This window comes from Streptococcus suis, from assembly GCF_017601095.1.
GTDB lineage: Bacteria > Bacillota > Bacilli > Lactobacillales > Streptococcaceae > Streptococcus > Streptococcus suis_Z.
Window position 1 is genome coordinate 1 of sequence record NZ_JAGFUX010000003.1, and the last position, 115,343, is coordinate 115,343.

118 protein-coding genes, 1 tRNA gene and 3 pseudogenes (1 of these 122 running past the window's edge) are annotated in these 115,343 nt (G+C 41.7%); 20 read left to right on the plus strand and 102 right to left on the minus strand.

The features are described 5' to 3' along the window. Positions 1–91: 91 nt before the first annotated feature. The 16 genes and pseudogenes from J5566_RS02860 to hemW all read right to left on the minus strand — a co-directional run bounded on the left by J5566_RS02860 (position 92) and on the right by hemW (position 11,934). Positions 92–1,564 (minus strand): VirB4-like conjugal transfer ATPase, CD1110 family, encoded by a 1,473-nt coding sequence (locus J5566_RS02860; RefSeq protein WP_244228945.1) that lies wholly within the window; start codon positions 1,562–1,564, stop codon positions 92–94. Next, positions 1,542–1,895, minus strand: coding sequence for a PrgI family protein (locus J5566_RS02865; RefSeq protein WP_024376818.1), 354 nt, complete (start codon positions 1,893–1,895; stop codon positions 1,542–1,544). The genes J5566_RS02860 and J5566_RS02865 overlap by 23 nt, the downstream gene beginning before the upstream one ends. A gap of 61 nt (positions 1,896–1,956) precedes the next feature. Then, on the minus strand, positions 1,957–2,811 hold the full coding sequence (locus tag J5566_RS02870; RefSeq protein ID WP_172060738.1) for a conjugal transfer protein TrbL: 855 nt from the start codon (positions 2,809–2,811) through the stop codon (positions 1,957–1,959). 18 nt (positions 2,812–2,829) lie between these two features. Beyond that, positions 2,830–3,072, minus strand: a complete 243-nt coding sequence (locus J5566_RS02875) for a hypothetical protein (RefSeq protein WP_001072171.1) — start codon at positions 3,070–3,072, stop codon at positions 2,830–2,832. A gap of 17 nt (positions 3,073–3,089) precedes the next feature. Beyond that, positions 3,090–4,907, minus strand: coding sequence for a VirD4-like conjugal transfer protein, CD1115 family (locus tag J5566_RS02880; protein ID WP_208561994.1), 1,818 nt, complete (start codon positions 4,905–4,907; stop codon positions 3,090–3,092). Beyond that, positions 4,907–5,395 (minus strand): hypothetical protein, encoded by a 489-nt coding sequence (locus J5566_RS02885; protein ID WP_044680748.1) that lies wholly within the window; start codon positions 5,393–5,395, stop codon positions 4,907–4,909. Before J5566_RS02885 ends, J5566_RS02880 begins: the two co-directional genes overlap by 1 nt. 76 nt (positions 5,396–5,471) lie before the next feature. Continuing rightward, on the minus strand, positions 5,472–6,056 hold the full coding sequence (locus tag J5566_RS02890) for a CPBP family intramembrane glutamic endopeptidase (protein ID WP_208561995.1): 585 nt from the start codon (positions 6,054–6,056) through the stop codon (positions 5,472–5,474). A gap of 2 nt (positions 6,057–6,058) precedes the next feature. Continuing rightward, positions 6,059–6,292 (minus strand): transcriptional regulator, encoded by a 234-nt coding sequence (locus J5566_RS02895; RefSeq protein ID WP_105110395.1) that lies wholly within the window; start codon positions 6,290–6,292, stop codon positions 6,059–6,061. 8 nt (positions 6,293–6,300) lie between these two features. Continuing rightward, entirely contained in the window at positions 6,301–6,684 is a 384-nt protein-coding gene (locus J5566_RS02900) for a hypothetical protein (RefSeq protein ID WP_105110396.1), read from the minus strand. 10 nt (positions 6,685–6,694) lie between these two features. Continuing rightward, a complete protein-coding gene (locus tag J5566_RS02905) occupies positions 6,695–7,123 on the minus strand; it encodes a hypothetical protein (RefSeq protein ID WP_208561996.1) in 429 nt (142 codons plus the stop codon). Continuing rightward, positions 7,107–8,462, minus strand: a complete 1,356-nt coding sequence (gene dcm / locus J5566_RS02910) for a DNA (cytosine-5-)-methyltransferase (protein ID WP_105110398.1) — start codon at positions 8,460–8,462, stop codon at positions 7,107–7,109. Before dcm ends, J5566_RS02905 begins: the two co-directional genes overlap by 17 nt. A 148-nt stretch (positions 8,463–8,610) precedes the next feature. Then, entirely contained in the window at positions 8,611–9,429 is an 819-nt protein-coding gene (locus J5566_RS02915) for a replication initiator protein A (RefSeq protein ID WP_105110399.1), read from the minus strand. Beyond that, a complete protein-coding gene (locus J5566_RS02920; RefSeq protein ID WP_105110400.1) occupies positions 9,426–9,599 on the minus strand; it encodes a hypothetical protein in 174 nt (57 codons plus the stop codon). The genes J5566_RS02915 and J5566_RS02920 overlap by 4 nt, the downstream gene beginning before the upstream one ends. Before the next feature lie 162 nt (positions 9,600–9,761). Next, positions 9,762–10,058, minus strand: a pseudogene (locus J5566_RS02925) (NUDIX hydrolase); the annotation flags it as partial. Further along, a complete protein-coding gene (locus J5566_RS02930) occupies positions 10,045–10,785 on the minus strand; it encodes an acyl-ACP thioesterase domain-containing protein (protein ID WP_208561997.1) in 741 nt (246 codons plus the stop codon). The gene J5566_RS02930 and the pseudogene J5566_RS02925, both read right to left, overlap by 14 nt. 12 nt (positions 10,786–10,797) lie before the next feature. Then, the gene (gene hemW, locus J5566_RS02935) at positions 10,798–11,934 is read right to left on the minus strand and encodes a radical SAM family heme chaperone HemW (RefSeq protein ID WP_208561998.1); all 1,137 of its coding nucleotides are present in this window, start codon (positions 11,932–11,934) and stop codon (positions 10,798–10,800) included. A gap of 94 nt (positions 11,935–12,028) precedes the next feature. Between hemW and J5566_RS02940 the strand changes: the two genes are divergently transcribed. Next, positions 12,029–12,607, plus strand: coding sequence for a VanZ family protein (locus J5566_RS02940; protein ID WP_208561999.1), 579 nt, complete (start codon positions 12,029–12,031; stop codon positions 12,605–12,607). Between the two features lie 30 nt (positions 12,608–12,637). On the opposite strand, the gene J5566_RS02945 is transcribed toward J5566_RS02940, so the two are convergent. The 12 genes from J5566_RS02945 to J5566_RS03000 form a co-directional block, all read right to left on the minus strand. After that, positions 12,638–14,905, minus strand: coding sequence for a glycogen/starch/alpha-glucan phosphorylase (locus J5566_RS02945; RefSeq protein ID WP_208562000.1), 2,268 nt, complete (start codon positions 14,903–14,905; stop codon positions 12,638–12,640). A 147-nt stretch (positions 14,906–15,052) separates the two neighbouring features. Further along, positions 15,053–15,766 carry a purine-nucleoside phosphorylase gene (gene deoD / locus J5566_RS02950; RefSeq protein WP_208562001.1) on the minus strand — a complete coding sequence of 238 codons (714 nt, stop codon included), beginning with the start codon at positions 15,764–15,766 and terminating at the stop codon, positions 15,053–15,055. Between the two features lie 32 nt (positions 15,767–15,798). Beyond that, positions 15,799–16,608 (minus strand): purine-nucleoside phosphorylase, encoded by an 810-nt coding sequence (locus J5566_RS02955; RefSeq protein ID WP_208562002.1) that lies wholly within the window; start codon positions 16,606–16,608, stop codon positions 15,799–15,801. Between the two features lie 12 nt (positions 16,609–16,620). Then, positions 16,621–16,875 carry a hypothetical protein gene (locus J5566_RS02960; protein ID WP_208562003.1) on the minus strand — a complete coding sequence of 85 codons (255 nt, stop codon included), beginning with the start codon at positions 16,873–16,875 and terminating at the stop codon, positions 16,621–16,623. 108 nt (positions 16,876–16,983) lie between these two features. Then, on the minus strand, positions 16,984–17,388 hold the full coding sequence (gene arsC / locus J5566_RS02965) for an arsenate reductase (glutaredoxin) (RefSeq protein ID WP_208562004.1): 405 nt from the start codon (positions 17,386–17,388) through the stop codon (positions 16,984–16,986). 11 nt (positions 17,389–17,399) lie between these two features. Continuing rightward, positions 17,400–17,756 carry an arsenate reductase family protein gene (locus J5566_RS02970; RefSeq protein WP_208562005.1) on the minus strand — a complete coding sequence of 119 codons (357 nt, stop codon included), beginning with the start codon at positions 17,754–17,756 and terminating at the stop codon, positions 17,400–17,402. After that, entirely contained in the window at positions 17,756–18,967 is a 1,212-nt protein-coding gene (locus J5566_RS02975) for a phosphopentomutase (RefSeq protein WP_208562006.1), read from the minus strand. Before J5566_RS02975 ends, J5566_RS02970 begins: the two co-directional genes overlap by 1 nt. An 81-nt stretch (positions 18,968–19,048) precedes the next feature. Beyond that, positions 19,049–19,723, minus strand: a complete 675-nt coding sequence (rpiA, locus tag J5566_RS02980; protein ID WP_208562007.1) for a ribose-5-phosphate isomerase RpiA — start codon at positions 19,721–19,723, stop codon at positions 19,049–19,051. Positions 19,724–19,862: 139 nt separating this feature from the next. After that, a complete protein-coding gene (locus J5566_RS02985) occupies positions 19,863–20,690 on the minus strand; it encodes a hypothetical protein (RefSeq protein WP_208562008.1) in 828 nt (275 codons plus the stop codon). Then, entirely contained in the window at positions 20,687–21,127 is a 441-nt protein-coding gene (locus J5566_RS02990; RefSeq protein WP_208562009.1) for a hypothetical protein, read from the minus strand. Before J5566_RS02990 ends, J5566_RS02985 begins: the two co-directional genes overlap by 4 nt. 5 nt (positions 21,128–21,132) lie before the next feature. Next, a complete protein-coding gene (locus J5566_RS02995; RefSeq protein WP_208562010.1) occupies positions 21,133–23,769 on the minus strand; it encodes a DEAD/DEAH box helicase family protein in 2,637 nt (878 codons plus the stop codon). Between the two features lie 3 nt (positions 23,770–23,772). Continuing rightward, complete coding sequence (locus J5566_RS03000; protein ID WP_208562011.1) at positions 23,773–25,623, minus strand: DNA methyltransferase; 1,851 nt, start codon at positions 25,621–25,623, stop codon at positions 23,773–23,775. Between the two features lie 297 nt (positions 25,624–25,920). Here J5566_RS03000 and mnmE point away from each other — a divergent pair, with 297 nt between their 5' ends. Together mnmE and J5566_RS03010 are read left to right on the plus strand one after the other, a co-directional pair. Beyond that, positions 25,921–27,294 (plus strand): tRNA uridine-5-carboxymethylaminomethyl(34) synthesis GTPase MnmE, encoded by a 1,374-nt coding sequence (gene mnmE, locus J5566_RS03005; RefSeq protein ID WP_208562012.1) that lies wholly within the window; start codon positions 25,921–25,923, stop codon positions 27,292–27,294. Between the two features lie 91 nt (positions 27,295–27,385). After that, positions 27,386–28,468 carry a hypothetical protein gene (locus tag J5566_RS03010; RefSeq protein ID WP_208562013.1) on the plus strand — a complete coding sequence of 361 codons (1,083 nt, stop codon included), beginning with the start codon at positions 27,386–27,388 and terminating at the stop codon, positions 28,466–28,468. Between the two features lie 146 nt (positions 28,469–28,614). On the opposite strand, the gene J5566_RS03015 is transcribed toward J5566_RS03010, so the two are convergent. The 11 genes from J5566_RS03015 to cdaA all read right to left on the minus strand — a co-directional run bounded on the left by J5566_RS03015 (position 28,615) and on the right by cdaA (position 40,077). Continuing rightward, entirely contained in the window at positions 28,615–30,075 is a 1,461-nt protein-coding gene (locus J5566_RS03015) for a flotillin family protein (protein ID WP_208562014.1), read from the minus strand. A 30-nt stretch (positions 30,076–30,105) separates the two neighbouring features. Next, a complete protein-coding gene (locus J5566_RS03020; protein ID WP_208562015.1) occupies positions 30,106–30,633 on the minus strand; it encodes a LemA family protein in 528 nt (175 codons plus the stop codon). Positions 30,634–30,646: 13 nt separating this feature from the next. After that, positions 30,647–31,393: a TPM domain-containing protein gene (locus tag J5566_RS03025; protein ID WP_208562016.1), complete on the minus strand. Its 747-nt coding sequence runs from the start codon at positions 31,391–31,393 to the stop codon at positions 30,647–30,649. A gap of 269 nt (positions 31,394–31,662) precedes the next feature. Then, positions 31,663–33,063, minus strand: coding sequence for a dipeptidase PepV (gene pepV, locus J5566_RS03030; protein WP_208562017.1), 1,401 nt, complete (start codon positions 33,061–33,063; stop codon positions 31,663–31,665). A 579-nt stretch (positions 33,064–33,642) separates the two neighbouring features. After that, on the minus strand, positions 33,643–34,071 hold the full coding sequence (locus tag J5566_RS03035; RefSeq protein WP_208562018.1) for a cupin domain-containing protein: 429 nt from the start codon (positions 34,069–34,071) through the stop codon (positions 33,643–33,645). Positions 34,072–34,213: 142 nt separating this feature from the next. Then, positions 34,214–34,588 (minus strand): DUF4825 domain-containing protein, encoded by a 375-nt coding sequence (locus J5566_RS03040; RefSeq protein ID WP_208562019.1) that lies wholly within the window; start codon positions 34,586–34,588, stop codon positions 34,214–34,216. An 86-nt stretch (positions 34,589–34,674) separates the two neighbouring features. Next, positions 34,675–35,454: a class I SAM-dependent methyltransferase gene (locus J5566_RS03045; RefSeq protein ID WP_208562020.1), complete on the minus strand. Its 780-nt coding sequence runs from the start codon at positions 35,452–35,454 to the stop codon at positions 34,675–34,677. A gap of 102 nt (positions 35,455–35,556) precedes the next feature. Then, positions 35,557–37,101: an ABC-F family ATP-binding cassette domain-containing protein gene (locus J5566_RS03050; protein ID WP_105211997.1), complete on the minus strand. Its 1,545-nt coding sequence runs from the start codon at positions 37,099–37,101 to the stop codon at positions 35,557–35,559. Positions 37,102–37,151: 50 nt separating this feature from the next. Continuing rightward, entirely contained in the window at positions 37,152–38,504 is a 1,353-nt protein-coding gene (gene glmM / locus J5566_RS03055; protein ID WP_208562021.1) for a phosphoglucosamine mutase, read from the minus strand. A 25-nt stretch (positions 38,505–38,529) separates the two neighbouring features. Next, complete coding sequence (locus J5566_RS03060; RefSeq protein ID WP_208562022.1) at positions 38,530–39,234, minus strand: CdaR family protein; 705 nt, start codon at positions 39,232–39,234, stop codon at positions 38,530–38,532. Next, on the minus strand, positions 39,235–40,077 hold the full coding sequence (cdaA, locus tag J5566_RS03065; protein ID WP_279630943.1) for a diadenylate cyclase CdaA: 843 nt from the start codon (positions 40,075–40,077) through the stop codon (positions 39,235–39,237). Between the two features lie 157 nt (positions 40,078–40,234). Between cdaA and murT the strand changes: the two genes are divergently transcribed. Together murT and gatD are read left to right on the plus strand one after the other, a co-directional pair. Further along, positions 40,235–41,578, plus strand: coding sequence for a lipid II isoglutaminyl synthase subunit MurT (murT, locus tag J5566_RS03070; RefSeq protein ID WP_208562023.1), 1,344 nt, complete (start codon positions 40,235–40,237; stop codon positions 41,576–41,578). Further along, positions 41,578–42,363: a lipid II isoglutaminyl synthase subunit GatD gene (gene gatD, locus J5566_RS03075; protein WP_208562024.1), complete on the plus strand. Its 786-nt coding sequence runs from the start codon at positions 41,578–41,580 to the stop codon at positions 42,361–42,363. The genes murT and gatD overlap by 1 nt, the downstream gene beginning before the upstream one ends. Before the next feature lie 54 nt (positions 42,364–42,417). Here the strand turns inward: gatD and J5566_RS10785 are convergent. The 14 genes and pseudogenes from J5566_RS10785 to trpX all read right to left on the minus strand — a co-directional run. Beyond that, a pseudogene (locus tag J5566_RS10785) lies at positions 42,418–42,501 on the minus strand (rRNA adenine methyltransferase); the annotation flags it as partial. Further along, a complete protein-coding gene (gene erm(B) / locus J5566_RS03085) occupies positions 42,470–43,207 on the minus strand; it encodes a 23S rRNA (adenine(2058)-N(6))-methyltransferase Erm(B) (protein ID WP_002321849.1) in 738 nt (245 codons plus the stop codon). The pseudogene J5566_RS10785 and the gene erm(B), both read right to left, overlap by 32 nt. A 124-nt stretch (positions 43,208–43,331) precedes the next feature. Further along, positions 43,332–43,415, minus strand: a complete 84-nt coding sequence (locus J5566_RS03090; RefSeq protein WP_105108100.1) for a 23S rRNA methyltransferase attenuation leader peptide — start codon at positions 43,413–43,415, stop codon at positions 43,332–43,334. A 105-nt stretch (positions 43,416–43,520) separates the two neighbouring features. Next, positions 43,521–44,348: a putative RNA methyltransferase gene (locus J5566_RS03095; RefSeq protein WP_208562025.1), complete on the minus strand. Its 828-nt coding sequence runs from the start codon at positions 44,346–44,348 to the stop codon at positions 43,521–43,523. Position 44,349: 1 nt separating this feature from the next. After that, positions 44,350–44,826, minus strand: a complete 477-nt coding sequence (locus tag J5566_RS03100) for a DUF3955 domain-containing protein (protein WP_208562026.1) — start codon at positions 44,824–44,826, stop codon at positions 44,350–44,352. Positions 44,827–45,148: 322 nt separating this feature from the next. Further along, positions 45,149–47,047: an ABC-F family ATP-binding cassette domain-containing protein gene (locus J5566_RS03105; RefSeq protein WP_208562027.1), complete on the minus strand. Its 1,899-nt coding sequence runs from the start codon at positions 47,045–47,047 to the stop codon at positions 45,149–45,151. 115 nt (positions 47,048–47,162) lie between these two features. Beyond that, on the minus strand, positions 47,163–47,528 hold the full coding sequence (locus J5566_RS03110) for a hypothetical protein (RefSeq protein ID WP_208562028.1): 366 nt from the start codon (positions 47,526–47,528) through the stop codon (positions 47,163–47,165). A gap of 11 nt (positions 47,529–47,539) precedes the next feature. Further along, positions 47,540–48,238 (minus strand): M57 family metalloprotease, encoded by a 699-nt coding sequence (locus tag J5566_RS03115; protein WP_208562029.1) that lies wholly within the window; start codon positions 48,236–48,238, stop codon positions 47,540–47,542. A gap of 65 nt (positions 48,239–48,303) precedes the next feature. Further along, on the minus strand, positions 48,304–49,083 hold the full coding sequence (locus J5566_RS03120; RefSeq protein WP_208562030.1) for an alpha/beta hydrolase: 780 nt from the start codon (positions 49,081–49,083) through the stop codon (positions 48,304–48,306). Positions 49,084–49,151: 68 nt separating this feature from the next. Beyond that, entirely contained in the window at positions 49,152–50,813 is a 1,662-nt protein-coding gene (locus J5566_RS03125; RefSeq protein ID WP_208562031.1) for a ribonuclease J, read from the minus strand. Between the two features lie 151 nt (positions 50,814–50,964). Beyond that, entirely contained in the window at positions 50,965–51,375 is a 411-nt protein-coding gene (locus tag J5566_RS03130; RefSeq protein WP_244228941.1) for a hypothetical protein, read from the minus strand. A 67-nt stretch (positions 51,376–51,442) separates the two neighbouring features. After that, complete coding sequence (locus J5566_RS03135) at positions 51,443–52,201, minus strand: ABC transporter ATP-binding protein (protein WP_208562032.1); 759 nt, start codon at positions 52,199–52,201, stop codon at positions 51,443–51,445. Then, positions 52,198–53,064, minus strand: a complete 867-nt coding sequence (locus J5566_RS03140) for an ABC transporter permease (RefSeq protein ID WP_208562033.1) — start codon at positions 53,062–53,064, stop codon at positions 52,198–52,200. The genes J5566_RS03135 and J5566_RS03140 overlap by 4 nt, the downstream gene beginning before the upstream one ends. 21 nt (positions 53,065–53,085) lie before the next feature. Beyond that, positions 53,086–54,087: a tryptophan ABC transporter substrate-binding protein gene (gene trpX / locus J5566_RS03145; protein ID WP_208562034.1), complete on the minus strand. Its 1,002-nt coding sequence runs from the start codon at positions 54,085–54,087 to the stop codon at positions 53,086–53,088. Positions 54,088–54,737: 650 nt separating this feature from the next. On the opposite strand from trpX, the gene J5566_RS03150 reads away from it, so the two are divergent. After that, positions 54,738–56,396 carry an Rqc2 family fibronectin-binding protein gene (locus J5566_RS03150; RefSeq protein WP_208562035.1) on the plus strand — a complete coding sequence of 553 codons (1,659 nt, stop codon included), beginning with the start codon at positions 54,738–54,740 and terminating at the stop codon, positions 56,394–56,396. Positions 56,397–56,433: 37 nt separating this feature from the next. On the opposite strand, the gene J5566_RS03155 is transcribed toward J5566_RS03150, so the two are convergent. The 4 genes from J5566_RS03155 to J5566_RS03170 form a co-directional block, all read right to left on the minus strand. After that, positions 56,434–56,976, minus strand: coding sequence for a PASTA domain-containing protein (locus J5566_RS03155; RefSeq protein WP_208562036.1), 543 nt, complete (start codon positions 56,974–56,976; stop codon positions 56,434–56,436). Between the two features lie 68 nt (positions 56,977–57,044). After that, entirely contained in the window at positions 57,045–57,761 is a 717-nt protein-coding gene (budA, locus tag J5566_RS03160) for an acetolactate decarboxylase (RefSeq protein ID WP_208562037.1), read from the minus strand. 3 nt (positions 57,762–57,764) lie between these two features. Further along, the gene (locus tag J5566_RS03165) at positions 57,765–58,994 is read right to left on the minus strand and encodes a tetratricopeptide repeat protein (protein ID WP_208562038.1); all 1,230 of its coding nucleotides are present in this window, start codon (positions 58,992–58,994) and stop codon (positions 57,765–57,767) included. Next, positions 58,984–60,153: an AI-2E family transporter gene (locus tag J5566_RS03170; protein WP_208562039.1), complete on the minus strand. Its 1,170-nt coding sequence runs from the start codon at positions 60,151–60,153 to the stop codon at positions 58,984–58,986. The genes J5566_RS03165 and J5566_RS03170 overlap by 11 nt, the downstream gene beginning before the upstream one ends. A gap of 131 nt (positions 60,154–60,284) precedes the next feature. Between J5566_RS03170 and J5566_RS03175 the strand changes: the two genes are divergently transcribed. Then, entirely contained in the window at positions 60,285–61,295 is a 1,011-nt protein-coding gene (locus J5566_RS03175) for a lactonase family protein (protein WP_208562040.1), read from the plus strand. 55 nt (positions 61,296–61,350) lie between these two features. Then, complete coding sequence (locus J5566_RS03180) at positions 61,351–61,536, plus strand: hypothetical protein (protein WP_158454439.1); 186 nt, start codon at positions 61,351–61,353, stop codon at positions 61,534–61,536. Between the two features lie 429 nt (positions 61,537–61,965). Here J5566_RS03180 and J5566_RS03185 read toward each other — a convergent pair whose 3' ends face one another. From J5566_RS03185 to eno, 4 genes and pseudogenes are all read right to left on the minus strand, one after another. After that, the gene (locus J5566_RS03185) at positions 61,966–62,226 is read right to left on the minus strand and encodes a type II toxin-antitoxin system RelE family toxin (protein ID WP_208562041.1); all 261 of its coding nucleotides are present in this window, start codon (positions 62,224–62,226) and stop codon (positions 61,966–61,968) included. Between the two features lies 1 nt (position 62,227). Beyond that, the gene (relB, locus tag J5566_RS03190) at positions 62,228–62,449 is read right to left on the minus strand and encodes a type II toxin-antitoxin system RelB family antitoxin (protein WP_024532383.1); all 222 of its coding nucleotides are present in this window, start codon (positions 62,447–62,449) and stop codon (positions 62,228–62,230) included. Between the two features lie 377 nt (positions 62,450–62,826). Continuing rightward, a pseudogene (locus tag J5566_RS10790) lies at positions 62,827–62,966 on the minus strand (IS3-like element ISLgar1 family transposase); the annotation flags it as partial. Between the two features lie 325 nt (positions 62,967–63,291). Next, entirely contained in the window at positions 63,292–64,599 is a 1,308-nt protein-coding gene (eno, locus tag J5566_RS03195; RefSeq protein WP_099871461.1) for a surface-displayed alpha-enolase, read from the minus strand. A gap of 149 nt (positions 64,600–64,748) precedes the next feature. On the opposite strand from eno, the gene J5566_RS03200 reads away from it, so the two are divergent. Further along, entirely contained in the window at positions 64,749–65,198 is a 450-nt protein-coding gene (locus tag J5566_RS03200) for a DUF1694 domain-containing protein (RefSeq protein WP_208562042.1), read from the plus strand. A gap of 224 nt (positions 65,199–65,422) precedes the next feature. Here J5566_RS03200 and J5566_RS03205 read toward each other — a convergent pair whose 3' ends face one another. Next, positions 65,423–66,553 (minus strand): glycerate kinase family protein, encoded by a 1,131-nt coding sequence (locus J5566_RS03205; RefSeq protein ID WP_208562043.1) that lies wholly within the window; start codon positions 66,551–66,553, stop codon positions 65,423–65,425. Positions 66,554–66,661: 108 nt separating this feature from the next. On the opposite strand from J5566_RS03205, the gene J5566_RS03210 reads away from it, so the two are divergent. After that, on the plus strand, positions 66,662–67,309 hold the full coding sequence (locus J5566_RS03210) for an HAD family hydrolase (RefSeq protein ID WP_208562044.1): 648 nt from the start codon (positions 66,662–66,664) through the stop codon (positions 67,307–67,309). A 32-nt stretch (positions 67,310–67,341) separates the two neighbouring features. On the opposite strand, the gene serB is transcribed toward J5566_RS03210, so the two are convergent. The 9 genes from serB to J5566_RS03255 all read right to left on the minus strand — a co-directional run bounded on the left by serB (position 67,342) and on the right by J5566_RS03255 (position 76,389). Further along, complete coding sequence (gene serB / locus J5566_RS03215; protein ID WP_208562045.1) at positions 67,342–67,977, minus strand: phosphoserine phosphatase SerB; 636 nt, start codon at positions 67,975–67,977, stop codon at positions 67,342–67,344. A 48-nt stretch (positions 67,978–68,025) separates the two neighbouring features. Beyond that, positions 68,026–69,750 (minus strand): septation ring formation regulator EzrA, encoded by a 1,725-nt coding sequence (gene ezrA / locus J5566_RS03220; protein WP_208562046.1) that lies wholly within the window; start codon positions 69,748–69,750, stop codon positions 68,026–68,028. Positions 69,751–69,834: 84 nt separating this feature from the next. Next, positions 69,835–71,787, minus strand: a complete 1,953-nt coding sequence (gene gyrB, locus J5566_RS03225; RefSeq protein ID WP_208562047.1) for a DNA topoisomerase (ATP-hydrolyzing) subunit B — start codon at positions 71,785–71,787, stop codon at positions 69,835–69,837. A gap of 114 nt (positions 71,788–71,901) precedes the next feature. Then, a complete protein-coding gene (locus tag J5566_RS03230; RefSeq protein WP_208562048.1) occupies positions 71,902–72,447 on the minus strand; it encodes a DJ-1 family glyoxalase III in 546 nt (181 codons plus the stop codon). Between the two features lie 4 nt (positions 72,448–72,451). Continuing rightward, positions 72,452–73,681 (minus strand): FtsW/RodA/SpoVE family cell cycle protein, encoded by a 1,230-nt coding sequence (locus J5566_RS03235; RefSeq protein ID WP_208562049.1) that lies wholly within the window; start codon positions 73,679–73,681, stop codon positions 72,452–72,454. 354 nt (positions 73,682–74,035) lie between these two features. Continuing rightward, a complete protein-coding gene (locus J5566_RS03240; RefSeq protein ID WP_067091298.1) occupies positions 74,036–74,278 on the minus strand; it encodes a type B 50S ribosomal protein L31 in 243 nt (80 codons plus the stop codon). Positions 74,279–74,379: 101 nt separating this feature from the next. Next, entirely contained in the window at positions 74,380–74,535 is a 156-nt protein-coding gene (locus J5566_RS03245) for a hypothetical protein (protein ID WP_208562050.1), read from the minus strand. Next, on the minus strand, positions 74,532–75,464 hold the full coding sequence (locus tag J5566_RS03250) for an FAD:protein FMN transferase (RefSeq protein WP_208562051.1): 933 nt from the start codon (positions 75,462–75,464) through the stop codon (positions 74,532–74,534). Before J5566_RS03250 ends, J5566_RS03245 begins: the two co-directional genes overlap by 4 nt. After that, positions 75,451–76,389 carry a DHH family phosphoesterase gene (locus J5566_RS03255; protein WP_208562052.1) on the minus strand — a complete coding sequence of 313 codons (939 nt, stop codon included), beginning with the start codon at positions 76,387–76,389 and terminating at the stop codon, positions 75,451–75,453. The genes J5566_RS03250 and J5566_RS03255 overlap by 14 nt, the downstream gene beginning before the upstream one ends. 115 nt (positions 76,390–76,504) lie before the next feature. On the opposite strand from J5566_RS03255, the gene J5566_RS03260 reads away from it, so the two are divergent. Genes J5566_RS03260 through J5566_RS03270 form a run of 3 tightly spaced genes read left to right on the plus strand, consistent with a single transcriptional unit; the run spans position 76,505 to position 78,463 of the window. Continuing rightward, positions 76,505–76,960: a flavodoxin gene (locus J5566_RS03260; protein WP_208562053.1), complete on the plus strand. Its 456-nt coding sequence runs from the start codon at positions 76,505–76,507 to the stop codon at positions 76,958–76,960. A 50-nt stretch (positions 76,961–77,010) separates the two neighbouring features. Further along, complete coding sequence (locus J5566_RS03265; protein ID WP_208562054.1) at positions 77,011–77,289, plus strand: chorismate mutase; 279 nt, start codon at positions 77,011–77,013, stop codon at positions 77,287–77,289. Then, positions 77,279–78,463 (plus strand): chloride channel protein, encoded by a 1,185-nt coding sequence (locus tag J5566_RS03270; protein WP_208562055.1) that lies wholly within the window; start codon positions 77,279–77,281, stop codon positions 78,461–78,463. The genes J5566_RS03265 and J5566_RS03270 overlap by 11 nt, the downstream gene beginning before the upstream one ends. Before the next feature lie 74 nt (positions 78,464–78,537). On the opposite strand, the gene J5566_RS03275 is transcribed toward J5566_RS03270, so the two are convergent. The 7 genes from J5566_RS03275 to J5566_RS03305 all read right to left on the minus strand — a co-directional run bounded on the left by J5566_RS03275 (position 78,538) and on the right by J5566_RS03305 (position 83,296). Then, positions 78,538–78,609, minus strand: a tRNA-Arg gene (locus J5566_RS03275). Positions 78,610–78,659: 50 nt separating this feature from the next. Continuing rightward, positions 78,660–79,337: a hydrolase gene (locus J5566_RS03280; protein ID WP_208562056.1), complete on the minus strand. Its 678-nt coding sequence runs from the start codon at positions 79,335–79,337 to the stop codon at positions 78,660–78,662. 179 nt (positions 79,338–79,516) lie between these two features. Beyond that, positions 79,517–79,864, minus strand: coding sequence for a 50S ribosomal protein L19 (gene rplS / locus J5566_RS03285; RefSeq protein ID WP_024380029.1), 348 nt, complete (start codon positions 79,862–79,864; stop codon positions 79,517–79,519). Positions 79,865–80,130: 266 nt separating this feature from the next. Then, positions 80,131–81,042 (minus strand): DNA-binding protein WhiA, encoded by a 912-nt coding sequence (whiA, locus tag J5566_RS03290; protein WP_208562057.1) that lies wholly within the window; start codon positions 81,040–81,042, stop codon positions 80,131–80,133. Beyond that, positions 81,039–82,013: a YvcK family protein gene (locus tag J5566_RS03295; protein ID WP_208562058.1), complete on the minus strand. Its 975-nt coding sequence runs from the start codon at positions 82,011–82,013 to the stop codon at positions 81,039–81,041. Before J5566_RS03295 ends, whiA begins: the two co-directional genes overlap by 4 nt. Further along, positions 82,010–82,897, minus strand: coding sequence for an RNase adapter RapZ (gene rapZ / locus J5566_RS03300; RefSeq protein WP_208562059.1), 888 nt, complete (start codon positions 82,895–82,897; stop codon positions 82,010–82,012). The genes J5566_RS03295 and rapZ overlap by 4 nt, the downstream gene beginning before the upstream one ends. Before the next feature lie 21 nt (positions 82,898–82,918). Beyond that, on the minus strand, positions 82,919–83,296 hold the full coding sequence (locus J5566_RS03305) for a RidA family protein (RefSeq protein WP_208562060.1): 378 nt from the start codon (positions 83,294–83,296) through the stop codon (positions 82,919–82,921). Positions 83,297–83,513: 217 nt separating this feature from the next. Here J5566_RS03305 and J5566_RS03310 point away from each other — a divergent pair, with 217 nt between their 5' ends. Further along, positions 83,514–83,957 (plus strand): PH domain-containing protein, encoded by a 444-nt coding sequence (locus tag J5566_RS03310; protein ID WP_432215581.1) that lies wholly within the window; start codon positions 83,514–83,516, stop codon positions 83,955–83,957. Between the two features lie 9 nt (positions 83,958–83,966). On the opposite strand, the gene J5566_RS03315 is transcribed toward J5566_RS03310, so the two are convergent. The 4 genes from J5566_RS03315 to J5566_RS03330 all read right to left on the minus strand — a co-directional run bounded on the left by J5566_RS03315 (position 83,967) and on the right by J5566_RS03330 (position 88,418). Then, a complete protein-coding gene (locus J5566_RS03315; RefSeq protein ID WP_208562061.1) occupies positions 83,967–85,286 on the minus strand; it encodes an MATE family efflux transporter in 1,320 nt (439 codons plus the stop codon). Between the two features lie 95 nt (positions 85,287–85,381). Continuing rightward, entirely contained in the window at positions 85,382–86,728 is a 1,347-nt protein-coding gene (asnS, locus tag J5566_RS03320; RefSeq protein WP_208562062.1) for an asparagine--tRNA ligase, read from the minus strand. Then, on the minus strand, positions 86,728–87,924 hold the full coding sequence (locus tag J5566_RS03325) for a pyridoxal phosphate-dependent aminotransferase (protein ID WP_208562063.1): 1,197 nt from the start codon (positions 87,922–87,924) through the stop codon (positions 86,728–86,730). Before J5566_RS03325 ends, asnS begins: the two co-directional genes overlap by 1 nt. Further along, positions 87,921–88,418 carry a DUF5590 domain-containing protein gene (locus J5566_RS03330; protein WP_208562064.1) on the minus strand — a complete coding sequence of 166 codons (498 nt, stop codon included), beginning with the start codon at positions 88,416–88,418 and terminating at the stop codon, positions 87,921–87,923. The genes J5566_RS03325 and J5566_RS03330 overlap by 4 nt, the downstream gene beginning before the upstream one ends. Positions 88,419–88,543: 125 nt before the next feature. Between J5566_RS03330 and J5566_RS03335 the strand changes: the two genes are divergently transcribed. Then, on the plus strand, positions 88,544–89,008 hold the full coding sequence (locus tag J5566_RS03335) for a MarR family winged helix-turn-helix transcriptional regulator (RefSeq protein WP_208562065.1): 465 nt from the start codon (positions 88,544–88,546) through the stop codon (positions 89,006–89,008). A gap of 53 nt (positions 89,009–89,061) precedes the next feature. Next, on the plus strand, positions 89,062–89,607 hold the full coding sequence (locus J5566_RS03340; RefSeq protein ID WP_208562066.1) for an NADPH-dependent FMN reductase: 546 nt from the start codon (positions 89,062–89,064) through the stop codon (positions 89,605–89,607). A gap of 195 nt (positions 89,608–89,802) precedes the next feature. On the opposite strand, the gene ldcB is transcribed toward J5566_RS03340, so the two are convergent. The 3 genes from ldcB to J5566_RS03355 are packed head-to-tail and all read right to left on the minus strand — an operon-like array spanning position 89,803 to position 93,214. Then, positions 89,803–90,594, minus strand: coding sequence for an LD-carboxypeptidase LdcB/DacB (gene ldcB / locus J5566_RS03345; RefSeq protein ID WP_208562216.1), 792 nt, complete (start codon positions 90,592–90,594; stop codon positions 89,803–89,805). A 14-nt stretch (positions 90,595–90,608) separates the two neighbouring features. Beyond that, positions 90,609–92,189, minus strand: a complete 1,581-nt coding sequence (locus J5566_RS03350; protein ID WP_208562067.1) for a TcaA second domain-containing protein — start codon at positions 92,187–92,189, stop codon at positions 90,609–90,611. Positions 92,190–92,206: 17 nt separating this feature from the next. After that, positions 92,207–93,214 carry a DUF6574 domain-containing protein gene (locus tag J5566_RS03355; RefSeq protein WP_208562068.1) on the minus strand — a complete coding sequence of 336 codons (1,008 nt, stop codon included), beginning with the start codon at positions 93,212–93,214 and terminating at the stop codon, positions 92,207–92,209. A 226-nt stretch (positions 93,215–93,440) separates the two neighbouring features. Between J5566_RS03355 and J5566_RS03360 the strand changes: the two genes are divergently transcribed. Further along, positions 93,441–94,118 (plus strand): Ltp family lipoprotein, encoded by a 678-nt coding sequence (locus tag J5566_RS03360; RefSeq protein WP_244228942.1) that lies wholly within the window; start codon positions 93,441–93,443, stop codon positions 94,116–94,118. A gap of 156 nt (positions 94,119–94,274) precedes the next feature. Here J5566_RS03360 and J5566_RS03365 read toward each other — a convergent pair whose 3' ends face one another. The 16 genes from J5566_RS03365 to yaaA form a co-directional block, all read right to left on the minus strand. Beyond that, on the minus strand, positions 94,275–95,756 hold the full coding sequence (locus J5566_RS03365; RefSeq protein ID WP_432215582.1) for a nucleotide sugar dehydrogenase: 1,482 nt from the start codon (positions 95,754–95,756) through the stop codon (positions 94,275–94,277). A gap of 112 nt (positions 95,757–95,868) precedes the next feature. Continuing rightward, complete coding sequence (locus tag J5566_RS03370; RefSeq protein WP_208562070.1) at positions 95,869–96,540, minus strand: acyltransferase; 672 nt, start codon at positions 96,538–96,540, stop codon at positions 95,869–95,871. Positions 96,541–96,543: 3 nt separating this feature from the next. Next, a complete protein-coding gene (locus tag J5566_RS03375; protein ID WP_208562071.1) occupies positions 96,544–97,989 on the minus strand; it encodes a flippase in 1,446 nt (481 codons plus the stop codon). Positions 97,990–97,997: 8 nt separating this feature from the next. Further along, the gene (locus tag J5566_RS03380) at positions 97,998–99,215 is read right to left on the minus strand and encodes a glycosyltransferase (protein ID WP_208562072.1); all 1,218 of its coding nucleotides are present in this window, start codon (positions 99,213–99,215) and stop codon (positions 97,998–98,000) included. Further along, a complete protein-coding gene (locus tag J5566_RS03385) occupies positions 99,208–100,497 on the minus strand; it encodes a hypothetical protein (RefSeq protein ID WP_208562073.1) in 1,290 nt (429 codons plus the stop codon). The genes J5566_RS03380 and J5566_RS03385 overlap by 8 nt, the downstream gene beginning before the upstream one ends. Then, on the minus strand, positions 100,487–101,374 hold the full coding sequence (locus tag J5566_RS03390) for a glycosyltransferase family 2 protein (RefSeq protein ID WP_208562074.1): 888 nt from the start codon (positions 101,372–101,374) through the stop codon (positions 100,487–100,489). The genes J5566_RS03385 and J5566_RS03390 overlap by 11 nt, the downstream gene beginning before the upstream one ends. After that, on the minus strand, positions 101,374–102,297 hold the full coding sequence (locus tag J5566_RS03395) for a capsular polysaccharide synthesis protein (RefSeq protein WP_208562075.1): 924 nt from the start codon (positions 102,295–102,297) through the stop codon (positions 101,374–101,376). Before J5566_RS03395 ends, J5566_RS03390 begins: the two co-directional genes overlap by 1 nt. Continuing rightward, on the minus strand, positions 102,298–103,377 hold the full coding sequence (locus J5566_RS03400) for a glycosyltransferase (protein ID WP_208562076.1): 1,080 nt from the start codon (positions 103,375–103,377) through the stop codon (positions 102,298–102,300). After that, the gene (locus tag J5566_RS03405; protein ID WP_208562077.1) at positions 103,361–104,152 is read right to left on the minus strand and encodes a DUF4422 domain-containing protein; all 792 of its coding nucleotides are present in this window, start codon (positions 104,150–104,152) and stop codon (positions 103,361–103,363) included. The genes J5566_RS03400 and J5566_RS03405 overlap by 17 nt, the downstream gene beginning before the upstream one ends. 11 nt (positions 104,153–104,163) lie before the next feature. Next, entirely contained in the window at positions 104,164–105,273 is a 1,110-nt protein-coding gene (gene glf / locus J5566_RS03410) for a UDP-galactopyranose mutase (protein WP_208562078.1), read from the minus strand. A 30-nt stretch (positions 105,274–105,303) separates the two neighbouring features. After that, positions 105,304–106,665 (minus strand): sugar transferase, encoded by a 1,362-nt coding sequence (locus J5566_RS03415; protein WP_208562079.1) that lies wholly within the window; start codon positions 106,663–106,665, stop codon positions 105,304–105,306. A 24-nt stretch (positions 106,666–106,689) separates the two neighbouring features. After that, positions 106,690–107,382: a tyrosine-protein kinase gene (locus tag J5566_RS03420; protein ID WP_208562080.1), complete on the minus strand. Its 693-nt coding sequence runs from the start codon at positions 107,380–107,382 to the stop codon at positions 106,690–106,692. A gap of 9 nt (positions 107,383–107,391) precedes the next feature. Then, positions 107,392–108,081, minus strand: a complete 690-nt coding sequence (locus J5566_RS03425) for a Wzz/FepE/Etk N-terminal domain-containing protein (RefSeq protein WP_208562081.1) — start codon at positions 108,079–108,081, stop codon at positions 107,392–107,394. A 15-nt stretch (positions 108,082–108,096) separates the two neighbouring features. Then, positions 108,097–108,825, minus strand: coding sequence for a CpsB/CapC family capsule biosynthesis tyrosine phosphatase (locus tag J5566_RS03430; protein WP_208562082.1), 729 nt, complete (start codon positions 108,823–108,825; stop codon positions 108,097–108,099). Between the two features lies 1 nt (position 108,826). After that, a complete protein-coding gene (locus J5566_RS03435; protein ID WP_208562083.1) occupies positions 108,827–110,272 on the minus strand; it encodes an LCP family protein in 1,446 nt (481 codons plus the stop codon). A 99-nt stretch (positions 110,273–110,371) separates the two neighbouring features. Next, complete coding sequence (gene yaaA / locus J5566_RS03440) at positions 110,372–111,106, minus strand: peroxide stress protein YaaA (RefSeq protein WP_208562084.1); 735 nt, start codon at positions 111,104–111,106, stop codon at positions 110,372–110,374. An 86-nt stretch (positions 111,107–111,192) separates the two neighbouring features. On the opposite strand from yaaA, the gene J5566_RS03445 reads away from it, so the two are divergent. From J5566_RS03445 to J5566_RS03455, 3 genes are read left to right on the plus strand one after another with little or no spacing between them, the layout of a single operon-like run. Beyond that, positions 111,193–111,645: a DUF1836 domain-containing protein gene (locus tag J5566_RS03445; protein ID WP_208562218.1), complete on the plus strand. Its 453-nt coding sequence runs from the start codon at positions 111,193–111,195 to the stop codon at positions 111,643–111,645. Further along, positions 111,629–112,276, plus strand: coding sequence for a PAQR family membrane homeostasis protein TrhA (trhA, locus tag J5566_RS03450; protein ID WP_208562085.1), 648 nt, complete (start codon positions 111,629–111,631; stop codon positions 112,274–112,276). Before J5566_RS03445 ends, trhA begins: the two co-directional genes overlap by 17 nt. Before the next feature lie 58 nt (positions 112,277–112,334). Beyond that, positions 112,335–113,597, plus strand: a complete 1,263-nt coding sequence (locus J5566_RS03455; RefSeq protein WP_432215583.1) for a PLP-dependent aminotransferase family protein — start codon at positions 112,335–112,337, stop codon at positions 113,595–113,597. A 45-nt stretch (positions 113,598–113,642) separates the two neighbouring features. Here the strand turns inward: J5566_RS03455 and J5566_RS03460 are convergent, their stop codons facing one another. Then, on the minus strand, positions 113,643–115,343 hold the end of the coding sequence (locus tag J5566_RS03460; protein ID WP_208562087.1) for a discoidin domain-containing protein. 3,417 nt of this gene lie beyond the right edge of the window; the window shows 1,701 of its 5,118 coding nt (coding positions 3,418–5,118); its start codon lies off the right edge, out of view — the gene reads right to left on this strand; its stop codon occupies positions 113,643–113,645.

A 115,343-nucleotide genomic window follows, 5' to 3' on the forward strand; every position in this document is an offset into this window, starting at 1 on the left:
ATTGTCCCACAGGCTTCCCAACATAACCGTTACCAGTCAAGCAGGCTGTGGTAGGATTACCCCAAATGGATAGAGTAGCTAAACTAGCAATTTACAACACGACTTCTTGTCGCACCTCATTTTCTGGATCAACAATAATAATTTCAGTATCACTATCTGCTTCCTTGAGCTTTGTAGAGATGATTTCATGTTTTGTCGCCATCCCTTTGCCAGCTCCAGAAGTCCCTAAAATCAAACCTGACGGAGTATTTAACTTGCCACGGTCAATACTGATGATATTACTTGAGATTTGATTGATGCCATAAAATTTCCCACCCTTGTCCTGAATATCTACGGAAGTCCAAGGGGCATTCACGGCAATGTTTGAAGTCAATAGAGACCGGGAAACACCTTCGAGATAGTTCTTCCCAAATGGCAAGAGACTATTAAAAGCAGCTTCTTGCATATAGGTCAAGTTATCGATAATCATATCATTAGACCCTGCCACTTGCTTGATAATATCAAGAGATTGTTTGAGTTGGTCTTCAGTATCCGCCAGCACGCCAATTAGAAATACGGTGTCAAACAGTTTATCTCCTGTTTGGGTCATGGTTTGAAGAAGAGCCTCAGCTTCATCGATATTGTTTTCAAGAACATGCCCGACCTTCTCCAAATAGATTCCAGTCCGAGCCATCTTTTGTTGTTCCCCAATCTTTTGCGATTCCATCAAGGTCTTCTTGGTTCGTAGCTTGGTCATGGTTTCAGACTTGGTAGAGCCTTTGGCATGTAGGCTAATCATCACTTCTAAATCTGACTGCATGAGGTCTCGAATAAATTTATCCCCTAGCTCCATACCATAGTCACGAACATAAACAATCTGTAATAATCTATCGTCCAATTCAATATGATTTTTGTTTTTAAAGGAAAGGTAGGTTGGGGCAATAAAGTGTTTGGTGGATTGACCTGAGAGAGTCAAATCCTTGTAAGAAAACGGTAAATGATTTTCGCCTCGTAACATATCCGCAAGGACATTCACTCGCTCCTCTCCACCGAGCAAACCAAGAGATACATCAATCTCTGAAAAGCCACTCTTGAAATATTCTCCAATTTGAGACAGAGAACGAAAAGCTAGTTTTGGTGTTTGGTCGCTCTTGCCAAATGAAAGAAACTTGACGGCTGAAAAATTGTTCTCACCCGCCTCTAAGTTGGCATCCATCATGCGATTCAATTCATCACGATAAGCATCAAACCCATCTTCTTGCAAGGGATAGAGAATACTCTTACGGAATTTTTCCAAATTAACTTTTTGATTGAAAATAGTCAGTTGGAAATTGGTCTGATCATCCAGTGAATTGATTAAATCGGAATATTTCTCCACGATAGCTCCCTTATCTTCTAAGCCAACTGTTTGATAATTGACATCTCCTAAGAGATAGGTTTGTGAGAAATAGCTTGGGCTGACCTGCATAAGGCCATTCTGAAAAAGCCCTTGATAGGCTAACGTATTTACGGTAGAAGGTCTGATCTCCTGCTTCTGTGTTTTCGTCTTTTGCTTTTGGTCATTAGAAGATGTCTTTGGTTTCATTGAGTGTTTTAATTTTTTCACGTTGGTCTCCTTTTCTTCCAGTAAATGTGCGGTCTGGCACCGTTAGTTCATAATGAAAACGGTACTTGAGGTAGGTTTCAAATGGTAAATCGTTGGGGCGATAGACCCCAAATAACATGAGTGGAATGGTAAAGCTAAAAACAAAACCATAGACAAACCAATCCCCAAATTGCCAGTAAAATAGGTTCAAACCCAATACCAAAATGGTTATGGCGACGGCTGGAAATACAAAAATAACCTGTCTAGTTGTAAATCCTAGCCATGCCCTGTGTTGAACCTTTGAGATGTCCTTAAAGACACGAGTGTTCATAAATGTTCTCCAATCTAAGTAAGCTATAAAAAGAGGAGGCGAGATAGTGACTCCCTTCCTCCTACATGCCCAAAATACTTCGGGCGGTTCGTTGACTGCCAACTAAGGCAATGATTAACAATATAGCCTGTACCAAGCCACCAAACATAATGGCGAGTGATTCCATAACTCCAGCTCCATTTGATACGGCAATCTTTCCAGCCGATTCAAACAAGGGGACAAGAGATACAATTAGAAAAATCAAAATACCTTGAACGGCATAGACCATGATGTTTTTAAGGTAACCAATCCCAACACTTCTCCAGTCATCACTAAGGAAGGTCGGAATGGTAACAGGGGCAAAAGGAATCATCAGATAGAGTTGGATAAAGCGAATGGTAATCAAGATATTGACAACCATGATACTGGCCATTCGTACCAACCAAATGAGAATCGCAAAAAAGCCAATAATCATTTTTCCTACAATCCCAGATCCCTTAATGCCTGAGATGGTATCGTAATTAGTACCACCATTCGTGACAAGACTTGCCACTTGTTCAATAACATAAGAGGCAATGGCAATAATAGCTTCCACAATAACCGTCGTATTGGTAATCACGACCGCGACCATGATGTAGCTGACAATCATAGGTGATATGGCTTCAAAGGTCATTGTACCACCTGAGTTTGCGATTTTCTTGGCCATTTTTGAAAATTCGAGTACGAGAACAACCGCAAGAATAGCTACTCCCAAGGGCTGCATAATCCCCTTGGTAATGGCTGTCATGTAAGACCACACCGTCGGATTAAAGTCCGCTAGTGACTTAACCAAGTTGGCGGTTGATTCTAAATCCACTTGAAACCCTTCAAAAAGGCTATCACTAGATACTTTTTCAGAGGCTAGAAATACAAAAGGTGACGTAAAATTCATTATCATGTCATGTGCTGTCCTCCCCTAAATGGTAATCTGAGTCACAAAAGCACCAGCGGCTCCCACCATGACCCCACCAACAATTTCTAGAATAGCATTTCGGACACCTGGCCCACCATCTTTAATGTTGGTTGAAAGGTTGATAATGCCCATGACAACAAGAAAGGCTCCTACTGCAATCAAACCTTTTTGTAATAGAGACATGGCTTGAGAGAACATGGAGCTGGCGTCCACTCCGTAAACAAAGCCTGATAGTTTTTGATTCATATAATTCCTCATTTCTATTAATGTATTGTCGTTTCTGTGCTTAAATCCCTTATTTTATGGCCTGATAAATCTACTTCTTCCTCAGCGGTTAGGGGACTGATATAATAGTGCCACCAGCGTTCATCGGTTTCCTTATCCGCAAGCCATTTCCAATTCTTATGTTTGAGCGGAAAATATTTCTTGGTTCGAAAAACAGGAACCCCTGCAATGCGTACTAGGCACTCATCTCGTTTCATATTCCCGACTTCATCAGCCGTCATCAAGTCACGGGCAATTTTCTGGTGAGAGGTAGAACTTGAGCCAGTCTGCCCAAAAGAACGACTGGTACTTCTGACATCAATGGTTTGTTTACCTAGAAGACCACTCATAAATTTGAAAGTTTCTTCGTCATTTCCACCCAAATAGAGGAGGCTGTCACAGTTCCCCAGTATAGTTTTCCAAGCCTCTTTTTCCTTATAAAGTCCTTGGAGTTGAGCAATATTTTGCAAGATTGGAACTAGACTCATGTTCCTAGAGCGAACTGTTGAGGTTTGTTCAGCGAAGTCTGGGATTTCTCCGACATTCGCAAACTCATCCAGATAGCTTCTAACATGAATCGGCAGTTGCCCTTTAAAGTCAACATCAGCCTGTCTGGTCAAGGTGGAGAAAACCGTAGAGAAAAATAAAGCAGATAGGAAACGAAAGGTCGTATCATTGTCTGGAATAACAAGATAGACCATGGTCTTTTGAGTGCCCCACGTTTTCAAATCCATAGTGTCTCTTTGCGTCAAATCAATCACCGATTGGATATTAAAGAGGGCAAATTTAGCTGTTGTGACCGCAATCACCGAATCCAAGGTCTTATCCTTATAGTTTTGAAAATCTGCCCAGTTTCTCATGGTAAAGTTCTCGTTACCGTATTTTTTAGCATAATCTTCAAACAGGACTTCAAGAACACTTTTGTCCTGATTGTCTCCCTTTGATAAGAGTTTGATGAGTTTCCCAATCTCTGAAAAGGCTGGATAACGGCCACGCTTACGTCTTGCTTCCTGCTCTTGCTTGGAACTTCCTGGTGGATTGTAAAAATCTACCAAATAAGAGGCAATAGCTCTCACCAATGTCATGGAAGCCTCGTCCCAAAATGGATCACTGCGAGAACCAGATCCACGGGTATTGTTAAAATAGACCGTTAACATGCGGTTCAAATCATTCTCTGTTTCTACATAACGAAAGGGATTAAAACCGTCCGAATTGGTCATATTAACCAAGTCTAAAACCTTGACCTGATAACCGTTTTCTAAAAAGAGTTTACCTGTCTTCTCAGCCAAATGGTCTTTAGGATCTACGACAATATTGGAACAGTTAAGCTGGATAAGGTTTGGTTTCACAAAGCGAAAGGTCTTACCTGCCCCAGAACCCCCAATGACAATCAAATTTTTATTTCGGTCAAACTGGGGTTTCTTCTTTTCCAACAAGGTTAGACGAACATCACGAGCCATAATCGTGTCATTGAAAGGATTCTTACTGTAAAAGTTCCGCTTTTCCTTACTGTTTCCAAATCGTGCAGAACCGTATTCTTCCCCTTCTCGATAGACCTTCTGTCCTGTTGAAACATAAAGATAGACTAGTGTCATCGTTAGAACCCCAAGTATAAAGGCAAGAAGAGATTTTTGAGTAAATGTAAAAAGCCATAAAGGATTGAAGACTTGATTTAGCCCCTCTCCTAAGAGGTAGGTAAACCGTTCCATAGGTGGGGCATTGGTTAAACTATCATAGAGTAGGGTTAGACGATGGCAGAAATAGCCAAAGGCGAGACCCAAGAGTCCAAAGACAAATACTTTTTGCCTGGAATACATTACAAGGTCACCTCCTTGGTTTTGACTGCCGAAGGTTCTGTCACTCTAATTTTCTCTTTGGCCAGTTCTATCTCTTGATCCAAGGTTTTATCAAAGGTTAAACCTTCTAGCTTCTCTGGATTAGACATCAGTTTCTTCAACAATTCATCCAAGTGATGATCAAGCAAGGTCTTATCCTTGGCATAAAAGTAGAGATAGTCTTTTTGCCAACTAATTGCGACTGGCAGTTTTTCTGACTCCATCAACTCCTTAAATTTCTCCACATCGATTGGCTTATCCAGTATGTCTTTACTAACATCAATCGCTTCAATGGCGTAAGGGCTTTGAAGGAGTTCTTCCAGTTTTTGAACCCCAATCTTATAAGCTGAATCTTGAGCTAAGGCTTGCCTAGCCGACCACTCTAAGAGCTTTAAGAGGGTTCTAACTGTCAATAAACTACTTCTTTCTACGTATTGCATCGCTTGACGTTCTTGTTGTTCAGATGACATGGTGACCTCCTCTTTTTTCGATTCCCTATCAAACATAAGGTGCTTCCATAATACGGAAGCACTCTTGATTTTGGTATCACAAGAAAGTTACGACATAAGCCAAACTATTCCAAAGTAAATGTAAGGCGATTGCCGTCATACAATCAGTTTTCAATCGAACAGCAGCCAAGGTCAAGCCAAGACAGCTATACATGAGCCAACTCCCTAACTGATTGGGGCCATGGGATAGAACAAAGAGAATACTGGTCACGCCTATTTGTACAAAAGGAAATATCAATTTTTCCCACAGAAATTGCCTATAAACAATCTCCTCAAGTATGCTTGCATTGGCCAGAAACAATAAAAAGATAATAGGAAGAACCTGTTTTCCTACTTGTACCAATACCGCTTGATTCCTAGTCTGAACTGGAAATAGGAAGCTGATGAAGACTGCAAAAGCAACCATAGACACAAAACCAAGAAGCAACCAACTTAGGCGATTTCTTAAGGTTATATTTTTTGCTTGAACAGTTTTATGACGGGCAATCTCTAAGCAAGTCACACTTAATAGGACCAATTGTAGCAAGATTAGGACCTCAATCGTCAGATACTCTTGTAGGTATAAACTCACCAGAAGTCCATTAAGCTGTATGGCTAGATAAAACAACACTATCCTTATCATTGTCACCTCTTGAATAAATCTTCATAATCAATGTCTAAGACTAGAACGATTCGCTCAACCCATCTTGTCTGTGGCATTAGACGATTGGATTTGTAATGCCGTAATTTTTGATAGAGGCGATTAAACTCACTTGGATAAACATATTGACCTTGGAATACTTTGCGAGCTAGTTCTGCCCAAGTGAGGTCTTTTTCCGCCAGAATGATTTCTAAATTGTCCCAAAATCGTTCATTCATCTTCACACCTACCCTGTCACTTGTTTCATCAGGCTGGCCTGAAACAGCTCTTCTTTTACCTGTCTGGGAAGAAAGGTTCGCACTTCATCTAACCCAATAGCTGGATAGACATGATTCTGGCAGACAATGAGAGGCAGACGAAGGTTTTGGTCTGGCTTTTGTAGAATAAGCTGAATCATCTCATTCAAACTTATCGAATATTGACGCTTAAAGCGAAGAAATCGTGGCGACAGCAACTCAAAACAATCCGTGGTTTTGGCAAAGAGTGACAGTAAGATTTCACGGTTTACATCACATGCTTTTGTACAACGATAAGCCACTCCATAGGTCGTCAAAATGGTTAGTAAGTCTTGATTTGTATTGGTATTATTTCCTAGATATACCTCAAGCATAGGCTCCTCCTTATAAGGTTAGGCTATTTTCAACAGTTGGTTCAGGAGTTGAGAAATAGCGACTCATATCAATGGGCATCCGTCCTTCACCTAAGCACTTGACCGTGACCAGAGTCGTTACAATGCCATCCTTTCCCCTAGCAGTATAATTTTCACCAAAGGCACGAAAGGCCAGGTGATTGTCTTTCGTCAATAGTATATCTACACCATTTTTAATATCCCTAGTTTCCAGAAAATCCGAAATCCGATGAAGATTGGATTCGTAGAATAGGGGATCATTCATCTCTTTGTGGTAATCATCTTCAAAAGTTACCTCAAAGTCACAATCAAAATTGGGGAGCGACAATATCTTTTCCAGTAATTGATTGGTTTCAACTTGGTGAATACGTTCTTCTAATTCGGTACAATCTAGGATACTTTTCTTATGTAGTAGGTTCATGTTTTTCTTCCTCTTCTATTCTTCTAAATTCTCTGGCAATGGCTTCAATAACTGTGACAGTCACGCTATTGCCGGCCTGTTTGTATAGTTGGCTCTTACTGGAAACATTTTCTGCTCTTTCATAAGCCCAATCAGGAAAGCCTTGCAGTCTGAAACACTCTCTTGGTGTCAGTCGTCTTATTCTCAGGCGATAGAGTTTTCCGTCTAAGACAATGCCTGTGACTTCATACCACTTATCCTGTCGATATTCCAGAGCAGCAACTACCACTCCCATATTGTCTGAAGTCGTCAGAGTATTGGATATTCCCTTTCCCACTCGTCCCCTACGTTTGGTTGAATCTGGATAAGCCAGATTGACAGAGTCTCCAAGAGTTGCCTTTGCGTACCCTCTTTTTGTGGCTTCCTTGATTTTCAGAAATGGCAGCTCCTCCCTCAGCAAAATCTTTGGCACCTTATCTCCACCCTGCATGGTGGTCAAGGTTGGTGACAAACCAGAAGTGTCGAATACTCTTCCAGTCTGGTCAAAGCTAGTCGGCAGATTTCCTGCGACAACAACTCCGTGTTTGTCTTGACTGGTCAAAGTAAACATAGGGTCTTGATTGTCCTTAAATCGACGACCATGTTGGCGTTTTTCAAGTCTATCTGGTGTTAAGACTGGAATGGCGATTTTAGCTCCCTCTCCTTTACCTCTCGTTAGTGTAGGAGCAAGTCCATTCGTCAGATAGACTTCACCATTCAAACCACGTTTAGAGGGATTGATATTTCCTAGCCTTTCAAGATGAGCTGGGCTGTTTTCTCTTCTGAGAGGAAATATGAATCTGGAACGGTATCTTCTAGAATGTCCGATAATAAAGACCCGCTCTCTGTTCTGCGGGACTTGGAAGTCCTTACTGTTAAGCACCTGCCATTCGACATCATACCCCAATTCATCCATCGTGGAGAGGATTGTGGCGAACGTCCGTCCCTCGTCGTGATTGAGTAGGCCTTTGACGTTTTCCAAAAATAGAAAACGTGGTTGGATTTGTTTGGCCGCTCGAGCAATCTCAAAAAAGAGAGTCCCTCGAGTATCTTCAAATCCCAGTCGTCTGCCTGCGAGTGAAAAAGCTTGGCAAGGAAATCCCCCGCAGATGATGTCCACTTGCCCTCTAAATTGTCTAAAGTCATGGTCTGTGACCTCTTTAATGTCATGGTATTCAATTTCCCCTTCTGTGTTAAACATAGCTTTATAAGATGTTCTAGCGAATTTATCAATTTCACAAAAGCCCAGACATTTATGACCCTGTGATTCCATCCCTAGCCTAAAACCGCCTATCCCAGCAAATAAATCTAAAAATTTCATTTTTCCTCTCTTTCCAACTAAAAAAGAGCCTTACACTTGTAAAACTCTTGCTTATATATGATCATCCATTTCTGGTGCACGGATTTCTTCAACAATCAAAATGATGATAGAAATCAGATAGATTCCGCCTAGTATTCACCAAATCAACTTAATCACCTCCCTTTCCTTCTTGTCGTCTCAGTTGCTTGGTCCACTCTGACAGCACACCATTAAATACGTATTCAGCTATTACTTCCGCTGACCGAGCAAATCGCATATGTTCCAATGCATACTGATACCGGTCACTAAAATAAATCATGGCATAGTCACTAGCTGACTGAGATAGACCCGTCTGTCTTAACTGGTCATGAACCAAACCCCAAATATAATCTCGATCGTACTTGGTCACGCCATCGACTTTTGAAGTAAAGTTCTCTTCTTGTTTCTCAACTACTTGCTGCCTCTCCTCCTCGTCCTCAATAAGGAAATCACTCCCTTTAGTTTCACTATATTTAGTCTCACTTCCTTCAGTCTCACTAGGGGCTGAATTTAAGACCGGCCCCGTCTTTCTTTGAGACCCCCCTAGTGTTTTTTTAACACTAGCCCCGTCTGTATGTAAGACTGGGGTAGTTTCATGTTCTAATTCCCCCAAGTAAATTTTATTTGCCATTCGACCTTTTTCACTAGAGGACTGTTGGACTTCATCAATTAAGCCATATTCGCGTAAGGTTTTCTTGATAGAGAGTAGTTTTGACTTTGAACAGCCTAATAGTGCCATCAGATTTGAATTGGAATAAATCAAATAAATAGCCCCATCCTCATCAATCCAGCCCTTACTCAAAGACAACTCCAACCGATCTTTTAAAACCGCGTAAGCTACCTTAACCTCCAGTTTCATATCCTTATAACGTTCACTCTCAAACAAAATTTTAGGGAGTTTATAATAACGCTCTGATGTCTGATACTGATTAGCGGTAATTCGTTTCATGATTGTCCCTCCAAGACTAAAAGTCCAAAATTCCCGAATTCATCAAATCGGATTAAACCTGTTTGTTCCATTTCATTTACCAGTTGAGTTGCTTTTTGATTATCAAATCCCATGATGGTCATGATATGGCTCTTCACGATATGACGTGATGACTGTTCTTCCTTTTGCATGTATTCCTCCTGAAAATAAAAAACGAGAACACTTAGTAAAATGTCCTCGCTTGTGCGATATGATATTATAAAAAAAAATAAATTTTTCCTCCTTAATGACAGATTGTAGAACACTCAAATCCTTGATTTGACAGCGTTTTAAGCACCTGTCATTATTATGACACAATCCCCACCTGGCAAGGACCAGAACCCATCGTTTTCCTGGACCAGTAGGATTTTATCCTCTTGGAAAATGGCTGCGCGGGTATCCAACTTAGGGGTCTGATAGCCTGTTTCATTGCAAAACAGGTCATTCACCACTTCCAAGGGCTGCCCAGACGGTTCTACTAGCATCTCTGCCGCAATCTGTCTGATTTCTTCGAAACGCTCTATGTCATAAACATCTTTTCCATAGGCCAAGCCTGTCTGAGCCAAGGCTTGTAAACGTACGGCCCATTCCAACCACTTATCCTGTGACATGATCTTCCCTCCATTCTATGACAGCTTGCGCATGTATATGCCCATCTACCACTATCTCATGCTGACTGACCCCAGCTTCCGCCACCATACGTGAACTCACCAAGCTAGTCGCCTCTACTTCCTTGAGATACTTGAGTTGGATTTTTTTAGGGACATGGCAGAGCAGAAAATCATAGCCCAGTGCTTCATACATCCATTCCAGGTACTTGCCATTATTGACATGCCCATTCATATCCAAATCAAAATAGCGAACAGGAAATGCTTGGAAAGATGGATTTTCCAAGAGCTGATACTTGGGAGCCCGAGGTAATTTCTTGACTTGCTCAGACTGATAAGGAGCAATCAAGGCTTCTGGCACAGGTACCACCTTGCGAGTTTCAAAATCAATCAGAACAAAATAACAGAGAATATCCAGTAAGAGATTGCCGGCCTCATCATAGATATAGAACATCCGATGACAGAAAAACTTGTTGTAGGCAACCGCTTCTGTTTTAATGGTAATGGTTTCATTGTATTTAGGTAGGCCTTGAATAGTCAGTTCATAGTCTGTCACCACCCAAATCAAGCCAAATTCCTGAAACACATAGAGATCACTCCGCCCCAGCTCTTCTGACTGTCGGCCCGAAAGCCCCAGACAATAGGAAATCAAGTCAGGCAGTTTGACAGCCTGCTTCACATCACACATATCAAAGGGAATTGTGAAGTTTTCTTGGTATGTTAGTCCCATTGTGTCCTCTTTCTAATCTTCTATAATGAAACGTTCGGCAACTGTGTCGCCTAAAAACAGTCCTTTTTTGGTCATCCGAAGCCAACGGTCTTCTTCTTGTAAAAGACCTTCATTTTTCAAGTCTTTGACCACCTGACCATAGCGGTCTTCAAAGGAGATACCAAACTTTTCCTCGAATCGCTCAATGGACACGCCAGTTTTTTTCCGTAGCCCTAAAAACATTTCTTCTTCCATCTGCTCGGTCTGGCTGAGGAATTCTTCGTGCAGGCGGGAATGGCCTTTTTCGCGGATGGACTTGAGGTAGTGCTGGATGGGGCCGCGATTGCGGTAGCGCATACCGTCGATGTAGCCTGAAGCTCCTGCTCCCAAACCGTAATACTCGGAGTTGTCCCAGTACATGAGGTTGTGGCGGCTTTCAAAGCCGGGCTTGGTGAAGTTGGAAATCTCGTAGTGCTCAAAGCCGTTTTTCTCCAACTCTTGAAGAATATAGTCGAACATATCGGACTCCACATCTTCGTTGGGCAGATGCAGATTGCCACGACGCTGGCGGTTCATGAAGACCGTGTGGTTTTCTAAAATCAAGCTGTAAAGGCTCATGTGTGGAATATCCAGCTCCAAGGCCTTGGCGACATTGTCCACCACCTGCTCCATAGTCTGACCAGGCAGAGCATAAATTAGGTCGATGGAAATGTTGTGGAAACCTGCTTCCTTGAGGGCGGCAATGGTTTCATAAATCTGGGCCTGGTTGTGGCTACGACCGATTTTTTTCAACATCCGATCGTCAAAGGTCTGGACACCCAGCGACACCCGATTACACTTGGATTTTTTTAGCACTGCAATCTTATCCGCCGTCAAGTCACCTGGATTGGCCTCGATAGTGAATTCTTCCACCTGTGACAAGTCCAGCAAGTTCTCCAGATTGGTCAAAAGGTAATCCAACTGGTCTGCCGAGAGAGCCGATGGTGTTCCGCCTCCGATGTAGAGGGTTTTGAGGGCTGGCAGGTCGTAAAACTTAACCTCTTCTATGAGGGCTGCCAAATACTCGTCAACAGGCTGGTTCTTAATAAAGACCTTGGAAAAATCACAGTAGTAACAAATCTGAGTGCAAAATGGAATGTGGACATAGGCAGATGTCGGTCGTTTTTTCATAAGAACTATTATAGCACACTGTCTATAAAAATATTTTTTACAGCCTTTACCCCCCCTCAAATAATGATATAATGAAATAAAAAGGAGGCCTTCTATGAGAAAAGAAGCTATCTATGACTGTATTAACCTGATCCTGTCATTTTTGCTCTGTCGCTGGCTCTTCATGACCTTTCTCTTTTACCAGTTCACGACCATTTTCATGACGGTTGATTTTTGGCCGACACTTGCCGCAATCCTGTTAATGACCGGATTTTGCTTTACCCTATTTCGACTTGTCTATAAGCCCCATATTTCGCGACTGACACTTTGGTTTTTCTACGCTTGCTACGGGCTTCTGCTAGTCTATCTTCTCTTTTTCAAAAGCATGGGCGTCAGAGGTGTCAACTTGGAGCTCCTTAGCACCTTCTCTCAAGACCTATTTCTCAATCCTGCTATATTGGTCTTTAATCTCTTACTCTTTTTACCACTTGGGTTGCTCTTTTCATTTTCTTGGAAAAAACTTTCTCTCTTTGTAGGTACTATTTTACTGGTTGAAGCTTGTCAATTCTTCTTTTCACTGGGCTTCTTTGACCTTGGTGACATCTTGCTGAACACCACTGGCTTTGCTCTTGGAAACTTCTTGGGACAATCCGCAATGGCTCAAGCTTTCAAAAATAGAATACAGAAAAAATGACCCCGCAGGGTCATTTTTAATTTATTTTATTTACTTAGCTTCCAAATGCCAAATGTCTTCGTTATACTGTTGAATAGTACGGTCTGATGAGAAGAAGCCTGCTTTGGCGATGTTAACAATGACTTTGTCCAACCAGCTGTCCCGATCTTCGTAGTCTGCCAACATTCTTTCCTTGGTTTCAATGTAGTCTTCTAAGTCTAGCAAGGTCATGAAGTGGTCATTATGCTTGAGGTTGTCCTGCAAGCGCCAGAGACGCTCATCGATCCCACCAGCATGACGAATGGTATCAGATGTAATGAAATCGATCAATGGACGGATAGCATTTCGTTCGTAGAATGCATATGGATGATAGGTTCCATTTGCATAGTGGTCAATAACAGTTTGGCTATCTTGACCGAAAATATAGATATTTTCATCTCCAACTAATTCATGAATTTCCACGTTAGCTCCGTCATCCGTACCGATGGTCAAGGCACCATTGAGCATGAACTTCATATTACCAGTACCAGAAGCTTCTTTAGATGCAAGAGAAATTTGCTCTGAAATATCTGCCGCTGGGATGATGAAGCTGGCTTCGGTTACATTGTAGTTCTCAATCATAACCAACTGCAAGTGTGGTGCCACTTCTGGATCATTTTTAATAACTTGTGACAAGACCAAAATCAAGTGAATGATGTCTTGGGCAGTTGTGTAGGCTGGAGCCGCCTTTCCACCGAAGAAGACAGTCAGTGGACGAGTTGGAATATTGCCAGCCTTGATATCCAGATACTTATGGATCACATAGAGGACATTCATCTGTTGACGCTTGTACTCGTGCATACGCTTGATTTGCACATCAAAGATGGACTCTGGATTGACATGTACACCTTGAGTTTTGGCAATATGACGTTGTAGTTTACGCTTGTTGTGCTGCTTGGTTTCTTCCAACCATTTCTTCAATTCTTTACTATCTTTGTGGTCCAAGAGTTTTTCCAATTCGCTAGCATCGTGGTGATATCCATGTCCAAGCAAACCATCCAGGTAGCTAGCTAGGCTTGGGTTAGCATGCATGAGCCAACGGCGGAAGGTAATACCATTTGTCTTGTTGTTAAACTTCTCTGGATAGAGCTCGTAGAAGGCTTTCAACTCAGAAGTTTTCAAAATCTCTGTATGAAGGGCTGCCACACCGTTGATAGAGTATCCATAGTGAATATCCATGTGGGCCATGTGGACACGGCCTTGATCATCTATGATATTAACCGCTGGATCATTTTTTACCTCTTTGGCACGACGGTCCAATTCCTCGATAAATGGCACTAAGTGTGGCACTACACGATTCAAGAAGTCAAGCGGCCATTTTTCAAGGGCTTCAGACAAGATAGTGTGGTTGGTATAGGCAGTCATTTTCTTGACAATTTCGATTGCCTCATCAAAGGAAATGCCACGGAGTTCCAAAAGACGAATCAATTCTGGAATGACAAGGGATGGGTGGGTATCATTGATTTGAACTACAGCGTAATCCGGCAAGTCATGAAGATTTGAACCTTTAGCAACTGCTTCATCAATCAAGAGTTGGGCTGCGTTTGACACCATGAAATATTGTTGGAAGATACGGAGTACTTTACCCTCATCCGTTGAATCATCCGGATAAAGGAAAAGAGTCAAGTTGCGTAAAATATCTTCCATATCAAACTCAATTCCATCGTAGATGATATTGTCATCAACAGAACCTAGGTCAAACAAGCGCAGACGGTTCTTACGCTCAGTCTTATAACCAGGCACGTCAATATCATACAATTTTGAGGTCAAAGTGAAGTTAGCGAATGGTACTTGGTAAGAAATTGGAGACTCTGTCAACCAAGAACGTGGCGTAATCCACTCATTTGGCACTGCAGATTGTTGGTGGTATTCAAACAATTGTCGAAAAAGACCAAAGTGGTAATTCAAACCGACACCATCACCGTTGAGGCCAAGACTAGCAATGGAATCAAGGAAGCAGGCAGCCAAGCGACCCAAGCCACCATTACCAAGAGATGGCTCCATCTCCACATCTTCAATGGCGATTAAGTCCTTCCCTGCCGCTGCAAGCTGACTCTTCACCTCATCATAAACACCCAAGTTAATCAAGTTGTTAGACAAAAGTTTACCAATCAAGAACTCCGCAGAAATGTAGTAGACTTTTTTCTTTTGCTCATTGGTATATTTAGCCTCACTCTGTTGCTTTGTAAATGCAAGCAAAGCATAGTAAAGTTCATGGTCGGAACAGTCCTCGATACGTTTGGCATACATGGATTGGACAAAATTTTGTAAGTTAATCACTCGAAATCTCCTTTTGAATATGTTAATGTAATTTTTTCAGAAACGTTTCTTGTGTTTTTGTAAACGTTTTCCATAATCTGATTATACCCTATTTAGCGAAAAAAGACAAGCCATTATACGAATCGTACAATAGTTTGCCTTTCTTTATTATTCTGCAATCAGAGTCTCTAAACCGACCTTCATCATGTCTGTAAAGGTGTTTTGACGTTCTTCTGCTGTTGTGTCTTCTTCTGGGTTGACCAAGCTGTCTGAGATGGTCATGATAGCCAGTGTTTCGACACCGAATTTAGCTCCCAAATAGTAAAGTGCTGCTGCTTCCATTTCAACCGCTTTGACACCAAGTTGCCCAAGCTCTAGGTTACGAGCAAAGAGTTTTGCAGAGTAGAAACTATCTGAAGATAGAACATTGCCCACATGAGTCGTCAGATTAAGGTCTTTGGCAATATGATAGGCCTTGTCCAAGAGATTGAAACTGGCAATCTGTGGTAGGTCATATTCTGGCCAATCAATATTGATCATTTTAGAGTTAGTGGCAGCTGCCTGAGCCAAGACCAATTCCCGAACATGGACATCAGCATTAAGTGAGCCTGCTGTTCCCACGCGGATGAGCTTCTTCACACCGTAATCGTTGATAAGCTCATGGGCGTAGATAGAGATAGAAGGCATTCCCATACCTGTTCCCATGACAGATACGCGATGACCTTTGTAAGTACCAGTATAGCCGAACATATTGCGGACTTCGTTGAAGCAAACTGCGTCCTCAAGGAAGTTTTCAGCGATGAATTTTGCACGGAGTGGGTCACCAGGAAGCAAAATCTTATCTGCGATCTCACCTGGTTTAGCAGAAATATGAATAGACATGTAATATACCTCTTTATTCTATTTGTAAATTCTTATAATTCAGCTAAAATAGCCTTGACCAAGCCCTTGAAGTTGCCCTTGATTTGCTCGGTTACTTCTACCACTTCTTCGTGGTTGAGTTCAGATTGGAAACCAGCCGCAAAGTTTGTGATAGCAGAAATACCCAAGACTTTCATGCCAGAGTGAGCTGCCACGATAACTTCTGGAACAGTTGACATACCAACTGCATGGGCACCCATGGTCTTGAAGGCCAAGATTTCAGCTGGTGTTTCGTAGGTAGGTCCTGTCACACCGAGGTAGACACCATTGTCCAACTTGATGCCCAATTTTTCCGCAACGGCATGGGCTTTTTCACGGTATTCTTTAGTGTAAGCATTGGACATATCTGGGAAACGTGGACCAAATTCTTCCAAGTTTTCCCCAATCAATGGGTTTTGTCCAGTCATGTTGATGTGGTCTGTAATAGCCATGAGGGTACCTGGACCGTAGCCGATACCACCAGCGGCATTGGTGACAATCACGCCTTCACAGCCAAGGGCTTTCATAACACGAACTGGGAAGGTCACGACTTCCATTGGATTGCCTTCGTAGAAGTGGAAACGACCTTGCAAAGCCAAAACCTTGCGACCTGCCAAATCACCGTAAACCAACTTACCAGCGTGGCCTACAACCGTTGACTTGCCCCAGTTTGGAATATCCGCATAGTCGATAACAATAGCATTTTCTACTTCTTCCGCTAATTCGCCCAAACCTGAGCCCAAAATCAAACCAAATTCTGGCTTAATCATTCCTTTTTCTTCCAAAAAAGCTTTTGTTTCATTGATTTTTGCAAGTAAACTCATTTTTTCTCCTTTTTAATAAAAGTCTTTACAATCTTTATTATAATAATTTTCTAATGCAAGATGTCTTGTTTGTTCAATATCGGCAATCATTTGATTTCGACCATCTGTGCCCATATCATATAAACGAATTAGATCACTTTCAAAATAGTCTGAGTATTCTTTTAATCTGATAAATAATCGTTCACATTCATATAGACTACTGTATCCACTCTCGTAAGAAACAGCTACTAAACTAAATTCCTCTTTATAAGAAATGATAAATTCCATTTTATTTCCTCCGAAAAATTAAGCAGGCGTTTCTTACAAATAAGCTGACCAGACATATTCTGGTTTTTTTCCTTTATGATGTCGAGGAGAGAACAGAGAAAGATAGCTTTATAGAGGTGAGACAACTTCTCCGTCTTCTTTGATAAATACTTCTGTCATCGGCGGAAGTAATTCCAACACAACTTCTGACGGACGACACAATTTCACACCTTTGGAACTTACAACAATCGGTCGATTGATAAGGATTGGTTCTGTGATCATTGCTGATAAAATGTCCTCTTCATCTGCCTTGTCCCAATCAATTTCCATATTTTGATAAGGAGGAACATTGGTCCGAAGCAGTTCTTTTGCTGTCAATCCCATTTCCGCCAGCAACCCTACCAGCTTTTCCTTACTAGGAGGTGTTTCCAGATAGTGAATAATCTCTGGTTCTATCCCAAGATGACGAATGAGAGCAAGAGTATTTCGGGATGTGCCACATTCTGGATTGTGGTAAATGGTTACTTTGTTCATAGCTACCTTCCTTATAAGTAAGCTGACCAGTCGTATTCTGGCATTCTTTCCTTGATGATGTCGAGCGGACGACAGAGAAAGGCTGTCTGTTCTCGCTCGATAATGGGACGGTTGAGAAGAGCTGGCTCTTTAACTAAACGCTCAAAGAGTTCTTCTTCTGACAAACCTGCTCGCTCTTCTTCTGTCAACCGAATAACAGCAGAGGGCTGACTGCCCATTTTTTTCAAAAGAGCTGTCAATTCTGCCTCTGTCAAAGGATTTTCTAAATAATTGACCCACTTGATGTCCAAGTTCTGACTAGGTAATAAGACTTGTAATTTCTTACATTTGCTACAGTCAGGATTGTAATAGACCGTCAGTTGTTCCATTAGACTAGTTTCTCCAAGAAGCTTTCACCAATCATAGCTTTTTCAACACCGAAGTTTTCAGAAATGGTAGCTGAGATGTCCGCAAAATGTCCAACTGGCAAGACTCCACTTCCCTTGAATGACTTGCTATAAGCCAAGAGTGGCACATACTCACGAGTATGGTCCGTACCTGCATAGGCTGGATCATTTCCGTGGTCTGCCGTAATCAAGAGCAGATCATCTTCCCGCATGGCATCGATAAGCTCTGGGATACGAGCATCGAATTCCTGCAAGCAATCACGATAGCCTTCGATATCACGGCGGTGACCATAAACGGCATCAAAGTCCACCAGGTTAGTGAATGAAAAACCTTTCTCAAAGTCAGCTAACTGCATGGTTTCAAGCAAGACATCCACACCGTGCATGTTTGACTTGGTGTGGCCCATGTCGTTGGTGATACCTGATGCGTTGAAAATGTCGCTGATTTTGCCGACAGAGTAAGTCGGCACACCTGCATCTGCTAATTTGTTGAGAACAGTTGCTTCAAACGGTGATACCGCATAGTCATGACGGTTGGCAGTCCGTGAGAAATTGCCTGGCTCACCAAGGTATGGACGGGCGATGATACGACCGAGCAATGCTGGACGTTCAAGGGTAACGGAACGAGCGTACTCACAAATACGGTACAATTCGTCCAAGGGAATTATCTCTTCGTGGGCTGCAATCTGAAGGACAGGGTCTGCGGAAGTATAGACGATCAACTCTCCAGTTTCCATTTGCCGAGGGCCGAAGTCATCAATGACAGCTGTACCAGAGTACGGCTTATTCGCCTCGCGGATGATTTTACGGCCAGAGAATTCTTCGATTTTTGTCAAAATCTCTTCTGGGAAACCGTCCCAGAAAGTGTCGAATGGCTCAGTGATATTGAGGCCCATGATTTCCCAGTGGCCTGTCATAGTGTCTTTTCCAAGCGATACTTCTTCCAACTTGGTCACGTAGCCAGTTGGATTGTCCTCAGTAGGAACCGTCGCAAGGGATGTGTCGCGAGGGATGTTTCCAAGACCGATTTTTGCCATGTTTGGTACTGCTAACCCTGCCTTCTCAGAGATATGACCTAGTGTATCAGACTCTGTGTCGTTGACACCAGCATTGAAAAACTTGTCTGCATCCGGTGCAGCACCGATTCCAACAGAATCCATAACCACCAGATGAATACGTTTAAATTTAGACATAAGAACTCCTTTATAATGTTCGTCTTTTCATTATACCACAAAAACACTTCCCATTACAGAATAATGAGAAGCGTTTTCACTTTATTTCTTTTCAAGAATTTTTGGTCCTTGCGGTGTGCCGACAATGACCTTGGAAATCAAGCCAATAAAGAGCCCATGTTCGACTACTCCCACTGTTTTATCCAGTTCGTCCGCCAAGGCCTCCGTATCCTCGATGCGATGCAGATCAAGGTCGATAATGAAATTCTTCATATCGGTCACGTGCTTCTGGCCGTCTTTCATCCGAAAACTTGGTCTGTAGCCTTTTGCCTCAAAGAATCGATAAAGATTTTCCGCACCGTACTGCACGACTTCCACCGGTAACTTGAAGGCACCTAGGGTCTGAACCAACTTGGACTCATCCACGATCCAGATGCAGTCCTTGCTGTTGACCGCGACCACCTTCTCCATGAGTAGTGCGGCACCACCACCCTTGATACCATTGAAGGCTCCGTCCACCTCATCTGCTCCATCCACCGTCAAGTCCACATATTCGACTTCGTCGATATTTTTTAGGGGAATCCCAAGGGACGCAGCGTGCTCAGCCGTTGCATGAGAGGTCGTTACGCCTGTGATTTGTAGCCCTTCTTCTGCAACCCGGCGACCAATCTCCTGCACGAAATAGTAGGCCGTTGAGCCAGTCCCTAGCCCAACAATCATCCCGTCCGTCACAAACTCCGCCGCCTTAATCCCAACCTGCTCTTTTAGGTTTGTCATCTTGTCCTCCTTTGAAGTCATTCATGAATTAATTATAGCACACATCAGTCAGCAGTCCAAATTAACAAAAATCCTATAACCACAAAAAATCACGGAAATGCTGTGATTTTTTGTACACTTTATAATAAAACCAGAGCTACTAAAAGAATAATGCGGACATTTTTTCACTGAGTTCCGTTAGCTGTAATGCAACAGTTAGACCTGATGGAATTTTAGTAAGAAATCCTTGAATTGATCTCCAAGCTTTCTTGAGCTTTATCTTTTTGGGACTACCAGAAGATACCTCTGATTGAATCGTTTCAATATCATCAATAATTATTTCTTTATCATCCTCTGACATCGTATTTAATCCAGATAAGTCTTTCAAAATATCTGAGCAGAGATTTTTTATTGTTTCAACATCTGTCACAGATACATTATTTACCGATGATATGGTTCCAGTCCCAACCGCAGAAGCTGTTCCATAATTATTTTCAATATTTTGTGTAATTTGAGACATGGCTTGATATACTCCTGTTAACTCCATTATTTTTTGAGATAATTGGTCATTTATATAATCAACTAACGGCTTGAAGGCTTTCTTCAAAAACTCTCGTATTTTATCATTAAACTTTTTAGAGGAAGTTAAAAGAAATGCACAAGATAATCCTGCTAAATCAACATCATCTTCTATAATATTATTCAAATAATCATAGCAGAGTTTTAGATGTTTAGATTCCTCTATAGGAATACTAAAATAGCTCCATCCTAAATTACTGTCTTCCGATACGAGCTTCTCATTAAAGTCTTTTGGTAAATCAATCCATAAGTCTTCTAAAATTTGACTTATAATATCGCTCTTATCAATAAATTCTTTAAATCTGACAAGATATAGCAAGCCATCATTATACTTTGTGTTCAACATATTTGATGAATTTCTTCTAAAATCTAGACTGATTTTCCTATATTTTTGTAATTCTTCCATCATAAATCACCTCCACAGTAAGCACAGAAAACTTTTGAAGCACCTGCACTAAATAAAACTTTTTCATGTTTTTCGCACACCCTACAAGTTAATACTTCTTCAACAGAGTCTATTTCAGATGGCTTAGCAATGGAGTTATGTTTTATCTTCTTGAAATCAACCTTAAAATTCTTTGAACTTTTGATTGAACCCAAACTCTTATTTATAGTGTTAATCATCCATTCTTCAGCGAGATTTTGAATATAGGCTAATATTTCTTTTGAATAGAACTTATCAGTATCATCAACTAATCCGCAATACGGACAAAATAGTTCCTCGAGTTCAAAATCTTCATCTAGTACTTCGGAAGCTAATAGCTTAAACTGTTCTTCGCAAAATGGGCACTCATAAGTAAAGTAGCCTTCCGAATCGGCTTCAAACTCAATTGTAAAACTTTCCATCGTGATTATAAACCTCTCAAAGTTTCCTTAACTGCATCTTTACTTACCGCCTCGTTAAAGAACGGCAGCCCAATAATTCGATAGCGTTCATCGTCCACGAGTGTTTTAGCCTCGTCTCGTTCAGAGATTTGACGCAAGAACTCCTGTTTCCAGCCTTCTTTACTATTCTTGAAGGTATTATCAATATCCAAGAATTGACTTCCTTTAGGCTCGATGAAAATTTGCCAAGAAACATTTCCTGTCTTTTTATCGTTCGCAAACATCAAAAAATCTGGTTCAAAGGCTTGCCCCTTATCAAAACTATAAATCTTAACAGCTTTTTCATTTCGGAGCAGATAAATATCCGTCCATTTTTCTTCAAGTTCAATCATTAAATCTTTAATCAGGCGAACGAGAAGTTTCTCCTCACTTGTGCCGAAGTTATCATCGTAAGCGTACCAGTCTAGATTGTCCAAGTCTTCAAAATATTGCGTTTCGGCTGGATTTTTCTGAGATAAACCAAACTCTGCCTGACTTTGATGATTGATAGTGTATTTCCTTAAAATATTATCTTCAAAAATGTCTTTAATCTTATATTGTTCAAATTTTTCTGAACCAAAATAACGTTCCTCAGTCGCAATCAAATCTTTCTCGATAACATGAAGCAGTTTTTCCGTGATATAAAGTTTATCATCTGGGGTAAAATCAGATATCATTTGATATTGAGATTCAACTCGAATATCAATATCCGCGAGCATATCAATGAAACCAGCAACACTTGCAAGCCCTACAAAAGCCTTTTGAAGATTATCAAACGAAAACTTCTTGTTGCGGTTGATGGCGGTTCTGACGATATTGTCGCCGACAACCTTACCAAATTTAAAGGTCATGGCATCTAACGCTTCCGAAACATAAGTTGTCTCGTCAAACGCTTCAATTTCTCGCACACCGTGAGTTGGAAGTTTAACTTCGAACGACTGAGGAATAAAGTTGGTATCAAAAAGATTTTCCTGACGTTGCTCTAACAATTGTTCATAGGTTAAGCGTTTATTCATCCAGACAATGCCATCGGTGTAAGTTCGAGTGTTCTTGAAAGAGTCCTTGAGCTTGAGTTCATGTTCTACCAAATTTTGGCTCTCTAATATCCCAGACTCACGTAAGACTTGCTTAAGCTCTGAAATATATTTTGGATTATTAGCAGAGTGATAATGAAGTTGTTCAATGACACGGAGTTCATTATTTTCATTATTATCAAACTTACGAGTGTATTTTTCCTCCAGATTATCACCAATCACAAAGGGATAGTAACGTGCTCCGCGACCTATCAGCTGTTTCTCTGTGTTTGTTGTTTTTCCTGCGACAAAGCCATTTTTCGTAGTCTTACCATCACGGGTATCGTAAAGTCGGACAATATCGAAAAGGTTAAGAACATCCCAGCCTTCATTAAGCATATCCACAGCGAAAATCGCACGGATTTCATTTGCTGGCTGTTCCAAGGTGTTGAGGAGGTTCAGGCTATCCTTGTTCTTGTTTTTCCCATCCACCAATAGCAAGCGTTCTTTGCGGAAATCCTCCTGAAGTTCCGCCACCAAGTCAGTATCTGAAATCCCAACTGTCTCGAAATAAGAAAATGCCTTTTTCAAAATACTGAACTTTTCATCCATTTCTAAGACCAGCTCTCGCTGTGCTTGAATATCTTCTAAAGAAAGGTTGTCTAGCAACCCCAAAAACGCATCCAAATTTTCTTGACTTTCTGCAATTTTCTGCGACTTAAACATAACCAAGGGTTTCAAGTTGATACCGTTTTTCAGAGCGATTTTCTTGCGGTATTGGCTGATTATGATTGCTTGTAGCATACGATGATTGATATCACCGTCTACCAAGTGAAAGAGAACATCTTTAGAATACTTATCCAGTCGAAATTCTTTCAGGTCATATTTGAAAAGCAAGGATTTTTCGTATTTTTGAGCTAACGTCGGATTGGTTAAATCAATCGTCGCTGTAAATTCAAAAATACTAGATTTTCTAGCTGTCCGTTGAATCATTTCAATCGTACTCGTCCAACTCGTATTATCAACTTTCTCCGACTTACTCAAACCAGCATTCAAGTGGTGAGCTTCGTCCGCCAGCATGACAACCGAAATATCTTTAAACTGCTCATAAGAGAGGCGATTTTCTCTCGGAGTATTAAGGTCTTGGTGAAGCTTTTGGATGGTAGTAAAGACGATGTTAATACTATCATCACGGCTATCTGAAAAATCCGTCACTTCACGCACGGTCACTATTTGTCCGTCCATGACAATCTTTTCCGAAAAAAGATACTTACCAGAAGCACTTTCTAAGAAGTTATCCTTTGTTTTCGTCAGGATATTATCGTTGTTCACAAAGAAAATGAAATTCCGCTCGCCTTGCTGGTACTTCTCCAAGATAATCGCCGCCATCAAGAGCGTTTTACCGGAACCAGTTGCCATATTGTAGAGAATTTGCTCTGGAATCATTCGATTATTATCCGTTTTGTAGTGAAGATAACGTCCGATAGCCTCTTGCTGATAAGGTCGTAAGAAGTGCTTCAAATTTTTCGTGAGGTAATCTGGCAAATCTGCCCTAAAATCCTTAAAGCCAGACCGACTGACTGCATCATAGGTTTCGTAAATAAATGGCATGACTTACTTTTCCTTTCCGTAGAAAGAGTGATTGAGCTTCTTATCCTCAGCAGAAATCTGATAATCAATGTCATCAATATCAGAATAATTCACATAGAGGTTATTGTTATCAATGATTTCAGACAAGATTTGCTTTTGTTCCGCCAAAGAAAGTTGGCTAAACTCATTCTTTTTCAATTTTTTAGGTTCGATGCGGTAGGACAAGAAGGAAGATTTTTTCGCAAGCTCAAACAGTTCTAATAATTCTTCCGTTGTTGTCGCCTCAAAAATCGCATTTTTGAAATCTTGAGCATCGTTTTTCAATTCAGCGTAGACAACGCTACCACCACCAGACCAGTTAACGTCTTTTGAAATACCACCTTGTTCACCAGCGATAACCTTTTTCAGTCGCTCCACCGAAACCGTCTCAATATAATCCATCTGCTCGATCCCGATATACTGACGGTTCATCTTGTGGGCGACAGCGGCTGTTGTTCCTGAACCAAGGTGGTAGTCAAGGACAATGTTTCCCTTGCTGCTTGAAAGAGAAATCAGATTCTGAATCAATTTTTCAGGTTTAGCAAAAGTAAAAACTCTGTCTCCAAATAATTCCTTGATCTCCTCGGCACCTCGTTGATTAGTCCCATAGGAACCATCCCAGAAATCACTAGTTATTTGCCCATTTTCAATCGCATCCTTAAGATACATTTTTCCATATGGAATTTGCTTTCCTTTTGAAGGCCAATGTATGCCATTCATAGAAACTAATTTATTAAACTCATCTTTATTTATCATCCATGGGCCAGATAATATTATTCCTTCAGGAGTTTGAATGCCATAACTGTATTTTCCTCTGGTTAAGTCCAGTATATTTGACCTTCTATATTTCCCATTTTCATCTTCATATGAATATTCTTTTTGAGCCTTGTTGGAAAGTGGTAATCTTTTTAGTTTTGCTTCAGAATTTTTTCTATATATCAAAATAAAGTCGATTACATTCGCGTAATCACCAATATTCGGCTGATTATCTGTTTTTCTCCAAGTTATCTGTCCCACAAACTTTTTATTATCTGAAGAAACATCAAATACTTCATCTGCTAATAACTTTAAATGGTTAACTCCATCGATCCCTATGATAATTGAAATAAAGCCACTTTCAGATAAGAGTTCTTTGGCGACTTCTAACCTATTTTTCATAAAAGTTAACCAAGTTGACAATTTAAAATTTGAATTGTAACTGAATGAATCGTCTGACTTATTTTTATTAAAATAATATGGGGGATCAATTATTATACTATCAATCTTCCCAGCAAAGCGTTTTTTCAAACTATGAAGAGCAATGAGGTTATTACCTTTGATGATGAGATTATCGGTATCACTGAGTTCTTCTACTTCATGCTCACCAGTTTCATCATAGCGTTTGAAATTGGTCAAAACCTTATCATCCAAAAGACGATTGATTTCAGTCGGTGCGAGCGTCTCGTTAAAGAAAATCTCCTGACGTTTGGCATCATCCTTAGTCTGTCCACCCTCTAGCACACAATCTTTGTATGGAAAATTCAGGACAACTTCCTGATTTTCTGATAGATACTTGTCACCGGTCGCCAAACCGATTTTTGTCTTGTAAGCGGTAAAGCTGTCAGGGAGAAACTCCTTATTGTTCAAAAACTGCAAAAAGACGTCTTTCTTGAAGACAAGAACACCAGTATCTAGAATAGAAAAGAAATACTTAGAAATTTTATCATTACTCGTCAATATATTAAGGAGTTCAGGATTATATTGCCTCGCCAGCTCGGCCAGTTTATTTTTATTGAGCACACCTTCCACCATAAAAGTGTCATTTTGTGCCAAAAGTTGCTCCAGTTCTTGCTTCATTATTAGATCTACCTTTCAGCTGAAAATTTGTGAAGGGCTGATGGTATTCCTTTATTATGAATATAATAAAGGAAGGGTATACCCTTCGGTTTTCTTAAATTTTTATGTTTCTATTATAACATAGTCAACTTAAATTAATAACATCACTTTTTGTATTTCTATCTACCAATCTTCTCAAATTAATTACTATATTTATTGCCCACTCAATACATTTCTGCACTCCCCATCCCTCATCTGTGCTTTTTTTATCATTCCATGATACACTAATAGATAAGACGATTTTAGAAAGAAAGAGAAATGATCACCAAAGAATTCGATACAATAACAGCAATTTCCACACCTCTCGGTGAGGGGGCTATCGGGATTGTCCGCCTGTCTGGGACGGATGCTTTTGCCATTGCCAGCAAGGTTTTCAAGGGCAAGGACTTGGCGACTGTTCCTAGCCACAGCCTCAACTACGGTCACATTATTGATCCAGCGACGGGGCAAGTGCTGGACGAGGTCATGATCGGAGCCATGCGTTCTCCAAAAACCTTCACGCGCGAAGATGTCATCGAGATTAATACCCACGGAGGCATCGCCGTTACCAACGAAATCCTCCAGCTCCTGATTCGCCAAGGGGCTCGAATGGCTGAGCCAGGCGAGTTTACCAAGCGGGCCTTTCTCAACGGCCGTGTGGATTTAACCCAGGCCGAAGCTGTCATGGATGTCATCCGTGCCAAGACTGACAAAGCTATGCACAATGCCGTCCGCCAGCTTGACGGCTCCCTCTCCCAGCTCATCAACGACACGCGCCAAGAGATTCTCAACACACTGGCACAGGTCGAGGTCAACATCGACTACCCTGAGTACGACGACGTTGAGGAGGCGACGACAGAGCTGGTCCGTGAGAAAACCCTCCAGTTCCAAGCTCTTCTAGAAAATCTCCTACGTACTGCCCGCCGTGGAAAAATCCTGCGTGAAGGCATCGCAACTGCCATTATCGGTCGCCCCAATGTCGGAAAATCCAGCCTGCTCAATAACCTTCTCCGCGAGGAAAAAGCCATCGTTACAGACATCGCAGGAACAACCCGTGACGTTATCGAAGAATACGTCAACATCAAAGGCGTCCCCCTCAAGCTGATTGATACAGCAGGTATCCGTGAAACAGACGACATCGTTGAAAAAATCGGCGTGGAACGGTCTAAAAAAGCCCTTGAGGAGGCCGACCTCATCCTTCTAGTCCTCAACGCATCTGAACCCCTGACCGAGCAAGACAGCAATCTCCTAGCCATTTCAGACATGGCCAACCGCATTGTCCTGCTCAACAAGACCGACCTGGAAGAGCAGATTGAGGCAGACCAACTGCCTGAGGATGTCATCCGCATTTCCGTCTTAAAAAACCAGAATATCGACCAGATTGAAGAAAAAATCAACCAGCTCTTCTTTGAAAATGCTGGTCTGGTAGAGCAAGATGCCACCTACCTATCAAACTCTCGCCACATTTCCCTGATCGAGCAAGCCGTTCAAAGCCTGCAAGCTGTCAATGACGGACTGGAAATGGGCATGCCTGTTGACTTGTTACAGGTTGACCTGACACGCTGTTGGCAAATTTTGGGAGAAATCACAGGTGATGCAGCTCCAGACGAACTCATCACTCAACTCTTTAGCCAATTCTGTCTTGGAAAATAATTCAGTAGCAGATTTTTCTGCTATTTTTTTTGTGAAATCCTTGATTTTTTTGTCCTATTGTATTATTATGTTAATAGAAAGAGGTGGTTATATGAAAAAGTTAATTGCTCTGATTATCACACTAATTATCGCCTGCATTGGTATTCTCTTTTGGAATTTTACCAGCTACAAGCAAGAACCCTTACCAATCCAGGCAGATGCTGATTTCTACATCGTCCACACCAACGCTATCTCCTCCTATCGTCTAAACGGAGACACTATCGAGACGCTGAAATCAACAAAGATGTGGATTTCGGACCAAATTGCCTGGCGGTCAGCACAGACGGTCGATCAACGCTACCTCATCATGTCAGAAGATGGCATCAAGTCCTTTGGTGAATCCTTGATCAAGCTTGATTTTCAGGATGCTACCATACAACGCCGAGCAACCCGTCATTTTTCTCATGTAACAGGGACAGATGGCAAGTATTTCTATACCAATGATTACGGTCAATTGACTAAGTTTGATACCAATCTCAAGGAAGTCAAGGCTCATATTTTTAAGGAAGACCATTTTCCTGAGCAAAATATCAATGTATATAAAGATAAAATTTACATGACAGGCTCTATCCGAACTTCAAAGCCTGGGGAAGATTGGACAGCCAAAAATGTTGTCTTCATTTTTGACAAGGATAGTTTGGAACTGCTCGAAACAGTAGAGATTGATCAAAACTTATCAACGATAAACAGCCAGGTTTTAGGTGACAAGCTCTACCTTCCGATTGCAGCTTATCAAGAAGACCAGCAAAACTTTATTCGCTCCTATGATATAGCAGTCTTCCAATTGGATACGCTTGACATGAATAAAATCAATTTAAAGACCCACAGTCCTGAAGTTATCCATCCGCTTGATGATCAAAACTTGCTTTTTATTGAGCACAATAATTATGAACATGGTAAGTTGATCGCAACCATATATGATACCAAAACTGGACAAGAATCCTTGCATGATTTTTCACAGTTTGATGTAGAGGATTCCTACTGGATTTCTTCTGTCAAACAGGTTGATGCGGAACGATTGGTCATCACCATTGGCGATCATCTTCTACTATACAACTGGAAAACAAAGACAGTCCTTAGTCAAGTAACGACCGAATTTGAAGCCATAAGTGGCCTTTGGTGGGCAAACAACTAAGTTTGTTATTAGAAAATTTCCCACTTATTTCCTATCTGTAGTAAATGAAACACCTAGAAAATTTAAACTTTCTAGGTGTTTTTGATTGTGTTGCAATGCAAATCCTCCACCAGTAAACGACAAGGTGGCTGTTTGTGATGAAGATTTCACAGAGGTTTATTTGTTTTTTGGTCTTCCTGACTGGTTAGTCCATTTGAGATAGCTCGGCCAGTCAAAGTCGCTGTGATCAAATCACGGACATTGAGCCCCAGTCCTTCTGTTGTTTTATCCATGGTCGTCATCAAGTCACCGACCATCTTAGAAGCGTTTCCTTCGCCATACATGGTAATTTTATCGACATTTCCAAGTGGAGCAGCGATATTCTTGGCGATTTCTGGAAGAACATTGACTACCATCTCTGTCACCGCTGCATCATTAAACTTAGCCATGGCATCTGCTTTCTTGCTGAGACCTTCTGCTTCTGCTTCTAGTTTCAATCTGATAGCTTCTGCTTCGGCACGTCCCTTGGCCTCAATACCTGCCGCTTCTTGCTCCGCAGCATACTTGGCGGCTTCGGCACGCGCCTTTTGAGCCTCTGCTTCTTTTTGCGTTTCGTAGAGTTCAGCTTCAGCTTTTCGTTGGCGTTCAATCAAATCCGCTTCTGCTGCTTGTTGTCGAGCATATTTTTCAGCTTCGGCTTGCTTGCGAATGGTTGCAGATAGTTCTTGCTCACGGACTTTTACTTCTTCAGCCTTGACTTCTGCTTCTTTTTGTTGCTTGACGATATTGGCTTCCGCTGTCGCCCGCTCGATCTCCTTACGCTGTGCTTGTTCTTCAATGCCGTAGGCTGCATTGGCTTGGGCTAGTTGGACATCTGCCTGCCGTTTGAGATTGGCTTGTTCGATGGCCAGTTCATTTTGTTTTTTTGCGATTTCCAAATCAGCGGCGACACGTGCATCGTTGGCTGCCTTATCTTCTCGGGCACGAACTTCCGCCTGTTCACGCTCTGCTTTTGCACGGGCATTTGCAGCATCTTTTTGAATGGTCACAATGTTGTCAATCCCCAGGTTTTTAATCACATCATTATCGTCTGTGAAGGATTGGACGGTAAAGGCAATGATTTCTAACCCCATTTTTGCAAGATCGGGAGCAGCATTTGACTGGACCTTTTCTGCAAAGGCTTGGCGGTTGTTGACCATGTCTCGCAGTTCCATCTGGCCAATGATTTCACGCAGATTTCCTTCCAAAACATCTTGAATAGATGCAGAAATGTCCGCCGTTTTCCAGTTAAGGAAGTTTTGGGCTGCTGCATTGAGCAATTCTTCGGTCACACCGACCTTGACCTTGACTACTGCATCTGCTTTGACGTTGATAAAATCAAGAGTGGGTACAAAGTCTGTTGTCTGCACATCTGTTGAAAACTGTTCAATAGAGACATAGGAACGCTTTTCAATAAATGGAATCATGAAACCAGAACGTCCAATTAAGGTTCTTGGCTTCCGCAAGCCTGTGATGACAATGGCTTCATTGGGTTTTGCTGAAACGTATCCTAGGGCAAATAGGATGATAAATCCGATAATCACCAATAGGGGCACAAAAATGGTCATAAGGGTTGTTACGATTTCCATAGACTTTCCTTTCTATCCTTGTCTGGTAAATCATTGAGGGTAATAGGCTTCCTCTTCCATCGAGCTGAGTGGAGTGAGGAGGTTTGTCGGAAATTGGCTCTTAAACTCCTGAAAAGTTTGAAGTCTTTGGTTGTAATTATGTGCTGCCGCCTCGAGACTGGTCGCTGACTCAGTTATGTCATCCGCCAGTTCCATGGCCTTGACTTCCATGACAGTCGCTGCCTCTTGGTCAACTGCTTGCGCTAATGAAACCAGACTTTGAGAAAGATCTGCACTTGCCTGCCAGTAAGAGGCGCTATATTTTGGTGCTGCGTTCTCAAATACCTCTTGACACTCTTTCACTTCTCTGATAAGTTCTGGACGAATCTTTAAAGACTCTGCAGTTGCTATTAAACTTGGAAGCAAGTGATACTGTCGCTCTATGGGTGCAATCAACTCTATTTTTGCATCCTGAAGCTGACTCTTTACTTCTGAAACCTCCATATGTGACCAACTCAAAAAGCCAACAATTCCTAATACTATCAAGCCTGTCACAAAGAACAAATAGGTTTTCTTCATCTTGACCTCCCTTCTATCTTCCCATGTCAGCTCTGCCATCACTAGCTGAGTCACTCGTCCAACTTGGACTCTCTAGTGTTGTCTTATCTGGCTGGTTGGCAGAGGAGGAAAAATGATCAAAGGGGATCCAAATAAATTGACCTGCATCTCCCTTTCTCCTAGCTGACTGATCCATGACAATGGCAAGGGTCAAAAAGGCTACCAAGACAAACAAGGGCAAATAAGTTGAGAACTGTTGGTAGGCACTTTTTTCTTCGACTTGGAGAGTCGTTTTCCCCAAAACTTGCTCTTCAATTGCAGCCAACAACTGTAAGCTTACCTTGTCAAGCTCGCCAGCTTGAAACTTCTCTTGAACCGATGCCAAGATAGTAGCGATTTCTTCATCCGTCAAAAGCGTTTGGAGCCGGTCGCTGGTTTGTAGGTGAACTTGCTGATCTTTCATAGCCATGATCACCAGAACAACTGATGATTGCTCTGCCTGTCCCTGCCAATCAGCAAGTAGCTTGCTAGCCAGAGAATCAAGGTCGGCATCCACTTGGTCCGTCACATAGTACCAAACTCGGAGAGGCTGCCCTGCTTGCTCCCAGCCCTGGTTTTGCTGGTCAATAGTCTGCTTGGTCTCTTCGGAAAGATAGGACTGGGAATCCTTCACCATGCTCGCCACTGGCTTTTCCAAATCGGTATCTGCAACCACGGGTGGACCTAACCAAATCAGCAAGACAGAAAGCATAGAAAAACAAAACAAGAAGATTTTTTTCATCTTTAGAAACCTCCTCTCTCCTTTTTATATCATTATACCATTTTTTCTGAGTTGTAAATTGGATTTATATGTATTTTTTCATATAAAAAACCAGCTGTTAAATGACAACTGGTTAAAACTTTCTCGCTTCTTAATTTTCAAGCCATGATACAAGGTCCACTGGACCTGTTTTCGCTCTTGTGTTTTTAGGCGAAAAGATTCAAGGTCTACTGGACCTGTTTTCGATCTTATGTTTTTAGGCGAAAAGATTCAAGGTCCACTGGACCTTTTTATTTAATCAACTCATAAATAGCTTCTGCGTAAATGGTAGCGGCACGGTAGAGTTGCTCGACTTCGATAAATTCGTTTGCTTGGTGCATGGTGTTGACATCTCCTGGGAACATAGCTCCGTAGGCAACACCACGTTTGAGCAAGCGTCCGAATGTTCCGCCACCGATCACTTGTTCATGACCTTTCAAGCCTGTGTGTTTTTCGTAAACAGACAAGAGGGTTGCAACCATTGGGTCATCGATTGGGCAATAGTGTGGGGTATGACCATGCGCTGACAGGCTGACAGCTTCTACACCCAGTTGTTCCAAACCAGCCTTGATGGTTTCAGGGTTGGTATTTTTTGGATAACGGAAGTTGAGGGCAATGGTGTTATCAGATGAGGTTTCATCAAACTTAAAGACACCTGCGTTCATAGAAAGGGCACCCATTTGCTCATCGTGGATGGCTACGCCGAGTTTTTGGGCATCGTGGTCTTCCAGAAGGACTTGTCCTGCCAAGTCAAGATAGTTTTTGGCTGCTCCGTCAAAGGCAAATTGGCTGAGGAATTTTGCCAAATAGGTTGCTCCGTTGACACCTTCTTCTGGGGTTGAACCGTGGGCTGATTTTCCGATGACGGTGACTTGAACTTGACCGTTTTCAAGGATTTCCGCGTCAGCTTTTAGGCCATAGGCTGCTGTGAAGTCTGCCAACTTGCTGTCCAGATCTGCTAGGTCGCCAGAGATAATAGCTGTCGCAGATTCAGGCACCATGTTCTCACGCAGGCCGCCTGTGAAGGAATGCAGTTTAGCAGCTCCGCTATTTTCCCCCGCAAAATGAAGATAAGCTGTGATATTGCCCTTTTCGCCGTTGATAATCGGGAACTCAGCATCAGGCGAGAAGCCGAAATCTGGCAATGGAAGCCCAACATGCTCGAAGTAGTAATCCATGTCCGCCCAGCCTGACTCTTCATCGGTACCGACGATGAAGCGGACTTTTTTAGAAGTCGGAAGGCCCAACTCCTTGATGATTTTCAGGCCGTAGTAGCAAGCCATGGTTGGTCCCTTGTCGTCAGAAGATCCGCGGGCAAAGAGCTTGCCATCGATGATTTGTGGCTCGTATGGGTCAGTGTTCCAGCCGCTTCCTGCTGGCACCACGTCCAAGTGTCCAAAAATACCTAGGACTTCGTCGCCTTCACCAAATTCGAAATGACCTGCGTAGTTATCGACATTTTTAGTCGGATAGCCGTCACGCTGAGCGATTTCCAGGAACTTGTCCAAGGCACGTACTGGTCCAGGTCCAAATGGATGCTGGGCATCTGCCTGGCTATCGTCACGCTCGGAATTGATGCGGAGGAGGTCAAAGAGATCCGCTAGGAACTCATCTTTGCGTTTGTCTAACTCTGCTCTAAAATTAATTGTCATATCTTCTCCTTTTCAGTATCGTCATTTGGTTTATCATTTATTACTTCGATGACTGAAAAGCTCCAGTGGAGGTTTTCAGCCTACCACCTGTCATTAAAAGAGTGGTAGTTTGAAACATAGTTTCCTTAGTTCCAACTTCAAACACTCCACTGGAGTGTTTGAACTCGTCTTGCCTGATTGAAACAGTCTGGGAGATTGTTTCAAGTCAATGCCTAGAAAAAAGAAAGCATTGAGTTATGCCGCGGTTCGTTGACACAAACTTCGTTTGTTTCATCTCCAACCTTCAAAGGTTCCCCGAACCTTTGAAGCTAGTAATATAAGTAAACCAAAAAACTATATCAAAGTAAGTCTATTTTATCATATTTTGAAGGATTTCAGTTATAAAAAATGGGAGTGGAACAAAAATCGGTAACCCGCAGGGTTCGATGAGTCGTTAGCCCACCCCCGCACAGTTGAGTAGGGCTGTAAAAGCTGATAAAATCAGCTAATTAGAGCCCACTCAACCACTGCGTCAAGTTTAACTATTGATAAAAACCTAAGGAGGCCAGGACTTTTGTCCCAGCCTCTGAGCTTGTATAATCAATGACCATGCTCTTCTGCTTCTTCAGCAGCGATAGCGATAGCCTGTGTTTCATGAACTGTCCCGTGAGCGTGATGGGCTGGTCCATAAATAGAATAGATTTTAAGGTCTTCTTGACCGATGTTAATGACATTGTGGTAAGCACCGTTTGGAATCAAAATAGCATCTTCCGGTCCAACTTCAGTATCAAGCGTAATCTTGTCAGCAGATTCGCCCATAATAACACGGCCGTGGCCTTGCTCAATGCGGAGGAATTGATCGTTTTCGTTGTGAACTTCCGCTCCGATGTCACCGCCAACTGGGATGGACATCAGGGTAACTTGTAAAAGCTCGCCTGTCCAGAGGGCTGTGCGGTAGTTGGTATTTTCAAGCGTAGCTGTTTCGATATTGGTTACAAATGGTGCTTTTCCGTAATCTTTAGTTGTCATAGTTGTTTACCTCTAAATTAGAATTATTCCAAACTTTCTTTATTACAATTCTAATTATACTCCTTTTAAAATACTTGTCAAGCATTTTTAGAAACATTATAATTTTCAGATAAATTTAAAAAAAGACCAGCAAACTGGCTGGTCAATCTCTAGTATAAGAAATAATTTCTTCTTCGGTGTCCGCGTCCACAAAGGTTAGCCGATCAAGGTTGCCGATTAACTCAAAAATCGAATCACGATTTTTCTCCAATTCTTGCTCAGCAGAAACAGAAGGGTTTGAAACCTTTAGGAAAACACTCAATCCATAAGGTCTTTCATCAGACTGGATCTCTATATGGTCATACTGATAAGCCGTTGGATAATCTTGCAAACTGGCAATTTTAACTACCTTGTTATTGTCACCGACATACTCTGTTCGATAGTCTTCAATCGATTCGTCACTATCTTTAGCCGTGGACTGGCAAGCTGATAAGCTGAAGATAGATAAGCCAGCTACTAGAAAAACAAATAATCGCATACCTCTCATGTGACGCTCCTCCGTTTTTTATTATATAAATATATTTTACAAAAAAAACGATGGAAAGCAAGTATTAGGCTCCATAACTATGACCACTTTACAGACAAATTAGCCAGATAATCTGCAGCAAATTGGGACAGGCGATTACGGCTGTCTTTGGATTCATAAAAATCAATCATGGCAAAACCAGCTCGCAATTGTCCAGCAATTTGTTCTTCTAAGGTATGGCTAAATTCATAGCCATATTCTGGATTAATCGTGATTTGTCCTGCTTCTTCTAATTTCCGTGAATTGAAAGGCAGGCAATATTTAGGAACCAAGGTCTTGTCTGGACGATCCCAAACATCGTCCCCGTCAAATATGTAAATCCAAGGGTTCATGTAACCCACCATGAGCAGTCCACCTTTTTTCAAAACCCGATAGGATTCCTGCCACATCGTTGTCAGGTCTTCAATATAGACATTTGAAACGGGGCAAAAAATGATATCAAAACTCTCGTCTTCAAAAGGAAAAGGCTGTGTCATATCTGCCTGCACCGTCTGCAAGGCCAAGTTTTCTCGTTCCGCAACCAAACGATCCTTGTCCAGCTGTTCCTTGGAAAAATCCATAATGGTCGTTTGGTAACCATGAGCCGCAAAAATTGGTCCCTGTTGACCGCCACCACAGGCTAGTCCCAGCAATTTCTTGCCTTGGGCTTTTTCAAACCAGTCAAGCGGTACGGTTTTGCCAACTGTCAGAGAAACAGATAGAGGCTTATCTTTGGCAACAAGAAATTCCTCATGACTGAGCGGAACTGTATAGGCATTTCCCTGTCTAGCTGAAACCCGATTCCAACGTTCTTGGTTGTAGTTTACATAGTCTGTCATTCTTACTTCCTCTGAAGAGTTCTAATCAGTGTGACCTCGTTTCTTTATACTTATATTATAGTATAAAGAAAGAGAAAAAGCTATCGTTCGATAGCTTTTGGTCTACGTCAAGTCGTTAAAATCCCAGACATCATCTACCCATCCTTCATAGAAATCAGGCTCGTGGCAGACCATGAGGATAGAGCCCTTGTAGGCTTGAAGGGCGCGTTTGAGTTCGTCCTTGGCATCCACATCCAAGTGGTTGGTTGGCTCGTCAAGAACCAAGACATTGTTTTCACGGTTCATGAGCAAACAGAAACGAACTTTGGCCTGTTCACCACCTGAAAGAACTTGAATTTGGCTTTCGATATGCTTGGAAGTCAGACCGCAACGAGCCAAGGCTGCTCGTACTTCTGCTTGGTTAAGGGCTGGGAAGGCATCCCAAACCGCTTCTAGTGGCGTCTGACGATTGCCACCAGCTACCTCTTGCTCGAAATAGCCTAGTTCCAAATATTCCCCGCGCTCCACAGAACCACCAAGAGGTGGAATAATCCCTAGTAAACTTTTAAGAAGAGTGGATTTACCGATACCATTGGCACCGACAATGGCAATCTTCTGGTTGCGCTCAAAAGTGAGATTGAGCGGTTTACGGGTCAAGACACGGTCGTAACCAATTTCCAAATCAGTCGTTTGGAAGATAAAGCGACTTGGCGTCCGAGCCATTTTGAAATCAAATGATGGCTTTGGTTTCTCTGCTTGAAGTTCAATAATCTCCATCTTGTCCAATTTCTTCTGACGAGACATGGCCATGTTTCGAGTTGCAACACGGGCCTTATTACGGTTAACGAAGTCCTGCAAGTCTGCGATTTCCTTCTGCTGGCGCTCATAGGCTGCCTCCAACTGAGCCCGCTTCATAGCATGAACTTCTTGGAACTGGTAATAATCCCCTGTGTAACGGGTTAAGAGTTGATTTTCCACATGGTAGACAATGTTAATCACATCATTCAAGAAAGGAATGTCATGCGAAATCAAGACAAAGGCATTTTCATAGTTCTGCAAGTAGCGTTTGAGCCAGTCGATGTGTTCGGCATCCAAGTAGTTGGTTGGCTCATCCAGAAGCAAGATGTCAGGCTTTTCCAAGAGCAATTTTGCCAAAAGAACTTTTGTCCGTTGACCACCAGACAACTCCGTCACATCCTTGTCCATGCCATAGTCCATGACACCAAGCGCACGCGCTACTTCGTCAATCTTGGCATCCAGCGTATAGAAATCACGGCTTTCCAAACGATCCTGCAGCTCACCAACCTCTTCCATGAGGGCATCCATATCGGCACCCTCTTCTGCCATAGACATGTAAATATCGTTGATGCGAGCTTCTGTCTTGAAAAGTTCATCGAATGCTGTACGTAAGACATCACGGACAGATTGACCTTTTTCTAATTTAGCATGCTGGTCTAAATAACCTGCCGTTACATAACGTGACCATTCAACCTTACCTTCATCTGGCTGCAATTGACCCGTCACGATGGACATGAAGGTTGATTTCCCCTCGCCATTGGCACCGACAAGACCGATATGCTCCCCTTTTAAGAGACGGAAGGAGACATTCTCAAAAATGGCACGGTCACCAAACCCATGACTTAAATTCTTTACTTCTAAAATACTCATAATTTCCTCACAAAAGAGGCTGGAAATCCTTCCAGTCTCTGTCTCATTTCTTAATCCAAACCGATCTCAGCACGGACCACATCAGCAATGGTGTCCACGTAGTAATCGACTTCAGCATCCGTTGGCGCTTCAGCCATGACACGCAAGAGGGGCTCAGTACCACTTGGGCGAACCAAAATACGACCGTTTCCAGCCATTTCTGCTTCCATTTTTTCAATGATAGCCGCAATAGCAGGCACTTCCATTGCCTTGTCTTTCATGCTGTTTTCCACACGGATATTGACTAATTTTTGTGGGTAAATAGTCACTTCTGCTGCCAATTCAGACAATTTCTTACCAGTTTCTTTCATGATTTTGGTCAATTGCACAGCGGTCAACTGACCATCACCTGTAGTGTTATAATCCATGAGAATGACGTGTCCAGACTGCTCACCGCCGACATTGTAGGCACCTTTGCGCATTTCTTCGACAACATAACGGTCGCCGACTGCGGTCACAGCTTTTTCAATTCCCTCACGATCCAAAGCCTTATGGAAACCAAGGTTAGACATAACAGTTGTTACAATGGTATTTTTAGCAAGAAGTCCCTTGTCTGCTAGGTACTTGCCGATGATATACATGATTCGGTCGCCATCAACCAAGTCACCATTTTCATCGACAGCAATCAGGCGGTCGCTGTCACCGTCAAAGGCAAGTCCGATTTGGCTTCCTGTCTCCTTGACCAACTCTTGCAATTTTTCAGGATGGGTTGAACCGACTCCCTCGTTGATATTCAATCCGTCAGGATGTTCAGCCATTACTGTCAACTCGGCCCCCAAATCAGCAAAGACTTGACGGGCACTGGTTGCAGCTGCACCATTGGCTGTATCCAAAGCAACTTTCATTCCCTCCAACTCCAAGCCTGTTGACACCAGGAATTGCTGGTATTTACGCAAGCCTTCTGGATAATCTACCACATCTCCCAAACCTTGGGCAGATGGGCGAGGGAGGGTATCTTCTGAAGCGTCCAACAGTGCTTCAATTTCAGCTTCCAAGGCATCATCCAACTTAAAGCCGTCACCCGCAAAGAACTTAATTCCGTTATCTTGAGCAGGGTTGTGGCTGGCAGAAATCATGACACCAGCGCTAGCTTTTTCCGTGCGAACCAAATAAGCAACACCTGGAGTCGCCAAAACGCCTAACTTGTATACATGAATCCCGACTGAAAGAAGGCCGGCAACCAAAGCCGCCTCCAACATCTGTCCTGAAATCCGTGTATCACGACCTACAAAAACACGAGGTGTTTCTGTTTCATGCTGACTGAGAACATAACCTCCGAAACGACCTAGTTTGAATGCTAACTCAGGTGTTAATTCAATGTTTGCTTCTCCACGGACACCGTCCGTACCAAAATATTTTCCCATTATAATTTCAATCCTCTTTACTTATTTATTTGATTTTTGTAATGGTTGCCTGAACACCAGCTTCGCTTTGTGAAAGCACTACTGGTAGTACATTTCCTTGCTGGTCAACCGCTTGTATCGTTGCGGTTGCACTAAAATCACTGGACAGATTGGCTGCATCTGTCACAACTGCTTCAACATGGTCAATCAAAGCCATGGTATCTTCATCCGTTGTCACTTTAACGGTTGATACACTGACTGAAACCTTGGATGCCATGTAGCCATCTGCAAGCTGATTGCTATAAATCACACCTTGAACGGCAAAGGTCTTGCTCACTTTTTTACCGATTTTCAAGGTCATCTCAGACGGATTCAAGCTCGCACTCACACCAGTTGGAAGATTGGAAACCTGTAAGGGAACCGAATGGGTCCCTGGCTCCAAATCAGTCAAATCCGCTGTCACCTGGAAGGTGCGGGTTGATTCATCTGACTCTCGCTGTAAAATCACACGGTTGGAGCCAATCAAGTCCACATTGACCGTCGAAGAAAAACCTGAGATGAAATAGGCTTCACTATCATACTTGATTTCAATTGGAATATTGGTCAGTGTGTGTGTGTAGGTCTCTGACTCTGTGCTTTGAACGGTTGAAACGGAATTTTTGTAGTTGGTCGTCGTCGCGTTAAAAAACAAGACCAGGGCAATGACTGCCGATAGGACCAACTGTCCTATTTTTTTCACCTTATCCTGCATCTATTTTCCCCTCCACAATCGTTGCCACCAGCTGATACTGGATTCTGTGCTGAGAATAAATTTTGAACGGAGGAGACTCTCCAGTTCTTCCTTAGACAGATCATGCTGGAAAATGCCATTTTGGGCAATCGAGATACTACCTGTTTCTTCTGACACAATCAAAACAAGGGCATCCGATACTTCTGACAGGCCAATTGCAGCCCGGTGACGAGTCCCAAACTCTTTAGAAATCCCCGCACTTTCTGATAAGGGTAGGTAGGCACAGGCTACGGCAATCTTATTTTCCCTGACAATGACGGCACCATCATGCAAGGGCGTATTGGGAATAAAGATATTGATCAATAATTCGCTGGAAATATCTGCGTGTAGCCCAATTCCAGTCGATGCGTATTCTTGAATGGTCTGTGCTCCTTCGATGGCAATCAAGGCACCGATTTTCCTTGGTGCCATATAGGCAACGGATTTGAGCAGGGATTGGACCAAAACTTCTTCTGAACTGAGACTGGTCCCCATAAATAACTGAGTCGTCCGACCAAGTTTTTCTAAAATCGCTCGTAATTCAGGCGCAAAAATCACAACCGCTGCGATGACCCCATAAGTGATGACCTGGTTCATCAGCCAGGAAATCGTTTGAAGACCGAGCAAACTCGCCACAATTTGGGCCAACAAGAAGAGAAATACTCCTCGAATCAATACCATAATCTTGGTACCCGCCAGCGACTTACTCAATTGGTAAATCAACAGGACAACCAAACTAATATCAACCAGATGAAGCATGGCAATCCAAGGACTAGCGATCAAACTGGACCAATAGTCGGCATCTAATAATTGACTAATATTCAGCTTTCTATCCTCATACTTTCTAATTCAATTCACATGTATCAGTCCTATTATATCATAAATTCCCCGACAACTGTCTAATCCTACTTGTTTTCAAGGGGATTTCTTGCCTCCAAGTTCCATTCTAGAAAATCCCCAATCTTTGTGATAAAATAGACCCATGAAACTGAATACATTACTAGGAATTACAGCAGGAAAAGCCAGCCAGTTTGTCCTCAACAAACTGGGCCGAGGAACCACACTGCCAGGGAAAATTGCCCTCAAATTCGATAAGCATATTTTAGATAGTTTGGCTAAGGATTATGAAGTCGTTGTTGTGACAGGTACCAACGGTAAAACCCTGACCACCGCCCTGACAGTTGGTATCCTCCAAGAAGCATTTGGAGAAATCACAACTAACACCAGCGGTGCCAATATGATTACAGGCATTACGGCAACCTTTTTATCTGCCAAGAAAAATAAAAACGGCAAGAAGATTGCCGTCTTGGAAATCGACGAAGCCAGCCTGGCCCGTGTGACCGACTTTATCAAGCCTAGCTTAATCGTCTTTACCAATATCTTCCGTGACCAGATGGATCGCTACGGTGAAATCTATACCACCTACCAGATGATTTTGGACGGTGCTGCAAAAGCTCCGCAGGCAACTATTTTGGCCAATGGAGATAGTCCGCTTTTCAACTCAACGAAAGTCGTCAATCCAGTTAAATACTATGGTTTTGCGACGGAAGAGCATGAGCCTCGTCTGGCTCATTACAATACTGAGGGTGTTCTCTGTCCACATTGCCACCAGATTATCCAGTACAAGCTCAATACCTACGCTAACTTGGGCAGCTATATCTGTAACAACTGTGGCTTTAGCCGACCTGAACTGGACTACAAGTTGACCGAACTAAAAGAAATCACCAATACTTCTTCTACCTTTGCCATTGACGGTCAGGATTACAAAATCAACATCGGAGGCCTCTACAACATCTACAATGCCCTAGCAGCTGTCAGCGTGGCAGAATTTTTCGGCGTATCTCCTGAGAAAATCAAGGCAGGTTTTGATAAGTCCAAGGCAGTCTTCGGTCGCCAAGAAACCTTTAAACTCGGTGATAAGGATTGTACCTTGGTACTCATTAAAAACCCTGTCGGTGCAACCCAGGCTATTGAAATGATGAAACTGGCTCCATACGATTTTAGCCTGTCCGTCCTTCTCAATGCCAACTACGCTGACGGAATTGATACCAGCTGGATTTGGGACGCTGACTTTGAACAAATCACTCAAATGAACATTCCACAAGTCTTTGCAGGCGGTGTTCGTTCATCTGAAATCGCCCGTCGCCTCCGTGTGACTGGCTATCCTGAAGACCAGATTACAGAAACACCAAAACTGGAAGATATCATGACCTTGATTGAGCAATCGAGTAGTCAGCATGCCTATATCCTCGCAACCTATACGGCTATGCTGGAATTCCGTGACTTGCTGGCTCAACGCCAAGCTGTTGGAAAGGAGATGAAATAATGGTCTATACATCATTAAAAAGTTCTGAAAAAGACTACACTTATGATCTCCACATCGCTCACCTCTACGGCGATTTGATGAATACCTACGGTGACAACGGCAATATCCTCATGCTCAAGTATGTGGCTGAAAAGCTCGGTGCTCGTGTTCAGGTGGACATCGTTTCACTGGCAGATGAATTTGATAAAAATTTCTACGACATCGCCTTTTTCGGCGGTGGACAGGACTATGAACAATCTATTCTTGCAAAAGATTTACCAACTAAAAAAGACAGCTTGGCAGACTTCATCGAAAACGACGGTGTCATGCTGGCTATCTGTGGTGGCTTCCAATTGCTCGGTCAATACTACATCGAAGCTGGCGGCCGCAAGATTGATGGACTGGGTATCATGGACCACTACACCCTTAACCAGACCAACAACCGCTACATCGGTGACATCAAAATTCACAATGATGAATTCAACGAAACCTACTATGGTTTTGAAAACCACCAAGGCCGTACCTTCCTAGCTGACAACCAAAAACCGCTGGGCAAGGTTGTCTATGGCAATGGCAACAATAAAGAAGACGGTGGCGAAGGCCTGCACTACAAAAACACCTTCGGCAGCTACTTCCACGGACCAATCCTGTCCCGCAATGCCAACCTAGCCTACCGCTTGGTCACAACTGCCCTCCGCAAAAAATACGGACAAGACATCCAACTTGCCAGCTATACTGACATCCTCAGCAAAGAAGTCGCTGAAGAATACGGCGATGTGAAAAGCAAGGCAGAATTTGATAAATAAAGCAAAACCGCTTCTGATATTCAGAGGCGGTTTTGTTATTTTCTATTAACTTATATTCCCTTTAGTAACGTGTAACTTTCCAAATTTACAAAAGCGACTCATAGAATTATTTCCTCCCGTTAAATAATAGATAACTATTAAAAATAGACAATACTTGCTCATAAGTAACGGTACTTAAATTGTTTACTTTGGCGTGTTTCATTGCTTGATGAAACTGATTTTTAGTAAACAGTTGACGATATTCTCGATTGACCCATTTTGAAACAAAGTACGTATATAGCTTCCAATATTTATCTGGAACATCTGTGGTATGGCGGGTAAGTTTTATTAAGACACTGTTTACTTTTGGTTTAGGATGAAAGCATTCCGCTGGCAGCTTAAGCAATTGCTGAATCGAGACTTGAGTGTGCAAGAGCAACCCTAGTGTTCGGTGAATATCCAAGGTACGCTTGTAGAATCCTTCTTCAACAATCAGATAGATGTCAGACGCATGGCTTTCAAAAACCACTTTTTTAATAATTTGTGTGCTTAAATGGTAAGGAATATTCCCAACAATTTTATACCTCTGTTTGTTAGGGAATTGAAACTGTAGAATATCTTGGTGAATTAAAGTGACACGAGTGTTCAGTTTTAATTTTTCTGACGATAAGTTGAATAGATGACTGTCTAATTCAATAGACGTTACCTGTTTACTTATTTTAGCCAGTTTCGTCGTTAAATGCCCTTTACCTGTTCCAATTTCGTAAACGGTATCGGTTTCTTTTAAATTCAATTGTTTTATTATTTGGTTGAGTACTTTTTCACTCGTTAAAAAGTTTTGAGAATATTTTATATTTTTGTTCATGTAATCACTCCTGAAGTGATTACATCTGTAAATAAATACAGAAGTTAAATGATTTGTTTGTAATTTTAGTTATCTGTTTAAAAAGTCATAAGATTAGTCACTGGTAGGAATTAATCTAACGTATTTATTTATCTGCGTAATCACTGTTTTTAGTCTGTTTCAAAACAGTAGATGTTTTATCTACATTATGCATTTTGAATACCAACATGACGAATCCCTCCTTCTTAATTACAAATTTTTAGCATCTAATTTAACTTCAATTCCTATTATACAAAATTTTAAGATAATGCACTATCAACACACTCTTTATTTTTTATATAGTTCCAATCAAGAGCAGTCCCTCAATCGTAATCTCGGTCAGCTGGCTCAAGTCCAACTTGGACTGGTCCACTTGGAAAAAGAGGGGCGTCATGTCTGCCAAGACTTGGGCATGTTCTAGGCTAATCGGCAAGGTCCGACTGACCAGTACTTGCTCCACCTGCCCTAGGTAAGACTTGAAATGGTCCACGATAGCCTGGTTATCATAGGACTCCTTGCGGAGTTGGTCTTTAGCTAAATGGCGGAGCTCCTTGAGGTGATTGGGTCCTGGGACCAGCTTGAGAATAGCCCCACCAACTTTCAGCACTCTGGCAAATTCCTGGTAATTAGCTGGGGAAAAGATGTCCAAGATGCCGTCAATTGTCTTGTCTTGAATAGGTAACTTGGTTAAGTCACCGACAAACCATTTGACCGACTTGGTCCTGTCAGATTTGGCTGCCAAGAGAATGGAGTCCTTGGAAATATCAAAAGCAAGAATGTCCAAGTCCATTTTCTCGGCTAACTTACGGGAATAAAAACCCTCTCCACAGCCGATGTCCAAGACAGACCGCAAGCCCAGCTCTGCTATTTTCCCCTCCAAAGCTTCATAGAGATGGTCGTAATAGCCTGCCTCTAAAAAGGCCTGGCGGTTTTCAAAGCTAGACTTGTGGTAGTTGGCGGACTGCTTGACTTGGGGTGCCAGGTTGACGTAGCCCTGCTTGGCGATGTCGAAGGTGTGGCGGTTGGGACAGCGAAGACTGCTCTGGTCAAGACCAAGAGCCTGCCCACAATGTGGACAGGCGAAAAATTGGTCGCTATTGCTAAAACGTGGGTGTTTGGTCATGTTAAGTATTTTCTTTTCTAAAGTGGTGCAGGGCTAGTCCTGATAGGAGCGTGGCAATGGCTCCTGTAAAGACCAGCAAGTAGCCGACTGGAACGAGATAAAAATTCTCATGCAGAATGCCCTCGGCATCAATATACTCGACCGAGTTTGCCTTGATGACAAAGCAGACGAAGCCGATAAGCATGAGAAAACTACCAATAATGGTAATGGTCAGGTGCATCTGGGTACGGCGGCCTTCACGACCGTCCTTGACTAGTTTTTCTGTCATGTTGTTCATGTCAGTTCCTCCTAAGATAAGTTGATCTAAGGAGATCGAAAAGACAGAGGACATGAGAATCAAGAGCTCCAAATCAGGTAGGTTTTTGTCATTTTCCCAGTTGGAAACGGCCTGCCTGGTCACATTGAGTTTGAGGGCAAACTGTTCCTGAGTCAATCCTTCCTTCTTACGTAAGTCCTTGATTTGCTGTCCAAAGTTCATTTCTTTCTCCTTTCAGGGAGCGGGACAGAACTCGAAAAATGAAAAAGAGTTCGTCGTCCCGCCCCCGCACAGTTGATTAGGCCAGATTTGAAGTGTGCAACACGAACAAATCTGCCAATCAACCACTGCGCTGAGATGTTGACACCACCTTCGAGAAGTGATGCTAATCTCTATACTTATCTTAGCTTGTCGGTCGATGTTTGCCAAGAAAGGCGGGCTTGCTCTGGACTTTTTAGCGAAAGGTGGTCTTGCTAACTCCGAAAGAATGGCGTGCAAGCTTGTTCTATCAAGGATTTTAGCCTCTTGTCAACTTGCTGTCAACCTAACCTAATTGCTCAGATAATGCTTCCCATTCTTCCATAAGGCTTTCTTGCTGGCTGGCCAGTTGGTCGATTTCTTTCTGATAATCGGTTAGCTGGCCGATGTCGTTGGTTTCTAGCATGGCTTGGTTGAGCTCGCTTAGGCGGTTTTCGATGGTCTCAATTTCTGCCTCGATTTGCTCGATGCGGCGGGCCAGTTTGCGTTGCTCTTTTTGGTTTTCCTTTTGGGCTTGGTAGTCCATGGCTCCGGCTGATTGGCTAGTACTTTCTAGCTGGTCAGGCTGGGCTTCTGCTTCCTGCTCTGCCTTTTTCTCCAGATAATAGTCATAGTCGCCCAAGTAGAGCGTGGAGCCAGTTTCCGAGATTTCCAGGACCTTGGTGGCGACGCGGTTGATGAAATAGCGGTCGTGGCTGACAAAGAGCAGGGTGCCGTCAAAGTCGATGAGGGCATTTTCTAGGACTTCCTTGCTGTCGATGTCCAGGTGGTTGGTCGGCTCGTCGAGGATGAGGAAGTTGTTATTTTCCATGGATAGCTTGGCCAGGAGTAGGCGGGCTTTTTCCCCACCCGATAGCATGGAAACGGACTTTTTGACATCATCTCCTGAGAAGAGGAAGGCTCCAAGGCGGTTGCGGATTTCCACTTCAGGCGTAGTTGGAAAGGCGGACCAGAGCTCCTCCAAGACTGTGTTGGAAGGCGTCAGGGCAGACTGGGTCTGGTCGTAGTAGCCCACTTCCACATTGGCACCGAGCTTAGCTTCCCCTTTGATAAATGGCAGAGCTCCGATGATGGACTTGAGTAGGGTAGTTTTTCCGATTCCATTCGGACCGACAATGGCAATGGCATCCAGTTTTCTTTGGTCAATGGAAATAGGCTGAGAAAGGATATCTCCATCGTAACCCACCGCAGCATTTTCCACTGTCAAAACGATATTGCCAGAAGTCTTGTCCGACCGGAAAGTCATGTTGGCAGACTTCTGACCAGTTGTTGGCTTGTCCAGTCGCTCCATCTTTTCCAACTGCTTGCGTCTAGCCTGGGCACGCTTGGTGGTCGAAGCACGGACAATATTTTTCTGGACAAAGTCTTCTAACTTGGCAATTTCCTTCTGTTGCTTTTCATAGTTCTGCAACTCAGTCTGTAACTTCTGCTCTTTGAGCTCAACAAACTGAGAATAATTACCCACATAGCGATCCAAGGAATGCTTGGTCAAATCCAGTGTCAGTGTCGCCACCTTGTCCAAGAAATAGCGATCATGGCTGACAATAATCAAGGCTCCCTTGTAGTGAACCAGATAATTTTCCAACCAAGCAATCGTGTCAATGTCCAGGTGGTTGGTTGGCTCATCCAGGACCAAGAGTTCTGGGCTTTCAAGAAGCATTTTGGCCAGTGCAAGTCGGGTATTTTGACCGCCGGAGAGTTCGGAGATTTTCATGTCCCACATGGTCTGGTCAAACTTGAAACCATTCAAAATGGCACGAATGTCTGCCTCATAACTAAAACCACCTGCCAGACGAAATTCCTCCGACAGACTATCATAGGTCTTCATAAGCTGGTCGAGTTCACTTCCAGATAGTCTACCCATCTGCTCTTCCATGGTCCGCAGGCGTTTTTCCGTCGTCCGCAAATCGTCAAAGACATGGAGCATTTCGTCATAAATGGTGTTTTCAGACTGAAAACGGCTGTCCTGTGCCAGGTAAGAAAGGGACAAATCACGCTTGGTTGAAATGTCACCGCTGGTCGCTGCTTCTTCTCCGACAAGAATTTTAAGCAAGGTGGACTTACCAGCACCATTTTTTCCGACAAGGGCAATCCGATCCCGCTCATCGACTTGAATGTTGATATTGTTAAATAAAACTTCGCCCGCAAAAGAGCGTTCAATCTTGTTTCCGCTTAGAATAATCATAGCAATATTGTACCATAAATTGTAAGGCTGGAGGAAGGAAATATGCCAAATCAAACCCGCTTGTAGCAAAGAAAAAATCTTATCTACCAAGTGGATAAGATTGTACAAAGCACCATTAAACCAAGCCCTGGAGCAATTCTTTGTTTTGCCAGAAGAGATAGAGACCCCCAAGAATAATGGCAAGGGTCAAAATAAATTTAATCAAGCCTTTTACAAAGTGAACAATCAACATCAGAATCATGGAGATAATCAACCAACCCCAGGCTGATGATGAAAGCAATTCTTGCATGGCACCAATACTAGCACCTGTAAGAGCCTTAAGAGGGGCTGGAATTTTATCCGCCCAAGAACTATCCAGACCGATCTGCTCCATAATGGTATGGCTGGTGGTTTGCAACCAGGCAAAAATCCCTGCATTGTAGATGAAGAGAAGAGCTTGCTCTGGATACCGTTTAATGGTTGAAATAAGTGAACGCAACATGTCTTTTCCTTCTAATTTAATCCGTAAAGTGTTAATACTGCTTGGATATCCGTTTCCTGAATACCGTTATAGGATCCTGCAGATTCCATGACCGATTCTTGGCTATCATCGTGTGACAAGCCAATGGCGTGCCCCAACTCGTGCTCTGCCGTGTGGACAATCCGATCAAAATCATAGGCATATTCTGGATTATAAAGGTAATAGGCATTTAACTTTACCTTTACAGAATCCAAATAATTGGTTAAAAGATTGGTCGTCGATTCTGCTTCTCCCGCTGCTCGACTGGTTGAATCGTTCATCTCTGTCGCAATAATATCCGCCTGACTGGCATTATCAACCAAGGTAAATGTAAAGGCACCTGTGGCATTCCAGTTGGCAATGGCTGTTTGATAAGCCTCCACAAAAGTAGGACCAGTCGTGTCGATATAGACCGTAGCTGCATTGGTTTCCCAACGGCTAGAAGCCGATTCATTGACCTGATCTGTCGCCAAATGAGTAATGGTATCTAAACCAGATGACAAATCGATTGCAACCTGACCTGTCACAACTTCCTTGGCTTGAGCCACAATACTTTGAAGCACTTGAGGTGCTGCCTGTCCCTCTACATAAAACAAGAGTCCGACAAGGCATAGCCCCACCACAATAGTTAACCAAATAAACGACCAAATCGTGGTCCAAGTAAATCGAACGATTCCTTTTATCAAAGGCATAAACAACTCCCCAATCTTGCGTATTAGGAGACAGTTTAGCAATCTTTTCTGAAACTTTTCTTAAATCAGGACAATCTTTCTTCCAATTCAAAATCAATTGGCAACCAGGCTAAGACCTTTTCAATCTGCTGATTCCAGTAATACCACTCGTGCTTGCCTGGTCCATGACTAGCTTCCAGGTCAAAGCCCGCCTCGGTCAAAGCAGCGACTGCCAGTTGATGCCCTTTATAGAGAAAATCTTCTTCCCCACACCAAGCGTAGAGCTTGGTTTTTTTATCTGACAATTTGGCAATATTTCGCAGGCTGTTTGGATTGGTCGCTTCATTAGACAAATCACCGAAGACACCCTGCCAGTAAGCAGGACTGCCCAGTTCAGCCGAAGCTGGATTGTCAAAATCAAAATACAAGGCACCTGATAAGGAAGCTGCGTAAGAAAAACGATTGGTCGAAAGGGCCAGCTTGAAAGCACCATAGCCACCCATAGACAGACCTGCGATGAAAGTCTTCTCCCGCTTGCTGGACATATTTGGGAAGAAGCGTTTGAGAATCTGCGGTAGTTCAATAGCAATGGCATCGTAGTAATTCATACCGTAGCTGGTATTGGTGTACCAGCCCTTGTCCGTATTGACCATAACTACGATGAGATTGGTATAGCGTACCAATCGTTCTATGGTCGAGCGATTGAGCCAGGAATCCTGATTGCCACCCATCCCATGTAGAAGATAGAGGACAGGAATGTCAGTATCATCTGGATTGTCCACACGGTTGCGATCAGGATAGAGAACATTGACCTGGCGGCTCATGTCCAAAACTTCTGAATGGTATTCGATACGCATGATTGCCATCAGCAAAACTCCTTTTCTTTTGAGAAAGGCCAGGAAAACCCGGCCTCTATACTATATTTACCTAAAAACTAGCGAACTTCCATGATAACCGGAAGGATAGCTGGACGACGCTTGGTTTGATCGAAGAGGTATTTGGCCAGGTCATCACGGACGGCCGCCTTCAATTCTGCCCAATCAAAGCTGTCCTTAGTGAAATAATTTTCCACGCTAGCATTGACCAAATCAGCTGATTCACGCAAGATATCCTTGCTTTTCTTCACATAGACAAAGCCTCTGGTATTGACTTTAGCCTTGGAAATAATCTTCTTCTCACGACGGTTGACGGTCAAAGCCACGATGAAAATGCCGTCCTCTGACAAAATCTTCCGGTCACGCAAGACGATATTGCCCACATCACCGATCGCATTTCCGTCAATCATGACATCGCCCGCTGGAACGGATCCGCTGTGGACAAAGTCTCCTTCTTCAAAAGCCATGACATCCCCACGTTTGACGATGATGATATTTTCTGGGTACATGCCAATCTCAAGCGCAGCTTTAGCATGAGCATCTAGCTGACGGTACTCCCCTTGGACAGGGAAGAGGTATTTGGGCTTGAGGATATTGAGCATGAGCTGGAGGTCGCGGGCATTTCCATGACCCGACACACGCAGGTTTTTGGTAATGGACTTGACGATACCGCCCGCCTGATAGATCATGTTTTCCACACGTGCTACAACAGCTTCCTTGGAAATACTTGGTGTCGTCACGATATAGACCAAATCACCATCCTTAATTTCTACATAGCGGTGACGGCCAATCGACATCTTCCGCAAGCCATTGAGTGGCTCACCCATCCGCCCCGTCTCCAAGATAATCAGCTCGTGGTCCTCGTACTTGCCCATGTCCTTTGGTTTGACCAGGATTTTTTCATTGACCAAGCGGAGCTTCTTGAGCTGCAAGGCTGTACGGACGATATTTTCCACGTCATGACCAGTCAAGACTACGCGACGGCCTGTCGCTTCTGCTGCGTCAAAAATCTGCTGGATACGGATAATGTTGCTGGCAACTGCCGCAACGATGACCCGCCCTTCCCAGTCCGCAATAGTATCAAGGATTTCCTCGCCGACCTCATGGCCGCTAGCCACCTGCACATTGGAATCGGCATTGGCAGAGTCAGACAGAAGCGCCAGAACTCCCTCACGACCAATTTCAGCCAAACGTCCAAAATCCGTCTGATAAAATGGATCAGCAGCCTGGTCAAACTTGAAATCACCAGTATAGACGATGTTGCCTTCTTCCGTTTTGATTACGATTCCCAAACTTTCAGGAATGGAGTGAGTAGTCTTAAAGAAGGACACGACAGAATCTCCAAAATCGATTTCTGTGTCAGCGTTAATAATATGGAAATCTTTAAATTTCTTAGTCGCATTGTTGGTTTTAACCACTAATTTGGCCAATTCAATGGTTAAATGGGAACCGAAGACAGGCACTTTCACATTTTCCAGCAAATAAGGAAGTGCACCAATCGCATCCGCATGTCCATGGGACAAGAAGACACCAGCAACCCGGTCCTTATTTTCTACTAGGTAGTCAAAGTTTGGGACAATGACATCCACACCCAACTGCTCATTTTCAGGGTATTTAGCACCCGCATCTAAGATAAAGATACTGTTCTTCACTTCGGCAATGTAGAGGTTTTTTCCATTTTCCCTCACACCACCCAAAGCCATAATTTTTATATCACTCATGGTTTCTCCTATGATGTTTATTTTCTTACCAACGGTCCTTGGGAATCCCAAGTCGAATTACAGTCTGGCACATGGGCCTATCTTCTATATTATACAACTTTTCATAAGAAAATACAAAAAACTCTGCAAAGAGAGTTTTCATTTTCACATATTAGTAGCCATAGCCTGAGACGGTCCATTTCCCTGAACCCTTCCGTGTCAGAATCCAGTGCCAACCCGTATGCGTCGCACCCGGCTCAAAACCTGTCTGTGTGGCATCTTCATCCACCCGAAAACTGGAAGTTAAAATAATGACTTGGTCAGCTCCATACTCTTCAGCCCATGAATCAAACCAGTCCTCATCATCCCCTGCATAACCTAAACTAATCAACTGGCAATAGTCAAACTGCCGGTCTACATAGTCAATGGTAGTTTCAATGGCCTGATCAATTTCCTTCTGGCTAAAGATTTCCGAGGTCTCCATAGGCACCCGCTTGATTTCGACCGTCTCAGATTGACAGCCAAACAGCAGGGGCAAGGAGAGCAATAACAAACAACAATAAGAGATAATTCTTGATTTCATAGGCAAACTCCTGAAACCAGTATAACATAGCACATTTATCTTGACAAGAAAAATGAGGTTTTCAACCTCATTCAAATAATCGATAATAATCTTCCAGCTGCATCTCAGCCTTCTGGTCCTTGGTCAAGTCCTTGACAATCTTGCCGTCCTTCATGACAATCAAGCGATTGCCATAACGCAGGGCGTCTTCCATCTGGTGCGTGACCATGAGGGCCGTCAGCTCTTGCTGGGCAATGAGATTATCAGTCAAATCCATCAGAGACTGGCTGGTCTTGGGATCAAGAGCCGCCGTATGCTCGTCCAAGAGCAAAAGCTCTGGCTGCTTGAGGGTTGCCATTAAGAGACTCAATGCCTGACGCTGCCCCCCTGACAAGAGACCGGCTGGCGTGGTCAGGTGCTTCTCCAGACCATTGCCAATCAGGGTCAGCGTTGCCTCAAAGTCTTCTAGGTGTTGGGGCAACTGGCGTGGGATCAAGCCACGTGACTGACCACGGTACTTGGCGATGAGCAGGTTTTCAGCAACTGTCATCCGCGGAGCAGTACCCATTTTGGGATCTTGGAAGACACGGGCCAGGTACTTAGCCCGTTTTTCTGCAGGCCACCTGGTCACATCTTCTCCTAGAATGGAAATGCTTCCCTTGGTCAAGGACAAGGTCCCTGCAATAACATTGAAGAGAGTAGATTTGCCAGCCCCATTTCCACCCAGTATGGTGATAAAATCATGCTGGTAAATGGTCAGGCTGACATCATCTAGGATAACCCGTTCCTGATCCAGACCATTGTTGACCACGACAGTGGCGTTTTTTAATTCTACGATTGCATTCATTTGGTCAGGCTGGCTCCTTTCAATAGTTTATTTTTCAACTCAGGTACCATGAGGCAGATAGCCAGGATGATAGCTGAGAAGATACGGAGATAGCTGGTATTGATTCCCAGGGAAATCACTCCCAAAATCAAGAACTGATAGAAAATCGCTCCCACGACAATCGCGATAAACCGCTCTGCCATTGTCAAATTATCAAATAATACCTCTCCGATAATGAGGCTAGCCAAGCCAACGACGATGACTCCGATACCGCGTGATACGTCGGCATAGCCTTCCTGCTGGGCGATGAGGGCTCCTGCTAGGGCGATAAGCCCGTTGGAAAGAACCAAGCCCATAAGCTCCATGCGGCTGGTGTTGATACCAAAACTGCGTGCCATATCTGGATTGTCCCCTGTGGCGATGTAGGCCTGGCCCAAGCGAGTATAGAGGAAAAAGAGCAAGGCCAGAATGACTAGAATGACCGCCACCAAGCCCAAGACGAGCTGGTTGAGCGTGTCTGAGAAGGGCAGGAGGTCCTGAAGGGTCGTCGTGTTGAGAAGACCTAAGTTTGCCCGTCCCATGATAAAGAGCATGACAGAGTGACAGGAGGACATGACCAAGATTCCTGCTAGAATAGTCGGGATTTTCCCCTTTGTGTAGAGAAGTCCCGTCACCAGACCGGCAAGGCAACCCGCCAAGACAGCTGCTCCTGTTGCTAACACAGGGTGTACTCCTTGGGTCAGGAGGGTGACAGCCACGGCTGCTCCCAAGGGAAAGGAGCCTTCCGTCGTCATATCTGGAAAATTGAGGATACGGAAGGTCATAAAGATTCCAAGACTCAGGATTGCCCAGAGCAGAGCCTGAGAGATAGTGGATACAAGCATACTAGACTCTCATTTCTAAGATTACTCGATGACACGGCTAGCGGATTCCAAGATGTCTGCTGGAATGGTCAAGCCCAGTTCATCTGCTACTTTTTGGTTGACAACGACGCTGCCTTGGTTGAAGATTTCAACTGGAGTTGCCGCTGGGTCAGCACCGTCAAGGATTTTCGCAGCCATTTTACCTGTTGCAACACCGAGTTCGTACTGGTCGAGGGTCACAGAGGCGATACCGCCACCTTCTACCATGTCTTCTACGCTGGTATAAACAGGCGTTTTTGTCTTATTGGCAACGGATACGACAGTAGAGAAGGCTGAGGCGATCGTATTATCAACTGGCGTGAAAAGCACATCTACCTTGCTAGTTGCGACTTCTACTGTTGAGGCGATTTCGTTTGAAGAAGGCACTGCGTATTCAATGACGGTGTAGCCAGCTGCCTCTGCTGCTGTTTTGAATTCAGCAACTTGTGATTTGGAATTATCTTCGTTTGAAGAGTAGAGAACACCGATTGTTTTGGCATCTGGTGTAATAGCCTTGATCAGCTCAATCTCATCTGCTACTGGCGTTTGGTCTGATACACCGGTGATGTTGCCACCAGGATTGTTCAAGTCTGTTACCAAGTTGGCACCGACTGGGTCTGTGACAGCTCCCATGATGATTGGCAATTCTGTCGTTGCGTTTGCTAAACCTTGGGCAGCTGGTGTGGCAATCCCAATCAAGAGGTCATTGCCATTATCAACTAGCTTCTTACTCATGGTCTGAACTTGAGACTGGTCTGCTTCTGCGTTCATAAAGTCGATTTCAAGATTGACATCTTCTTCATAGCCACCTTCTTTAAGACCTGCCTGAATCCCCTTGTAAATCTCGTCTAGGGAATCATGGGTTACATATTGGAGAACTCCGACTTTTACCCTTTCTTTGTCTTCTGTACTAGTGCTTGTATCTTCCTGTTTATTAAAGAAAAAGGCACCAACGACCAAGACAACTAAGGCTGTAACAACACTTAATAATGTTTTATTTTTCATATTCTTTCCTACTTTCTTTTTCAAAAACTAATCTGCTACTGTCAACTGATCTATTTTTTGCTACGCCATCGTTTCATCATGATTACCTCGTTTAGATAAAAAAGCCCCCGCAGGAAAAACCTGCGAGGGCGTCAATGACACGGTGCCACCTCACTTATGGGAATTGTCTAGAATTCTCCCATATCTCGTCTCCTCTAACAAGGAGTTGCACTGTAAGGTGTGCGGACCGAACTATCATTGTTTTAAGTTCATTTACGTGACTGTTTTGGCTGAGTACTTTGTTAGCTCTCCTTGCTATACCGCCAGTATAAGCTGCGTCGACCTGCCTCGTACTCAACCAAAACAGTCTACGCAAAGTATGTTATGCCAATCAATCGTTTGTGCACCTAAGTCTGAAGACAGACAATTCTACACATCAGCCCATTTCATAAAACTCCGCCACCCGTTCTCAGCACCACAGGCTCCCTGAAGACTTCTGCTTTACTACTTCTTCTGATTACAGATGATTATACGGTATCCAACAGTCTTTGTCAACACTTTTGCCGTAATTTTCTGAAAATTTTTCTCCCACCTACTTTATCACTCTCATCAAAAAATCACCGAAGTATGATATACTAGACAGAGTTAGACCAGTTAGAAAGAGGAATACCATGTCTTTTGACGGATTTTTTTTACATCACATGACGGCTGAGTTAAAAGCCAATTTAGAAGGTGGGCGGATTCAGAAAATCAACCAGCCTTTTGAGCAGGAAATTGTCCTCAACATTCGCAGCAACCGTCAGAGCCATAAATTGCTCTTATCTGCACATTCCGTTTTTGGGCGGGTTCAGCTGACCCAGTCGAACTTTACCAATCCCAAAGTGCCCAATACCTTTACCATGATTTTACGGAAATACTTGCAGGGAGCCATTATCGAGGAGATTCGTCAGTTGGACAATGACCGCATCTTAGAATTTTCGGTGTCCAACAAGGACGAGATTGGCGACCATATCCAAGCTACCTTGATGGTGGAAATCATGGGCAAGCACAGCAATATCATCTTGGTGGATAAGTCTGAACAGAAAATTATTGAGGCTATCAAGCACGTTGGTTTCTCGCAAAATTCCTACCGAACCATCTTGCCAGGTTCCACCTACATTCGTCCACCGGAGACGCATTCTCTCAATCCTTATACAGTGTCTGACGAGAAATTGTTTGAAATCTTATCGACTCAGGAACTGAGTCCGAAAAATCTCCAACAGGCCTTTCAAGGTTTGGGTCGGGATACAGCTTCTGAACTGGCCAGTCACTTACAGACAGACCGCCTCAAGAACTTTCGTGCCTTTTTTGACCAGGCTACACAGCCTAGCCTAACGGACAAATCCTATGCTGCTCTGCCATTTGCCAATAGCCCTGAAAACCAGCTACAATTTGAGAGCCTGAGCAGTCTGCTGGACTTCTACTATCAGGACAAGGCGGAGCGGGACCGGGTGGCCCAGCAGGCCAATGAGCTGATCAAGCGGGTGGCCAGTGAGCTGGAGAAAAATCGCAAAAAGTTGGTCAAACAGGAGCAGGAATTGGCGGATACGGAAGGTGCGGAATTGGTGCGACAGAAGGGCGAGCTCTTGACCACCTATCTGCATCAGGTACCCAACGACCAGGCTAGTGTGACCTTAGACAACTACTATACGGGCGAGGAGTTGGAGATTGAGTTGGACGTGGCTCTTACTCCTAGCCAGAATGCCCAACGTTATTTCAAAAAGTACCAGAAACTCAAGGAGGCGGTCAAGCATCTGACCAGCTTGATCGAGGAAACAAAGGCGACCATTATCTATCTGGAGTCTGTTGATACCATGCTGGGACAGGCTAGTCTGGCAGAAATCGATGAAATCCGTGAGGAATTGATTGAAACAGGCTACCTCAAACGCCGTCATCGTGAGAAAATCCATAAGCGTCAGAAACCTGAGCGATACTTGGCGACAGACGGGGAAACCATTATTTTGGTCGGAAAAAATAACCTGCAAAATGATGAGTTGACCTTCAAAATGGCCAAGAAAGGCGAACTCTGGTTCCATGCCAAAGACATTCCAGGTAGCCATGTGGTCATCACAGATAACTTGGACCCAAGCGACGAGGTCAAGACCGATGCAGCGGAGTTGGCCGCCTATTTCTCCAAGGCAAGGCATTCTAACTTGGTTCAAGTTGATATGATTGAAGCCAGAAAACTCCATAAACCAACAGGTGGCAAGCCAGGTTTTGTGACCTACCGCGGTCAGAAAACCCTCCGTGTCACCCCAACTGAAGACAAAATAAAATCCATGAAAATCTAGTTCATGGATTTTTTGAATTATTCAAAGAAAACACTGCCTATTTTTCTTTTTTCCCAAATGGTTTTGCAACAAACTTGGCTAGATTACCTACATTCTTACCAACTTCTTTATTTAGGTTATTTGCATGTTTACCGACTTCCTTACCAAAATTATCGATACGTCTACCAACCTCTTTTTGAAACTCTTCTTGCTTTTGTTTCTCACGCACTCTTATTTCCTGAGCCTTTTCTAAGACATCATGATCGACATAAGAAAGTTTCACCAAGGTTCCTGATTCATATTTTCCTGGTTTTGGATTCATTGCAACTACCGAATCATCACTATACTCTAAATATTTTTTATCTGCCTTCACTAGCATTGTTAAGACAACAAAACCTTTGGCTTCCAATACTTCTTTGGCTTCATAAACATTCAATCGACGAACATTTGGCAATTGAATTAACGTTTTATTATGGCTGATTTTAGCATCAATTGCTTTTTCAACTGCTGGCGCAACTCCTTTTACCAAATCTGCTCCTACCTGGGCAGCAACTGATATTGCAACACCTTTTACAGCCTTACCAATCAACTTTTTAGACATGTCAATTCCCCTTATCTTTTTTATGTATTTTACCACAATAACATTGTTTTTTCAACTTGATAATGAACTTACTCCGCCTTCTCAATGTCTTCTCTGACTTCTTTGGCGTTGAATTTGGCAAAGAGGTAGTTGCGGTCTTGGACAGGAAAGCGTTGGTCCAGCTGGTCAACAGCCCCAACTTCCACAAAGCCTTCTGAAATTACATAGTCCATGACATGACCACCAAAGGTCAAATCATCCGAAATAAAATGCAAATGATAGCCAGCCACACTAACACCGTGAAAAATTTCTGGTGTCCAAATACCCACAATGGTACCTGAAATATTCTCAGCGGTATACTCAGGCTGTCGACTAGCCACTTCCGCAAATCGAACATCAGAAGCCGATTTAGGAATCATACGGACATGCATCTTTGAAAACGTCCCTTTGATTTTGATAGAACGAAAAAGATTTTCGCCATCGTAATAGGATTCAATCCGCTGGTGTAATTCATCACTGGTCATTTCAAAGCGTTGCTTAAATATAACTTCAGCCTCATGGAAAATGACTGCTGCATAGGGAACCTTCATATCAGCAGGAACCTCCACCACTTCTGGTTTCTCTCCTGCTCCCTTGGCCTGATAGGCCTTGCCATCCAAGACAATCAGCTCGCCGTCAATGGAATCCAGGGTTCCCAAACCCAAGTCACCATGCTCCAACAATTCGCTAACCGTCAAGGATCCGCCATACAGTCCAGCCATCAAGGCACCGAGTGTATTGTATTGAAATAATCGATTTACTTGCATAACCTACTCTTCATTCAAAAATTCTTGCATGGCCAAGTCATCTGGCACCAATTGGATATACCGACTAGCTTGCTCTTTTGCCTCATCCAAACGACCAAGTTGACGTAAAACCGCTACGTAATCAGCCAAAAATTCAGGATTCTCAGCCAATTCTCCAGCCAATTCATCGTAAAGCTCACTCGCTTCCTCATCTCTTTCCAGAGCTTGATAGGCTTTAGCTACATTCCAGCGAGCTAGAACGTTATCTACCTCTTCGTCAACGAGGGCAAGTACTTCGTCATAGCGTTCCTGTTCAAGATAGAGATTGGACAAGCGGAGGGCTAATTCATTGCTGTCATCTGCCACTTCCCTTGCCTTGAGAAGATAGTCTTCAGCAGCTTCCTCATCATGCAATTCATAGGCATACTGAGAAGCCTGGAGCAAGAGATTGGCATCAAAGTCATTTTTTGCCAGGCCTTTTTGAGTCATAGCCAAGGCATCTTCTAATTTATGCTCGGCATGGAGGGATTGGGCGTAGGCATATTCATAGCCCTCAAAATCAGGATTGATGGTAGCCAGCTGCTTGAAGTAGAGATTGGCCTTTTGGTGTTCTTCTCGTTCAAATAGCAGAGCTGCTAACTCAAAAACTGTCTGGTCATCGTATTCCAACTCAACAGCTTTTTCCAAAAATTCAATGGCTGCTTCAAATTTACCTAAACCAGCATAGGCAATACCAATTCGCTGATAGGTAGAAACTCCCGTTAATTCGTAAATTTCACGATTATCCAGCTGGGCATAGTAGGAAATAGCCTCATTAAAAAGCTCCAGTTCCATATCCAACTCTGCTAAGCCAAAGAGGATAATGGGCTCATCGGACAAGTGACTTGCTTCAAGTAATTTTTCACGCGCCACATCGGACAATCCTTCTGCCTGATACAGGTCCGCCTTGACCAACAAGGCTTCCACATAGGCGGGACTGTCTTCCGAAATTTCTTCCAAATAAGCAAAGGCTTCTTCAACCATGCCGTCTTCAAAAGCAATCTGAGCCAGATTGAGAACCACCTCAGGATAGCTCGACTTGAGCTGGTCATATATTTGTGCAGCCTGGGGGAAAAAACCAATACTTTCCAGATAGGCAGCCAAGGACAAAAGGGTGTCATTGTCATCTTCTGCCAAGGCACGCTTGAGATACTTATCTGCCTTGACTAAATCCTGCTGGTCCAAACAAGCCAACATTTTTCCACTATTGTTCATGAACTTCTTCTATTTCTCCTTCTTCCTCATAGAGACCACTATACGTTTTATACCATTCAAAAATGGCTTTGACGACTACCTTGATCGAAGCGTAGATTGGAATTCCCAACAAAACACCCAAAACACCATACATCTGACCAGCCGTCAAGAGTACAAAGAGAATGGTAATCGGGTGGATACTCAGCGAACTACCGATAATTAAAGGCGTTACAAAACGGCCTTCGATGGTTTGTTCCACCATAAAGACAATCAAAACCTTGATCAACATAAAGGGACCTGCAATAATCCCTAAAATAACAGCTGGAATCATGGCCAAAAATGAACCAAGATAAGGAATTAAATTCAAAAAGCCAGCCACAATTCCAAGGGTAATCGGGTAATTCAAACCAATGATAGAAAACATGACAGAGAACATGAAGGCAACAATCATCGCCACTGTCACCTGCCCTCGTACATAGTTTGCCAACTGACTATTGACATCCGTCAAGACTTGGCCGATTGACGACCGCCACCTGGTCGGTAAAAATTTGATGATATTCCCTTTCACCTGATTTCCATCCCGTAAGAGATAAAAGAGGATAAAGGGCATGATTAAGATTGAAATGATAATTTGCGAGGCAGTTGAAATCAGATTGCTGGCCCAATTGACAGCGCTGGTTGATATGTTCCGGGCAAAGGTCATGATTTGATCGTTTAGTTTATTCAACTGTTCCAAGGCTGTTGGACGGAATTGGGCAAACTGTTCATTCTCCAGTAGCTTGGTCGCAATCCCTTCGATTTCAGCAATATAACCTGGAAGATTGCGCATAAAAGACATAATTTGAGCTTGTACGCTAGGGATAGCAACAGCCAAACCCCACACCAGTAAGAGAGCAATCAGTACAAATAAGATACAGATTCCCACCGTACGCGAAAATTTATACTTTTCAAACAGGTCAACCAAGGGATTGAGCAGATAATACAGCAGGCCAGTCAACAACATCGGCAGGAGAATAATGGAGATAAAATCTGCCAAGGGACTGAAGATAAAACTAACCTTGGTGAAAACAAAGAGAGAACTGAGAACCAACAAGGTTACCAAGAAAAAACTAACAGCTTGATTGTTGATAACCCATTTGTATAGCCAAGATTGATTAAAACGAGTTTGCTTGTCTTCCATACTTACCTCACTTTCTTTGTTTCTATTGTACCATTTTCTCCTATTTTTTTGAAAATGGAAATACGACTTTCTAAGCATTGCTTAAGGAAAAATGTGCTATAATAAAGCCAGTTTAGAAAAAGGAGACCAACATGACAGTTTATTTTGGAACCTATACGAAACGAGACTCAAAGGGTATTTATGCAGCAGATTTCGATGAGGCTAGTGGTCAGCTCAGCAATCCTCGACTCGTTGCCAACGAGCCAAATCCAACTTATCTAGCTTTTGCCAAAGACGGAAGTCTATACTCAGTCGGTGCAGAAAATGGTCTAGGAGGAATTGCTTCTTTCACTGCCAATCTGACACCTCTCAATCACGTTGTTGACGAAGGTGCGCCACTTTGCTATGTGGCAGTCGATGAGGAACGCCAACTGGTCTATGGTGCCAATTACCACAAGGGGCAAGTTTTGGTCTATAAGCGCTTGGAAGACGGTAGTCTGGAATTAAGGGATTCAGCTGTCCATACAGGATCTGGACCACATGAGAACCAAGCTTCTCCTCATGTGCATTTTGCTGACCTAACCCCTGACAAATTTTTGGTTACCTGTGATTTGGGAACCGACCAAGTCATCACTTATGCTGTCTCAGATCAAGGAAAATTAGAAAAGAAAACAACCTATCAGGCACAAGCCGGTGCAGGTCCCCGCCATATTGTCTTCCATCCCTACAACAAATTAGCCTATTTGATTTGTGAGTTGAACTCTACAATTGAAGTTCTGATTTATGACGGTCACGGCTATTTTGAGCGGATGCAAACCATCTCAACACTCCCTTCAGACTACCAAGGATTCAATGGCACAGCTGCTATCCGGATTACAAAGGATGGTCAATTCGTTTATGCCTCTAACCGTGGTCATGATTCTATCGCAGTTTTCCGAACCTTAGGAGATGCAAGCCTAGAATTAGTCGAAATTGTACCAACTCACGGAAAAACTCCACGAGATTTCGCTCTGAGTCCAAATGAAAAATTCCTCCTAGTCGCTCACCAAGATTCAGATAATATCGTCGTCTTTTCACGTGAAGAAGCAACCGGAAAACTCTGGGCAATCTCAAATGATGTCCAAATTCCAGAAGCCGTTTGTGTTACTTTTCCTCAAGACTAAATGCTTGTGAAATCGCTCTATTTATGGTTGAATAATGATATAGGAGGTGAAGAACATGAATCCAACAGATTTGTTAAATCAAGTAAAAGATTTGATTGCAAACAAAGACTTTGACGGCGCAAAACAATTTATCGAAGAAAACAAAGATCAATTCGGTGAATATCTTGAGCAAGCAAAAGGTCTCTTATCTGGTACAGAAGGCGTAAGCGGTCTTTTGGACAAGGTAAAAGGTTTGTTCTAATATTTGAAAACTAGGTTATTAAACCTAGTTTTTTTTAATACCAAACCTCTAGGAAAAACTAGAGAGTATTACTATCCCTTGTTATTCTAACTCGGGAATAAAACAGTCTACAAGATATTGAAAAACAAGTCCGAAGATATTCGGACCTGTTCTTACTATCTATAATCCTCGCTATGCTAGCTCGAGGATAAATTATCAAATAGTTCTATAACATACGCTAAATTACTAATCTACTTTTTACCTTTTTCATTCTAAAATGAAAAGTACAAACAAGTACAATATACTAGAGGGGTAGTAAAAAAGGTAGTAAATCGATGAGTTCAGTAGGCAAGAAAACAGCACCTTTACGGGTGCTATTTTTTTATCCTTGTTCATGCTCCAAAGGAACAACAGCTAACATTATTTTTAACTATCTTACTTCTCCAGTAATCAGTAAATATCTTTCCTATGCCCAAATTCAAGCGCTAAAATAACCATCTTATCATCTTGAATATCGCAAATAAGCCTATAATCACCGATACGATAACGCCACTCGTTAGCATGGTCTCCTGTTAAACCTTTACCATTGGCGCGTGGGGTGTCCGTCCCCTCTAAGTGCTTATCAATCCAAGCAAATAACAATCGCTGTATCTGCTTATCTAACTTCTTAATCTGCTTTTGAGCCTTTTTAGAATACTCTATACGATACATATTACAAGCCTAGCTCTTTCTTAAAATCAGCATGGCTAATTGTCTCTGGGTCTGCTTTGTATTCAGCATAGGCTTGTTTATAGATTTTCAAATCATACTCATCTTCAATATCACGCTCTAGGGCTTTCTTGAAAAGACTTGAAAGGCTTTGCCCTGTTAATTGAGCATAGCTTTTAAAAAATGTTTCTTCTTCTTGATTTAATCTGATAGTTACTGTACTCATGGTATTTACCTCGTTTCTTTGTGTTACATTGTAACACATTTTGGGGTGTTTGTCAATTCTAAAAATAATAAAAGCACCTAGTTTCCTAGATGCTAGCACAATGACACGGATTCGCACCGTGGCTACCTCTATCAAGGTGTACTCCTTCTATACTATCCCCTGTGCTTTAGAATATTATATCACACAATCCGCTAGATATCAACAATATCAGGGTATACCCACATATTTTTCATAGGTGCAAAGCTATAATACAAATCCGATTTTTGGTAAACTACCTCAGTACGCAGCGTTCATTTTCCTCTTAAAGTCGCTCCAACTCCGTCGTCTCTTCCAAAGTCTTCTTTTATTTACACCCTATTTTTACTGGCCATTCTATTTTCAAGAATAGTATACCCGTTTTCCTTGTATTGAGCTATCCAGTTTGGAAGCGTTCCTTGATTCGTAAGAGCGTATGATTAAGAGAGTGACCATCAATTAGAACTTCATCAATTACTTCCAACTTTAATTCTGGTGGATGTGTACTTCCCGCTCTGGATAATATTTATTCTGTATCTATCTGTAAAAGTAGATAAATGCCTTGATTACCCCCTTTGACCTTGTTCATAGATTTTTACTTTGTTTTATTAGTTCAATTTTATAAAAATAGCACCCAAAGTTTAATTTTTTTTGTCTAACTTTTGATGTGCGGATTAACCTTGAGAGTATTAATTCACATCGCTAAACAAACTCTGAGATAAACTAGTACACTGTACATAGAAAAACAAGTCCGAAAATCTTCGGACTTGTTTTTACTATAACCCTCGTTATTCTAACTCGGGGATAAATTAGTACACTGTACTAATTTATTTTTTCAAGTTGTAGAATGAGTTCAAGCCTTTGTAGACTGCAACTTCACCAAGTTGATCTTCGATACGAAGCAATTGGTTGTATTTAGCGATACGGTCTGTACGTGACAATGAACCTGTCTTGATTTGGCCAGCGTTAGTTGCAACTGCGATGTCAGCGATTGTTGAATCTTCAGTTTCACCTGAACGGTGTGATACAACTGCAGTGTAGCCAGCTTCTTTAGCCATTTCGATAGCTTCAAATGTTTCAGTAAGAGTACCGATTTGGTTAACTTTGATAAGGATTGAGTTAGCAGCACCTTCTTTGATACCACGTGCAAGGTAGTCAGTGTTTGTTACGAAGAAGTCGTCACCAACCAATTGAACGCGTTTGCCAAGACGCTCAGTAAGTGCTTTCCAACCATCCCAGTCGTTTTCATCCATACCATCTTCGATAGTGATGATTGGGTATTTGTTAACCAATTCTTCAAGGTAGTCGATTTGCTCTGCAGATGTACGAACAGCAGCACCTTCGCCTTCGAATTTAGTGTAGTCGTAAACTTTACGCTCTTTGTCGTAGAACTCAGATGACGCACAGTCGAAACCGATCATGATGCCGTTTTCGCCAGCTTCGTAACCAGCAGCTTCGATAGCTTCGATGATTGTTTCAACACCGTCTTCAGTTCCTTCGAACTTAGGAGCGAAACCACCTTCGTCACCAACAGCTGTTACCAAACCACGAGCTTTCAAGATTTTCTTCAAAGCGTGGAATACTTCAGCACCCCAACGAAGACCTTCTTTGAATGAAGGAGCGCCAACTGGCAAGATCATGAATTCTTGGAAAGCGATTGGAGCGTCTGAGTGAGAACCACCGTTGATGATGTTCATCATTGGAGTTGGCAATACTTTAGTGTTGAATCCGCCAAGGTAAGTGTAAAGTGGCACTTCAAGGTAGTCAGCAGCTGCACGCGCAACAGCGATAGAAACACCAAGGATTGCGTTTGCACCCAATTTACCTTTGTTAGGAGTACCGTCAAGAGCGATCATAGCGCGGTCGATAGCTTGTTGATCACGAACGTCATAACCGATGATAGCGTCAGCAATCACGTTATTTACGTTGTCAACAGCTTTTTGTGTACCAAGACCAAGGTAACGAGACTTGTCACCGTCGCGAAGTTCAACTGCTTCGTGCTCACCAGTAGAAGCTCCTGAAGGAACCATACCACGTCCGAAAGCACCTGATTCAGTATAAACTTCAACTTCAAGTGTAGGGTTACCGCGTGAGTCAAGGACTTCGCGAGCGTAAACATCAGTAATAATTGACATTATATTACTCTCCTTTGAGTTTAAAATTGTTACATAGCTATCATACCCTAAAAATACAGATTTTTCAAGAAAAAACAGGTTATTTTACAGAAACCAATGATGTAAACGCTTGCCTTTTCAGCAGTCCCTTTTTATGCTATACTAAGGACATGATTGATATTCAAAAAACAATTTTACAAAAAGCAAGTGGCGAAACACGCCTTGATCCAGACCAACAACGCATCTACATGGGCACCTTTAGAGAACGAGTCGTCCTCATCTTGACCTTTGACCAAGTGCAGTCACAAACTTTTCAAGATAAGCTACCAATCCTGTGCAGAGATCTAAGTGTCCGCTTCCAGCCTCTCACCTTGAAGCTGTCTCCAAGCCTGTCAGACAGATTGCAAATTGCCATTATTAAGACAGCGCAATCTCTGGGACTAACTACTTCTATCATCGATGAAAAAGTGGGGCATTCTCCTTATGCCCTAGTCTTTCATACAGATCATGCAGTCGATCAAGAAGATATTAGCCTAGAAGCTATCTTCCCAAATCTTGTCACACAAGAAGAGAAAAAGGAAGAGCAAAAAACCTCTTTCTGGAAAAAATTATTTGGTTAGTCTTTATTATCAATAAAGTAGGACACATACTAAAACGAGAATAATACCGGTTAGACTAAGAATTCCTAGCAATCTGCCTCTTTCATTTTTTTCATTGAAAAAGAACATTACTCCATTTGCCTTTATTATGTTCATTTTTGTTTCTTTTTCATTTATGAGCAGCTTCATAAGAGATATTAGCGTTAGAGTACCAATAAAAATGAATACAATAATTGCCTCATATGTCACAAATTCCATGTTTGTTGACCTCCTAACTGAAGAATTCTTGCCACCTGTTCTGCTGTGCGGATCAGGTTTTTTTCTCCCTTTTTAAGCGTATTTTCTAAGTCATCAACTTCAGCAATAATGGGAAATGCGGCGCAGATATTTTCAAAAGGAAAATCGGGAAGATTATCCTTTAAGCTACCACAAATGGCAATAATTGGAATGCCTATTGGGGTACGTCGTGCCACTCCGATAGGTGTTTTTCCAGACAAACTCTGAGCATCCATACGACCTTCTCCCACAATAACTAGGTCCGCTTGAGCAACACGTTGATCGAAGTCCAGCTGATCCAAGACAAAATCAATCCCTGTTTGGATATGGGCTCCTGCAAATTGCACCAAGCCTGCCGCCATACCGCCCCCTGCACCTGCTCCTGGAAGCTCTAAAATGGCCGGGTTGATCATCTTGTAAAAGGACTGCATGGACTGATCAACCCGTGGAAACTGCGAGGCAGGAAGTCCCTTTTGCCCTGCAAATGTATAGGTTGCACCTTCAGGTCCACAAAGCACATTGGTCACATCTGTAATGAGATCTATCTGAAGGTTTGAAAGATCAATCCGCAAATTAGCTAGAGAGAGACGAGTAATCTTGTCAAGATTGGCACCAATTGCAGGCAATTCCTGATCATCCGCATCAAAAAATTGGACACCTAATCCTGCTGCCATGCCAATCCCTCCATCATGACTAGCAGAACCTCCAATTCCGATATAGATATGTCGTACACCTGCTTGTACCAGATGGACCAGAAGTTCGCCAACCCCTTTTGTCGATAGTTCTAGGGGATTGCGTTTGGATAATGGAATAGAAGCCAATCCCACAATGGCGGCCATTTCAAATACAGCCATCCCCTCTCCCATAGCATAGGGAACTTCTATCGTTTCCCCAAAGGGGCCAGTTACAACCGATTGTTCCACTTTCAGAGATAGAGCATAGGCGAGACTTGCAACAGTCCCTTCTCCCCCATCACCCAAGGGGAGCAAATCATAGCTTGCCAAGGGATAAACCTTTGAAAAACCCTTTCGGACCGCCTCTGCTACTTCAAGTGATGAAAGAGATTCCTTAAAAGAGTCTGGTGCTATCAAGATACGCATAGTCAATCCTCCTTTTTAGATATAGTATAACAGTCCATTATCCTCCTTTCAAGTTACTCCTGTCTCCAGGCCTCTTTCTATGCTATACTAGTATCCAAGGAGGTGCCTATGTATCACACAATTTTATTTGACCTAGATGGAACCTTGACTGATTCTGGACTGGGTATCATCAACTCAGTCGCATATGCGCTTGAAAGTATGAAAATTGATGAATCAGACCCAGAGAATTTAAGTCGTTTCATTGGTCCACCCCTCTATGAATCCTTTTCCCGTTTCTATCAACTCAATCCAGCAGATACCCAGGCAGCTGTTGATGCCTTTCGGATCTATTTTAAAAAAAGAGGCATGTTCGAAAACCAACTCTACGACGGTGTTATTCCTCTGTTAGAGGCTCTGACGGAAGCAGGAAAAACCTTAGTCATTTCCACCTCTAAACCAGAAATCTTTGCCAAGCAAATTCTAGAATATTTTGGTATTGCTCCTTACTTTTATGTCATTGCCGGAGCTAGTTTAGATAGCAGCCGTATCAGTAAAACAGATGTCATCGCCTATGCCTTAGCGCAACTGGACTACAATCCGCAAACAACCATTATGGTCGGAGATCGTGAACATGACATCTTCGGCGCCAAAGCCAACCAGCTAGCTTCTATCGGTGTCCTTTATGGATATGGTGACCGCGAAGAACTTGAGCTGGCTGGAGCAAATTTTATTGCCCAAACAGTAGATGACTTGCAGAAATTCTTGCTAGAATCCTAACAAAAAAAGTCAGCATATTGCTGACTTCCGTATTATTTTCTATCCAAAATCTCTATTAATTTATAGAGATTTTTTTCATTGATTCGGTAAGGTGCCTGTTCCTGTACAATCGGTTTGGCACAAAAAGCAACGCCGATTCCTGCTCGCTGAATCATCGGTAGGTCATTGGCTCCATCCCCCATAGCAATTGTCTGAGATAGTTCCAAACCATTTTCAACTGCCCAAGCTTCTAAACAGGCTTTTTTGGTTTCTTTTGTGACAATTTCCCCCAAAACTTGGCCTGTCAAAAGACCATCTACAACTTCCAAACGATTGGCACGAACGTAGTCTAACTCCAACTGTGCAGCCAATCGATCAACTGTCTCATGAAAACCACCTGAAACAACGGCAACCTTATAGCCACGATTTTTTAATTCTGCAACCAAGTCTGCAGCTCCTGGTGTAAAATGAATTTTTTCCATGATACGGTCAAACACTGTGACAGGTAAGCCCTTCAAAAGGGCTACTCGTTCACGCAAGGCTTCTTCAAAGTCCAATTCCCCGCGCATGGCACGTTCTGTAATAGCAGCGACTTCTTCACCCACGCCAGCTTCTTCACCTAAAAGATCGATACCTTCTTCCAAAATTAAGGTCGAATCAACATCCATGACCAACAAACCTTTTGTCATTTTTTCATCCTTTCTAATATAAAAATAAAAAGCCAAATGGCTTTTTATTTAGTAACGAATCGTTTCTCTTGTTTTTTCATAAGAGCGAACAAAACGTTCTGTTACACCAGGTTCAACGGTCTCCAAGGCAAAGGAAATTTCTTCAAAGGATGCTTGATAATCAAACTCTTTTTCAAAAATTGCAAGAGAGCGTGTGAAGGACTTTTGAATCCCTTCGTCAAATGAACGGTAACGGTTTGAATACTGTAAGAGTTGCTCTGTCAGAGTCGCGTTTTGAACAATCTGATAAGCAGTTTCTTCCAATTCGTTTATATCATAAGTTGCACTTTCTAGCAAACGATTAACTACTTCAATATTGATTCGCTTGTAATCCAATTCTCCAATCAAGGCTTCCACATGGTCACTTGCACGGAAAAAAATGGTTAGGAATGAATCCGGAATACCTGGAAGATTTCGTTTTTCCATGTAACGTTTCAAAGTGTGCAATTTATTGATATAAAGATTTGCTTTCTTACGAGCGTTTTGTTCAGAAGTTTCTTGAAGTTTCAAGTATTCAGCCAAAGCCAACTGCTCTTCTTCGATTTCCTTCAAGGACTGTTCTGCATTTTCCAAACGCTCTTGTAAAATCGAGTAAGCCACTTGTGGATTATCCAAGTCTTCAATCCCTTCTGAGATCAGGGCATCTAGCGAATCCAAACGCTTCAGCAATTGTTGAATACGTGTGAATTTGCTTTCTGCCAACATGTATGACTTGTTCAAACGGTCTGCTTCTTCAGCAAGGGCTTGGCTATTCAGAGTGATGTGCTCCAAGAATTTTGGCAAGGTTTTGCTGATTTTAACAGTCTCACGATGCGCTTCAATCTCACTTGTAAAGAGCTTGTATAAGTGATCGATGCGTTTTTGGATCGTCACATTCTCTGCCTCTGCCGTGTCCAAATCAAATGCCACTATCAAAGCTGTGTTTTCACGAAGAGAAACACGGATTTCTTGAAACTGACTTTCGATTGCAGACTCTGTAAAGAGGTAGTTCTCATCAACCAACTTACGGTAACCTGACTCCAAGTCTTCCAATTGATCAGGAAGAGTAGTATTGACTGTCTCAATCAAAGCTGGAATACGATCCATAATTTGATCAAGTGCAATCATGTGATTTTCAGTCTTGTCAAGAATTTCCGCAGCTTCAATCGGATCACCTGAAGAGTTTAACATAACGAATTCTGAAAATTCAACTTCGATAGTTTTTAGTTGTTTTTCCAGTTCTGGCAAGGTATCACCAAAGCTGTCTGAATTCGTCCGAACTTTTTCTTGTAAGTTATCAAAAAGGTCAAGGGCATGCTTCACACGACCTGAGTTTTTCTCTTCTTGCTCCTTCAATTCAGTCAAACCTTGACGAATAGCATTAATATCTTCTTCAATCAAGTCAATTTGACTTTCAATCGAATCAATAGCATTCTTTGCACTAATGAACCGGAAGGAGTTGTTGTACCCTTCTGCTTCAAAAATATGGTTTTCAATGTCTGCAAATGAATTGAGGGATAAATCTACCCACTTTTGATTCCATTCACGGAAAGACACTTGACTTTGACCAATTAAATGCAAGTTTTTAACAGCCTCCACCTCGTGGTTAACTGGAAGGTTAAATAACTCTTCTTTTCTATCTTCCAATGCTGTAAGTAAGTTATCATTACGTTTTCGAATGATCAAGCAAGCCACATAGGCCAGAATCAAGATCACAACAATCGAAACGATTAAGATGATTGTTCCTGTTGGCATGTAAATCTCCTTAGATATATAATTTACTAGAAAATCACTTCATTATAGCACATTTTTCTAGCAATTGCACTAGTTTTCCAAATTTTATACATCAATTGTTGAATAAACAGCATTTTCTTCAATAAACTCTCGCCGTGGTTCGACTTTGTCCCCCATCAGCATGTCGAACACCTTATCCGCTTCTGCTGCATCATCAACAGAGACACGTGCCATCAGACGATTCTCTGGATTCATAGTAGTTTCCCACAATTGGTGGTCATCCATCTCTCCCAATCCCTTGTAGCGTTGGATGGTTGGTTTAGATCGACCTGAACTATGTCTCTCTAAGGCTTCCTGGAGTTCCTGTTCCTGATTTACACCCGGTTGGATATACTCTTTGACTTCACTGCCAACTTTTACACCATAAATGGGTGGCTGAGCAATATAGACATAGCCAGCTTCGACAATCGGGCGCATATAGCGATAAAATAGGGTCAGCAAGAGGGTACGAATATGGGCACCATCAACATCGGCATCCGTCATGATGACCAATTTTTGATAGCGAGCTTTAGATACGTCAAAGTCCGCGCCAAATCCAGTTCCCATGGCTGTAAAGAGACTGCGAATCTCTTCGTTGGCCAAAATCTTATCCATACTGGCTTTTTCTACGTTCAAAATCTTACCACGAATTGGTAGAATAGCCTGGAACTCACGGTCACGGCCAGATTTTGCTGAACCACCCGCAGAATCCCCCTCCACGATAAAGAGTTCAGTCTTGGTCGCATCATTCGATGAACAGTCTGCCAATTTGCCTGGAAGGTTGGAAATTTCAAGACCAGACTTCTTACGGGTCACTTCACGTGCTCGCTTAGCTGCAATCCGTGCCTTACTTGCCAGAATACCCTTCTCAACGATACGGCGTGCAATCTGTGGATGTTCTAAGAGAAACTCCGTAAAGGCATCTGAAAACAGACGGTTGGTGATTTTGACAACTTCACTATTCCCCAACTTAGTCTTGGTTTGCCCCTCGAATTGAGGACCGGGGTGCTTGACTGAGATAACTGCCGTCAAGCCTTCACGAACATCCTCACCCGTCAGATTATCCTCATTTTCCTTGAGAATTTTATTCTTTTTGGCATAGTCATTGATGACTCGAGTCAAAGCAGTGCGGAAACCTTGCTCGTGAGTTCCCCCTTCGTGGGTATGGATATTATTGGCAAAGCTGACCACATTTTCATGGTAACTGGTCGTATACTGCATGGCCACTTCCACCGTAATATCATCCATCTCACCATCCGTATAAATCGGCGTATCAAAGATGACGTCTTTATTTTCATTAAGGTACTCAACATAAGAAGCGATCCCACCTTCATAGTGGTAGTCCTTGGTTTGCTCCAATCCTTCTCGCTTGTCCGTAAGTGAAAGATTTAGACCACGATTTAAGAACGCAAGCTCCTGAATCCGCTTGTTTAATTTTGCAAAATCAAACTCGGTAGTCTCTGTAAAAATCTCAGGATCTGGTGTAAAGTGAACCGTTGTACCTGTTCGATCCGTCTCACCAACCACCGCTAAATCTGCAACTACTTCACCGCGTTTGTATTCTTGGAAATAAACCTGTCCATTTTTATAGACATGGACATCCAGTTGCGTTGAAAGAGCATTTACGACGGATGACCCAACGCCATGCAGACCACCAGAGACCTTGTAGCCGCCTCCGCCAAATTTTCCTCCAGCATGGAGTACTGTAAAGACCGTTTCAACAGCGGGTCGACCTGTTTTTTCTTGAATATCGACAGGAATTCCACGACCGTTGTCCACAACTGTGATGGAATTATCTGGTTCGATAAAAACCTCAATCTTGCTGGCAAATCCCGCTAAGGCTTCGTCGATAGAGTTGTCCACAATCTCCCAAACCAAGTGATGCAATCCTTCTTTCGAGGTTGATCCGATATACATCCCTGGTCGTAGACGAACAGCTTCTAACCCTTCTAAAACCTGAATCTGACTGGCATCATATTCCTGGGCTTTTTCTTGTAAATCTTTGATTTCTTCTGACATATTTCTTCCTTTTTTCTAAAAAAGCTAGACTAACTAGTACCCTTCATTATACCATATTTCCCTCTTTTTTCCTACAAAAAAGGGAGTACGAATCACCCAACTCCCTGTATTTTTTTATTGGTTTTCCCGATGAACCATTGCCTTTGCTAAGGCACTACCATCTCCACCCAAAAGATCCACCAGCCTATAAGCAAAGTCAAGACTTGTTCCAGCTCCACGACTGGTGACAATCCTGCCATCAACTACTACTGTCTCCGTTGAATGAATACCAGCCTGAATTTCCTGTTCTTTTCCAGGATAAGCAGTGTAACGTTTGCCGTCCAAAAGACCTGCTCTCTCCAATACAATCGGAGCCGCACAGATGGCCGCAACCAAGTGCTCATCTTGATCCGCTTTTTGAAGTGCAGCGATTAAGCCCTCGTGGTCACGCAGATTGGTTGACCCCGGCATTCCACCAGGTAGTACGATCAAGTCATAATCTGACAAGTCCCCTGAAAAAACATGATCTGCCAAAACACGAATATCATGAGTTCCTCTCACTTCTAGCGCCTCTAAACCAATCATATGGCAATCGAAGCCTGCACGACGAAAAACATCAACGGGCGCAAGGGCTTCAATTTCTTCAAAGCCATCTGCTAACAAAACTGCAATGCGTTTCATATAACTACCTCTCTATTCTTTTTATGGTAATTTTTTTATAAGTACGGGACTTATTGCGGCGCTTTTCATCTTGCAACTTGTGTTGATAACTCATGGACAAAATTAAGCCAACCCCAATTAAATTGGAAACGATAGAAGATCCACCTTGTGAAATAAAGGGAAGCGGAATCCCTGTCAAAGGCAAAATACCTGTCGCTGCTCCGATATTTTCAAACACATGGAAAAGCAACATCATAATGAAACCTGTTGAAACATAGGTATAAAAACGATTATTGGACTGGAGCGTAATACGCAACATACGGTAAATTAAGAGAAGGTAGAGTCCAATGAGAATGCTGGCTCCAATAAAGCCAAAATCTTCTGCAATGACCGTAAAAATCATATCACTTTCCCTAACAGGAATTAGAAGATTGGTCTGATTAAAACCAATCCCTGTCAATCCCCCGCTACCTATGGCAATCAAACTCTGTGCCTGTTGATAAGTGGTTGATTGGGCATTTTTGAAGGGGTCCAACCAGGCTGAAATACGGTTGATTTTATAGGTGTCCATCCCAATATTATGTAAAAAGGTTGTCCCACCTGGCGAGACAAAAACTACAAGAAAAGCCGCAACCAAAATCAAACTAGTCAAGAAGACTGGTAGAATAATCTTCCAGGAAACTCCTGACATCAGGACAATACCACAAAAAATAGCTACGAAAACCAATGATGTTCCTAGGTCACTTTGGAAATATAAAAGAACTAAGACAGGCAAGGTTACAAGGAGCAACTGACCAATCAAGTAAAAATCCTCTCGAATAGACCTTTCCTGATGCTTCTTTTGAAAACTGACTACTATGCGAGACATCATGATGATGTAGGATATTTTCATAAATTCAGACGGCTGAAAGAGCGTCACACCATTGATACTCACCCAGTTCTTAGCACCCGTCGATGCCAATAAACTCGGACTATAGAAAAAAATCGGTAAGACCATCAAGACGAGTCCTAATAGGTAGAGCCAGGGGGTGACTTTCCATAGGAACTTGGTAGAAAAAAACATTACCAGAAAGGCGATGCCCACCCCCACGACAATCCACATCAGTTGCTGCCCAACCATCTGAAAAACATAGTCAGGATAATCATGACTGACCGCTATATAGACGGACATTAGGCCGATTAGCAATAAAAAAAAGACCGGTAAAATCAAAGCATAGTCAATGCGACTATCGATTGATCCTCTATACTTGGACATAATCCCTCCCTATCCATTACTCATACGTGCTTGCTCTATTATACCAAAATTTAAGATGGAGAGAAACCACGGACCAAACTTTGACGAAAAAAAATTGACAGCCCTGTGTTTGATGAACAGTCGTTTTTTCAAAGTATGAATATTTACGCTCATGTAACAGAACAAGAAAAAGAGCAAACAGTACAAAAATTTGCTCAATTCATGAGTATGTAAACCAATGGCAATCATTTTGGCAATCACGCACGAAAAAGCCCTCCTTTATTTCTAGAGGCAAAGAAAAAATGGTCCACTGGACCATAACTCGCTCTTTTATTTTCAAGCTCGTGAAAAAACAGTCCGTTAAGGACTGTTTTTTTATTTGAGACCGTATTTTTTGTTGAAACGATCCACACGTCCATCTGCTTGGGTGAACTTTTGACGTCCAGTGTAGAATGGGTGTGAGTCTGATGAAATTTCCACACGGATCAATGGGTAAGTTTCACCTTCAAATTCAATAGTTTCTTTTGAGTTCTTTGTAGAACCGCTAAGGAACTTGTAACCAGTAGTGGTGTCCATGAAGACAACAGTGCGATATTCTGGATGGATATCTTTTTTCATTATAAAAATTCCTTTCTGCCATGGACTCTTTTTGAGCCATAGATTATAACTCATTTAGTTTACCAAATCTGTCCAATCCTGTCAAGGATTTTCTTTGATTTTTATTGCACAGATGGGCCTGAATTGGCATCTGTCCAGACCCGTGCTCCAAAGCCTCCCTCAGAAGCTCCAGAATCCGTATCCGTCCTAGTCTGCTCTGCTTTTTTCAAAGGAAGAGCCCAGAACTCTAACTCTTCTTTTTGTACTTCTTCTCTCATCGCTCAATCCTATCCCACAAACCCGGCGTCACCACCATTTGATCATCCTGGGTCATGATTATAGCCTCCAGCCCCTCTTGCTGACAAACCTGGTCGTAGATCTCCCGAATGGACGCACCAAAAAGGCGAGTAGTCCAAATCTCCCCGTCTACCGACTGCTTGGACACAATGGTCAAGCTGGCAATGGCAGCCTGCAAGGGATAGCCTGTCTGGCTATCAAAGATATGGTGGTAGGTTTTTCCTTCAAACTGGAAGGTCCTTTCGTAAATACCAGAGGTGACCACCGATTCTTCTCCTATTTTGAGGACGAGGGCATTGTTGCCACGTGGGAGCTTGGGATGTTGGATACCAATCCGCCACAAGCCGTCTTCCTGATGAGGCGGTTGACCGAAGGTCAGAACATTTCCACCTAAGTTAATCAGTCCAGCCTGGGCACCCATTCCCTTCAAAAAGGCGACAATCTTATCCGCAATGTAACCTTTTGCCAGGGCACCCAAATCAATGGCCATACCTTCTTTATTGAGAAAGACCTGCTGGTATTCTGGGTCTAGCTCGATGTCAGCTGGGTTGATGATTGCCAATCGCTCATCAATACTAGCCTGGTCTGGCAACTTGGCGTCCTTAAACCCAATCCGCCAGAGCTGGGTCAAAGGCCCGATCGTGATATTGAGAAAGCTATTCTCTGCCAAGCTATGCTTCTTCCCCAGTTCAATCAGCTCATAGAGATCAGGGGCAACGGGGACTGCCTGTACACCAGCATTGAGATTGACCTCCATTAACTCGGAGGTCAGGTCGTTGGCTGAAAAGCGATCCTTGTAGAGATAGAGAAGCTGTTCGACCTGATCCAAGATAGGCTCTGGATTTTCATGCCAAATGGTCGTATCAATGACTGTTCCCATGAGGCGAACTTGTCTGCTACTGGCTTGCATCTTTGACTACCTGCTGAATTTCTTTATAAATGGCTTCATTTTCTTCTAAAGAATAAGAATTTGCCCCACTGGCTAGCGGATGACCACCACCGCCATGTCTTTTAGCAATCTCGTTGATAATGGCAGACTTACTCCGCAGGCGAACACGGTATGATCCGTCAACTTGCTCGACGAAAATCCCCCATGACTGCACCGCATCAATCCGACCTGGTGCTGATACGATCGAAGCTGTCTCTGCATCTGTCACATCATAAGCCTTGAGGGTTTCTTGTGTCAGGACAACTCGGGCTGCTCCATTTTCATCTACTTCTAAGTTATCATAGACATAGCCCATGAGCTTTGCGACCTTGTAGTCCATCGCATCCATTTGACGAGACAGACTTGAAAAGTCAAAGTCAAACTGGCGTAAATAGGCAGCCATCTCAAATGTACGAGCAGACGTCGATGGATAGAGGAAACGTCCAGTATCTCCGACAATGCCCGCATAGAGTAGGCGGGCTATTTCTGCATCTACGTCCAATCCCAACTCTCTTGCAAAAAGGGCAATCATCTCACTGGTCGAACTACTGCTCGTGTCCACCCAGAGCAAATCTCCGTAAGCATCATCATTTGGATGGTGATCAATCTTGATGAGAAAGGCCCCATTAGCATACCGAGCATCATCAATCCGTTCGGTATTGGCTGTGTCGGTCACAATGACCAGACTCGCTGGATAGTCGCTGTCGGCTACGGTATCCATCTGCCCCAACCAAGCTAAAGTTGGCTCCTCAAAACCAGTTGCCAAAATGGTCTTTTCAGGGAAATTCAGCTGCAAAAGTTTTTTCAAACCTAGCTGACTACCTATGGCATCCGGATCCGGACGCTGGTGACGATGAAGGACAATGGTATCAAATTCTTCGATTTTTTGAACTATTTTTTTTAACATTTTTAACTCCTAGCCAGTATTTTATCACAATTGAAGCTCAATTGGTATTCCTTTACCTTTCACAATTCTTAGAAATATGCTATACTAATCCTATCATCTATTTTTGGAGGAAACTATGGCACTAGCAAAAATAGTTTACGCTAGTATGACCGGCAATACGGAAGAAATTGCCGATATTGTTGCGAATAAGTTAGAAGAACTGGGATTGGATGTGCAGGTTCATGAATGCACTACCATTGAAACAGAGGAAATTCTTGATGCAGACCTGATTGTTGTTGCCACCTACACTTACTCTTACGGTGGAGACGGAGAACTTCCAGATGAAATCATCGATTTCTATGCAGATCTTGCTGACCTTGATTTAACTGGAAAAATCTACGGTGTCTGCGGTTCTGGCGATACCTTCTACGATGACTTTTGTAGTGCAGTAGATGACTTTGACACCATGTTGGCTTCTCGCGGTGCGAGCAAGGGCGCAGAGAGTGTGAAGGTTGATTTGGCTGCCGAAGATGAAGATATTGAAAACCTTGAATCCTTTGCGACTGATTTAGCTGCAAAGGTAAATGAATAATACAATTAACCAGTAACAATTGTTACTGGTTTTCTTAAAAGGAGATAAAAATGAATCTAGATCATATTCGCGAACAGATTAACGCAATTGATAGTCAATTAGTTGGCTTGCTTGAACAACGGATGGAACTGGTGGATCAGGTCACAGCTTTTAAGCGAGCATCAGGCAAGCCTGTCTTAGACACAAGCAGAGAAAAAGCTGTCCTTGAGCGTGTTGGTAGCCTAGTCCACAAGAATGACTACCGCGTAGCAATTCAAGCGACCTTTACAGACATTATGGCCCAGTCCAGAGCCTATCAATCTGCTAAACTAGCTCAAGATGACCAATAAAGTCAAGCAAGCTATCCTACCCCTAGTCTTTTCAATCCTGATCGGATTAGTAGCCGGACTAGTCACCACATTTTTTGGTAAGGTTTTATTGGCCATTGGGAATCTGAGGTCTGATTATTTTCGTTATTTTATTCCATTTCTCGCACTATCCGGACTAGCAATTGTCTATGCCTATCAAAAATGGGGCAGGGATGTCCAAGCAGGTATGAGTTTGGTCTTCAAAGCTGGACAAGGGGAGAATGTACACATTTCACCTGTTCTCATTCCGCTAATCATTTCGACAACTTGGCTCGGCCACCTTTTTGGTGCTTCGGTTGGTCGAGAGGGAGTGGCTGTTCAGCTTGGGGCTAGTCTTTCCCATTTGATACAAAAACAAGGTTTCTCCCACCTACCCAAAGATAGAGTAACTAGGATTGGAATGGCAGCGGGTTTTGCTGGGCTCTTTCAAACACCCTTGGCTGCCAGTTTCTTTGCCATCGAAGTTCTGGCTGTCGGTCGCTATACTTTGAAAGACCTAGTCCCTATATTACTGGCGGCTTTTACTGCTAGTTGGACATCACATTGGTTTGGGTTGGAGAAATTTACTCATGCCATTTCGGTTTCACCTTTCCAGTTTACTGATAGTTTCAAATGGATTATTATTGCCCTCTGCTTTGGAATGATTGGTAATTTTTTTGCTTGGTTTTTAGATCAAGCAAAAAGGTATTCGGCTCGATGGTTTCCAAATCCTTACATAAAAATAGCTGTCATGGGAGTTGGACTAAGCGTTCTACTTTTCTTCTTCCATCAAGGTCGTTATGCTGGTTTGGGGACCAATTTAATTGAAGCCAGTTTAGCTGGGGAACAGGTATTTGCTTACGATTGGCTACTGAAACTCCTACTCACCTGTCTTTGTTTGGCCGCAGGTTTTCAAGGGGGCGAAGTCACGCCACTCTTTGCCATTGGTGCAAGTTCTGGGGCTGTTTTAGCTGGCTTACTTGGTTTACCAACTGAACTTGTTGCAGCCCTTGGCTATTGTGCTGTTTTCGGCTCTGCAACCAACACGCTCTTGGCTCCTATCCTGATTTCCTATGAGGTCTTTGGACCATATCATATCATCGAAAGTAGCATTGTCGTGGGGTTTGCTTACATCCTCAACAGAAAGCTCAGCATCTACAGCCAGCAAATTCGATAGGCAAAATTTGGGGCGGATTTGGGTCAAGAAAGTTAAAAACCCTTGTGTATCAAGGGTTTTCGTTATTTTCTCTATCTCCCCTGCAGGAATCGAACCTGCAACTAATTCTTAGGAGGAATTTGTTATATCCATTTAACTAAGGGAAGCTAGCTTCTATTTTACCCTAGTTAATAAAAGTTTTCAAGAGAGTTTTGTCCTATTCTTTTGTTGTTTTTCTGTATTTTTCCATTTTGGCCTTGAATAGTTCACCGTTACTAGGAGCGGTATAGGTCACCGCATTGGCTCCTGCTTCAATCACTTGGCGGATAGTTTCTTCTGTTGGCCCACCTGTGGCAATAATGGGGAAATTTGGAAATTCCTTGCGCAATTTGGCAACGACACGCGCCGTATCTAAGCCACATGAGACGTTTAGTATATCCACTCCTGCTTGAATACGCGAAGCAATGTCCGAACTCTCTGACACAACAGTATAAATAATTGGAATATCCACTACCTTGTTGATTTCTTCAATGGTCTGAACATTGGTAGGACCATTAACAACAACTGCATAGGCTCCTTCTGACTCCGAAAACAGACTCATGTTTGCCGAGCGTGTCCCCTTGGTTAGTCCACCACCGACTCCTGCCAAAACAGGCACTGAAGCAACTCGCATGATACTTTTTAAAATGGCTGGGTTTGGGGTAAAGGGATATACTGCCAAGATAGCATCGGCATTGTTATTAGCAATGATGGCGACATCCGTCGTAAACAAAATTGACCGAATTCTACGGCCATAGATGCGAATGCCACTGCACTGGCGCATAATTTCTGGCATTTGAACAATGTCCTGTCTCAAGTCAGAAAAAATAGACGGTACGTTTTTAAACTCCTTCATGAACTTCACCTCTCACATTTATTATCTCTAGTTTACTACTTTTTCTGTCGATATCAATATTTTTCTCTACTTCCTGCTAAATTCTATTCAATAACTGAATAACTATTCGAAGGGATAAAGAAAAAGAGACAGCAGAACTGTCTCCTTTTCGAAGTCCGACTTGGATAGTGGAAACTATCTTAACGACGGATTTCTTTGATACGCGCAGCTTTACCTTGCAATGCACGTAGGTAGTACAATTTAGCACGACGTACTTTACCGTAACGTACGACTTCAATCTTGTCAACACGTGGAGTGTGGATTGGGAATGTACGCTCAACACCTACACCGCCAGAAATTTTACGGACAGTGTACATTTCTGAGATACCTTGACCTTTACGAGAGATAACAACACCTTCGAAGATCTGAATACGCTCACGAGTTCCTTCCACAACCTTAGCGTGAACACGAACAGTGTCACCAGGACGGAAAGAAGGGATGTCAGTACGAAGTTGACCTTCAGTCAAACTTTGAATTAATGGATTCATTTTTTTCTACTCCTATCTTGTTAATCTTGAGAGCCAGGTCCCAGCGGATTAACCGTTTTATCGTGTGTCCATTACACACAAACTATATTATACAGAATATTTCTTTTCTTGTAAAGAAATTTCTCTGTCATAGAATGACTTTTTCAGACTGTAGATTTAGGATGCTTTAAGTTTTGTGTCGTATAATCATTTCAAGCTAGAAATAGCACACCTTCTTTTTCATATAATCTCCTAGAAAACCGACCCAGTTGGGTCGGTTTTCGTGTTTACAAGTCTTCAGCAAATTTATTGATTTTTCGCAAGCGATGGTTGACACCACTTTTTGTCAGCGGCTTAGACAGACTATCTGCCAACTGCTGGATAGAAAAATCAGGATGGTGGATTCTCAGCTGTGCAACCTCTTGTAGGTCCGCTGGCAGCTGGTCCAAGCCCACCGTATCCATTATCTTGATGATGTTATTGATGGTTTTCATCGAAGCTGTCACGGTCCGAGCAATATTGGCCGCTTCTGCATTGGTCGCACGGTTCAAATCATTTCGAGTTTCACGAAGGATTTTGACATTTTCAAACTCTGTCTTGGCTTCTTCTGCCCCAATCACCAGCAAGAAATCCATGATATCTTCTGCCCGTTGCAAATAGGTAATGGTCCCCTTGCTTCGCTCAATGACCTTGGCATCCAAGAGAAATTTCTGTAATAACTTAGCCAAATCCTGGGCATGGTCCGAGTATACAGAGGCAATTTCCAACTGATAACGACCTTTTTCAGGGTCCTTGACCGATCCGCTGGCTAAAAATGCCCCCCTTAGATAGGCTTGACTCCATGCATCCTTTTCCAAGATTGTAGGAGCAATCCCTGTTTCAATTCCAAAAAAGCTGTCCGCCAGATAGAGATCGTTGAGAATCTCATTGACAGAATGGTCCAAATAAACTGTATACACTCGATTCTTTTTGAGGTTTGTCTTTTGGTGGTGACGAATGTCTGCTTTTATGGCATAAAAGGCAAAAAGCATTTCATAAATATGACGTGCTACTTTGGCATTCTCCGTTGAGATGGACAAGGACAGCCCCTTGCCAGTCAAGCCCAGACTACCAGACAATTTGATAATTGCAGCTAGTTCACTCTTTTCAAAGTCCGATTTTCCAAGAATTTCTTCTTTTACCTGAACTGTAAAACTCATGGTCGCACCTGTACAATCTTGAGTAATTCTGCAACTACTAAATCGCCATCATGAAAAGCTCCGCCATTCTCTAAACGAAGGAAATTCGAAGAGATGACACGCGGTGCTTGCGCCTGCAAGCCTGCAAAATCGTGCTTGACCTGAACCAGGTACTCATCAAACTGATGAGTATTCATATACTCTTGCGGAACTGGCTCGATATTGACCAGGACCGTGTCGATAAATTTTTCAGCCAAGTGGGCATTGAGAACCGCCACATGGTCTGCGTCTGAGAAAAACTCCGTCTCTCCTCTTTGGGTCATGATGTTGCATACATAGGTGACCTCCGCCTTGGTCTCTTTTAAAGCTTTACCAATGTCTGATATCATCAGATTAGGCAAGATAGAAGTAAAGAGAGAGCCTGGACCCAATACAACCATATCACTATCCATGATTGCCTCAACCACCTGACGGCTTGCCTTAGGCTCGTCATCATTATAGGAATTAGTCACATAGACATACCCAATCATGCCCTCATGTGCTGCAATTTTACTTTCTCCCACAACCTCTGTCCCATCTGTAAATACAGCATGAAGGGTGAGTGCATTTTCACTAGAAGGATAAATGCGGCCAGTGGTATGAAAAAAGCGGGTCAAGAGCCTCATGGCATTGTAGGTTGAACCCTGCATCTCCGAAATCCCTGCAATAATCAGGTTTCCCAAGGGATGCCCTGCCAAGGCGCCATCCGTTTCCGCAAAGCGATACTGGAAAATCTGCTCATACAACTTGGGCATGTCCGACATGGCTAAAAGAACGTTTCGCAAATCTCCTGGGGGTGTGACCTGCAAGGCCTGACGAATCTCACCAGAGGAGCCACCATCATCTGCCACTGTCACGATTGCCGTAATCTCCACATCTTTGTCCCGCAAACTCTTTAGAATCACCGGAATCCCTGTTCCGCCGCCAATCACAGTTATTTTAGGTTTTCTCATGAGCGGTTAACCGTTTCCTTCCGTCTATCCTTGTCACGATGACTGCGGTTGACCAACCAGTTCTTCTCAAGATCATCTGCCAAACGTTTGGCAAAAGCTACGCTTCTATGTTGACCTCCCGTGCATCCAATTGCAATGGTCAAAACAGATTTCCCTTCTTTTTGGTAACCTGGCAGAATGGGCTCAATCAAGCCGATAAGGTGGCTGTAAAATTCTTCAGATTCCTGGTGGGCCATGACATAATCAAAGACAGGAGCATCCAGACCAGTCAGATTGCGTAATTCTTTCTGATAGTAAGGATTTGGCAAGAAACGCACATCAAAAACCAAGTCCGCATCCAGAGGCAGACCGTATTTGAAACCAAATGACATGACTTCCACACGGAAGGATGGTTGGTTGTCCTGACTAGCAAATTGCTCTGAAATGGCCATCCGCAGATTACGCGGTGTCAATTCTGTCGTATCGATGACATTCTGGCTCATATTTTTCAAAGGTGCCAAGAGCTCACGCTCAAGCTGAATACCATCCAAGACCCGACCATCCGCTGCAAGAGGATGGGAACGGCGAGTTTCCTTATAGCGTGCCACCAATTCGCTATCTGTCGCATCCAAAAACAAGACCTTGAAATCCAAATCTTCTGCCGCCTCAATCTCATCTAAGACTTCTCGAATTTCTGAAAAGAAAGACCGGCTCCGCATATCTACCACCAAGGCAATCTTATTGTTGTCTTGACTATGGCGAATCAGTTCTAAAAATTTTGGCAGTAGGGTCGGCGGCATATTGTCAATGGTAAAATAGCCCAAATCTTCAAAAGACTGAATAGCTACCGTTTTACCTGCGCCCGACATTCCTGTCACAATCACTAAATGGAGTTTATCTGACATGACATTCCCTCCTTTTCTTTCTTAATCAATCACTGCAATCACTTCAATTTCAACCTTAACATCACGTGGCAAGCGAGCTACTTCCACCGCCGAACGAGCTGGGAAATCAGCTGAAAAGGCTGTTTGATAGACTTCATTGAAAGCCACAAAGTCATTCATATCCTTAAGGAAGCAAGTCGTTTTAACCACATGTTCAAAATCTGTACCAGCCGCTTCCAAAATAGCCGCGATATTTTTCAAGACCTGCTCAGTCTGTTCTTGAATGGTTTCACCAACCACTTGGCCCGTTTCAGGTGACAAGGGAACCTGACCAGAGGCAAAAAGGAAATTTCCTACAACTTTACCTTGTACGTAAGGACCAATAGCTGCTGGTGCTTTATCTGTATGAATCGTTTTCATCTGTCAATCTCCTTTGCTTTTCTACATCTATTATAGCACAGTTTTAGACAAACTCATCCCGCTCACTCTCAAGAAAAACTATTTCCAGACTCTTTACCCAAGTAAAAAGCTGACACTTTTTTGACGGCCCGTTAGAATATGTTCTTCATTTGCTATTGCATCTTGGCAAAAAAACACTATACTATTCTATATAAAAATAGAGTAAAGGAGAATGTCTATGGCATTGAATTTAGGAAAAATTGCTCAGGGTCTTGCTGGAAACTTTAGCCAACAAAGCAACGAATCCCTCTACACAGAATACTCTCAGTATCTACTAGATGAGGAAGTCATTCAAAACGGTTACGTCTTGATCCGGGACGCAGTTATCTTTACCAATATTCGTATTATATTTGTGGACAAACAAGGAGCAACAGGGAAGAAAACTGCCATAAAATCCATCTTCCTCTCAACCCTGGTCCATGTCGAGATGGAAACAGCTGGTTTCGGCCTAGATGATAGTGAAATCACTATCACTTACTTGCGCAATATCTACCTCAAATCAAAACAGGAAGAGTTAGTTAGTCTTAAATTGGAATTCCCAAAACAAACGGACATCATTCCACTTTACAAATACCTCCTCGAATTGGCTTATCAAAACCGCCTATCCATCAATAACTCCTAAAAAAACTGGCTACTCAGCCAGTTTTCTTGTTTTTACATGAAATCTCCAAGTCAAAAAAATCGCTCGCAAGAGCAGGTCAATCAGAATCGACAGCCAAACACCGGCGATGCCGAAACCGAACATCTGACCTAAGACGATAACACCTAAGACGCGCAGCCCCCACATCCCTATCACTGTAGAGTAGAGAGGGGACTTGGTATCCCCTAACCCCTGCAGAGCGCCTGCCATGATCAAAGAAACCGCAAGGCCGGGCTGGTTGAAAGCATCGATACGCAGTGCTATGACGACTTGGCTGACGGCTTCTGGGGCTTTGGTAAATAGCAGAGCAAAACTTGGAGCTCCGAAAAATAAGACGATTCCCAGAAGGGACATGATGGCTACTCCATAGGCAGAGCTAAGAAATGCGACCCGTCTGATAGTCAGAACATCACCCTTGCCCAAGGCCTGACCGATCAAAACTGCCGCCGCTGTCGCAAGACCATAAGCTGGCATATAGGTAAAACTCTCAATGTTCCCTGCGATCATATGAGAGGCATAGACAGTTGTACCAAGTCCTACAATCAAGCTGAAATAGACCACCTGTCCCAACCGCATGACCAAACGTTCCAAGGCGGCGGGAATGGTCAAAGTCACCATCTCCTTAGGACTTCCCAAGTGGAACAAATGTTTGAAATCAACTGCCAAGTCAGTCTGCTGCACCTTGAGGTAAAGCAAGACGGTACCAAGCAAGCGAGCTAAGACGGTTCCCAAGGCCGTTCCGACAATACCCAGACCAGACCAAGAGCCAATACCAAAAATCAAAATGTAATCCAAAACCACATTAAACAGGTTGGTCAACAAACTTATTTTCATAGGGGTAACCGTATCGCCAGCTGCCCGCAAGATTGTTCCCAGAATGGTCATTAGGGATTGAAAAATTGTCAGACCGCCGACCCAGTAGAAAAAGACCTGTGCCCCAGCCAAACTCTCCGAATCGGCTCCCATTAAGACCAGCAGCTGTCGTCCAAAAACAAGTGAAAACAGGCCAAAGATCAAACCTGTCACCAACGATAAGACTAGTGCCTGACGCACCTGATAGGCAACTGCTTCTTTGTTTCCCGCACCAATCGAACGAGAAACCAAGGCAGTAGCCGCTACCCCCAAAGCTATATAAACAGCCAAATAGACATTGAGTATGGTGTTGGCCAAACCCACTGCCGTCACCGCTACCAGCCCCAGCTGGGCAATCAATAGCGTATCCACAAAACCAACCAAGGTCTGAAAGATATTTTCCACCGTAGCAGGCAGGGCTAGTTTGATAATACGTTTTCCTAAACTTTCTTGCTTCATTTTTCTCTCTTTGTAAATTATTTAGAATAATTATAAATAAAAATCGTTCAAAAAGCAAGAAAACAGACCACGTTTGTAATCTGTTCAGATTGAATTTATGGATGCAAGCGGTGCAACATACGTGGGAACGGAATGGCTTCACGGATGTGTTTTGTGCCAGCGACGAAGGTTACCATACGCTCAATACCGATACCGAAACCACCGTGTGGTACTGAACCGTACTTACGCAGGTCAAGGTAGAATTCGTATTCGGACTTGTCCATACCGAGTTCATCCATCTTGGCTACCAAGGCATCGTAGTTGTCCTCACGCATAGAACCACCGATGATTTCACCGTAGCCTTCTGGTGCCAAGAGGTCCGCACAAAGCACACGCTCTGGATTGCCAGGAACTGGTTTCATGTAGAAGGCCTTGAAGCTTGCTGGATAGTTAACAACGAAAGTCGGTACACCAAAGTAGTTTGAAATCCAAGTTTCATGTGGTGATCCGAAGTCATCCCCATGTTCGATGTGTTCGTAGTCTGTATCTTCATCAGCTTCATGCTCTTGAAGAAGGGTAATAGCATCATCATAAGCCACACGTTTGAATGGTTCTGCAATGTAGCGTTTAAGGGCATCCACATCACGCTCAAGAGTTTCCAAGGCTTGAGGAGCACGGTCGATGACACCTTGAATCAAGGCTTTGACATAGGCTTCTTGCAAGTCAAGTGACTCGTCATGACTCAAGAATGAATACTCGGCATCCATCATCCAGAACTCAGTCAAGTGACGGCGGGTTTTTGATTTTTCCGCACGGAAAACAGGGCCGAAGTCAAAAACACGACCAAGTGCCATAGCACCTGCTTCAAGGTACAGCTGACCAGATTGGCTGAGGTAGGCAGGTTGACCAAAGTAGTCTGTTTCGAACAATTCTGTTGAATCTTCTGCCGCATTTCCTGACAGGATTGGGCTATCAAACTTGATAAAACCATTCTTTTCAAAGAATTCATAAGTCGCATAGATAATCGCGTTACGGATTTGTTGGATAGCGACCTGTTTACGCGAACGCAACCATAGGTGACGGTTGTCCATGAGGAAGTCTGTACCGTGTTCTTTTGGCGTGATTGGGTAGTCTTGTGACTCACCGATCACTTCAAGGTCTGTCACATCCAACTCATAACCAAACTTAGAACGATCATCTTCCTTGACAATCCCTGTCACATAGACAGACGTTTCTTGGCTGAGGCGTTTTGCTACATCGAACTTCTCCGTACCAGCCTCTTCACCGAATTTTTCAATGAAGTTTGGCTTGAAGGCAACGGCTTGGAAGAAGGCTGTTCCGTCACGCAACTGTAAGAAAGCCAACTTGCCCTTACCTGACTTGTTGGCAACCCAGGCACCGATGGTCACTTCTTGACCGACATAATCTTTGACTTGGTTAATGGTAATCAATTTTCTAGACATTATTGTTCCTCTTTTACTTTTTTCATAAATGTGTGTAGTCGAGCTACTGCTTCTTTGAGCGTGTCCATATCTGTCGCATAGCTGAGGCGGATATTCTCAGGAGCTCCAAAACCTGCACCTGTTACCAAGGCCACTCCTACTTCTTCCAGGATAGCTGTGGTAAATTCGGTCACATCTGTGTAGCCTTTCATCTCCATAGCCTTTTTGACATTTGGGAAGAGATAGAAGGCACCTTCCGGTTTGATGACTTCAAAACCTGGCACTTCTGCTAGCAAGGGATAAATGGTATTGAGTCGCTCTTCAAAGGCCTGACGCATGGTTTCGACCGTATCTTGCGGACCTATAAAGGCTTCAATGGCCGCATATTGAGCAGCAGTTGTTAAGTTCGACGTTGTTTGACCGATAATCTTACTCATGGCCGCAATAATCTCAGGATTACCAACCGCAAAACCAACCCGCCAACCTGTCATGGCATAGGCTTTTGCCACACCGTTGACCACAATAGTCTGCTGACGAATACTTTCTGAGATACTTGAAATCGGTGTAAAGTTATTTCCATTATAGACCAAACGACCATAAATATCATCTGCCAAGATGATAATATCGTGTTCCACAGCCCAGTTTCCAATAACTTCCAATTCCTCACGACTGTAAATCATACCTGTCGGATTGGACGGACTGTTAAGCAAGAGGACCTTGGTCTTGTCTGTCCGAACCGCTTCCAACTGGTCAACCGTTACCTTGAAATTATACTCTTCCGTCGCAGTGACAAAGACTGGCACGCCTTCGTTCATCTTAATCTGGTCAGCATAGGAAACCCAGTAAGGTGTTGGAATGAGAACCTCTTCACCAGGATTGATAACCGCCGCAAAGAAGGCGTAAAGAACAAACTTAGCACCTGTGGCAAGAACGACTTGATTGCGTTCGATAGAATAGCCATAGAACTTCTCAAAGTAGGTATTGACCGCATCCTTCAACTCAGGAAGACCTGAAGCTACCGTGTAAAAACTAGCCTTACCATTTTCGATAGACTGAATGGCTGCTTCTTGAATATTCTTAGGTGTGACGAAGTCTGGCTCACCCAAGGTCAGCTCTAAAATATCTCGACCTTCCGCCTTCAAGGCCTTAGCCCGTGCACCTGCTGCCAGCGTGACACTTTCTTCCATTTCTAAGACACGTTTTGATAGCTTGCTCATAAGCCCTCCTTCTTAATAAAATCACCGGATTCAAAGGAAATGAGATAGTAGGTCTGCTCAGACTTCACTTCCCAAACGAGCTGTTCTTGGTAAACTCCTAAAACAGCACGATCGATTTGTGTCGCGCCATTTTCCTTTGCACGATTCTCTGCCTCTCCCTGCTTAATTCCAGCTGATAGATCTGACAGATAAATCGTATCATCCTGATCCGACACAAGGGCGACTAAATCATTTCCCACCTCATCCTTGCCATAAAAACTATAATAGCTTTCTTGTCCATTATAGAGTTCAATATCCTCCACAGCCTGAATCGGTGTATTTGCCAAGACAACTCGCTCGAGTTCCCGTTCCGTGTCTTTTCTAGGCTGAATAGACAAATCAAGAAGGAAAAAGAAGGAAAAAACGAGTACACAAAGGCAAATAAACAAGCCGACTATCCACTGGCCCAAGGTTGATTGCAAAAAACGTGCTACAGATTCTAGTGATTTTTTCATATCGTTCTTATTATACACCATATTCCCTCAGATTGCTATCCTTTAGGGGAAAAGAGGTTCGTATGATTTCCTTGATGATCCTAGAAAATCTTGCATAATGTAAGCTTTATTGATAAAATAGGGCTATGAACAGGATCGAACAAGCATTACAAGAAAATCAAGAAGCCCTACATAGCTTGGTTGTTTTTCACAGAGCAGCCAATGCTATTGTCAAAAAGGAAGTCGAAACGATTAAGAAACACAATTTGACCGTTTGTCAATTTGGCGTTTTGGAAGCCTTGTACAACAAAGGCGACCTCCGCATCCAAGATCTGATTGATAAACTCCTCAGCACTTCTGGCAATATGACCGTCGTCATCCGTAACATGATTCGCGATGGCTATGTTGTAAAGGTTCCAGATACCAAGGACAGACGCTCCTTCTTAGTCGGTTTAACCCCTCTCGGTCGCGAACGAATTGAAGCGATTTTGCCTGAACATTATGAAAATATCGGTAGAATCTTCTCAGTCATTAGCCCTGAGGAACAAGTCATCTTGGCAGATATCTTAAAACAATTTAAAAATTTGAAATCATCTACATTAAAATCTTGACAAATTTAAAATTTATAATATAATAATATTATGAATTTTAAAGGAGCCTAGATATGGCACATGTCTTATTTCTAGTTGGTTCACTGCGTGACGGATCTTTCAACCATCAAATGGCCAAGGAAGTCGAAACGCTTTTGTCTGACAAAGCTCAAGTCTCCTATATCGACTTGGCATCCATTCCCCTCTTTAATCAAGACATTGAAATTCCGACACTCCCTGCAATCGCCCATCTTCGAGATCAGGTTGCTGCTGCGGATGCCATTTGGATTTTTTCACCTATCTACAATTACGCCATTCCTGGTATCGTGAAAAATACTCTTGATTGGCTCAGTCGATCGCTAGACTTGACCAATCCCAAAGGCCCTTCTATCCTTCAAGACAAGCTGACTACTGTTTCCGCAGTTGGAAATAGCGGTCACGACTTTCTCTTTAAGGATTTCCAGCATCTACTTCCATTTATTCGGACTCAGATTGTCGGTGAATTTACAGCCAGCACTGTCAACCCTGATGCTTGGGTAACAGGCCAACTGATTCTATCAGACAGTGTTCGAACAAGTTTGCAATCGCAAGTACAAGCCTTGCTAGATGCTATTCAATAAGCTTCCCCCTATAATATCTCTACTCTGGATCCCCCCAACTTCTAGAGTAAGAAAAAAAGAGGCATGACCTCTTTTTTTTTATCTAACTCATTCTTTATTTAGACATATTGTGAGACATTTTTCCTTTAGTCATTATTCAATATTCAAAATTGGATAAGTAAAAGAGAGAGAATAGTTTCTCTCTCAAAATTACAGCTAATATTGATAATCTCCACCTGGGACTCCAAAGTATTCCTCAAGTGTCAAGCCTGATTGATATATATCACTTGCTTCTTGACCAATATAACGTACATGCCAAGATTCAGCAATATAGCCAGTAATCGATTCTTTACCAGGTAAGTAGCGTACAATGAAGCCATAATAATGTGCATTATTCGCCACCCAATTTGCAGCACTAGGTTCAGTCAAAAGGTTCCCAGATGCGTCCATAATATCAAAAGCAAGTCCTGTTTGATGTTCACTATATCCTGGACGTGCTGAATAAGTATCAGCAGCAGCTTGACCATCATTATTAACATAACTTTGATAAAGACCAGCCTGTGTTTCATAGGAACGGAAGCCACTATAATTAGTTGAGATTGAAAAACCTTTTTCTTGCATTGCTGCTAATAATTGTTGGAAAGCAGCTAATGCTGTTGGATTTTCTCCAGGTGCAAATGAAGGATCTAAAGGGTGTTTTTTGTTTGCGATAATAATTTCGCCATACTTCCCTTGCACACTATAGTAGGATCCATTGTATGTTGCACTTGTTGCAATACTCGTAGTTGACTGTTCGGAAGAAGTTGTTTCTCCACTCGTTGTAGATGTTGTCGAATTACTTTCCATCTCTGAGGAAGCTATTGAACTTGTCGAATGTTCACTTGATTGGCTAGTGGATGTTGATTTACTGACCTCTGACTCTTGAGAAGTCTCAGTTGCAGAATCTGTCTGACTGCATGCCGCTAGTAACAAACAAGATAAAAGCAACATACTATACACTTTTTTCATCATTTTATTTGGCCTCATGTTTCACTTACTCCAAAGATTAAGAAGGAATCACCATTTGGACGCAAGTTAAAGACCTGATTCTTTTCAACAGTATCTGACTTCCCATTGAGATAAACTTCTCTGAATTTATTGTGAACAGTTACTAAATAGTTTTCTCCGTCTTTCTTAACTTCAGTTACAGTATAATCAATAGTGGTTTGGTAATTTATTTTAGCTCTCGCAACTCCACCACCTTCAATATAGTTAACATAGGTATTATAAACTGAACTAGAAGTATCGAAATATTTATCGAAGTATACAGTACGAGCGCTGATAGATGACCGCATTGATTCGATGTATTCGTTCATAAATGTTTGAATCTTAGCCTTAGTCTCCTGTTCCAATTTCGCTTCTGCTTCCTTCGCTGCTTTTGCTGCTTGAGCATCTGCTATTTTTTTCCCTTCTTCTGCCGACATCGTTAATTCCGCAGGAATTTCACCGATAGAAGGATCGACAAAAACTTTACTTGTCTCAGTAGTATATGTCTGATCTTCAAACTTAAAGGTTACTTTTAATTCTAGTGTTTGATTATCCAAAACTTCAACTTTGCCTGTCAAAGATTTGGCAATTTCTTTATCTGAGGAGATAACTTTAATATCTTTCACCAAAGATTGATCTACAGGCAATTTCAAATTCAAATTCTTTTGAATCGGAGATAATGAAAGCAAAATTCTATTTTCCTCAGCTTGGTAAAGATTAGGCTGTAAAATTGTTTCAAAATCACCCGAATTGGTCTTACCATTTGCACGGAACTCCTGGTTTGAAAAATGAAACTCCCCAAGAGAAACTTCTTTATTTGCTTCGATTTTTGTTTCATCGATAGTCAAATCTGTAAGACTACTTTTTACTACTATTTCTACTGGGTAACTCGTTACTTGGTATTCTGGAAAGATTCCAAGTTTTCGACCGCTTTCTCTTAAACCAAGCAACTTATTTCCACGCTGATCATTGTAGGTATTCTTACCTCCTGAAGCCTCAATCGAGTCTAATTCCTTTTCAATATCAACACCTTGGGAATTCAGATATTGCAAGAAATCTTTTGCTTCAGATTTTGTCCACTTGTCCTGATCAGTTGATAATAAACTAGCTACTTGATCATAGTCATTACTTTTCACAGCTGTTTGAAATTCGTCGACTGCAACATCCATGCCAGTCACAGAATCCATATAGTAGTATCCGGCTCCAAGTCCCAGAATTAGCAAGGCACCCAATCCAAATAATAAGCGTTTCTTTTTATTCACTGGCTTAGGTTGAACAAGGGTTGTTGCAGCTGATCCCATTACGATAGTTTGTTCTGCTGGTATTGGCTGTATGATCGAAACTGAATCTTCTGGAACAGTGACTACTTCTACCTGATTTACTACTTGACTATCTGGAGCAGCGTCAGAGTCCGATTCAGACTTCGCAGAATCTAACTGAGTAACTTCCAAACCAGCAATTGACTTGATTTGCTTCAAATCAAATCCTACTTCTTTTGCTTTAAAAAATTCTTCAGGACTGGGTTTACGACCTACTACTTTCTCAAAGAGTTCTATCCATTTTTCTTTTGTTGCCATGAATTACTCCTTGACTATTAAAAGAGACCAGACCAAAACATTTGACCAACAATTGACATTGCAATAATAACTGCAATAAAGATAATTAATCCATTCACTACAATAGCAATCAGATAACGATACAATGGATCCAAGTTTGAATTATTTTTAAAGTTTGCAATCGCATATACACTAGCTGAAGTTAATGCAAATAAAGCAAGACTTGTAGCCAGACCTACTAATGAGTAAACACCAAGCAAAGCAGACAAGGCAGCAATTGCATAAAGTAAATTATTAATTGCAAAAATACGACCATAATATTCAAGTGAATATGCGAAGGTAAATTTCTCATCTTTGTAGATAAAGCGTTTTACAACAAAACCTGCTAAGATGATTGAAAAGATTAATAATGCAAAACCAATAAAGGTTTTAAACAAGACATCAATCCCAACGCTTACTGTAGGTGTTTGAACTGTAAATGGATTATAGCCATTAGTTGGATAAGAAAATAAGTTATTAAAACTACTTGTCAAATCACTTGTAACATTGTTCACACCGCCAGCAATTTTTACCATTGGTAAATAAATGGTTAGTGAAGCAAAAAAGGCAATTAATAATAGGGATGTCAGGCCATTATACTTATGTGTTTGACTAGCAATAGAGGTTGGATTTTTCCAAGCAGAAATCATCCATTCCTTGAATTGTTTAAAGAACAAGCCAGCTGCAGAAGGAGCCGCAGGCGCTTGCTGCAACATTTGAGGATTTACTTGCTGCAATGGTACTGTTTGCTGACCGGTTTGAGTTGGAGGTACTTGCTGATTCACTTGTTGAGATGCAGCATTCTGATTCATCGCATCTTGGTTCACTACTTGTGATGATGCATTTACAGTAGATTCCACTACCTGTTCTTCTACTTCACTCGAAGTAGTTTCAGATACAGTTTCTTGTTCAAACTCACCTTTTGATAAGGCCTCATCAACCTCATGCTGTTCTGGTGAACGACCATTTAAGGCTTCAAAGTATTCAATCCAATCCGTCTTTTTCATAACGATCTCCTTAAAATAAAATTGTGATAGATTCACTCTTTCAGTATAGCATATTTATTGTATTTTATAAACTATTAATACAAAAAGCCTTTGAAGAACTAATTAATTCCAAATCAAAATTATCTTCTCATCAAACTAAAAATTTGATATGGTAAGATATTGAATTAGAGTAAACTCTAAATATTCAATGAAATTTTATACAAATGCAAAAAGCGAGGAGAAAATTATGGCAAAAAACAAAAAAGGAATTGGTTGTTTGGGAGCAATTGCAATTATTATTGCAGGTGGTATGATCGCATCTAGTTTAGGAGGAAACAATTCTCCATCATCTACTGAAACCTCTAAGGACTCAGTTGAGAAGACAGCTTCATCCACAGTTGAAACTTCTGCGGAAACTTCAACTGAAACCTCAACTGTGCAATCAAGCGACAACAATATATCAGACAACACTCCTACTGACTTTATAAATGCCTTAAAATCTGCTGAAAACTACTCAAAATTGATGTTTATGTCTAAACAAGCAATCTATGACCAGCTAACTTCAGAATACGGTGAGAAATTTAGTCCTGAAGCTGGTCAATACGCAATTGATAATCTAAAAGCAGACTATAATCAAAATGCACTTCAAAAGGCAAAAAATTATTCTGATACTATGTATCTGTCAAAACAGGGCATCTATGATCAACTCACTTCCGAATATGGCGAGAAGTTTACCCCTGAGGAAGCACAATTTGCGATAGACAATTTGAAAACAGATTATTTTCGAAATGCATTAAAGAAAGCGGAATCTTATCAAAAAGAAATGGCCATGTCAACAGAAGCCATTCGTGATCAATTAACTTCAGAATATGGCGAGAAGTTTACAGCGGAAGAGGCCGATTACGCGGTTTCAAACCTAAAATAATTTTATAATTAAATTATAGCTCTAGATTTTTTCTAGAGCATTTTTGATATTTTTCTGTTTCAAAACTGAAACAAAAAGAGAGTCTCAAGACTCTCTACAATTTTTGAAAATACTACTGGATAGTTAAATATTATGTAATTAATAGAAAACTGATTTCTAATCTCTTTGAAAAATATCACGCGTGTAAACTTTTTCTTCTACATCTGCTAAAGACTGATCAAAACGGTTGGCAACAATAGCCTGACTTAGTTTTTTAAACTGTTTAAGATTATTGACAACCTTAGAACCAAAGAAGGTGGTTCCATTTTCCAAAGTTGGTTCATAAATAATGACCGTCGCACCCTTGGCCTTCAAACGTTTCATGACACCTTGAATCGAGCTTTGACGGAAATTATCAGAGTTACTTTTCATGGTCAAGCGATAGACACCAATCGTAATCTCCTTCTCTTGCTGTTGAGAGTAGGAATCATGTTCAGAGTAAGCATAGTAACCTGCCATTTTCAGGACCTGATCTGCAATGAAATCTTTTCGGGTACGATTGGACTCGACAATAGCTGTCATCATATTTTGCGGAACCTGGTCATAGTTTGCCAACAACTGTTTGGTATCTTTTGGCAAGCAATAGCCCCCGTATCCAAAGGAAGGATTATTGTAATGATCGCCAATTCGTGGGTCTAAACCAACTCCTTTAATAATCGACTCTGTATCTAAACCTTTAAGTTCAGCGTAAGTATCAAGTTCGTTGAAATAAGAAACCCGAAGAGCTAGGTAGGTATTGGCAAATAATTTTACCGCTTCTGCTTCTGTCGCCCCCATATAAAGAATATTAATACCTTCTTTCTCTGCCCCCTGTTCTAGCAAAGAAGCAAATAATTGGGCCTTCTGACGCACTTCTTCTGAGTCAGTCTTTTCATAGGACACGATAATACGAGACGGGTAAAGATTATCATATAGTGCCTTTGATTCACGCAAAAATTCTGGACTAAAAATAATCCGATCTGTTTGGAATTTTTCCCTCATGCTTTGGGTAAATCCAACCGGAATAGTCGATTTAATCACAATCAAAGCATGGTCATTGTAAGATAGGACTGTTTCGATCACTGTCTCCACATGACTAGTATCAAAATAATTCTTCTCACTATCGTAGTTAGTAGGAGCTGCAATGACAACAATCTCCGCATCTCTATAGGCAGATGCGGCATCTAAGGTCGCCTGCAAACGCAAATCCTTTTCAGCCAAATACTGTTCAATGTAGTCATCTTGAATCGGAGACTGCTTGGCATTGATCAACTCCACCTTTTCTGGAATGACATCCACAGCAGTCACGTCATGGTGTTGTGCCAGAAGAACAGCCACAGAAAGGCCCACATAACCAGTACCAGCGACGGCTACCTTTACTTCTCTATCTAGTTTCTCTTTTTTTTCAGAAGACCCCTTGAAAAAATCAATTGGATAAAGACCTAAACTGTCACAAATCACTTCTAGTTGAGCGATACTTGGTGAAAAATCCCCCTTCTCCATCTTACTAATGGTAGAGCGACTGATTCCTGTCACCTCAGCTAGTTGAACTTGAGTCCAACCAAGCTTTTGACGATGAACAACCAATTCAGAAGTAAACAACTCTAAATTAAATTTCATTTTCATTCCCTCGTAAACTTTTTCTTTGAGTATACCAAATGTATACAAAAAAATCAAAAGAAAGCATTTTGCAAGCCTTCTTTTGAAAAAATGTTCAAATAATAGACAAATCTTATTTTTCCCAACAAATATTTTTCTTTTTAACAGTTGCCGGAACACCAGCAATTAATTGATTATTTTCGGGAAATTGTTTATTAACTAAACTTCTAGTCGCAACAACAGAACCTTTGCCAATCGTCACAGCTTTTAAAATAGAAGACTCTGCAGCTACCCAAACATTGTCTGAAATAATGACAGGCGAAGTTATCAATTGTTCTTCGTCATTAATAAAAATTCTGTGCCCATCTGTATCCCGAATGGAGCAGCCCCATCCGAATAAACAGTCTTTACCAATTGTAATTGCTTCTTGACAATGAATACTTCCATTCCTATTAAAACTAACCCCATCGTCTAGAAAAACACTTCCACCATTTTCAATTTTCAATGAGAAACCAGATGAAAGAAGGATGTTATTTCCAAGAGTAAGCAACCCACCTGAATCAATCACTAAAATTGTTTCTTGAGAACTAATATGGTGAGAACCCTCACGCCCAATGATAATATTAAAGCGACTACTGCCTCGATCAGACAATAGAATCCTGCCCTTAATATTGGTTCTTACTCTCCAATCAATTAAAATCGGCAATGCTTTCGCTTGCTTAAAAGATAGGTGGCGAAAATTAAAGAGAATACTCCTAATAACCGATAAAAAATAAAAACATCTATTCTCAATCTTTTCAAGCATATACTATCTCCGTCCCAGTTTTTTCTGAAGAAATGAGAGACCAAAATTAATCAATCGCTCTTTTTGAATCAACAATAATAAGAAATATAGGATAATACTTATCAAGATGACTAGCAAGAATTGCACGACATGATGAAAAGTCAATAGTGAAACAATTTTCCAAATAGGGAAAATAACAAATGAACTTAAGGCATAAATAAAAAATTGTTTTATCCTATTTCCAAAATGTAGAATATCTCTTGCATTATAGATTGCAAAAATACAGATAAGTAATTCCGTAAAAATAGTTGTCAATGCTGCTCCCAGGAAGTCAAGGTAGAAAATACTAAGCAAATTTGATGAAACATTAAAAATGAGTGCAATGATAAAAGTGCGTAATACTATTTTTTCTCTATGAACTACCATTAGTATCGGAGTCACTAATAAGCCATTCAAAGAAGAAATTAGTACCATTGGACTAAGGATTCGTACAGCAATTGATGAAGCCTGAAAACTTTCCCCCCCAACTAATTCGACTAAAAATGGACTAAAGATGAATATTCCAATCATAATGGGTAAGCCCAACATCATCAGAAAGTCAAATGCATCTTCTGCCACTTTTTCAAACTCTAACTGCTGATTATTTTTGAAGTAATATGCTAAGCGAGGTGTTAAAATTACCGTTACAGAAGAAACCATAGTCGTAATAATATTGACAATTTTTGTAGCTAGTGTATAAAGACCAACACTATAATCATCTTTGATAAAACCCAATAATGTAACATCAAAAAATCGATAAAGATTCATCGCTAATAATGTAAGAAATATGAAGAACATAGGCCTAACATATTCTTTAATATGATAATGAGTTTCTTTGAATAATACGAGCTCATTTCTCAATTTAAAGATATTAAAACATTGGGAACCCACATTTGCAAAAACTGTGATAAATGCGTATATGTAAATATGATCTGCTGTTTTTACAAATGTAAAGAGTAGTATCATCGATAGGATTTGAAACAGAATTGCTCTGATTGTAATATAGCGATATTCCTCCATTAATTGAAAATACCATTCCATCCCAAATGTATTAAATAAAATGGATAAACTAAAGATTAGTATTAATGACCTATATTCACTTAATGCTGGCAGTTGAAGAGATAAAACTAAAGCTACAAATGAAACTAGAGCAGTACCAATATTTATCAGTAGCATATTTGTAGCAAAATTTGAAAGTAACTTCAAATCATCTCGATACTTAGCACCTTCCCTAATGGCAAATACATTTATCCCAAATGTAGAAAATAGAATAAAGTAATTCACATAGGAAGAGGCAAAGTTTACTGCTCCTAAACCATCAACTGATAAAATTCTAGAAATATAAGGATAAGAGATGAGAGGAAAAAGAATGGCAAGAGTTGTTTTTATCAGGTTCAAGATGTAATTTGATGCAATTGATTTTTTTTTCATAGTATCAACTAACCCAATAATGTACTAGCTATCGCATCTACTATGTCATCTATCTGCGAAATGCCGTGGACATAGTCACTTTCTTGATCGATTTTATATTCAAATGAACCCTTAGTCAATTTATGTAGTTCTTGTGCAAACTTATGAATGTCAATATGATCAACAGAATGGATATTCTCGTTAAAATCAGAAATATCCTTTGTCTCAAATGAATTTGCCAACACTTGCATACCAAAAGTAGCCATCTCCAATGGTGGGTAGGATGGATGTGGCGAAACCATCAATGAAATACCAACTTTAGATTCCAACATAAACTTCGCATAATCATCGATCGACATTTTCCCGAGTGATCGAACAACCAAACCTTCCTCTAAAACCAAGTCATTCATATCCTCTCCTGCTGAATAAATTTCCCATTCAGCAAAGTCAGGTGCCATTTTTTTCCATTCCCTCAGTCCCATACAGATTAACTCGAAAGCATTTCTTGGCTTTCCGGGACGACCATACAAGAGAACGCGTTTTTTTCTAGTTGGTTTCTCAGATACTTTTAAAAGAACCTCTTTTAATTTTTCATTTAGTATTGGATCAAAATAATAAGATTCTTTAAAATGATAGCCTCTTGACAATACATTGTCTCTTAAATATTTTGAATTAAATACTACTATTTGATCCTCAATCGTATAGGTGCTCTCTGATAATAAATAGTTTGATGACCATTGATAAAAACCTGGCTCATAATCCTGCACCAAATAAATCAGAGACTTTCGTTCACCAAATAATTCTGCTTGTTGATCCAAAAACTTATTGGCATTGTATATCGTAAACCACATGGTACCCAAGAAATAGTCATTTTTCCGGATTGTAAATGTAGATTGATTCTTACTAATATCGACGATTGTATAACCTGATAAATCTTTTTGATTTGTAACAATAGAAAATCCAGGAATTGAATACAACTGATCCGATTTTACTTCCTGTCCCATCACCAAAATCCGCAAATCAACATCATATTTTGAAAATTTCAAAAAGAAATCCAAAGCTGATTTGATACCAGCATAAACATCCTTAGCCCTTAAGGATGTAATCATTAAATTAATTCGAACCTTTGGATTATCAGATGCAACCAAATGGTAATCTTTGAGATCGGCAACACAAGTAAAATCTTTATTCAGAAATCTTTTCTCTATTTTTCGTTTTAAATCCTTTAAATCTGATTTATTAATCATATATATTCTCTTTTCTTTTCAAAAACTCACAAAATGCAACAATTAAAGATACTATCAAAATCCCCTGATACCAATTCAAAATATCAAATAATAATGCTGATGAAAAAATACCTAGCATAGCTATGAGGACTAATATAATCTCTATTTTTTTTTCAATATGAATCTGTCTAGATAATAATCCAAGCAAATAAACTATTGAGAATACCACATAGTTAATTACAATAATTAAAGAAATTACCCCGAAATCTGCTAAAAATGAAACATACGAATTATCAATTACTAAGAAATTTAAAGTTGTTATTGATAATCCATTACTTGCCATATAGATTGGCAAAAAGTTGAAGCCATTTCCTATAAGAATACGAAAAATGTTTTGACTAAAAATAATATCGAGACTTTTTGTAAAACTAGTTGTTCTATGGAATAGTGAAAAATTATCTGTTGACTGAAGTGCCGAAAACTTCGAGATAAATACTTGGTACAAAGTTTGATCTGACACAAAAATAAACTGTGAAGATACCGCTAAAACAAGAAATAGGAATGAGAAAATAAAAATAGTCCTTACTCTTCTCAAATTCTTATCAACAAAAATTGCTTTTAGGAAAAAATATAGTACAATCAGAACAATTGATAGGAGCATCCCAGTTCGTTTTTCTGTACCAAAAATCAAATAAAGTTGCATTAACATACAGAATACTTTTAGAGCATTATTCTTTAATTTGAAATAGAAAACTAAAGTACATGTGAGCATAACCGAAGTAATCAGAGAATGCTCAAATCCACCACGATAAACCGATAATGTAGTACCTGCTTTGTTTAAAGCTTCAATTTTTTGAGCTAAGGTATAGAAAGAAACAAATGGATTGATTCTACCAAGAGATAATAATTCAAGTAATCCTACGAAGATATTCAAAATACCAATATTTACTATTACCTTTAGGACAGCTCCAAAACCTAACTTATTAAGTATTGTAAGAAAAATTGTAATTTTCGTTGCAATTAAATACATAACAATTAATTCTTTGAAAGAAACATTGTTAGATAGAATCGTATGAAGACCGAAGGAAATAGATGGAATTGAAAAACCAATTACTCCATTTCGTGTTATTTTCAGTTGTTTAGATGAAATAAATACAAATAGTAACAGAAAATCAATTAACAGATAAACAAATTTATTATTATCAGAGAGTCTGTAAAATAATCCCCCCCAATAAAAGGAAAAAACCTGATAATAGCACGTAACTAAGAATAATAATTCATTAATTTTGATTCTAATTCGCATTTCTAACCTCGGAAGAAATCGAAAGATTGATAACCTTTCCAATTGTTTTTTTATTGGCAAAGTGCACTCTTAAACTACTGATAATACTTTTCACTAGGAAGCGCCGTCTGACTAAATCATTATTTTGAAAACTTTGCAAGGATGATTGATCCTCCTTGTGATAAATTGAAATTTCAGGATAATATAGCATTGTTAGCCCTGCTTTTTTGAAAGTAATACTCAAAATCACTTCCTCATAGTACAGGAAAGTTCCTCCAAAAAGACCATCCATTAGATTCAAATAATTTTCTGTCAAAAAAATAACAGAACCATGTAGTGAATAATCTCCATTTGAAGTACCTCTTCCAGAAAAATCATTGGCTTTATCAGCTATTGATTGAAAAAATCTACGTTTTAAAAATGTAAAAATCTTTGAAAATGCGAGACAATTAATGACTAGTGACTTTACTGTTGATTGTAGAGACGTCGGGAAATAGGCGGGATTCTGATTAATACCGTCTGAACCAATAATCTGCGTCCCTATTGCACCAACATGGGATGGATAGGTTAATTTCGACAACTTTTCTACATAATCTACTTGATCAAAAATGACGTCGTTGTTCACTAATAAAATACGGTGAATGAAATATTTAGTTTTTAAAAAGTTAATTCCTAAATTATTGCCATTTGCGAAACCAAGATTTTTTTCTGATCCAATTAAATGAATATTTTTATCATCACTTATCCAATCAGAAATTTTCTCAACTGACTCATTATTCGACCCATTGTCAACTACAACTGCTTCAAATTCTTGTGAACTCTGCTTTCTTAAACTCTCAATACACTCTAAAGTATCTTGCCAATTTAAGTAGTTCAGAATGACTATTCCAATTCTCATTATGTCTCCATTTCCTCTTTCCCTAAATAGTAATGATAAACAGTCTCATGATTATTTTTAAAGTTAGTGTATTTTTTCTTATATGTTAATTTATGAACACCGTAACTTGCATTTATTTTATCCTTTATCTCATCGGACATGACATCGTTTAACTTTCCAAAAAGATAAAATCGTTCATTACCATTAATCTTTTTATTACGAAGAATTTCTTCCATCCCAGTCATTCTAACTGCAAGCAATAATACATAGTCTAATAAAAAATAATCGATAATCTGGTTATATTGAATAAAATACTGATTAAATATGGAAGCAGCTAACTGAAGGAGGGGATAATTTCTAGGCGAATACATAAAAAATGTGCTCCATAACCCTTTAGAAATTGGATGTAGTGGGAGATTATCAGAATGTATACTTAAAAATTCAACACCCGTGAACTCATCTACAACATCCTTCGTGAGAAATATAGTTGCGTCAATCCACAAGCCACCTTTTTGAGATAACAAATTCAAACGGATACAATCTGAAAAGTGAGTTCTAGAAATTGAACCTTGCTTATATTTCCTAATAATCTCTAAAGGTAATTCCACAAATTCTTGAAAGTTTGCTTCAGTTATGATGATTAGATTCCTACCATTAGCTTGCTCTCGTACACTTTTGATACACTTTTTAACAATGTAAGGTGCTGAATCTTCTCCTTGTAACCATGAAATCCAAATCGTATCTGAAGAAGTAACTTCAAGATTATTTGATAATATTTGATTGTAAAGGAATTGAACATCAATATTCTTTTCAATAAACTCTAAAATTTTTTTATTTTTATATTCGTATAGAAACTGACCACTATTTATGAATGGTTGATATCCAATTTTTTTAACAATCTTGTAATAGTTTTCAATGATTTTAAAAATCCTAGTACTAATCACTTAAAAATCTCGTTTCTTTATTTTTGCTAAGATTGATTCTAATTTTTGTAGGAATGCTAATAAGGATAGACGTTTTGTTTTCAAGACAGAAACAAATACTTTTTCTTTTGATAAAAGATAGGAATATTTCACATTTCTCAAAGATGTTGCGTACTCTTTTCTAGATAAGAGATTTCGATATTCTCTTTGATTTTCAATTTTTGCTGAACGAGAATCTGCAAATTGAAAATATAACTTATAATAGGAATTGATACCAATCAAACGCTTGATATGAAGAGCATCTAAGAATATTTCTGATTTATTAAATCGATTTATGAAAAATTCTACTTCCGTATTCACTAAGTCAAATAAATAAATAACATTAGGATTTCGTTTATTCGTTGCGCTTTCTTGATTTTTTCGGTAATGATAAATCGGCTCATCAATATAGACTATTTCATTTGCATATTCAAATGCATACATGTTAAAGATATTATCTTGCATTCGTCTTAATTCAGGTAAAAAAATCAGTTGATATTTATCAAGGAATTCTTTTCGATAAGCCCTTGCCCAGGGAACTCCAACTCCAATTTCTGGTGGAAAATAGGAAGTAACACCCTTGGCAATCAATTGTAGTTGAAGTAACTCTTTCTCTTTTCCTTTAAAAATAAATGATTCTTTCCAAAATGAATTAACAACCTCTTTTTCTTTGTAATTTACAAAGGCAGCAAAGAGAATGATATCTGAACTTGGATTTTTTGAAATAGCTTCTTCAACAACCTGATAAAAATTCTCATGTAACCAGTCATCAGGATCAGAGAAAATGATATATTCTCCTTTTGCATTGGCTAATCCTAAGTTTCGAGCGACTGAAACTCCTTGGTTTACTTGATGTAAAGCCTTAACAAATGGATACTTTGCTGCATATTCATCAATAACATACCCACAAACGTCTGCATAGTCATTATCATCGACAAGTATAATTTCTACATGTTCTGGTATCTCTAAAATATGCGAATCTAATCCGGTTCTTAAATTTTGTTCATCAATTTTATAAATTGGAATAATGATGCTGTACTTCACTTTAGAAACTTTGTCCATATTTCTTCCCAAGAAACTTCGCTTTCAAAAAGGAAATTCCTTTCTCTACTAAATTCACTTTTTCTAAGTACATGAATGGAACTTCTTTCACAGTCAATTTTTGTTCCTTCAACCAGACATTGAATAAGATTTCACTGACACGACCTGGGTAGCGTGCATGAAAGGCTGAATAACCGTCTACTCCAACTACTTCTATCAAACGTTCTAAAATTGGGAATAGCCATTCAAAGTAGCAATCTGCCGCTTCTTTTTTCATGACAAACATATTGAACATATAGCCGCTTGTTTGACCCACAACCTGATCAAATGCCGTCAAGTAACTCGGTGAAAGATCAGCGATAATTTTTCGTACTGCAGGCAAATGTGTTTTATCGAGGGTATTTCCATAATGACTATCTAAGGTTTCGATATAATATTTTCTTCTTGATGGAACTAATACATCTGCTTGGTCCAAAAGATATTCCAATTCTGCTTGAGTTAGGACAACTTGATCAATATCAATCCCTTCATGGAAGGCTTGCTTCTTCATAGTAAAAAAGCGACGGTAATGAACTAAGCCCAGGTAATCGCAGTTTAAATTTTTCCATGCCCAGTATAGTCCCGTTAACTCACTATAATAAGGATTGAGGTGAGAAATATTCTCACCTGAATTATCTCCTATATAGCCAATATCAGCTTTCCCTTCTCTTCCCACATGAATCGGAAGATATAAGTTGGAATCCGTCGGCATTTTTGCTTTTTTATGAGTAGCTACAATCAGCTTAATGTTTTTCACACATTCTCCTCTTATTTCACTTCATTTCTCACACACTGCAAGGCCGCACCGATAACCTGGTGCATATCATAATAGCGATAATGACCCAGACGGCCTCCGAAAATAACATTCTCTTGTTGTTCAGCCAAGCGCTTGTAGGCAGTGTAAAGTTTATTGTTGCGATCATTGTTTACTGGATAGTAAGGCTCATCCCCACGCTTCCAAGTCTTCGAATATTCGCGTGTAATAATAGTTTTATCTTGTATCCCAAACTCAAAATGTTTGTGCTCGATGATTCGAGTAAACGGTGTTTCACTATCTGTGTAGTTAACAACAGCATTACCTTGGTAGTTTTCCATATCCAAAACTTCTGTTTCAAAACGAAGGCTACGGTATTCCAGTTCACCAAGCTCATAATCAAAGAACTCATCAATCATACCTGTAAAGACAACTTTTGGATAGTTCGCCAAGTATTCTTCCTTATTAGCAAAGAAATCAACGTTTGTCTCCACATCGATATTTTCATGATCCAACATTTTTTCAACAATCTGCGTGTAACCACCGATTGGAATACCTTGATAGGTATCGTTGAAATAGTTGTTATCATAAGTCAAACGCACTGGTAAACGACGGATGATAAAAGCTGGTAGTTCCGTACAAGGTTTTTCCCACTGCTTCTCTGTGTAAGACTTAATCAATTTTTCATAGATGTCTGTACCAACAAGGGAGATAGCTTGCTCTTCCAAGTTCTCAGGCGTTTTTCCACCTAAAACAGCCCGTTGCTCAGCAATTTTTGCCTCAGCTTCAGCAGGAGTGACTACACCCCAAAGCTTGTTAAAGGTATTCATATTGAATGGAAGGTTGTAAATTTCACCCTTATAGTTGGCAACTGGTGTGTTTGTGTAGCGGTTGAACTCAGCAAATTGATTGACATAGTCCCAGATTTCCTTTTCAGAAGTATGGAAAATGTGTGCACCATACTCATGAACTTGGATGCCTTCTACTTCTTTGGTATAGATATTACCGGCGATGTGGTCACGCTTCTCGATAACCTTTACTTTTTTTCCTTTTTTAGCTGCTTCATGGGCAAAGACTGCACCGAACAAGCCCGCACCGACAACTAGATAATCATAATTTTTCATTTTAATTCCTGTAAGTAAAAATTCTAAATATTACTTAGCCCCTTCTCTAAATAGAATGACCTTGATGGTCAATAATATTATTTTTACATCAGACCAGATGGTCCAATTATCGATATAAGCTAAGTCTAGCTTCACCACCTCATCGAAATTGGTGATTTCACTCCGTCCACTGACCTGCCAAAGACCTGTAATACCAGGTTTGAAACTGAGGCGGCGTTTTTGACTAGGTGTATAGGCTTCAAACTCATCAACTGTTGGCGGCCGGGTTCCGACTAAGCTCATGTCTCCCTTGAGAACGTTATAAAATTGTGGGAGTTCATCCAAACTGGTTTTACGAATAAAGTGCCCAATTTTTGTAATGCGAGGATCGTTGTCCATCTTGAACATCCCTCCCTGCATTTGATTTTGCTCCATCAACTCTGATTTGCGAGCCTCCGCATCCTGACTCATGGAACGAAACTTATAGAATTTAAAAACCCGACCATTTCGACCGACACGATCCTGCGCAAAGATAACAGGGCCACCATCTTTTTTGATGATTGGTGCCAAAAACAAATAGGCAATTCCAAACAAGACCAAGCCAACAAGAGAACCAAGGATATCCACAATTCGTTTCAAAATCACATGACTAATCGCATAAAAATTGGAAGAAAAGCTAATGATGTGAAAATTCCCGAAGTGACGGATTTTTTTACTACCAAAAGTATCCAGATCAAACAGGTTTACATGGACATTGACCTCGATCCCCATAACTTCAAATTCTGAAATCCAATAAGCCAAATCCAATTCAGTCTGACTACTTGGAACATTGATGAAAACCTTGTCGATAGCTTCTGTTTTGGCAAAATGTATCGCATCTTCTACTTGAACCCAGTGCAAATCGCCAACTCTTTTTGGCTCCTTGTCCATCAAGACAATACCTGCAATATTTTCAGGTTTCAACCCAATTGTTTGTAAGTTGATTAAAACCTGGTCCAAGCGTTCTGAAACAGTAAGTACCAGCAAGCGATTGGCTGCCGTTGAATGATGCAGACCTTTCAGAACAAGGTTAATCAGATAGATTCCCAAAATATTCAAGATGAGAAAGTAAATGACCTCCCAACGCGAAATAATAAAGTTCTCTTCCAGCATGAAAGCTGTGAATGCTAAGGAAAGAGAAAATATCACATTGTAGGTGACAACCTTCTCAAACTCCCTAATCGCATCTCTGTTCCAAAAGTTTTCTTCCATTCTGGAACTATAATAAGCAAAAAAATGAATAAATCCTAAAATAATTAAATCGGAACGCGTCATATCTGTGTAGGGAAGCTCAACAATAATCATCCCAACAAGTATAACAACAGCTAATTGAACAAAGAGAAGGTTTGACTGCCTTCTACCACCATTTTCCATTCAAAAATCCCCCCAAGGGAAAGCTTATTTTTTCCCGTAATTTCCGTAGCTACCGTAGTTTCCGTATGAACCATATTTCTCAAGACTTGTATCATACTTATTCAAAATAATGCCCAAGAAAGGTGTCCCAGTTTGTTCCAATTGTTCTTTGACTTTCAAAACTGCCTTGCGCTTTACAGTTCCAGCTTCTGCTACAATCGTTGTTGCGTCACACTTTTGTGCAATAATGGCCGCATCAATAACTAAGCCAAGTGGTGGAGCATCGACGATTACATAGTCATAATACCGTCTCAAAGTTGCAATCAAGCTATCGAAGTTTTTACTTTGCAATAGAGCTGTTGGGTTAGGTGAAATTTTTCCCGATTCAATGACTGTTAAGTTTGGTACATCTGTTTCACACAAGCCTTGGGATAAATCTGTCCGACCTGACAAATAATCGGTCAATCCTGTAATCTTTGTTTTAGGTTTAAAGAATCCAGACATGACAGAATTTCGGATATCAGCATCAACCAAAATGGTTTTGTAGCCTGCACGCGCAAAGGCAATGGCGATACTTGCCGCAGTGGTACTTTTTCCTTCGTTTGGTTGAACTGAAGTAATTGCTACAACTTTTATTCCTTCTCCACTTAACTGGATATTGGTTCGAATGGCATTAAAATACTCTTCCGTTTTTTTGACTAACTGCAATTTATTTTTAGCTAATTCAAGATGTGACATGTCTTACTCCTACTTCAATTTACTAATATTCGGTACAACACCGATGAGAGGAACTCCCATTTTCTCCTCAACGTCTTCTGGTCGTTTAATGCGATCATCCATCACTTCCATTATCAAAATAATGCTAGCCGCTAAGAAGGTTCCAACTAAGAATCCTAACGCCATATTTCGTGTTGTATTTGGTGAAGATGGAGATTTTGCAGGTGTTGCTTCTTCCAAGGTGGTAACATCGCTCACTTTTGTAACTTCAATGATTTTTTGAGCAGCTACGGCTCGAAGACTGTTGGCGATACGGGCAGCTTCTTCTGGATCACTATCACGAACAGTAATGGAAACGATGCGAGTATCGACAGGAATTGATACCGATACTTTACTTGCCAGTGTGTCATCTAAGTCTAGTTCACCTTCAACTTGCGACAAAACATCTTGGGACATGATGATCTCTTTGTAGTCCTTAACCAAATAGGTTCCCGCTTGCAGTTCTTGGTTGGTCAAGCCCTGTGCTCCTTCAACTGATTGATTGACTACATAGATACGGGTCGTCGAATCAAACTGCGGAGTCATCAAGAATGCTGAGATAATAAAGGCTATAACGGTTGTTACCACTGAAGCAATGATAATATAGAATTTCTTTCTCCACAAGGTTTTAAGAAGGTAAAGAACATCAATCTCTAATAGATTTTCTTCCTGATTTTTCATAATATCTCCTTTTACTTACAATTTGTTTTTCAATAAATCCAAGGGATTGTTCATAAACAAATCCTTGGCATAGTCTTGGCCATAACGCTGGCTAATCAATTCATAGGCTTCCTTCATATAAGGTGGCCGTGAAGACAGATTGTGCATATCTGAGGCAATAAAATGTACCAAATCCTGGTCTAGAAACTGCTTAGCCCGCTTTTTAAAGTCCTTATGTTTGTCTCCAAACAGTTTGGTTTTCAAAACACTGGAACTATTAATCTGCATATAAGCACCCTGATCTATGAGAGAGCGAATTTTGTCAAATTCTCCCTCCAAGGCCTGGTATCGTTCGATGTGGGCTATAACGGGGGTCCTTCCCATTGCCAATAATTCTCGAACTGCTTCTTGAATGAACTTCAAAGGTGTGTTGGTTGAAAATTCAACTAATACTGCATCCGAGCTGCCATAACCTGGTAGTTCTTTCTTTTCAAGTTTATTTAAGTATTCGCGGCTATAATAAATCTCAGCTCCATAATAGATAAATAGATCATCTGCTACTTGCTTGGCTAATTCTTGCACCTGGCGGAAGTTTTGCCAGATGGTTTCTTCTGGCGTTTCAAACATTCCTTTTCGACGATGTGAAGTTGCAACGATTCCTCTGACACCCTGGCGATAGGCTTCTTGTAACAAAGCCAAACTATCCTCTGGTGTCTTTGGTCCATCATCTACCCCAAAGATGATGTGAGAATGGATATCTAACATGTTAATTCCCCGAAATGATTGATTGAATCTTATTGGTTACTTGAGTCAAACTGTCCTGGTTGATTTCAAGCATGTAGAGTTGTGAAGTAGGCATAGCATAAGATGGCAGGCCCATACGACCAGTACCTGTCAAATCTTGCGATTCGACAGAATAAGAAGAACCTGATTCCATCTGTGTATTGACCAATTGCATCATTGTTTCCAATGGCATATCCGTCTGAACAGAGGATTCAATACCCGAGATAATCTCTTGGTAGTTGGTCAAGTTCTCAGGTTTGCTCAATTTTTCGATCAAGGCTGCAATCACTTTTTGTTGATTCCGACCACGATCAGCATCTCCATCAGACAAGGCGTAACGTTCACGCACAAAGGCCAGAGCTTGCTTCGCATCTAAATGAATATTCCCGGCTGGGAAATGTGTACTGTCGTGAATACTTGTAAACGCTGTTTCGTTATAAACATCAATTCCTCCGACTACATCAATCAGATTCAAGAAGGATGTAAAATTGAGACGGACATAATAATTGATATCAATGCCATACAGGTTTTCCAAGGTATGTTCAGATGCTGACACACCATAAATGCCCGCATGGGTCAATTTATCATATTGGTTTTGACCACCGTCAGCTATGGCTACATAAGCATCCCGAGGCGTTGTTGTCAAGAGAACCTTATGGGTTTTCATGTTGACCGTCATGATGATATTGACGTCTGAACGAGAAATCGATGAAATTGGACCATAGGTATCTATACCACTAATGTAAATATTGAGAACATCTCCTGAAACTTCTTCCGAGTTTGTTTCAACTTCCTTGATAATCGTGTAGGTGTAGATTTTCTTTACTTTTGAAGTAAAGTCTGGAACTTCATTTTCAATAATGTCTGTGAAGACGCCGTTCAAGACCATAGCTTCTGATCCACCATCCATCATAGTTTGGTAGGCATCTAGATAGGAAGCCGATTGGGACAATGGCAGGTCGACATTCTCCATCGATTTGATATTAGCCACCAATTCATCGATATTGCTAGAATCATTTGCAGTTGGAGCAAGGACGCTGGTCAGTTGGCTAACATCTGTAATGGGACTATCAGCTGGTACAATCACACTCATTTCATATTCGGAAAAACTCGAGGAAGAGTTGAGATTGGATGACAGATTGACCATACTTTGTAGACCATATAGTCCCAATGAGCTGACTAACAAGGCAAGCACAAGCATAACTGCGGTAAAGATGCGCGCTGCTTTTTTAAATATGAAAAAAATAGCTAATAAAAAGACTCCAACCATCAAACCTGTGACCACATGGTTGATGGATCGGAAATCAAGCACTTGGTAGCGGTACATTGTAAAGAGAATGAAAGTAGTTAACAAGCCGTATATAAAGAGTAAGACAATGTTAATGATATCTAATTTAGAAGACTGTTTTCGATTCAAATTGCTTTTCATAAGAATTCCCTTTTCTATAATACTCCAATTATATCATATTGGAAAATGCATAGCTACAAATATTGTGTAAATGAAAACGTTAAATTGAAATTTTTGCATCTATTTACTGATAATTTTCGCAAACAATATATTAAATTTGTCAGATTGATCTTCCTGATAGCTAAATCCATCAACTTCCAAGTGCAAGACCTGCTCCAAATCTTGTATCTGTTTTTCTGCCAAGAGGGAAACCATACGTCCTCTTGCTTTTTTGGAAATGGTTGAATGGACTCGTTTTTTTCCATTTAGGATTTCTGCAAACTGGATACGAACCATCTTTTTCTGAAGGGCTGGACTGAATACTTGTTCAAATTCCGATGATAAGAGCGAAATCACCAAATCTTCTCCTTCTAATTGACGGTCATAGGCCTGACGCCAAAATTGTTTTAAGGAGCGGGAGCCGATTTTCACACTCCCCTGAAAGTCTAATCGATGGGGAGAAATTAGGTCAAATGGTGAGATTAAGCCATAGAGCCCTGTCGCAATCAAGACATGCTTGTCTAAATAGTGCTCTTCTTCAGCCGAAAGGTCACGACGCTTCATATAGCGGTACATGAGGCCATCGTACAATTGAAAAGCTGGATAGGACTTGGCCTGACCTTGCAAAATGCGTTGCCAACGGTCTGCTTCTAGCTGGGCCCTCTCTTCGTTGAGTTTGTAAAAACGTGCCAATTCTGCCAGGGACAACTGGGAAAGTTGAGTGGCAACTTGTTGGCTGGCCGAAGACAGGGATTGGAAGGGGTGATTATCGAGATTGGTATTTAATTCTTTTGCATTTGGTAATAATATTTTCATGTGAATAGTATATCATAGAGAGCATTTTCTTGCATTTTGAATCCTTATAGGTTAAAATCTAGTTATCATAACTAGATGAAGAGGTGATTAAAATAATCAACTTACCTACTTGGGAGCAACTGCCTACGCTCGACCTTTACTTAGACCAAGTCTTGCTCTACGTCAACCAGCAGACCAGCTCTGCTATTTCCCAAAAAGAAAAACCGCTGACTGCTGCCATGATCAACAACTATGTCAAACATGGCTATCTTCCCAAACCCATAAAGAAAAAATATGGGCAAGGACAGCTGGCGCGACTCTTGGTTGTGACCATCTGCAAGCCTGTCTTCCCTATTGCCAGCATCCATGCGGTGATCGAGCAATTGGGACAGGAGCTGGACTCGCAAGTCCTCTATAATAGTTTTGTGGCCAGTCTGGCAGGGAAATCGGACCCGGTCCATCCCTTAATCGACAAGGCCTGTCAAACCATTCTCGCTTATCAGGAAGCTATCAACTTGGCAGAATCCTACCTTGGAGGTTCCCATGAATCAAAGCTTTAAACTTTCACTCCCACTCTCTTTCGGAGAAGAGGTGGGCAATGCCGTCACTCATGCGGTCGCTGCCTTAGTCATGCTGATCTTGCTGCCGATTTCTGCCATTCACTCTTTTGAAACAGGCGGACTTTTGGCTGCGACTGGGACTTCCATCTTTATCATCAGTCTCTTTCTCATGTTTCTGTCCTCCACCATTTACCACTCCATGTCCTATGGCTCGACCCACAAGTATATCTTGCGAATCATCGACCATTCCATGATTTATATCGCCATTGCGGGGTCCTACACGCCCGTCGTTTTGGCCCTCATGAACAACTGGCTGGGCTATACGATTTTAATCATCCAGTGGGGGACGACCATTTTCGGTATTCTTTACAAGATTTTCGCTAAAAAAGTCAATGAAAAATTCAGTCTGACCCTCTATCTAATCATGGGCTGGCTGATTGTCTTGATTCTGCCACCAATCGTGCAGCAGACAGGTCCAATCTTCTGGGGACTGATGCTGGCCGGTGGTCTGGCTTATACCGTTGGGGCTGGTTTCTATGCAAAAAAACGCCCCTACTTTCACATGATTTGGCACCTTTTTATCATCTTGGCTAGCATCTTGCAATACCTAGCCATTGTCTACTTTATGTAGGTCTTGCGGTTTGACTGCATTTTCGCTACAATAAATAAAAACTGTACGGGGACAGATGATGAGTATTTACCAAGACATTGTAGCAGATATTATTGAAGGAATTGAGACTCATCGGTATAAACGAGGGCAGAAACTGCCCTCTATTCGCCAGTTGAGCAAAGAGTATGGTTGTAGTAAGGACACGGTCCAGAAGGCTATGTTGGAACTTAAGTACCAGCATCGGATTTATGCCGTGGAAAAATCTGGCTACTACATCCTAGAGGATCAGGATTTTCAAGATCGAACTGTGGAGCTGAATCCGGAAGACTTTCAACAATTGCCTTATGAAGACTTCCGCTCTTGTCTAACCGAGAGTTTACTTGGCCGGGAAAACTATCTCTTCAATCACTACCACCAACAGGAGGGACTGGAAGAGTTGCGAATTTCCTTGCAAGGCTTGCTGGCTGACTATACTGTCTATACAAAAAAAGACCAGCTTGTCATCACAGCTGGTAGCCAACAGGCCCTTTATATCCTCAGCCAGATGGATTTTGGTGAGGGACGGACGGATATCCTACTCGAATCTCCTACCTACCATAGGATGCAAGATTTGGTGGAGCGTCAGGGCTTGCCCTATCAAACCATTGAGCGAACCTTTGACGGTATTAATTTGGAGGAATTGGAAGGGATTTTTCAGACAGGGAAGATTAAGTTTTTCTATACCATTCCTAGACTGCATAATCCTCTGGGATCTAGTTATGACTTGACCAGTCTGAAAAAGATTGTTGAATTAGCAGAGCGTTATCAGGTCTACTTGGTGGAAGATGATTACTTGGCTGACTTTGACAGCCAACATAACCTGCCCTTGCACTATCTGGACACAGCTGGGCGGGTTATCTATATAAAATCTTTCACGCCTACTCTCTTTCCTGCTCTGCGATTGGGGGGCGTAGCCCTCCCCAAAGAACTGCTACACCCCTTTTTGCAGTATAAGAGTTTGATTGATTACGATACCAACCTCATCATGCAAAAAGCCTTGTCCCTCTATATCGATAACGGGATGTTTGCCCGCAATACTCGACACCTTGTGGTCATGGGACAAGAAGAGGAGATCCAGATGAGAAAGCTGCTTGCTGCAAGTCAACTGGACCTTGCCGTTCGATTTACTCCTCATGTCATGATTCTTGAGATCCCTCATCGGCATCCTATCCCAACTCCACTAGTAGATGGAGTCCGTTTCTACAAGGGAAAACAGTTCAACTACCTTGCACTGCAACTCCCCAGCAATGATTCACAAGCTATCCTATCTTACCTAACCAAGCTAAGAAAAAAAGAAAGTTGAAGCAACTTTCTTTTTTTGTTGGTCTGATGAAAGGGTTGCAGGTACTTACCAGTCCACATGATTTTCTCCCCTTAGGCGCCTTTTTCTATTTTGACAAGATAGTCCGATTCCAGTAAGGCCACATGCTAGACCCAGAGCAAATAATGACTGGTCTTTGCTTGCAGTCTCTGGAAGTCTTGCTTGATTAGCATTCTCACCTGAACCAACAGGTTTTCCGCTACTTTGTTTGTCAGCATCTTGTTTAAAGACTGGCATTTGATCGTCTCGCAACTGAGGATCGCTTACTGAAGTCGCTTGTAGGTCTGGACTGACTTGCTCATCCTTCTGACTAACTTGCACTCGACTACCCACAGCCACTATTTCTGGTAAAGGATCCTGCTGGCTAGTTTCCACTAATCTGCTCGCGATTAATTCCCCTTGGATATAGATATCTTCATAATGCTGGTTCAAGAAGCCTTCTAAACCTGCTTGAATCACTTTTTTCTCTCCCAAAGGGAGGTTTGGATTTTCCTCCATCAAACTAGGATAGGACAGCTTGGTCTCTGTTTCTCTCCTTCTATACTCGATGGCAAGACTAGGGAGTGTCAAACCTTCTGGCAATTGGCTCCTTGCTCCCTTCTCCAGAAGGAGAATAAGCTTCTCAAGCTCTTCTTCAATCTGGTCCAGATTGACTTCAGGAACTTCTAATTGACTGCGCAAAGTCGCCACCTTCTCTTGGAAAGTTGGTTCATCCCAAGGTTTCCAACCAGTTCTGTCTGTCGTCAACAGTGCCTGTAATTGTGCTACAAGCTGACCTTGTCTTGCCAATAGCTGTGCACGACCTGTTCCAATTCGTATGCGCTTGGCTTGGGCAGCTGTTTGGACGGTATCAACCAGGCGACTGGAAACCAGTACATCATCCTCGTATCTGTCTTCAAAAATCTTTTGAATGCTTCCCGTTCTTCCCTGGCTTTCAATTACTTCTTCACCCAGTGCCAATTGGTCATCGGAAATCTTCTCAACTGGAATGGCGATTTCTTCTTGAACTTCCCGTCTTTCCAGACGCACTTGTGGTTCTGCCTTTTTCAGACTGAGGTTGCCAATCGCTGCTGTCAGCTCTGCTATTTTCTCCGAAACCAACTGACGGCTTGCCTGACCCTCTAACAAAGTCTTGGCAGCTCTAACTTTTTGTTCTAACTCTTCGATACTGCTTGGAGAATAGGCTGCCGCTAGAAGAAGGTGGGCATCGGCTTCTAGGATTTTTTCCTTGAGGGCTTGCAAATAGTTGGTGCTTGCAGGTGTCAATTCAGCAGCAGAGCCAAAGCCTCCGTGTCCATCCGTAACAACCATCTTCAGATACCTCACTGTCCTTGGACTAAAGCGAATCTGCTTTTCTTGGCCTGTGTCTGGAAGACTTCCTTCAGTCAGGAGTTGGTAATCATCTGATTCTTGCAATTTGCCGTACAATTGATAGGCTGTGATGTGCCCATTATTTCCAGATTGTCTAGGTAGATAGTTCAAGTGGTCTAGGTCTTGCGCCTCTTTCATATCTATCAAGATAGTAGCTGGTAGATTCTTTTTGGCTGGCTGCCACTGGGTATGCCAAAGCGTTGTGCTATCACCGTCAAATGCCATCGAAATTGGTCCATCAGCATTTTCATTGTCACTACTTACTAGCCAATTTTGCCGAGCAGGGCGAAGACTAGACAAGCCCTTGTCTTGCCATACAAGCAACTGATCAATCAAGCCTGTCATGGCATGCTCTTT

Bases quoted from the DNA above. Each gene is read 5' to 3' on its own strand.
- J5566_RS02860 (WP_244228945.1), bottom strand. From the start codon at position 1,564: ATGAAACCAAAGACATCTTCTAATGACCAAAAGCAAAAGACGAAAACA.
- J5566_RS02865 (WP_024376818.1), bottom strand. From the start codon at position 1,895: ATGAACACTCGTGTCTTTAAGGACATCTCAAAGGTTCAACACAGGGCA.
- J5566_RS02870 (WP_172060738.1), bottom strand. From the start codon at position 2,811: ATGATAATGAATTTTACGTCACCTTTTGTATTTCTAGCCTCTGAAAAA.
- J5566_RS02875 (WP_001072171.1), bottom strand. From the start codon at position 3,072: ATGAATCAAAAACTATCAGGCTTTGTTTACGGAGTGGACGCCAGCTCC.
- J5566_RS02880 (WP_208561994.1), bottom strand. From the start codon at position 4,907: ATGTATTCCAGGCAAAAAGTATTTGTCTTTGGACTCTTGGGTCTCGCC.
- J5566_RS02885 (WP_044680748.1), bottom strand. From the start codon at position 5,395: ATGTCATCTGAACAACAAGAACGTCAAGCGATGCAATACGTAGAAAGA.
- J5566_RS02890 (WP_208561995.1), bottom strand. From the start codon at position 6,056: ATGATAAGGATAGTGTTGTTTTATCTAGCCATACAGCTTAATGGACTT.
- J5566_RS02895 (WP_105110395.1), bottom strand. From the start codon at position 6,292: ATGAATGAACGATTTTGGGACAATTTAGAAATCATTCTGGCGGAAAAA.
- J5566_RS02900 (WP_105110396.1), bottom strand. From the start codon at position 6,684: ATGCTTGAGGTATATCTAGGAAATAATACCAATACAAATCAAGACTTA.
- J5566_RS02905 (WP_208561996.1), bottom strand. From the start codon at position 7,123: ATGAACCTACTACATAAGAAAAGTATCCTAGATTGTACCGAATTAGAA.
- dcm (WP_105110398.1), bottom strand. From the start codon at position 8,462: ATGAAATTTTTAGATTTATTTGCTGGGATAGGCGGTTTTAGGCTAGGG.
- J5566_RS02915 (WP_105110399.1), bottom strand. From the start codon at position 9,429: ATGAAACGAATTACCGCTAATCAGTATCAGACATCAGAGCGTTATTAT.
- J5566_RS02920 (WP_105110400.1), bottom strand. From the start codon at position 9,599: ATGCAAAAGGAAGAACAGTCATCACGTCATATCGTGAAGAGCCATATC.
- J5566_RS02930 (WP_208561997.1), bottom strand. From the start codon at position 10,785: ATGGGACTAACATACCAAGAAAACTTCACAATTCCCTTTGATATGTGT.
- hemW (WP_208561998.1), bottom strand. From the start codon at position 11,934: ATGAAAAAACGACCGACATCTGCCTATGTCCACATTCCATTTTGCACT.
- J5566_RS02940 (WP_208561999.1), top strand. From the start codon at position 12,029: ATGAGAAAAGAAGCTATCTATGACTGTATTAACCTGATCCTGTCATTT.
- deoD (WP_208562001.1), bottom strand. From the start codon at position 15,766: ATGTCTATTCATATTTCTGCTAAACCAGGTGAGATCGCAGATAAGATT.
- J5566_RS02955 (WP_208562002.1), bottom strand. From the start codon at position 16,608: ATGAGTTTACTTGCAAAAATCAATGAAACAAAAGCTTTTTTGGAAGAA.
- J5566_RS02960 (WP_208562003.1), bottom strand. From the start codon at position 16,875: ATGGAATTTATCATTTCTTATAAAGAGGAATTTAGTTTAGTAGCTGTT.
- arsC (WP_208562004.1), bottom strand. From the start codon at position 17,388: ATGAACAAAGTAACCATTTACCACAATCCAGAATGTGGCACATCCCGA.
- J5566_RS02970 (WP_208562005.1), bottom strand. From the start codon at position 17,756: ATGGAACAACTGACGGTCTATTACAATCCTGACTGTAGCAAATGTAAG.
- J5566_RS02975 (WP_208562006.1), bottom strand. From the start codon at position 18,967: ATGTCTAAATTTAAACGTATTCATCTGGTGGTTATGGATTCTGTTGGA.
- rpiA (WP_208562007.1), bottom strand. From the start codon at position 19,723: ATGACAAACCTAAAAGAGCAGGTTGGGATTAAGGCGGCGGAGTTTGTG.
- J5566_RS02985 (WP_208562008.1), bottom strand. From the start codon at position 20,690: ATGATGGAAGAATTACAAAAATATAGGAAAATCAGTCTAGATTTTAGA.
- J5566_RS02990 (WP_208562009.1), bottom strand. From the start codon at position 21,127: ATGGAAAGTTTTACAATTGAGTTTGAAGCCGATTCGGAAGGCTACTTT.
- J5566_RS02995 (WP_208562010.1), bottom strand. From the start codon at position 23,769: ATGCCATTTATTTACGAAACCTATGATGCAGTCAGTCGGTCTGGCTTT.
- J5566_RS03000 (WP_208562011.1), bottom strand. From the start codon at position 25,623: ATGAAGCAAGAACTGGAGCAACTTTTGGCACAAAATGACACTTTTATG.
- mnmE (WP_208562012.1), top strand. From the start codon at position 25,921: ATGATCACCAAAGAATTCGATACAATAACAGCAATTTCCACACCTCTC.
- J5566_RS03010 (WP_208562013.1), top strand. From the start codon at position 27,386: ATGAAAAAGTTAATTGCTCTGATTATCACACTAATTATCGCCTGCATT.
- J5566_RS03015 (WP_208562014.1), bottom strand. From the start codon at position 30,075: ATGGAAATCGTAACAACCCTTATGACCATTTTTGTGCCCCTATTGGTG.
- J5566_RS03020 (WP_208562015.1), bottom strand. From the start codon at position 30,633: ATGAAGAAAACCTATTTGTTCTTTGTGACAGGCTTGATAGTATTAGGA.
- J5566_RS03025 (WP_208562016.1), bottom strand. From the start codon at position 31,393: ATGAAAAAAATCTTCTTGTTTTGTTTTTCTATGCTTTCTGTCTTGCTG.
- pepV (WP_208562017.1), bottom strand. From the start codon at position 33,063: ATGACAATTAATTTTAGAGCAGAGTTAGACAAACGCAAAGATGAGTTC.
- J5566_RS03035 (WP_208562018.1), bottom strand. From the start codon at position 34,071: ATGACAACTAAAGATTACGGAAAAGCACCATTTGTAACCAATATCGAA.
- J5566_RS03040 (WP_208562019.1), bottom strand. From the start codon at position 34,588: ATGCGATTATTTGTTTTTCTAGTAGCTGGCTTATCTATCTTCAGCTTA.
- J5566_RS03045 (WP_208562020.1), bottom strand. From the start codon at position 35,454: ATGACAGACTATGTAAACTACAACCAAGAACGTTGGAATCGGGTTTCA.
- J5566_RS03050 (WP_105211997.1), bottom strand. From the start codon at position 37,101: ATGAGTATTTTAGAAGTAAAGAATTTAAGTCATGGGTTTGGTGACCGT.
- glmM (WP_208562021.1), bottom strand. From the start codon at position 38,504: ATGGGAAAATATTTTGGTACGGACGGTGTCCGTGGAGAAGCAAACATT.
- J5566_RS03060 (WP_208562022.1), bottom strand. From the start codon at position 39,234: ATGCAGGATAAGGTGAAAAAAATAGGACAGTTGGTCCTATCGGCAGTC.
- murT (WP_208562023.1), top strand. From the start codon at position 40,235: ATGAAACTGAATACATTACTAGGAATTACAGCAGGAAAAGCCAGCCAG.
- gatD (WP_208562024.1), top strand. From the start codon at position 41,578: ATGGTCTATACATCATTAAAAAGTTCTGAAAAAGACTACACTTATGAT.
- J5566_RS03090 (WP_105108100.1), bottom strand. From the start codon at position 43,415: ATGTTGGTATTCAAAATGCATAATGTAGATAAAACATCTACTGTTTTG.
- J5566_RS03095 (WP_208562025.1), bottom strand. From the start codon at position 44,348: ATGACCAAACACCCACGTTTTAGCAATAGCGACCAATTTTTCGCCTGT.
- J5566_RS03100 (WP_208562026.1), bottom strand. From the start codon at position 44,826: ATGAACTTTGGACAGCAAATCAAGGACTTACGTAAGAAGGAAGGATTG.
- J5566_RS03105 (WP_208562027.1), bottom strand. From the start codon at position 47,047: ATGATTATTCTAAGCGGAAACAAGATTGAACGCTCTTTTGCGGGCGAA.
- J5566_RS03110 (WP_208562028.1), bottom strand. From the start codon at position 47,528: ATGTTGCGTTCACTTATTTCAACCATTAAACGGTATCCAGAGCAAGCT.
- J5566_RS03115 (WP_208562029.1), bottom strand. From the start codon at position 48,238: ATGCCTTTGATAAAAGGAATCGTTCGATTTACTTGGACCACGATTTGG.
- J5566_RS03120 (WP_208562030.1), bottom strand. From the start codon at position 49,083: ATGGCAATCATGCGTATCGAATACCATTCAGAAGTTTTGGACATGAGC.
- J5566_RS03125 (WP_208562031.1), bottom strand. From the start codon at position 50,813: ATGAGTGATATAAAAATTATGGCTTTGGGTGGTGTGAGGGAAAATGGA.
- J5566_RS03130 (WP_244228941.1), bottom strand. From the start codon at position 51,375: ATGAAATCAAGAATTATCTCTTATTGTTGTTTGTTATTGCTCTCCTTG.
- J5566_RS03135 (WP_208562032.1), bottom strand. From the start codon at position 52,201: ATGAATGCAATCGTAGAATTAAAAAACGCCACTGTCGTGGTCAACAAT.
- J5566_RS03140 (WP_208562033.1), bottom strand. From the start codon at position 53,064: ATGCTTGTATCCACTATCTCTCAGGCTCTGCTCTGGGCAATCCTGAGT.
- trpX (WP_208562034.1), bottom strand. From the start codon at position 54,087: ATGAAAAATAAAACATTATTAAGTGTTGTTACAGCCTTAGTTGTCTTG.
- J5566_RS03150 (WP_208562035.1), top strand. From the start codon at position 54,738: ATGTCTTTTGACGGATTTTTTTTACATCACATGACGGCTGAGTTAAAA.
- J5566_RS03155 (WP_208562036.1), bottom strand. From the start codon at position 56,976: ATGTCTAAAAAGTTGATTGGTAAGGCTGTAAAAGGTGTTGCAATATCA.
- budA (WP_208562037.1), bottom strand. From the start codon at position 57,761: ATGCAAGTAAATCGATTATTTCAATACAATACACTCGGTGCCTTGATG.
- J5566_RS03165 (WP_208562038.1), bottom strand. From the start codon at position 58,994: ATGAACAATAGTGGAAAAATGTTGGCTTGTTTGGACCAGCAGGATTTA.
- J5566_RS03170 (WP_208562039.1), bottom strand. From the start codon at position 60,153: ATGGAAGACAAGCAAACTCGTTTTAATCAATCTTGGCTATACAAATGG.
- J5566_RS03175 (WP_208562040.1), top strand. From the start codon at position 60,285: ATGACAGTTTATTTTGGAACCTATACGAAACGAGACTCAAAGGGTATT.
- J5566_RS03180 (WP_158454439.1), top strand. From the start codon at position 61,351: ATGAATCCAACAGATTTGTTAAATCAAGTAAAAGATTTGATTGCAAAC.
- J5566_RS03185 (WP_208562041.1), bottom strand. From the start codon at position 62,226: ATGTATCGTATAGAGTATTCTAAAAAGGCTCAAAAGCAGATTAAGAAG.
- relB (WP_024532383.1), bottom strand. From the start codon at position 62,449: ATGAGTACAGTAACTATCAGATTAAATCAAGAAGAAGAAACATTTTTT.
- eno (WP_099871461.1), bottom strand. From the start codon at position 64,599: ATGTCAATTATTACTGATGTTTACGCTCGCGAAGTCCTTGACTCACGC.
- J5566_RS03200 (WP_208562042.1), top strand. From the start codon at position 64,749: ATGATTGATATTCAAAAAACAATTTTACAAAAAGCAAGTGGCGAAACA.
- J5566_RS03205 (WP_208562043.1), bottom strand. From the start codon at position 66,553: ATGCGTATCTTGATAGCACCAGACTCTTTTAAGGAATCTCTTTCATCA.
- J5566_RS03210 (WP_208562044.1), top strand. From the start codon at position 66,662: ATGTATCACACAATTTTATTTGACCTAGATGGAACCTTGACTGATTCT.
- serB (WP_208562045.1), bottom strand. From the start codon at position 67,977: ATGACAAAAGGTTTGTTGGTCATGGATGTTGATTCGACCTTAATTTTG.
- ezrA (WP_208562046.1), bottom strand. From the start codon at position 69,750: ATGCCAACAGGAACAATCATCTTAATCGTTTCGATTGTTGTGATCTTG.
- gyrB (WP_208562047.1), bottom strand. From the start codon at position 71,787: ATGTCAGAAGAAATCAAAGATTTACAAGAAAAAGCCCAGGAATATGAT.
- J5566_RS03230 (WP_208562048.1), bottom strand. From the start codon at position 72,447: ATGAAACGCATTGCAGTTTTGTTAGCAGATGGCTTTGAAGAAATTGAA.
- J5566_RS03235 (WP_208562049.1), bottom strand. From the start codon at position 73,681: ATGTCCAAGTATAGAGGATCAATCGATAGTCGCATTGACTATGCTTTG.
- J5566_RS03240 (WP_067091298.1), bottom strand. From the start codon at position 74,278: ATGAAAAAAGATATCCATCCAGAATATCGCACTGTTGTCTTCATGGAC.
- J5566_RS03245 (WP_208562050.1), bottom strand. From the start codon at position 74,535: ATGAGAGAAGAAGTACAAAAAGAAGAGTTAGAGTTCTGGGCTCTTCCT.
- J5566_RS03250 (WP_208562051.1), bottom strand. From the start codon at position 75,464: ATGCAAGCCAGTAGCAGACAAGTTCGCCTCATGGGAACAGTCATTGAT.
- J5566_RS03255 (WP_208562052.1), bottom strand. From the start codon at position 76,389: ATGTTAAAAAAAATAGTTCAAAAAATCGAAGAATTTGATACCATTGTC.
- J5566_RS03260 (WP_208562053.1), top strand. From the start codon at position 76,505: ATGGCACTAGCAAAAATAGTTTACGCTAGTATGACCGGCAATACGGAA.
- J5566_RS03265 (WP_208562054.1), top strand. From the start codon at position 77,011: ATGAATCTAGATCATATTCGCGAACAGATTAACGCAATTGATAGTCAA.
- J5566_RS03270 (WP_208562055.1), top strand. From the start codon at position 77,279: ATGACCAATAAAGTCAAGCAAGCTATCCTACCCCTAGTCTTTTCAATC.
- J5566_RS03280 (WP_208562056.1), bottom strand. From the start codon at position 79,337: ATGAAGGAGTTTAAAAACGTACCGTCTATTTTTTCTGACTTGAGACAG.
- rplS (WP_024380029.1), bottom strand. From the start codon at position 79,864: ATGAATCCATTAATTCAAAGTTTGACTGAAGGTCAACTTCGTACTGAC.
- whiA (WP_208562057.1), bottom strand. From the start codon at position 81,042: ATGAGTTTTACAGTTCAGGTAAAAGAAGAAATTCTTGGAAAATCGGAC.
- J5566_RS03295 (WP_208562058.1), bottom strand. From the start codon at position 82,013: ATGAGAAAACCTAAAATAACTGTGATTGGCGGCGGAACAGGGATTCCG.
- rapZ (WP_208562059.1), bottom strand. From the start codon at position 82,897: ATGTCAGATAAACTCCATTTAGTGATTGTGACAGGAATGTCGGGCGCA.
- J5566_RS03305 (WP_208562060.1), bottom strand. From the start codon at position 83,296: ATGAAAACGATTCATACAGATAAAGCACCAGCAGCTATTGGTCCTTAC.
- J5566_RS03310 (WP_432215581.1), top strand. From the start codon at position 83,514: ATGGCATTGAATTTAGGAAAAATTGCTCAGGGTCTTGCTGGAAACTTT.
- J5566_RS03315 (WP_208562061.1), bottom strand. From the start codon at position 85,286: ATGAAGCAAGAAAGTTTAGGAAAACGTATTATCAAACTAGCCCTGCCT.
- asnS (WP_208562062.1), bottom strand. From the start codon at position 86,728: ATGTCTAGAAAATTGATTACCATTAACCAAGTCAAAGATTATGTCGGT.
- J5566_RS03325 (WP_208562063.1), bottom strand. From the start codon at position 87,924: ATGAGCAAGCTATCAAAACGTGTCTTAGAAATGGAAGAAAGTGTCACG.
- J5566_RS03330 (WP_208562064.1), bottom strand. From the start codon at position 88,418: ATGAAAAAATCACTAGAATCTGTAGCACGTTTTTTGCAATCAACCTTG.
- J5566_RS03335 (WP_208562065.1), top strand. From the start codon at position 88,544: ATGAACAGGATCGAACAAGCATTACAAGAAAATCAAGAAGCCCTACAT.
- J5566_RS03340 (WP_208562066.1), top strand. From the start codon at position 89,062: ATGGCACATGTCTTATTTCTAGTTGGTTCACTGCGTGACGGATCTTTC.
- ldcB (WP_208562216.1), bottom strand. From the start codon at position 90,594: ATGAAAAAAGTGTATAGTATGTTGCTTTTATCTTGTTTGTTACTAGCG.
- J5566_RS03350 (WP_208562067.1), bottom strand. From the start codon at position 92,189: ATGGCAACAAAAGAAAAATGGATAGAACTCTTTGAGAAAGTAGTAGGT.
- J5566_RS03355 (WP_208562068.1), bottom strand. From the start codon at position 93,214: ATGAAAAAGACGGATTGGATTGAATACTTTGAAGCCTTAAATGGTCGT.
- J5566_RS03360 (WP_244228942.1), top strand. From the start codon at position 93,441: ATGGCAAAAAACAAAAAAGGAATTGGTTGTTTGGGAGCAATTGCAATT.
- J5566_RS03365 (WP_432215582.1), bottom strand. From the start codon at position 95,756: ATGAAATTTAATTTAGAGTTGTTTACTTCTGAATTGGTTGTTCATCGT.
- J5566_RS03370 (WP_208562070.1), bottom strand. From the start codon at position 96,540: ATGCTTGAAAAGATTGAGAATAGATGTTTTTATTTTTTATCGGTTATT.
- J5566_RS03375 (WP_208562071.1), bottom strand. From the start codon at position 97,989: ATGAAAAAAAAATCAATTGCATCAAATTACATCTTGAACCTGATAAAA.
- J5566_RS03380 (WP_208562072.1), bottom strand. From the start codon at position 99,215: ATGATTAATAAATCAGATTTAAAGGATTTAAAACGAAAAATAGAGAAA.
- J5566_RS03385 (WP_208562073.1), bottom strand. From the start codon at position 100,497: ATGCGAATTAGAATCAAAATTAATGAATTATTATTCTTAGTTACGTGC.
- J5566_RS03390 (WP_208562074.1), bottom strand. From the start codon at position 101,374: ATGAGAATTGGAATAGTCATTCTGAACTACTTAAATTGGCAAGATACT.
- J5566_RS03400 (WP_208562076.1), bottom strand. From the start codon at position 103,377: ATGGACAAAGTTTCTAAAGTGAAGTACAGCATCATTATTCCAATTTAT.
- glf (WP_208562078.1), bottom strand. From the start codon at position 105,273: ATGAAAAATTATGATTATCTAGTTGTCGGTGCGGGCTTGTTCGGTGCA.
- J5566_RS03415 (WP_208562079.1), bottom strand. From the start codon at position 106,665: ATGGAAAATGGTGGTAGAAGGCAGTCAAACCTTCTCTTTGTTCAATTA.
- J5566_RS03420 (WP_208562080.1), bottom strand. From the start codon at position 107,382: ATGTCACATCTTGAATTAGCTAAAAATAAATTGCAGTTAGTCAAAAAA.
- J5566_RS03425 (WP_208562081.1), bottom strand. From the start codon at position 108,081: ATGAAAAATCAGGAAGAAAATCTATTAGAGATTGATGTTCTTTACCTT.
- J5566_RS03430 (WP_208562082.1), bottom strand. From the start codon at position 108,825: ATGTTAGATATCCATTCTCACATCATCTTTGGGGTAGATGATGGACCA.
- J5566_RS03435 (WP_208562083.1), bottom strand. From the start codon at position 110,272: ATGAAAAGCAATTTGAATCGAAAACAGTCTTCTAAATTAGATATCATT.
- yaaA (WP_208562084.1), bottom strand. From the start codon at position 111,106: ATGAAAATATTATTACCAAATGCAAAAGAATTAAATACCAATCTCGAT.
- trhA (WP_208562085.1), top strand. From the start codon at position 111,629: ATGAATCAAAGCTTTAAACTTTCACTCCCACTCTCTTTCGGAGAAGAG.
- J5566_RS03455 (WP_432215583.1), top strand. From the start codon at position 112,335: ATGAGTATTTACCAAGACATTGTAGCAGATATTATTGAAGGAATTGAG.